Annotated in this window: 107 protein-coding genes, 2 tRNA genes and 3 pseudogenes (2 of these 112 running past the window's edge); 54 read left to right on the top strand and 58 right to left on the bottom strand. The window is 65.3% G+C overall.

Annotated elements, in window-relative coordinates:
• A protein-coding gene (locus tag G6N56_RS07175; protein ID WP_085257415.1) for a universal stress protein crosses the window boundary here: on the top strand, positions 1-73 show its final stretch. The gene continues 806 nt to the left of window position 1, outside the view; the window shows 73 of its 879 coding nt (coding positions 807-879); the start codon falls outside the window, past its left edge; it ends in the stop codon at positions 71-73.
• Positions 74-174: 101 nt separating this feature from the next.
• Here G6N56_RS07175 and G6N56_RS07170 read toward each other — a convergent pair whose 3' ends face one another.
• The 3 genes from G6N56_RS07170 to G6N56_RS07160 form a co-directional block, all read right to left on the bottom strand.
• On the bottom strand, positions 175-1,491 hold the full coding sequence (locus tag G6N56_RS07170) for an ABC transporter substrate-binding protein (protein ID WP_085257422.1): 1,317 nt from the start codon (positions 1,489-1,491) through the stop codon (positions 175-177).
• Between the two features lie 169 nt (positions 1,492-1,660).
• The gene (locus G6N56_RS07165; RefSeq protein ID WP_085257416.1) at positions 1,661-2,485 is read right to left on the bottom strand and encodes a carbohydrate ABC transporter permease; all 825 of its coding nucleotides are present in this window, start codon (positions 2,483-2,485) and stop codon (positions 1,661-1,663) included.
• The gene (locus tag G6N56_RS07160; protein WP_085257417.1) at positions 2,472-3,350 is read right to left on the bottom strand and encodes a carbohydrate ABC transporter permease; all 879 of its coding nucleotides are present in this window, start codon (positions 3,348-3,350) and stop codon (positions 2,472-2,474) included. The genes G6N56_RS07165 and G6N56_RS07160 overlap by 14 nt, the downstream gene beginning before the upstream one ends.
• Before the next feature lie 46 nt (positions 3,351-3,396).
• Here G6N56_RS07160 and G6N56_RS07155 point away from each other — a divergent pair, with 46 nt between their 5' ends.
• Genes G6N56_RS07155 through G6N56_RS07140 form a run of 4 tightly spaced genes read left to right on the top strand, consistent with a single transcriptional unit; the run spans position 3,397 to position 7,678 of the window.
• On the top strand, positions 3,397-4,914 hold the full coding sequence (locus tag G6N56_RS07155; protein WP_085257418.1) for a TldD/PmbA family protein: 1,518 nt from the start codon (positions 3,397-3,399) through the stop codon (positions 4,912-4,914).
• A complete protein-coding gene (locus G6N56_RS07150; protein ID WP_085257419.1) occupies positions 4,911-6,284 on the top strand; it encodes a TldD/PmbA family protein in 1,374 nt (457 codons plus the stop codon). Before G6N56_RS07155 ends, G6N56_RS07150 begins: the two co-directional genes overlap by 4 nt.
• A gap of 40 nt (positions 6,285-6,324) precedes the next feature.
• Positions 6,325-7,152 carry a carboxymuconolactone decarboxylase family protein gene (locus tag G6N56_RS07145; protein WP_085257420.1) on the top strand — a complete coding sequence of 276 codons (828 nt, stop codon included), beginning with the start codon at positions 6,325-6,327 and terminating at the stop codon, positions 7,150-7,152.
• A gap of 19 nt (positions 7,153-7,171) precedes the next feature.
• Positions 7,172-7,678, top strand: a complete 507-nt coding sequence (locus tag G6N56_RS07140) for a nitroreductase family deazaflavin-dependent oxidoreductase (RefSeq protein WP_232069239.1) — start codon at positions 7,172-7,174, stop codon at positions 7,676-7,678.
• 19 nt (positions 7,679-7,697) lie between these two features.
• On the opposite strand, the gene G6N56_RS07135 is transcribed toward G6N56_RS07140, so the two are convergent.
• A complete protein-coding gene (locus G6N56_RS07135) occupies positions 7,698-7,901 on the bottom strand; it encodes a hypothetical protein (RefSeq protein WP_142280752.1) in 204 nt (67 codons plus the stop codon).
• 612 nt (positions 7,902-8,513) lie between these two features.
• Between G6N56_RS07135 and G6N56_RS07130 the strand changes: the two genes are divergently transcribed.
• Positions 8,514-8,587 (top strand) — tRNA-Ile (locus tag G6N56_RS07130).
• Positions 8,588-8,630: 43 nt separating this feature from the next.
• Here the strand turns inward: G6N56_RS07130 and G6N56_RS07125 are convergent.
• On the bottom strand, positions 8,631-9,272 hold the full coding sequence (locus G6N56_RS07125; RefSeq protein ID WP_264019575.1) for a site-specific integrase: 642 nt from the start codon (positions 9,270-9,272) through the stop codon (positions 8,631-8,633).
• 67 nt (positions 9,273-9,339) lie between these two features.
• Between G6N56_RS07125 and G6N56_RS07120 the strand changes: the two are divergent.
• Positions 9,340-10,437, top strand: a pseudogene (locus tag G6N56_RS07120) (IS256 family transposase); the annotation flags it as partial.
• Here G6N56_RS07120 and G6N56_RS29720 read toward each other — a convergent pair.
• Together G6N56_RS29720 and G6N56_RS07115 are read right to left on the bottom strand one after the other, a co-directional pair.
• A complete protein-coding gene (locus G6N56_RS29720; protein WP_408632668.1) occupies positions 10,412-10,792 on the bottom strand; it encodes a hypothetical protein in 381 nt (126 codons plus the stop codon). The pseudogene G6N56_RS07120 and the gene G6N56_RS29720 sit on opposite strands and share 26 nt — an antisense overlap.
• A complete protein-coding gene (locus G6N56_RS07115) occupies positions 10,678-11,406 on the bottom strand; it encodes an IS110 family transposase (RefSeq protein WP_408632667.1) in 729 nt (242 codons plus the stop codon). The genes G6N56_RS29720 and G6N56_RS07115 overlap by 115 nt, the downstream gene beginning before the upstream one ends.
• Positions 11,407-11,687: 281 nt before the next feature.
• Between G6N56_RS07115 and G6N56_RS07110 the strand changes: the two are divergent.
• Positions 11,688-11,909: pseudogene (locus G6N56_RS07110) on the top strand (transposase); the annotation flags it as partial.
• Between the two features lie 522 nt (positions 11,910-12,431).
• Here the strand turns inward: G6N56_RS07110 and G6N56_RS07105 are convergent.
• From G6N56_RS07105 to G6N56_RS07075, 7 genes are all read right to left on the bottom strand, one after another.
• Positions 12,432-13,706, bottom strand: a complete 1,275-nt coding sequence (locus G6N56_RS07105; RefSeq protein WP_085258456.1) for a DNA methyltransferase — start codon at positions 13,704-13,706, stop codon at positions 12,432-12,434.
• Between the two features lie 70 nt (positions 13,707-13,776).
• A complete protein-coding gene (locus tag G6N56_RS07100; protein ID WP_142280853.1) occupies positions 13,777-14,421 on the bottom strand; it encodes a hypothetical protein in 645 nt (214 codons plus the stop codon).
• 28 nt (positions 14,422-14,449) lie between these two features.
• Positions 14,450-15,502, bottom strand: coding sequence for a DUF262 domain-containing protein (locus G6N56_RS07095; RefSeq protein WP_085258457.1), 1,053 nt, complete (start codon positions 15,500-15,502; stop codon positions 14,450-14,452).
• 428 nt (positions 15,503-15,930) lie between these two features.
• On the bottom strand, positions 15,931-16,488 hold the full coding sequence (locus tag G6N56_RS07090; RefSeq protein ID WP_085258458.1) for a type IV toxin-antitoxin system AbiEi family antitoxin domain-containing protein: 558 nt from the start codon (positions 16,486-16,488) through the stop codon (positions 15,931-15,933).
• A 652-nt stretch (positions 16,489-17,140) separates the two neighbouring features.
• Positions 17,141-17,767, bottom strand: coding sequence for an NADPH-dependent F420 reductase (locus G6N56_RS07085; protein WP_085258459.1), 627 nt, complete (start codon positions 17,765-17,767; stop codon positions 17,141-17,143).
• A gap of 149 nt (positions 17,768-17,916) precedes the next feature.
• Positions 17,917-18,372 (bottom strand): nuclear transport factor 2 family protein, encoded by a 456-nt coding sequence (locus G6N56_RS07080; RefSeq protein ID WP_085258460.1) that lies wholly within the window; start codon positions 18,370-18,372, stop codon positions 17,917-17,919.
• Between the two features lie 241 nt (positions 18,373-18,613).
• Entirely contained in the window at positions 18,614-19,348 is a 735-nt protein-coding gene (locus tag G6N56_RS07075) for an SDR family NAD(P)-dependent oxidoreductase (RefSeq protein ID WP_085258616.1), read from the bottom strand.
• Positions 19,349-19,474: 126 nt separating this feature from the next.
• On the opposite strand from G6N56_RS07075, the gene G6N56_RS07070 reads away from it, so the two are divergent.
• Positions 19,475-20,125, top strand: a complete 651-nt coding sequence (locus G6N56_RS07070) for a TetR/AcrR family transcriptional regulator (RefSeq protein ID WP_085258461.1) — start codon at positions 19,475-19,477, stop codon at positions 20,123-20,125.
• Between the two features lie 172 nt (positions 20,126-20,297).
• Positions 20,298-20,516: pseudogene (locus G6N56_RS07065) on the top strand (IS481 family transposase); the annotation flags it as partial.
• A 49-nt stretch (positions 20,517-20,565) separates the two neighbouring features.
• Here the strand turns inward: G6N56_RS07065 and G6N56_RS07060 are convergent.
• A complete protein-coding gene (locus G6N56_RS07060) occupies positions 20,566-21,090 on the bottom strand; it encodes an MTB12 family secreted protein (RefSeq protein WP_085258617.1) in 525 nt (174 codons plus the stop codon).
• 378 nt (positions 21,091-21,468) lie between these two features.
• Here G6N56_RS07060 and G6N56_RS07055 point away from each other — a divergent pair, with 378 nt between their 5' ends.
• From G6N56_RS07055 to G6N56_RS07045, 3 genes are all read left to right on the top strand, one after another.
• On the top strand, positions 21,469-21,768 hold the full coding sequence (locus G6N56_RS07055; RefSeq protein WP_085258462.1) for a hypothetical protein: 300 nt from the start codon (positions 21,469-21,471) through the stop codon (positions 21,766-21,768).
• 391 nt (positions 21,769-22,159) lie between these two features.
• Positions 22,160-22,552 carry a YchJ family protein gene (locus tag G6N56_RS07050; protein ID WP_085258463.1) on the top strand — a complete coding sequence of 131 codons (393 nt, stop codon included), beginning with the start codon at positions 22,160-22,162 and terminating at the stop codon, positions 22,550-22,552.
• A gap of 54 nt (positions 22,553-22,606) precedes the next feature.
• Positions 22,607-23,752, top strand: coding sequence for a zinc-binding dehydrogenase (locus G6N56_RS07045; protein ID WP_085258464.1), 1,146 nt, complete (start codon positions 22,607-22,609; stop codon positions 23,750-23,752).
• An 8-nt stretch (positions 23,753-23,760) separates the two neighbouring features.
• On the opposite strand, the gene G6N56_RS07040 is transcribed toward G6N56_RS07045, so the two are convergent.
• Positions 23,761-23,831, bottom strand: a tRNA-Cys gene (locus tag G6N56_RS07040).
• 112 nt (positions 23,832-23,943) lie between these two features.
• On the opposite strand from G6N56_RS07040, the gene G6N56_RS07035 reads away from it, so the two are divergent.
• The 5 genes from G6N56_RS07035 (at position 23,944) to G6N56_RS07015 (ending at position 28,626) form a co-directional block, all read left to right on the top strand.
• A complete protein-coding gene (locus G6N56_RS07035) occupies positions 23,944-24,858 on the top strand; it encodes a TPM domain-containing protein (protein ID WP_085258465.1) in 915 nt (304 codons plus the stop codon).
• Positions 24,859-25,126: 268 nt separating this feature from the next.
• The gene (locus tag G6N56_RS07030; RefSeq protein ID WP_085258466.1) at positions 25,127-26,398 is read left to right on the top strand and encodes a fatty acid desaturase family protein; all 1,272 of its coding nucleotides are present in this window, start codon (positions 25,127-25,129) and stop codon (positions 26,396-26,398) included.
• Between the two features lie 44 nt (positions 26,399-26,442).
• Entirely contained in the window at positions 26,443-27,447 is a 1,005-nt protein-coding gene (locus tag G6N56_RS07025; RefSeq protein ID WP_085258467.1) for a glycoside hydrolase family 6 protein, read from the top strand.
• Between the two features lie 155 nt (positions 27,448-27,602).
• Positions 27,603-28,331, top strand: a complete 729-nt coding sequence (locus tag G6N56_RS07020) for a GntR family transcriptional regulator (protein WP_085258468.1) — start codon at positions 27,603-27,605, stop codon at positions 28,329-28,331.
• 16 nt (positions 28,332-28,347) lie between these two features.
• Complete coding sequence (locus tag G6N56_RS07015; RefSeq protein ID WP_085258469.1) at positions 28,348-28,626, top strand: sigma factor-like helix-turn-helix DNA-binding protein; 279 nt, start codon at positions 28,348-28,350, stop codon at positions 28,624-28,626.
• A gap of 125 nt (positions 28,627-28,751) precedes the next feature.
• Here the strand turns inward: G6N56_RS07015 and G6N56_RS07010 are convergent, their stop codons facing one another.
• The 6 genes from G6N56_RS07010 to G6N56_RS06985 all read right to left on the bottom strand — a co-directional run bounded on the left by G6N56_RS07010 (position 28,752) and on the right by G6N56_RS06985 (position 35,982).
• On the bottom strand, positions 28,752-31,574 hold the full coding sequence (locus G6N56_RS07010; protein WP_085258470.1) for an MMPL/RND family transporter: 2,823 nt from the start codon (positions 31,572-31,574) through the stop codon (positions 28,752-28,754).
• A gap of 8 nt (positions 31,575-31,582) precedes the next feature.
• A complete protein-coding gene (locus G6N56_RS07005) occupies positions 31,583-31,936 on the bottom strand; it encodes an MmpS family transport accessory protein (RefSeq protein ID WP_232069313.1) in 354 nt (117 codons plus the stop codon).
• A 140-nt stretch (positions 31,937-32,076) separates the two neighbouring features.
• Positions 32,077-33,354 (bottom strand): acetyl-CoA hydrolase/transferase family protein, encoded by a 1,278-nt coding sequence (locus G6N56_RS07000; protein WP_232069238.1) that lies wholly within the window; start codon positions 33,352-33,354, stop codon positions 32,077-32,079.
• A 20-nt stretch (positions 33,355-33,374) separates the two neighbouring features.
• Positions 33,375-34,565 (bottom strand): acyl-CoA dehydrogenase family protein, encoded by a 1,191-nt coding sequence (locus G6N56_RS06995; RefSeq protein WP_085258472.1) that lies wholly within the window; start codon positions 34,563-34,565, stop codon positions 33,375-33,377.
• Entirely contained in the window at positions 34,562-35,425 is an 864-nt protein-coding gene (locus G6N56_RS06990; RefSeq protein ID WP_085258473.1) for an HpcH/HpaI aldolase/citrate lyase family protein, read from the bottom strand. Before G6N56_RS06990 ends, G6N56_RS06995 begins: the two co-directional genes overlap by 4 nt.
• The gene (locus G6N56_RS06985; protein WP_408632693.1) at positions 35,425-35,982 is read right to left on the bottom strand and encodes a MaoC family dehydratase; all 558 of its coding nucleotides are present in this window, start codon (positions 35,980-35,982) and stop codon (positions 35,425-35,427) included. The genes G6N56_RS06990 and G6N56_RS06985 overlap by 1 nt, the downstream gene beginning before the upstream one ends.
• A gap of 124 nt (positions 35,983-36,106) precedes the next feature.
• On the opposite strand from G6N56_RS06985, the gene G6N56_RS06980 reads away from it, so the two are divergent.
• Positions 36,107-37,033 carry a LysR family transcriptional regulator gene (locus G6N56_RS06980; RefSeq protein WP_085258475.1) on the top strand — a complete coding sequence of 309 codons (927 nt, stop codon included), beginning with the start codon at positions 36,107-36,109 and terminating at the stop codon, positions 37,031-37,033.
• Between the two features lie 86 nt (positions 37,034-37,119).
• Here the strand turns inward: G6N56_RS06980 and G6N56_RS06975 are convergent, their stop codons facing one another.
• The 3 genes from G6N56_RS06975 to G6N56_RS06965 form a co-directional block, all read right to left on the bottom strand.
• Positions 37,120-37,854 (bottom strand): acetoacetate decarboxylase, encoded by a 735-nt coding sequence (locus tag G6N56_RS06975; protein ID WP_085258476.1) that lies wholly within the window; start codon positions 37,852-37,854, stop codon positions 37,120-37,122.
• Positions 37,855-37,876: 22 nt separating this feature from the next.
• Positions 37,877-38,815 (bottom strand): 3-hydroxyacyl-CoA dehydrogenase family protein, encoded by a 939-nt coding sequence (locus tag G6N56_RS06970; protein WP_232069237.1) that lies wholly within the window; start codon positions 38,813-38,815, stop codon positions 37,877-37,879.
• Positions 38,816-38,923: 108 nt separating this feature from the next.
• Positions 38,924-41,686, bottom strand: a complete 2,763-nt coding sequence (locus G6N56_RS06965; RefSeq protein WP_232069236.1) for an ATP-binding protein — start codon at positions 41,684-41,686, stop codon at positions 38,924-38,926.
• 437 nt (positions 41,687-42,123) lie between these two features.
• Between G6N56_RS06965 and G6N56_RS06960 the strand changes: the two genes are divergently transcribed.
• Entirely contained in the window at positions 42,124-42,534 is a 411-nt protein-coding gene (locus G6N56_RS06960; RefSeq protein ID WP_158090769.1) for a hypothetical protein, read from the top strand.
• A gap of 54 nt (positions 42,535-42,588) precedes the next feature.
• Entirely contained in the window at positions 42,589-44,226 is a 1,638-nt protein-coding gene (gene lipY, locus G6N56_RS06955) for a triacylglycerol lipase LipY (RefSeq protein ID WP_232069235.1), read from the top strand.
• Between the two features lie 80 nt (positions 44,227-44,306).
• Here the strand turns inward: lipY and G6N56_RS29585 are convergent, their stop codons facing one another.
• A complete protein-coding gene (locus G6N56_RS29585) occupies positions 44,307-44,969 on the bottom strand; it encodes a hypothetical protein (RefSeq protein ID WP_085258480.1) in 663 nt (220 codons plus the stop codon).
• A gap of 119 nt (positions 44,970-45,088) precedes the next feature.
• On the opposite strand from G6N56_RS29585, the gene G6N56_RS06945 reads away from it, so the two are divergent.
• From G6N56_RS06945 to G6N56_RS06930, 4 genes are read left to right on the top strand one after another with little or no spacing between them, the layout of a single operon-like run.
• Positions 45,089-45,706, top strand: a complete 618-nt coding sequence (locus tag G6N56_RS06945; RefSeq protein ID WP_085258481.1) for a MerR family transcriptional regulator — start codon at positions 45,089-45,091, stop codon at positions 45,704-45,706.
• Positions 45,703-48,672, top strand: coding sequence for a DUF4349 domain-containing protein (locus G6N56_RS06940; RefSeq protein ID WP_085258482.1), 2,970 nt, complete (start codon positions 45,703-45,705; stop codon positions 48,670-48,672). The genes G6N56_RS06945 and G6N56_RS06940 overlap by 4 nt, the downstream gene beginning before the upstream one ends.
• A gap of 57 nt (positions 48,673-48,729) precedes the next feature.
• Positions 48,730-49,098 carry a hypothetical protein gene (locus G6N56_RS06935; RefSeq protein ID WP_085258483.1) on the top strand — a complete coding sequence of 123 codons (369 nt, stop codon included), beginning with the start codon at positions 48,730-48,732 and terminating at the stop codon, positions 49,096-49,098.
• The gene (locus tag G6N56_RS06930; protein ID WP_085258484.1) at positions 49,095-49,838 is read left to right on the top strand and encodes an ANTAR domain-containing response regulator; all 744 of its coding nucleotides are present in this window, start codon (positions 49,095-49,097) and stop codon (positions 49,836-49,838) included. The genes G6N56_RS06935 and G6N56_RS06930 overlap by 4 nt, the downstream gene beginning before the upstream one ends.
• Before the next feature lie 113 nt (positions 49,839-49,951).
• Here the strand turns inward: G6N56_RS06930 and G6N56_RS06925 are convergent, their stop codons facing one another.
• From G6N56_RS06925 to G6N56_RS06910, 4 genes are all read right to left on the bottom strand, one after another.
• Entirely contained in the window at positions 49,952-50,284 is a 333-nt protein-coding gene (locus G6N56_RS06925) for an NIPSNAP family protein (RefSeq protein ID WP_085258620.1), read from the bottom strand.
• 234 nt (positions 50,285-50,518) lie between these two features.
• Complete coding sequence (locus G6N56_RS06920) at positions 50,519-51,616, bottom strand: LLM class flavin-dependent oxidoreductase (RefSeq protein ID WP_085258485.1); 1,098 nt, start codon at positions 51,614-51,616, stop codon at positions 50,519-50,521.
• 81 nt (positions 51,617-51,697) lie between these two features.
• Positions 51,698-53,137, bottom strand: coding sequence for a nicotinate phosphoribosyltransferase (locus tag G6N56_RS06915; RefSeq protein WP_085258486.1), 1,440 nt, complete (start codon positions 53,135-53,137; stop codon positions 51,698-51,700).
• A 482-nt stretch (positions 53,138-53,619) separates the two neighbouring features.
• Positions 53,620-54,693: a phosphotriesterase family protein gene (locus G6N56_RS06910; protein WP_142280854.1), complete on the bottom strand. Its 1,074-nt coding sequence runs from the start codon at positions 54,691-54,693 to the stop codon at positions 53,620-53,622.
• Positions 54,694-55,023: 330 nt separating this feature from the next.
• Between G6N56_RS06910 and G6N56_RS06905 the strand changes: the two genes are divergently transcribed.
• Positions 55,024-55,716: an HAD family hydrolase gene (locus G6N56_RS06905; protein ID WP_232069234.1), complete on the top strand. Its 693-nt coding sequence runs from the start codon at positions 55,024-55,026 to the stop codon at positions 55,714-55,716.
• Here G6N56_RS06905 and G6N56_RS06900 read toward each other — a convergent pair.
• Together G6N56_RS06900 and G6N56_RS06895 are read right to left on the bottom strand one after the other, a co-directional pair.
• Positions 55,713-57,029, bottom strand: a complete 1,317-nt coding sequence (locus G6N56_RS06900) for a purine-cytosine permease family protein (RefSeq protein ID WP_232069233.1) — start codon at positions 57,027-57,029, stop codon at positions 55,713-55,715. The two genes, G6N56_RS06905 and G6N56_RS06900, sit on opposite strands and share 4 nt — an antisense overlap.
• A 177-nt stretch (positions 57,030-57,206) precedes the next feature.
• Positions 57,207-57,509, bottom strand: a complete 303-nt coding sequence (locus G6N56_RS06895) for a hypothetical protein (protein ID WP_142280855.1) — start codon at positions 57,507-57,509, stop codon at positions 57,207-57,209.
• A 603-nt stretch (positions 57,510-58,112) separates the two neighbouring features.
• Here G6N56_RS06895 and G6N56_RS06890 point away from each other — a divergent pair.
• Positions 58,113-59,066 (top strand): ribose-phosphate diphosphokinase, encoded by a 954-nt coding sequence (locus G6N56_RS06890; RefSeq protein ID WP_232069232.1) that lies wholly within the window; start codon positions 58,113-58,115, stop codon positions 59,064-59,066.
• Positions 59,067-59,085: 19 nt separating this feature from the next.
• On the opposite strand, the gene G6N56_RS06885 is transcribed toward G6N56_RS06890, so the two are convergent.
• Complete coding sequence (locus G6N56_RS06885) at positions 59,086-60,078, bottom strand: oxidoreductase (protein WP_158090770.1); 993 nt, start codon at positions 60,076-60,078, stop codon at positions 59,086-59,088.
• Between the two features lie 74 nt (positions 60,079-60,152).
• Positions 60,153-61,094 (bottom strand): nucleoside hydrolase, encoded by a 942-nt coding sequence (locus tag G6N56_RS06880; protein WP_085258494.1) that lies wholly within the window; start codon positions 61,092-61,094, stop codon positions 60,153-60,155.
• 617 nt (positions 61,095-61,711) lie between these two features.
• Between G6N56_RS06880 and G6N56_RS06875 the strand changes: the two genes are divergently transcribed.
• The 3 genes from G6N56_RS06875 to G6N56_RS06865 all read left to right on the top strand — a co-directional run bounded on the left by G6N56_RS06875 (position 61,712) and on the right by G6N56_RS06865 (position 65,456).
• The gene (locus G6N56_RS06875; RefSeq protein ID WP_085258495.1) at positions 61,712-63,166 is read left to right on the top strand and encodes a nicotinate phosphoribosyltransferase; all 1,455 of its coding nucleotides are present in this window, start codon (positions 61,712-61,714) and stop codon (positions 63,164-63,166) included.
• A gap of 76 nt (positions 63,167-63,242) precedes the next feature.
• Positions 63,243-64,703 carry a nicotinate phosphoribosyltransferase gene (locus G6N56_RS06870; protein WP_085258496.1) on the top strand — a complete coding sequence of 487 codons (1,461 nt, stop codon included), beginning with the start codon at positions 63,243-63,245 and terminating at the stop codon, positions 64,701-64,703.
• A 141-nt stretch (positions 64,704-64,844) separates the two neighbouring features.
• Positions 64,845-65,456, top strand: a complete 612-nt coding sequence (locus G6N56_RS06865) for an HAD family hydrolase (protein ID WP_232069230.1) — start codon at positions 64,845-64,847, stop codon at positions 65,454-65,456.
• A 4-nt stretch (positions 65,457-65,460) separates the two neighbouring features.
• On the opposite strand, the gene G6N56_RS06860 is transcribed toward G6N56_RS06865, so the two are convergent.
• Entirely contained in the window at positions 65,461-66,501 is a 1,041-nt protein-coding gene (locus G6N56_RS06860; RefSeq protein ID WP_085258497.1) for an NAD(P)-dependent alcohol dehydrogenase, read from the bottom strand.
• A gap of 688 nt (positions 66,502-67,189) precedes the next feature.
• Between G6N56_RS06860 and G6N56_RS06855 the strand changes: the two genes are divergently transcribed.
• The 3 genes from G6N56_RS06855 to G6N56_RS06845 are packed head-to-tail and all read left to right on the top strand — an operon-like array spanning position 67,190 to position 70,007.
• Positions 67,190-68,038, top strand: coding sequence for a glutamine amidotransferase (locus G6N56_RS06855; RefSeq protein WP_408632666.1), 849 nt, complete (start codon positions 67,190-67,192; stop codon positions 68,036-68,038).
• 10 nt (positions 68,039-68,048) lie between these two features.
• A complete protein-coding gene (locus G6N56_RS06850) occupies positions 68,049-69,089 on the top strand; it encodes a LacI family DNA-binding transcriptional regulator (RefSeq protein ID WP_085258499.1) in 1,041 nt (346 codons plus the stop codon).
• A gap of 39 nt (positions 69,090-69,128) precedes the next feature.
• Positions 69,129-70,007: a PfkB family carbohydrate kinase gene (locus tag G6N56_RS06845; protein WP_324616605.1), complete on the top strand. Its 879-nt coding sequence runs from the start codon at positions 69,129-69,131 to the stop codon at positions 70,005-70,007.
• A gap of 443 nt (positions 70,008-70,450) precedes the next feature.
• On the opposite strand, the gene G6N56_RS29935 is transcribed toward G6N56_RS06845, so the two are convergent.
• The 5 genes from G6N56_RS29935 to G6N56_RS06820 all read right to left on the bottom strand — a co-directional run bounded on the left by G6N56_RS29935 (position 70,451) and on the right by G6N56_RS06820 (position 76,114).
• Complete coding sequence (locus G6N56_RS29935; RefSeq protein ID WP_085258501.1) at positions 70,451-71,851, bottom strand: PPE family protein; 1,401 nt, start codon at positions 71,849-71,851, stop codon at positions 70,451-70,453.
• The gene (locus G6N56_RS29425; protein ID WP_085258502.1) at positions 71,848-73,221 is read right to left on the bottom strand and encodes a PPE family protein; all 1,374 of its coding nucleotides are present in this window, start codon (positions 73,219-73,221) and stop codon (positions 71,848-71,850) included. Before G6N56_RS29425 ends, G6N56_RS29935 begins: the two co-directional genes overlap by 4 nt.
• A 180-nt stretch (positions 73,222-73,401) precedes the next feature.
• Entirely contained in the window at positions 73,402-73,701 is a 300-nt protein-coding gene (locus G6N56_RS06830) for a PE family protein (protein WP_085258623.1), read from the bottom strand.
• 1,121 nt (positions 73,702-74,822) lie between these two features.
• Positions 74,823-75,167 (bottom strand): cupin domain-containing protein, encoded by a 345-nt coding sequence (locus G6N56_RS06825; protein WP_085258503.1) that lies wholly within the window; start codon positions 75,165-75,167, stop codon positions 74,823-74,825.
• Positions 75,168-75,721: 554 nt separating this feature from the next.
• On the bottom strand, positions 75,722-76,114 hold the full coding sequence (locus tag G6N56_RS06820; protein WP_085258504.1) for a heme-binding protein: 393 nt from the start codon (positions 76,112-76,114) through the stop codon (positions 75,722-75,724).
• 232 nt (positions 76,115-76,346) lie between these two features.
• Between G6N56_RS06820 and G6N56_RS06815 the strand changes: the two genes are divergently transcribed.
• From G6N56_RS06815 to G6N56_RS29420, 3 genes are all read left to right on the top strand, one after another.
• Positions 76,347-77,009 (top strand): hypothetical protein, encoded by a 663-nt coding sequence (locus G6N56_RS06815; protein WP_085258505.1) that lies wholly within the window; start codon positions 76,347-76,349, stop codon positions 77,007-77,009.
• Positions 77,006-78,196 (top strand): PrsW family intramembrane metalloprotease, encoded by a 1,191-nt coding sequence (locus tag G6N56_RS06810; protein ID WP_085258506.1) that lies wholly within the window; start codon positions 77,006-77,008, stop codon positions 78,194-78,196. The genes G6N56_RS06815 and G6N56_RS06810 overlap by 4 nt, the downstream gene beginning before the upstream one ends.
• A gap of 382 nt (positions 78,197-78,578) precedes the next feature.
• Entirely contained in the window at positions 78,579-79,700 is a 1,122-nt protein-coding gene (locus G6N56_RS29420) for a PE family protein (protein ID WP_085258507.1), read from the top strand.
• 69 nt (positions 79,701-79,769) lie between these two features.
• Here the strand turns inward: G6N56_RS29420 and G6N56_RS06800 are convergent, their stop codons facing one another.
• Both G6N56_RS06800 and G6N56_RS06795 read right to left on the bottom strand, forming a co-directional pair.
• Positions 79,770-80,687, bottom strand: a complete 918-nt coding sequence (locus G6N56_RS06800) for a DMT family transporter (protein WP_085258508.1) — start codon at positions 80,685-80,687, stop codon at positions 79,770-79,772.
• A gap of 178 nt (positions 80,688-80,865) precedes the next feature.
• Positions 80,866-81,735 carry an oxidoreductase gene (locus G6N56_RS06795; RefSeq protein WP_085258509.1) on the bottom strand — a complete coding sequence of 290 codons (870 nt, stop codon included), beginning with the start codon at positions 81,733-81,735 and terminating at the stop codon, positions 80,866-80,868.
• A 285-nt stretch (positions 81,736-82,020) separates the two neighbouring features.
• Between G6N56_RS06795 and G6N56_RS06790 the strand changes: the two genes are divergently transcribed.
• From G6N56_RS06790 to G6N56_RS06765, 6 genes are all read left to right on the top strand, one after another.
• Positions 82,021-83,007 (top strand): diacylglycerol/lipid kinase family protein, encoded by a 987-nt coding sequence (locus tag G6N56_RS06790; RefSeq protein WP_085258510.1) that lies wholly within the window; start codon positions 82,021-82,023, stop codon positions 83,005-83,007.
• A 466-nt stretch (positions 83,008-83,473) separates the two neighbouring features.
• The gene (locus G6N56_RS06785; RefSeq protein ID WP_085258511.1) at positions 83,474-86,713 is read left to right on the top strand and encodes a thioester reductase domain-containing protein; all 3,240 of its coding nucleotides are present in this window, start codon (positions 83,474-83,476) and stop codon (positions 86,711-86,713) included.
• Positions 86,714-86,738: 25 nt separating this feature from the next.
• Complete coding sequence (locus G6N56_RS06780) at positions 86,739-87,647, top strand: metal-dependent hydrolase (RefSeq protein WP_085258512.1); 909 nt, start codon at positions 86,739-86,741, stop codon at positions 87,645-87,647.
• Between the two features lie 20 nt (positions 87,648-87,667).
• Complete coding sequence (locus tag G6N56_RS06775; protein WP_085258513.1) at positions 87,668-88,591, top strand: alpha/beta fold hydrolase; 924 nt, start codon at positions 87,668-87,670, stop codon at positions 88,589-88,591.
• Positions 88,592-88,593: 2 nt separating this feature from the next.
• A complete protein-coding gene (locus G6N56_RS06770) occupies positions 88,594-89,676 on the top strand; it encodes a PDR/VanB family oxidoreductase (RefSeq protein WP_085258514.1) in 1,083 nt (360 codons plus the stop codon).
• Between the two features lie 65 nt (positions 89,677-89,741).
• A complete protein-coding gene (locus G6N56_RS06765; protein ID WP_085258624.1) occupies positions 89,742-89,951 on the top strand; it encodes a DUF3072 domain-containing protein in 210 nt (69 codons plus the stop codon).
• Here the strand turns inward: G6N56_RS06765 and G6N56_RS06760 are convergent, their stop codons facing one another.
• Entirely contained in the window at positions 89,952-90,959 is a 1,008-nt protein-coding gene (locus G6N56_RS06760) for a YihY/virulence factor BrkB family protein (RefSeq protein ID WP_085258515.1), read from the bottom strand.
• A 176-nt stretch (positions 90,960-91,135) separates the two neighbouring features.
• The gene (locus tag G6N56_RS06755) at positions 91,136-92,371 is read right to left on the bottom strand and encodes a mechanosensitive ion channel family protein (protein WP_085258516.1); all 1,236 of its coding nucleotides are present in this window, start codon (positions 92,369-92,371) and stop codon (positions 91,136-91,138) included.
• A gap of 201 nt (positions 92,372-92,572) precedes the next feature.
• On the opposite strand from G6N56_RS06755, the gene G6N56_RS06750 reads away from it, so the two are divergent.
• From G6N56_RS06750 to G6N56_RS06735, 3 genes are all read left to right on the top strand, one after another.
• The gene (locus tag G6N56_RS06750; protein WP_085258517.1) at positions 92,573-92,995 is read left to right on the top strand and encodes a nitroreductase family deazaflavin-dependent oxidoreductase; all 423 of its coding nucleotides are present in this window, start codon (positions 92,573-92,575) and stop codon (positions 92,993-92,995) included.
• 536 nt (positions 92,996-93,531) lie between these two features.
• Positions 93,532-94,464 (top strand): SAM-dependent methyltransferase, encoded by a 933-nt coding sequence (locus G6N56_RS06740; RefSeq protein WP_085258519.1) that lies wholly within the window; start codon positions 93,532-93,534, stop codon positions 94,462-94,464.
• Positions 94,461-95,093: a class I SAM-dependent methyltransferase gene (locus tag G6N56_RS06735; protein WP_085258520.1), complete on the top strand. Its 633-nt coding sequence runs from the start codon at positions 94,461-94,463 to the stop codon at positions 95,091-95,093. The genes G6N56_RS06740 and G6N56_RS06735 overlap by 4 nt, the downstream gene beginning before the upstream one ends.
• Positions 95,094-95,099: 6 nt before the next feature.
• Here the strand turns inward: G6N56_RS06735 and G6N56_RS06730 are convergent, their stop codons facing one another.
• Together G6N56_RS06730 and G6N56_RS28535 are read right to left on the bottom strand one after the other, a co-directional pair.
• Positions 95,100-95,420 (bottom strand): hypothetical protein, encoded by a 321-nt coding sequence (locus G6N56_RS06730; RefSeq protein WP_085258521.1) that lies wholly within the window; start codon positions 95,418-95,420, stop codon positions 95,100-95,102.
• 227 nt (positions 95,421-95,647) lie between these two features.
• On the bottom strand, positions 95,648-96,265 hold the full coding sequence (locus tag G6N56_RS28535; protein ID WP_163645091.1) for a chitin-binding protein: 618 nt from the start codon (positions 96,263-96,265) through the stop codon (positions 95,648-95,650).
• A gap of 382 nt (positions 96,266-96,647) precedes the next feature.
• Here G6N56_RS28535 and G6N56_RS06720 point away from each other — a divergent pair, with 382 nt between their 5' ends.
• Together G6N56_RS06720 and G6N56_RS06715 are read left to right on the top strand one after the other, a co-directional pair.
• Positions 96,648-97,361 carry a VIT1/CCC1 transporter family protein gene (locus G6N56_RS06720; RefSeq protein WP_085258625.1) on the top strand — a complete coding sequence of 238 codons (714 nt, stop codon included), beginning with the start codon at positions 96,648-96,650 and terminating at the stop codon, positions 97,359-97,361.
• 130 nt (positions 97,362-97,491) lie between these two features.
• Positions 97,492-98,337, top strand: coding sequence for an acyl-CoA thioesterase domain-containing protein (locus G6N56_RS06715; RefSeq protein WP_085258522.1), 846 nt, complete (start codon positions 97,492-97,494; stop codon positions 98,335-98,337).
• A gap of 138 nt (positions 98,338-98,475) precedes the next feature.
• On the opposite strand, the gene G6N56_RS06710 is transcribed toward G6N56_RS06715, so the two are convergent.
• The gene (locus G6N56_RS06710) at positions 98,476-99,096 is read right to left on the bottom strand and encodes a TIGR03085 family metal-binding protein (protein ID WP_085258523.1); all 621 of its coding nucleotides are present in this window, start codon (positions 99,094-99,096) and stop codon (positions 98,476-98,478) included.
• A 104-nt stretch (positions 99,097-99,200) separates the two neighbouring features.
• Between G6N56_RS06710 and htpG the strand changes: the two genes are divergently transcribed.
• Both htpG and G6N56_RS06700 read left to right on the top strand, forming a co-directional pair.
• Positions 99,201-101,135: a molecular chaperone HtpG gene (gene htpG, locus G6N56_RS06705; protein WP_085258524.1), complete on the top strand. Its 1,935-nt coding sequence runs from the start codon at positions 99,201-99,203 to the stop codon at positions 101,133-101,135.
• Between the two features lie 94 nt (positions 101,136-101,229).
• Positions 101,230-101,445 (top strand): hypothetical protein, encoded by a 216-nt coding sequence (locus tag G6N56_RS06700; RefSeq protein ID WP_085258525.1) that lies wholly within the window; start codon positions 101,230-101,232, stop codon positions 101,443-101,445.
• Position 101,446: 1 nt separating this feature from the next.
• Here G6N56_RS06700 and G6N56_RS06695 read toward each other — a convergent pair whose 3' ends face one another.
• Positions 101,447-102,196 carry a GntR family transcriptional regulator gene (locus G6N56_RS06695; protein WP_085258526.1) on the bottom strand — a complete coding sequence of 250 codons (750 nt, stop codon included), beginning with the start codon at positions 102,194-102,196 and terminating at the stop codon, positions 101,447-101,449.
• A gap of 228 nt (positions 102,197-102,424) precedes the next feature.
• Between G6N56_RS06695 and G6N56_RS06690 the strand changes: the two genes are divergently transcribed.
• Complete coding sequence (locus tag G6N56_RS06690; protein WP_197746658.1) at positions 102,425-103,618, top strand: MFS transporter; 1,194 nt, start codon at positions 102,425-102,427, stop codon at positions 103,616-103,618.
• Between the two features lie 197 nt (positions 103,619-103,815).
• Here the strand turns inward: G6N56_RS06690 and G6N56_RS06685 are convergent, their stop codons facing one another.
• The 4 genes from G6N56_RS06685 to G6N56_RS06670 form a co-directional block, all read right to left on the bottom strand.
• Positions 103,816-104,346, bottom strand: a complete 531-nt coding sequence (locus tag G6N56_RS06685) for a hypothetical protein (RefSeq protein ID WP_142280858.1) — start codon at positions 104,344-104,346, stop codon at positions 103,816-103,818.
• Positions 104,337-104,579, bottom strand: coding sequence for an excalibur calcium-binding domain-containing protein (locus G6N56_RS29580; protein ID WP_085258528.1), 243 nt, complete (start codon positions 104,577-104,579; stop codon positions 104,337-104,339). The genes G6N56_RS06685 and G6N56_RS29580 overlap by 10 nt, the downstream gene beginning before the upstream one ends.
• A 208-nt stretch (positions 104,580-104,787) precedes the next feature.
• Positions 104,788-106,464 carry an NRAMP family divalent metal transporter gene (locus G6N56_RS06675; protein ID WP_408632665.1) on the bottom strand — a complete coding sequence of 559 codons (1,677 nt, stop codon included), beginning with the start codon at positions 106,462-106,464 and terminating at the stop codon, positions 104,788-104,790.
• Positions 106,461-107,753, bottom strand: coding sequence for a magnesium transporter MgtE N-terminal domain-containing protein (locus G6N56_RS06670; protein ID WP_163645202.1), 1,293 nt, complete (start codon positions 107,751-107,753; stop codon positions 106,461-106,463). The genes G6N56_RS06675 and G6N56_RS06670 overlap by 4 nt, the downstream gene beginning before the upstream one ends.
• A gap of 175 nt (positions 107,754-107,928) precedes the next feature.
• Here G6N56_RS06670 and G6N56_RS06665 point away from each other — a divergent pair, with 175 nt between their 5' ends.
• Positions 107,929-108,294 carry a bleomycin resistance protein gene (locus G6N56_RS06665; protein WP_085258628.1) on the top strand — a complete coding sequence of 122 codons (366 nt, stop codon included), beginning with the start codon at positions 107,929-107,931 and terminating at the stop codon, positions 108,292-108,294.
• Between the two features lies 1 nt (position 108,295).
• On the opposite strand, the gene G6N56_RS06660 is transcribed toward G6N56_RS06665, so the two are convergent.
• A complete protein-coding gene (locus G6N56_RS06660; RefSeq protein ID WP_085258530.1) occupies positions 108,296-109,195 on the bottom strand; it encodes a DMT family transporter in 900 nt (299 codons plus the stop codon).
• Between the two features lie 264 nt (positions 109,196-109,459).
• Here G6N56_RS06660 and G6N56_RS06655 point away from each other — a divergent pair, with 264 nt between their 5' ends.
• Positions 109,460-110,062: a TIGR03086 family metal-binding protein gene (locus tag G6N56_RS06655; protein WP_085258531.1), complete on the top strand. Its 603-nt coding sequence runs from the start codon at positions 109,460-109,462 to the stop codon at positions 110,060-110,062.
• Between the two features lie 218 nt (positions 110,063-110,280).
• Here G6N56_RS06655 and G6N56_RS06650 read toward each other — a convergent pair whose 3' ends face one another.
• Positions 110,281-110,673 (bottom strand): DoxX family protein, encoded by a 393-nt coding sequence (locus tag G6N56_RS06650; protein ID WP_085258532.1) that lies wholly within the window; start codon positions 110,671-110,673, stop codon positions 110,281-110,283.
• 49 nt (positions 110,674-110,722) lie between these two features.
• A complete protein-coding gene (locus tag G6N56_RS06645) occupies positions 110,723-111,781 on the bottom strand; it encodes a cupin domain-containing protein (protein ID WP_085258629.1) in 1,059 nt (352 codons plus the stop codon).
• A gap of 203 nt (positions 111,782-111,984) precedes the next feature.
• Between G6N56_RS06645 and G6N56_RS06640 the strand changes: the two genes are divergently transcribed.
• Complete coding sequence (locus G6N56_RS06640) at positions 111,985-113,160, top strand: thiolase family protein (protein ID WP_085258533.1); 1,176 nt, start codon at positions 111,985-111,987, stop codon at positions 113,158-113,160.
• 3 nt (positions 113,161-113,163) lie between these two features.
• On the opposite strand, the gene G6N56_RS06635 is transcribed toward G6N56_RS06640, so the two are convergent.
• Entirely contained in the window at positions 113,164-113,718 is a 555-nt protein-coding gene (locus G6N56_RS06635; RefSeq protein ID WP_085258534.1) for a hypothetical protein, read from the bottom strand.
• Between the two features lie 190 nt (positions 113,719-113,908).
• On the opposite strand from G6N56_RS06635, the gene G6N56_RS06630 reads away from it, so the two are divergent.
• The gene (locus G6N56_RS06630; RefSeq protein WP_085258535.1) at positions 113,909-114,637 is read left to right on the top strand and encodes a 3'(2'),5'-bisphosphate nucleotidase CysQ; all 729 of its coding nucleotides are present in this window, start codon (positions 113,909-113,911) and stop codon (positions 114,635-114,637) included.
• A 182-nt stretch (positions 114,638-114,819) separates the two neighbouring features.
• On the opposite strand, the gene G6N56_RS06620 is transcribed toward G6N56_RS06630, so the two are convergent.
• Positions 114,820-115,269 carry a hypothetical protein gene (locus tag G6N56_RS06620; RefSeq protein ID WP_085258536.1) on the bottom strand — a complete coding sequence of 150 codons (450 nt, stop codon included), beginning with the start codon at positions 115,267-115,269 and terminating at the stop codon, positions 114,820-114,822.
• 49 nt (positions 115,270-115,318) lie between these two features.
• Positions 115,319-115,343, bottom strand: partial view of a 4-hydroxy-2-oxovalerate aldolase gene (gene dmpG / locus G6N56_RS06615; protein WP_085258537.1) — the 3' portion only. The gene runs 986 nt beyond the window's last position; the window shows 25 of its 1,011 coding nt (coding positions 987-1,011); the start codon falls outside the window, past its right edge; the stop codon is at positions 115,319-115,321.

Here is a 115,343-nt window from a genome sequence, read left to right as displayed (position 1 = left end):
GGTGTTCCTCGGTTCGCGTAGCGGCAAGATTATCCGCGAAAGCCCGGTGCCGGTGCTGGTGCTGCCGGGCTAGCGGGTTTGCTCCCGATGCTTTCCCCGCCGAGCGTGGGCGCTACGTACGGATTTCGAGGGATTTCAGTGCATATCCCCCACGGTCGGCGACACGACTGACGCCTAACGTCGCGCCGCGGCGTTGGCCGCCGCCTGCGCCCGGCTCAGCGTGGTCGCGACGTCGCCGCGGCCCAGAAACATCTCGTCGAAGTACGGCTGCAGGGCCGTTTCGCCGGCGGGGAAACCGGCACCGCCCGGCGCCGGAATGCGCGGGCCCTTGAGGACGGCGAAGAACGGCGTGACATCGACGCCCCTACCGGCCCAGTAATCGAAGTACACCGGCTGGGCGGCGAGCACCGCGGGGATCGCATCGCCCCGACGACCCAGATAGGCGTTGCCCTCGGCGCTGCCCATCCAGGCCAGCACCTCGCGGACCGCGTCGCGATGCATGGTCGCGGAGTTACCCACCGCCGCAATGCCATTGGTGACGCTGACCCGGCCCACCGGGCCGGCCGGCATCATCGCCACTCCCCAGTGGAATCGGGCGTCGCGCGCCACCGGCGCGAGGTTGTAGGTGCCGGACTGGAACAGCGCCATGCGGCCCGCCAGGAATTGGTTGCGGGAGAAGTCGCCGTTATCGTTGGTGTCCGAGGCGGGCGGCGCGACGTGGTCGTTGTTGATCAGGCCGACCAGATAGCGGAAGGCCTGGACGGCCCCGGGGTTGGCGAAGGCGAACCGGTCGCCGCGCTGGAACACCCCGCCGGCCGAGCCGATGTAGTTGAGGTAGATGCCCTGCGGGTCGTTGGCCGCGTTGTAACCCCACTGGCGGACGCGCCCTGGATTGAAATGCCCAGTGCCTTCGGCGTTTCCGTTCTCGTCGAGGGTGAGGCGGGCCAGCACCGGGCGCAGTGTGTCGTCGGGGCCGGGGCTCCAGCGCACATCGTTCAGCTCGGCGGGATCGATGCCCGCTGCCTTGAGCAGGTCCGCGTTGTAGTAGACCGCGATGCCGGCGTCGGTCAGCTGCGGCACCCCCCACAGCGCGCCGCCACGGGTGAACTGGTCGACCACCGCCGGCTCCCAGCCCGGCGCCCTGTCGATTCTCATCAGCCGTCCGCTGTCGGCGTACGCCGCGAGGTAGGCGTTGGACATCCAGAAGATGTCATCGGCGCTGCCGCCGGCCACGTCGGTGCGCAGGGTGTTGAAGTAGGTCGAGTACGCGACCAGGTTGACATGCACATCGATGTCCGGGTGGCGCCTGGTGAACGCCTCGAACGACTGCCGGTAGGCGGCGGCGATCTGGTCGGCCCAGATCCGCACCGTCACCACCGTCTTGCCGTGGGGCGTGCCGGAGTAGTCGAGCAGCACCGCCGCGGCCGCCAACAAGGCGGCGACGAGCGCGACCGCCGCGGCGGCCAGGGTGGACAAGCGTGGCCTGCTCATCATGTGCGACGAAATCGCCGGGGTGGTCGCGCTACCGCCCAAATGGCAGCCATCGCCGCAATCTCGGCGGGCGGGCGGAACGCTTCAGCCTCAACGCGCCGAGGTTGCCGAGGTTGCTGATCACCGAAAATCACGGCCACTTCCGCGATCTGGGCGACGCGCAATTCGCTCATTTGAGCCCCGACACGATGATCGACGCGACGATGTGACGCTGGAACAGCGCGAACAACGCGATCAGCGGCACGATCGCGACCGTTGTCGCCGCCATCACCAACGTCCACTGTGAATTGAACCGTGACTGCAGATCCGCCGTCGCCACGGTCAGCACCCGCCACCGGTGCCCACTCGTGATCACCAACGGCCACATGAAGTTGTTCCACTGCGACACCACCGTGATCAACGTCAATGCCGCCAGCACCGGGCGGCTGGACGGGATGATCACGTGCACGATGACGTCCAAAGTATTGGCGCCGTCCAGGCGCGCGGCGTTGATGAGATCGTTCGGGATGATGCGAAAGTGCTCGCGCAGCAGGAAGATCGCGTACGGAGACCCGAACATGAAGGGCAACACCAACGCCCAGAAGGTGTTGCGCAGACCCAGCTGTGCCATCATCAGGTACATCGGCACCACCGTGACGGTGCCCGGCACCATCAGGGTCGCGATGTACACCCAGAACAGGGCGTCGCGCCCGGGAAACTCCAGGCGCGCGAACGCGTATGCGGCCAGCACCGAAAAGGTCAGCTGGCCCACCAGGATCACCGCCGTCATCAACGCGGTCACCGCCGCCGCGCGGCCGAAGCCCGCCCCGGCGAGGTCGGTGTAGTTGGCGAGCGTGGGCGGTCGCGGCAGTTGCAGCGGCGAACCCGTGGCGAACTGGTGCGCCGACGTGAACGACGTCAGCAGGCCGAGCAGGAAGGGCACCAACGTGATGAGCGCGCCGATAATCAGCCCGGCGTAGATCAGAGCGTTCGAGATCCGGCTAGGTGAGGTCATAGCTGATCCGCCGCCGGAAATAGAGCTGTTGCATGGCCGTGACACCGATCAGGATGACGAACAGCACCACCGCCATCACCGACGCCCGCCCGATCGCCGCCGCCCCGAACGCCTCGGCGTAGATGCGGTGCGCCACCAGGTCGGTGCTGCCGCCCGGGCCGCCGCCCGTCAGCGCGTAAACCGTGTCGAAAACCTGTGCGGCGCTGACGATCCCGGTGACCAGGACGAAGAACGTGGTCGGCCGCAGCATGGGCAGCGTGATGCGCCGGAACCGCTGCCAGGCGGTGGCGCCGTCGGTGCGGGCGGCGGCGTGGATGTCGTCGGGGATGGCGAGCAGCCCGGCGAGGAACGACAGCGAGACGTAGCCGACGTTGGTCCAGACGACGACGGCCGAGACGAGCGGCAGCGCGAAGCTGGGATCGGACAGCCATTCGATGCTGTGTCCCAGCACGGTGCTCACGGCGCCGTCGGTGGGGGCCAGGATCCACCGCCACAGCACCGCGATGGCCAGGGGCGCGCAGATCCACGGCAGCACGTACAGCGTGCGGAACAGGCCGGTGCCCGGGAGCTGCCGGGCCAGCATCGTCGCGGCCAGCAACCCCAGGACCGTCTGCGCCGGGACCACGATGGCCACGAACCCGGTCGTGACGAGTAGCGAGTTGCCGAAGCCGGCGTCGGTCAGCACCGAGCGCCAGTTGGCGAAACCCACATAGTGCAGGGGGCCGAGCAGGTCCCATCGGCAGAGGCTGAGCCAGATCACGACCAGGATCGGCAGCAGCAGAAAGGCCAGCACGCCGAACAGGCTGGGCGCCAGCAAGGCGTAGCCCAGCGCGGGGGAGCGGGGCTGTCGGGCGGCGCCGGCCATGGAGGTATTAAAGCGGGCCGTAACGCGCGATGGTTACGGTGGAGCCGTGACACCGAACCAGGGGATCGATCCTGACTTCCTGGACCTGCCGCGCCTGCAGCTCGCCGAGGCCGCACTCTCGGCGGCCACCGCGGCTGGGGCCAGCCATGCCGACCTGCGCATACACCGCATCAGCACCGAGACCGTCCAGCTGCGCGACGGGGAGCTGGAGACCGCGGTCGTCAGCCGTGAGGTCGGCTTGGCGGTGCGGGTGATCGTGAACGGAACCTGGGGATTCGCCTCCCACGCGGAGCTGGCGCCGTCGGTCGCCGCGGAGACCGCGCGCCGTGCGGTGCAGGTGGCGAGCACGCTGGCGTCGCTCAACAACGAGCGCGTCGAGCTGGCCCCCGAGCCGGTGTACGCCGACGCCACCTGGGTGTCGGACTATCGGATCGACCCGTTCGGCATCCCCGCGACCGAGAAGATCGCCGTGCTCGAGGAGTACTCCGGGCGGCTGTTGGGCGCCGACGGCATCGACCACGTATCGGCCGGGCTGCACGCCGTCAAGGAGCAGACGTTCTACGCCGACACGTTCGGGTCGTCGATCACCCAGCAGCGGGTGCGGGTGCTGCCGTCGCTGGAGGCGGTGACCGTCGACGCCGCGGCGGGCACCTTCGACTCCATGCGCACTCTGGCGCCGCCGATGGGCCGCGGCTGGGAGGCGCTGGCCGGCGACGAGGTGTGGAACTGGACTGACGAGCTCGCCCAGCTGCCGACGTTCCTCGCCGAGAAGGTGAAGGCGCCCAGCGTGACGGCGGGGCCCACCGACCTGGTGATCGACCCGAGCAACCTGTGGCTGACCATTCACGAATCGATCGGCCATGCAACCGAATACGACCGCGCGATCGGTTATGAGGCCGCCTACGCCGGCACCTCGTTCGCTACGCCCGACAAGCTGGGCACCATGCGCTACGGCTCGCCGGTCATGAACGTGACCGCCGACCGCACCGTCGAACACGGCCTGGCCAGCATCGGTTACGACGACGAGGGCGTGGCTGCGCAGAGCTGGGACCTGGTGCGCGACGGGATCTTCGTCGGCTACCAGCTGGACCGGGTGTTCGCGCCGCGGCTGGGGCAGGCGCGGTCGAACGGCTGCTCGTACGCCGACTCGCCGCACCACGTGCCGATCCAGCGGATGGCCAACGTGTCGCTGCAGCCGGCGCCCGAAGACATCAGCACCGCGGACCTGATCGGCCGGGTCGAGGACGGCATCTACATCGTGGGCGACAAGTCGTGGTCGATCGACATGCAGCGCTACAACTTTCAGTTCACCGGTCAGCGGTTCTTCCGCATCCGTGACGGCCGCCTGGACGGCCAGCTGCGTGACGTCGCCTACCAGGCCACCACCACCGACTTCTGGAACTCCATGGAAGCCGTGGGCGGCCCGTCGACCTGGCGGTTGGGTGGTGCGTTCAACTGCGGCAAGGCCCAGCCCGGGCAGGTCGCCCCGGTCAGCCACGGCTGCCCGTCGGCATTGTTCCGCGGCGTCAACGTGCTCAACACCCGGACCGAGGGCGGCCGATGATCACTCCGCAACACGTCGTCAACCTCGTGCTGGAGGAGGCGGCCAAACTCGGCGGCGCCAGTGAGACCATGGTGCTGGTCACCGACCGGGTCGAGGCCACGTTGCGCTGGGCCGGCAATTCGATGACCACCAACGGGGTTTCGGTGAACCGCAGCATAGCGGTGATTTCCGTTGTGCGGCGCGGTGATACGGCGCAGATCGGCACGGTGGTGTCCGCCGAGGTGGATCCGCGGGTGGTCCCCGGCCTGGTGGCGGCCTCGCAGGACGCGGCGCGCTCCGCGCCGGAGGCCGGCGATGCCGCACCGCTGCTGGCCGACGCCGGGACGCCCGTCGATTGGGACGCGCCGGTGCCCGGAACCGGCCCGTTGGTGTTCGGTGACGTCGTCGATTCCCTGAGCCGGGGCTTCGCCGGCCCCAGCCGGCTGTACGGCTTTGCGCACCATAGCGTTTCGACGACGTTCCTGGCGTCCTCGACCGGTCTGCGCCGGCGCTACACGCAGCCCACCGGCGGTGTCGAGATCAACGCGAAGCGCGGCGACGCGAGCGCCTGGGCGGGCGTCGGTACGCCCGATTTCGTTGACGTGCCCACGGATTCGCTGCTCGAAGACCTCTCGATGCGGCTGGGCTGGGCGGAGCGCCGCGTCGAGCTGCCCGCGGGCCGCTACGAGACGATCATGCCGCCGTCCACGGTGGCCGACATGATGATCTACCTCGGCTGGTCGATGTCGGGGCGCGCCGCGCAGGAGGGCCGCACCGCGTTCTCGGCGCCGGGCGGCGGCACCCGGGTGGGGGAGCGACTCACCGACCTGCCGCTGACGCTGTTCTCCGATCCGATGGCGCCGGGCCTGGCGTGCACGCCGTTCGTCGCGGTGAACAGCTCATCGGAGACGGTGTCGGTGTTCGACAACGGCATGGAGATCGGTCAGGTGGACTGGATCCGCAATGGGGTGATCAACGCGCTGGCCTACCCGCGCGCCACCGCCGCGAAGTTCGACGCCACCGTCGCCGTCGCCGCCGACAACCTGGTGATGACCGGCGGGTCGGCCGACCTGGCCGACATGATCGCGGCCACCGAGCGCGGCCTGCTGCTGACCACGCTGTGGTACATCCGCGAGGTCGATCCCACGACGCTGCTGCTGACGGGACTGACCCGCGACGGGGTGTACCTCGTCGAGGACGGCGAGGTGACCGCGGCCGTAAACAACTTCCGGTTCAACGAAAGCCCGCTCGACCTGCTGCGGCGGGCCACCGAGGCCGGGTCCAGCGAGCCCACGTTGCCGCGGGAATGGGGCGACTGGGTGACGCGGGCGGCCATGCCGTCGCTGCGGATCCCCGACTTCCACATGTCGTCGGTGAGCCAGGCGCAGTAGCCGATTGCCTTGCGCGTGGGTGCGTCCTAGCGTGTGAGAAATGCTGACGCGGTTGGTGGAGTTGTCCCCGGGCGACGGGCGCGTCTCGGCGCTGGTGCGACAGGTGTGCGCGCAGACGATGTCGTTGCCGCCGTTGCCCGCTCCCGTCGAGGCCGGCGAGCCCGAGTCGCAGGCCGAGGCCGTCATCGCCGAATTCGCCGAGCAATTCAGCGCCGACGTCTCGGCCATCACCGGCGAGCAGCGGTCCCGGTTGTTCAAGGAATTGGGCAACAGCACCTTCGGCGTGGTGGTGCTCATGTTCATCGCCGACTTCGTGCCGCGGGTGCGGGCCGGGTTCGAAGCCCTCGGCGTCGGCGCGGAGCACCTCGGCTGGGTGGGCGGCCCGATCGTGTGGGACCACACCACCGAGCCGTCCGGCCTGCTGTTCGACGACTTCCTCCCGGCGGTGGCGCGGATGCGGTCGCTCGACCCGGTCACCTCTGAGCTGGTGCGGCTGCGCGGCGCCGCCCAGCACAACTGCCGGCTGTGCAAATCGCTGCGCGAGGGCACCGCGCTGGACGTCGGCGGATCGGAGTCGCTGTACGGCGAGATCGAGCATTTCCAGACATCCGGCGTGCTCGACGGCCGCGCTAAAGCAGCGCTTCGCTACGCCGATGGGTTAATTTGGACCCCTGCGCACCTCGTCGCCGATGATGTCGCCGAGGTGCGCTCGGGATTCTCGGAGGCCGAGGCCGTAGAGCTCACCTTCGACATCATGCGCAATGCCAGCAATAAAATCGCCGTCTCGCTGGGCGCCGACGCCCCGCGCGTCGAGGAAGGTACTGAGCGGTACCTGATCGGCGCCGACGGGCAGACGGTGTTCAGCTGATCGTGCCTAGGATGCGGACGTGGCCTTGAGACGATTCAGCCCTCTTCGTGGCCGGCGGTTGCGGTGGGACGAGGTGCTGTTCGAGCGCTTCGCCATGAGCCGCGTGGGCTACGTCCTCGGGTCACGCTTGGCGCCTGTGCTGGACAAGACGCTGGTACCCCGGTCCAACGGGCGCCTGAGCACCATGGGGATTGACAAGGTCGGCATGGTCACGACGACCGGCGCCAAGTCCGGCCAGCCGCGCTCGCAGCCGCTCGCGCTGATCGACGACGGCAAGGGATTGCTGGCCATCGCGTCGAACTACGGGCGCGAGAAGCACCCCGCGTGGAGCGCCAATCTGCTGGCCCATCCGGAATGCACGCTCGAGTTCAAGGGCGAGACCAGGCCGTACCGGGCCGAGCTGCTGACCGGTGACGAGCGCGCCGCCGCCTGGGCCACCGCCGTCGACTCCTACGCCGGCTACGAGAACTACCGCGAGCAGTGCGCCCCTCGGGAAATCCGGATCTTCCGGCTGAGGCCCGCTTGAGCGCGCATCTGCTTGCTAGTTAGCCGCCGCCACCCCCGCCGCCGCCCTCGGGCACGTAGTACCACTCGTAGTCGGAATCAGGATCGGCATTTACGGTGGTTTTGACCGGGTGAATTGACTCGGCGAAGGCCACCACGGGTGCTGAGGCCATCGCCACGATGGCGAGCGCCGCGAAGGCGACACGCACATCAATGGATCGGCGACCGACCGGTATTCTGCCCATTACACATTTCCTTTCAGGCATCATTGACCTTTGGTAATGCGCGCGCATTAAGTGCGTAGTGTGCGCCGAATGTGATCGCGATGCCAGCAGTGGACGTAACGGGCGAGTAAACGAAAAATACTCTTTTGTTTCGGATGAAGGCGAGCGCTTCAAGCGACCTGTGGTCACGGAACACCTGGTGGAGGGCGCGTCCACGAGCGCGGCCGCTCGACTCCGCCACCGGGTGCAGCTACCGGAACGCGCACGCGACTGCAGCGTACGAATTTTCGGCGCGGAACGCTGGACGCGCTGTCGCGTGAAGGCGGGCAGCGTCGGTATCGGGAGAACACGTTCGCGCGGCCGAGGCTGTGTGGTCAATTTGGCGTCTTAGTCTCCGGCAATAGAAATGGCTTGATCTCCGCCGTGGCTGGGCGATTTGAGCGACTCCCGCACCGCCGTTTATTCGCGGCTTGCCGGCCCGATCCGACTCCATGCGTCTAGAGGGCTTGTACCACGAGCCGCCTGGTGATTCCCGCGCCCTGGCTCGGTGACCGGACGCGCTGCGGTTCCGAAGCCGGAGGCGCCGCAGGGTAAATTGCTCAACGTCGGAACGCAGCGTGCGCGTCTGCGCCAGGGGCGGTAGCTCAGTTGGTTAGAGCCGCGGACTCATAATCCGTTGGTCGCGGGTTCGAGCCCCGCCCGCCCCACTTCAGAGGCTGTTTTTCAAGATCAGTGCCGCCAAGTCATCGTTTATTCATCGTTTATGAGGACGGCGCGGTCCAGCAGGTCCGCTACCTGAGTGTGGATTCGTCCCCGGGTCATGTAGCGGTCCTGGGTCATGCTGACGTGACTGTGGCCGAGATGATCGGCGCCGATTCGGGCCGAGAGCCCTTCGTCGTCGATGAGGGTCGCCACAGTCTTGCGGAAGCTGTGGGTGGTCACCTCGGCCACCCCCAGTTCTTCTCGCGCCGTGCGCCACTCCTTGCCGAAGTTGTTGGGGTCGCGAAGCGTCCCGGCCGTCGAGGGGAAAATAACTACTTGCCCGCCGAGATAGGGCAGCTGCCGGCGCTTGCGGAGCACGTCGACGGCGAACTTGGGTAGCGGGATGGTTCGCCGGCCGGCGGCCGACTTGGTCTCGTCGACGCGCAGCAGGCCCTCACCGGGTACGCGGATGACCTTGCCGGTGATGGCGAGCATGCTCGCCTTCTCGTCGAAGTCGACCCAGCGCAGGCCGAGGAGCTCTGAGCGCCGAAGGCCGGTGGCGATGAGCAAGGTGATCGGATCGACGAGGTCGTGCTTCTTACAGAAGTCAGACGTCTGCAGCTTGGTGAGGAGTTCGCGCAGCTGGTCGGCGGTGAGCGCGACCGCGCCTTTGGGCTGGCTCTGGGACAGGACTGTGGAAATAACGGTGTTTCCGGCACTGACACGCTGAGCGATGCTCGGCGAGAGAGGTGCCGTGATGACGACACTGGACGATGTGGCGAAGAAGAAGGCGGCTGAGCAGTCTGCAGAGCAGAAGGCTGCGGTCGAACTGGTCCGACTGGCCCAGGAACAGGGCCTGTCGCTGACCGGTCCCGACGGGCTGCTCAAACAGCTGACCAAGACCGTCCTCGAGACCGCGCTCAATGAGGAGATGACCGAGCACCTCGGGTATGAGAAACACGACCCGCCCGAGGCGGGGACGGGCAACGTCCGCAACGGCACCCGCACCAAGACGGTGCTGACCGACACTACCGGTGCGGTCGAACTCGACGTGCCGCGCGATCGGGCATCGACGTTCGAGCCCCAGATCGTCAAGAAGCGTCAACGCCGGCTGTCCGGGGTCGACGAGGTGGTCTTGTCGTTGTACGCCAAAGGCCTGACCACCGGTGAGATTTCAGCGCACTTCGCCGAAATCTACGGGGCGTCGGTGTCCAAGGAGACGATCAGCCGGATCACCGACAAGGTCATCGAGGAGATGAACGATTGGGCGGTGCGGCCTCTGGATGAAACCTACGCGGCGATCTTCATCGACGCGATCGTGGTCAAAGTCCGCGATGGCCAGGTCGCCAACCGGCCGTTCTACGCGGCCATCGGGGTCACCCTGGCTGGGGAACGCGACATCCTCGGCTTGTGGGCCGGCACCGGCGGGGAGGGCGCGAAATTCTGGATGAGCGTGCTCACCGATCTGCGTAACCGCGGCATCCGGGACACCTTCTTCGTCGTCTGCGACGGGCTGAAGGGCCTGCCGGAGGTGGTCGGCAACGTGTGGCCGGCCGCGATCGTGCAGACCTGCATCATCCATCTGCTGCGCAACACGTTTCGGCTCACCTCCCGTAAGTACTGGGATGAGATCAAGCGTGATGTGAAACCGATCTACACCGCGGTCAACGCTACCGCGGCCCGCACAGCATTCGACGAGTTGTCCGAGAAATGGGGGCAGCGCTCCCCGGCGGTGGTCCGCCTGTGGGACAACGCCTGGGACGAGTTCATTCCGTTCCTGGATTACGACGTGGAGATCCGGCGGGTGATCTGCTCGACGGATGAAATCGTCAAGGTGAGCGGTGATTGGTGGCGGGTTTGCGGGGTTGCCAGTGGGCGACGAGGACTTCGTAGGCACGTTCGGCCTGTTCGACGACCGCGTTCTCTTCGTCGCGGCGGTGCTTGCTGTTATAGGCCGCGCCGGGCTGGCGGTAGTTGCCGCGGCGTGACGGCGCCCCGGCGGCCAGTTCGAGCTTTCGGCGCTTGTGGGTGACCAGCCCTGGTCGAGCGAAGGCGTAGTCCTGGTCCTTGGTCACCAAATGCCATGCGAGCACCGTCATCTTGCGGGCGGTGGCCACGATCGCGGTCTGAAATCCGCGTCGGGATTTGATGCGCTGATAGAACGCACGCAAGGGCCCTGGTGCGCGACTGGCCGACCAGGCCGCCTCCACCAGCACACCACGCACATGGGCGCGGCCGGCTTTGCTGATCCGACCGTGCACAGTTCATGGGCGTGAAAGTCCAACTGACGCAACAACGCCTGCACGCTGGCGCGTTCATCGGCAGGTAACGGCTGACGCGAGAGCCAGTGCCGACCGGTCTTGCCAAACAAATCCGACACCGGCGGCGTCGGTGCGAGGTTACGGGCCAGGATCGCGTGCACCTGATTCTTCAGCCGAGTCCGTTGACGCACCACGTGAGCACGACGCATCACCTGCCGGCGCAGACTGCGGGTCCGATCGTCGGGCAGCCACACCGGTGGCAGAAAATCCGCTGCCAGCAACTGCGCCAAGATCCGCGCATCGACCTTGTCGGTTTTCACCTTCGCCTCGGCGATCGCCCGCGTCTTCGACGGGTTCGACACCACCACACGGGCCACCAGCGGTGTGAGCAGAGTAGCGATCGCATCGCTGTTTCCGGTGGCCTCCAACGCCACCTCATCATCCGGGCGTAGTTCAGACGCCCACGCCCGCAATGCTTCTGGCGTCACTCCGATCTTGCCTTCGTCGCGGAGGATCCCGTCCTCGACCACCGCCAGCTGCGCGAACTCGCGGTGCACATCCATGCCGACATATCTGACCACCGCCTGGTTCTCCCTTCCGTGCTGATCACTTGGCCGGGGAACCGCTGGGACGGAACGACACCTACGGATACGCGCTCGCAGCGCAGCCGGACAAGTCGCAGGGCGGCCAACTACTAACACGGGCTCGCAGCCCATCGAGCAAGAACGGCCTGCCCATACGTGTTCCCCGAAGGCCCCTGTTCCGGACGGTCGCACCGTATGCCTAGTACGTCTGACCAGGCAAGACAGAACCACGTGGGCCTCCACCCCATTTCATACCGGGTACCAATGCGATCGAGTCCCTCAACGCCCGCTACCGCCGCGCGATCAAGGCCCGCGGACACTTCCCCTCCGAGCAGGCCGCGCTCAAGTGCCTCTATCTGGTCACCCGATCACTGGACCCGACCGGTGCCGGCAGGGCACGATGGACGATGCGGTGGAAACCTGCCCTAAACGCGTTCGCGATCACCTTCGCCGACCGATTCCCGGCAGCCGAAACCTACTGATGGAAACCGCCGGAAACACCGTTAGCGAGATAGTCCCAATCGACCGGCGCGTTGACCGTAGCCGACGCAAGGGCGTCGGCTACGACTTAGGTCTATAACGCCGCCCTGACACACAGCCAGCGGTTGGTTCGCCGGCATGCACGGCCGACGACGTTTGAGCGCAGGACATTTGGGCAGTTGAGCGAACGGGCGGCGACATTCCTACGGTAGCCAGGGCTTTTGACTCATAGAGCTACTCACACTGAAGTTGCTAGCCCTCCTGGAATTGTGTTGGTACTCGGACGAAGTGAGTATTTCTTCCATAAAATGACGGAACCCCGCGGTCGGCAAAACCATTGGTGGGGCAATCTACGGTGCAACCGAGCGCGTGAGCAATTAGATTATTGGCATCACAACCCTGGAAAGGGCATGCCCTGTGCCGTCGACTACATTCCATTTCCGCAAGAACCGATTAACTGTCAGTGGCCGTATGAGATACTTTGCACGATTTTAGACCCGAACGGGGCGACGCTCAGTCGGGCATTATTTGCGCAGGATAAGCGCGCTCTCTACCGTTTTGAATACGGATCGGTAGCGTCGACTCGCCGGGTTGATCGACGCCATCGTGCGCGGCGCAACAAAATCAATCCGCTGCCAATCGCGCCATCCTAAATTGACGCTCATCGTTCCAATCACTTCCGCTAAATCTAGATGAATCTCCTTGTAATACGAGTCTTGTACGACAAGTATAGCGCGGCTACCGCGAGCAAGAACCCGGCGAATCTCGACGAGTGACTCCGACATTCCACCGAAATACTGCTCATAGTACGTTTTATAATAGGTGGCTGAAGCCCGGGATTCATGCGCCGCGACTTGGTCAAGGAATTGCATAGCTGAAACACCAACCCTGGATGCGAAGTCGTCCATACTACGGTGCGTGATTGTCGGAGTTCCGATCATTCTATCGCGCAGAGATCGAACCTCCTCTGCGGATAACCCTAATAAAGCAAGCTCGGGCAACGTTGCTTTAACATAATCAATTCGAGTGCAGTACGGCGGCGACGAGAGAACGGCCGATACTGATTCATCTGCAAGCGGAAGCTGAGAAGACGCAGCCACACCTACATGAGCCTTTGCTTCTCCCTGTTGCTCGTCCAGCGTTAATTGTCTTGGCTGTGAAAGTTCACGAGCGAACCGAGATGCCTCAGCCTTGAACAATTCGTAAAGGCGTAGCCTCGGGATTCCAAGCTTTTTACCGCTGGGACTTTTGATCCATGTCGGATTCGAAGGGATGTAACATTCAACCAGTTTCCGAACAGTCCGAAAGAGCAACATGTAAAAACTCGCAGCCAAACTTGAAATCTGTTGTTGGATTTCTGGAAAGTACGCATTGGGCTCGGCGGACTCATCAACTAGGAGCCGAACGATCGAACGCTCAATTCGCCGAAGTGTAGCAACGGTAGATGTGCCAAACCACATCCCTAAAGGGTCTCCTGAGCGCCTGAATTCTAGACGCTCGGAAATTTTGATTACTTCCGCTGCGATGGGTTCAATACTTCCAGACACTTCTGAACCGAGTAGACGCGCTCGTCCCAAGACGACTGCAGCTGGGTTTATATCGAACCCGACAGAATCGATACCCATCAGCGACGCAATTTTTGTAGTGGTCCCAGAGCCATTCCATGGGTCCAAGATTAGTTCTTTTTCTTTAAATGTTAAACTACTGAGCATGTCTTCGACAAAGCCATTTGAGTAGCCAGCATAGTATCTATAATACTGGGTGCGGGATAATTGTCCGGCTAGCTTCGGGCTCCGCATTGCCGTCTATTTCCTCACATTCAGCGATGTCAAGTTGGTCCTATTCTAGCAGTTCACGCGTGTAGAGACGCTACATCGCCATCAATTCAGCGGTCGTTTCCAGCTCGTCCAGCCACTCGGCGATCACCGACTGCGGCCTTCCGGTAGGAACACTAGTCACCAAGTCTGGCACCGATCGTCGCCGCGCAGTAAAAGGAATGATTGGCGAAATTCCATACCGGCGGGCGATGTCTACGACAGTCGATGCGGTGTCTTTATTCTTGTGCGCGAAGAAATTTCGGGTGGGAGGAAGATCTGCGTAGAATGTGGCGCCGAGAGAAAGTGCCTGGGAAATCGATTGCGCGTTCGACAACTGCAGTCCGGCCCACATCGACTGCAGGAGATAGGCATCGTGCCACGCGGGCTCATCACGCCGGGCGATTGAGCTGGGACGGCCATTTCTTCCCAGCCACGGTTTAGCAATCAACGTTGCATCGACGATAATATCGGCTTCTGACGGCCAACGGCCGCGCGAAGATGTAACCCGGTAACCGCTAACGGTTCGCGCGCCGAGTGCAGAGGAAACCAACGCGGACCTGGCATAGAGACTCCATGCGTTAGCGGCCTCAATGACAATATAACCCAAATAGACGCCTTTTTTGGCGTCGTAGCTATTGCTTTGGCTATTCAGGGCCTGCCGCAATCTCGCTACGCGCTGCGAGAGTTTGGATGCCAACACTCCTAAGTCACATTCGACGTGCATTTCAGAGCGTTGGCTGCATCAGCGCACGGCAGAACCAAACAAACCGCAATTGTCGTTGGCTCGCCACATTAGTGCGACTCGAAGAGGCGTCGACAAATTCTTTATACTCATGTGCAGAATCTCCGTTGTCGAGAACATCCGCCAGGATCGATAAGTTGGTTAACGCTGCATTTCGGTCGATCTTTACTGGGTGATCGAGCTTGACATAGGCTTGTAGTTGGGATTGCGGCGTGTGGGTATGGATAATCGCGAGCAGCAAGGCGTAGAACTCATACGACTTCATAATCGATGTGTTGTGTATATCAGTGAGGGCGATCACGGTATCTAGAGCCTGCTCAATCGCCACCGTGAGCTCTTCTGCCTGCGGGAACGCTCGATCGAATTGCCTATAAATCGTGTCAAGTTTGGCTTTTGACGTCGTCTGGATGCCGTTGACGAGGGCATGAGTTACTTCGGTAAATAGCTTGGTATCCTGCATGCGCACCAGCTGTTTATCAGTTAAGACCCCGATAGTTCTAAGGGTTGAATCATAGCGAGAGCTGATTCGTTGTACGAATAGCTTGAAACTTCCCTGATAAACGGCGTGGCGTTGTTCCTCGGGATTAAGCGGAATCGTGTATAGGTTCATGCGGCGGAACACTTCGCGAACTTCCGCACTCGTTGTCGAAGTAAACAAGTCATACGAGAGCGCATATTCGAGGAATCTTGCTTTCAGCTCATCGGGTAAGTCATCAAAAGCATGGCTACGTGCTTCGGATAAATCAATTACAGAAGATAAGCGCAGCTTGTTATTGTAGAAGTCAAAAATTGCCCGACTTCGCTGTTGGCCGTCTACGATCTCGCGGATTGTTCTTTTACTTTTCAAGTCCAGTACCTGGTTCAACGCGAGTTTGGGCATCGGGTAACCCAGAAGTATGGTTTCAATGAGGTACGATTGAGCTTGCGGAGGCCACACTTTATCGCTTCGCTGATAATCGTGGTTGGCGATGATGTCGGAACGCATCATCGCTTCGCAATATTCTGCGACACTGATCGTACTGGGAGTGCTTTTCATGTGCCCCGATTCTTACTCATGTCTAGCTGTCGCTATCTGCGCGATCCTACCGGCTTGACACGTCGTCAGGAGCGCAACTAGTCCGCGTCGTCACGTTCTTGATCTTCTGCCGGCTGGTCTCGAACTGCCGGTTGGAATCAGAGTTTTGCACAGCACAATTCGCAGTGGTGGCGGGCGAGGTGGCCGCGGTGACGTCGCGCCTGACGGTGTTTGGTGTCGGCGTCCTTCGTCGGGCGACGCACCGCGTAGGCGGCGAGCACAAGCCACCGTTGAGGACGAAGTCGCCTGCATGGGAGCTGCGGGTGAGTCGATCAACGATTCGAGGGTGTGCCGGATCATGTACCCATGCGTCGGTGCGGCCGTCCCGTCCTTTGCCGCCGCGGAGCGGGCGACCAATTGGACCCGGCGAAACACAGCGTCGCCGGTAGTCACCCGAGCATCTCCAATGCCCGCTGGACTGGGGACTTCGTCCGCGGTAGGCGTGTAGCAATGTCGATCAGCCGCGCTGGTTCGCCGCCCCGACGCAGCCATTCGCGCAGCGCATCGCGCGCCAACTCGTATCCGACCTCGCCGCGCAGCCGGAACGCGTCCGCGATCGACCGCTCGGGCGAGTAGATCCCGATTGTCTGATCCGATCCCGGGATCGCGATCTCTTCGCGTCCGATGTGGAATGTGGTCCGGTCGAATTGATGCCATGCGATCGTAGCCGTGCTCGCGGGAGTCCTCGACCCCCGTGGGATCGCGACGTCCGGCGCAGTGGGGATTGCGTCGGTCAGGTCGTAGTGGGCGAGCGCCGAGGTTAGGCAGATCGTCGCATCGGGGCGGCGGGTTGTGGCCTCGATCTGATCGCAGTCGGCCACCGACACACCCGCGGGCAGATAGATACCGCGGGCGATGCGCTCCAACCGACCCGCACGGGCGCCACGGTAGAGCGCGCTGCGCGACAGGCCGACCTGGCCCGCAGTGCGTGGCGTCAGGGCCTCCACCAGGCACCCCCTGTCATCAGCGGCGTGATACAGAACGTCTACAGATAATATCAGCTGTAGACGTTTAGTTCCGATATACGCGAAGTGGAGATGAGGAGCACGTAGGTCGGTCCTCGCCTGCGATATGGCCGCTGCCGCAGTTGCAGAGCATGCTTACGGTGGCGCAGCAGTCATCGTTTATTCATCGCGAATGATTGAGAAATGACCCGATCCGCTCGGTTTTGGCGGGATCATCGGCACGTCTAATCCGTTGTTGCATAGAACAATTGCGCATCTTCCGGACATGGCGAGATCGACCTTTTGCAAATCCGTCGGTCGCGGGTTCGAGCCCCGCCCGCCCCACCTGAACAGCCCCACCATGAACAGCCTCACCATGAATATGTATGACGTCGGCTGATGCGTGACATGTCGCCTTCGGGTGATGCCTGACAGCGGTTTCGGCTGATCCTTGACACTTCCTTTGATCAGCGGAATTCGCGTCAACCAGTCGGCTCGCAGGAATGACCACCTTCGGCGATCCTCAGCAACAGCCGGACTGAAGGCCGATCGACAGGTGTCCTGACTATTGGCTGTAAGGCCGTCAAGCCTTGCACTTCGAGGGTGCGCAGCGCCCCCGTTCGCCCACTGCTTGGACTAGCCCGCGGGGTGCGGCTCAGTCGTCAAAGCCGTTGGCGCCGAGGGTGATATCCCATTGGCCCACGCCGTGACGGGCGAGACCCATGAGGACCAGGCCTGTTCCTTCCAACCAGTGCGCCATGTTCAAGCCTCCGACGTCCAGGGGGCGCAGCCCGATACTCGCGATGAACTCCGATACATGTGCCTTGGCCTGCGCATCGTCGCCAGCGAAGAACACATCGAGCGTCCGACCCTCCTTCAGGACATGACCGAAGACGGTGTTGAAGGCCTTCACCACGCTGGCGCCGGCCGGGGCCGCCCTGGCGACCTCCTGTGCGATCGAGGTGTCATCGGGGATGGCCAGCCCGTCGGCCTCGGAATTGAAGGGGTTGCTGATGTCCACGATGACCTTGCCGGCCAGCGCGTTTCCGTACTGGGCGACAACCGGCACGACATCGGCGTACCTCACGGCCACGATCACGATGTCCCCGGCCGGCGCGGTGCCGAAATCTCCCGTCCTGGCGCCGCCGCCGAGAGCCGTCGCGAGTTCAGTGGACTTGGACTGGTCGCGGCCGATGATCTCGACGGTGTTGCCGCCGGCTACCGCCAGCGCGCCGATGGCGCGAGCCATGTCCCCGGTGCCGATGATGCTGATGCTCTTCATGCTGTGCTCTCTTCCGAGGTCTCGGTCTTCCGCTTTGTCTCGTTCGTCCCCGGGAGCCGGTGGCGTGGGTGAAGTTGGGGTTCGGCCAGGTTCGGCCTGAAATGGCCGTTCCGGAGGTGTCGGCGACAGTGGCCCGTCCGGTGCGGTAACTACCTGCCCGCCGGGGGATCGGGCTTCACCGTCTCCGTGTCGGTGCGGAGTTCCCAGGGCTGCATGCCGAGGAGACCCGCAAGGCGCCCCTGCATTTGGACGCCGGACGGCAGCGGGCGCCACCATATGGTCACCTTGGCGACCTTGCCGTCCGCGTCAAGCAGGATGTAGTCCATCCCGTCGACCACGGTGTCTTCGATCTGCAGCCGAAAGTATGCGGCGTGGTGCGTCTTACCGCTGAGGACCTCCTTGTAGGTGAGGTCGGCCGCCACCGCGCCGACCGTCCGCATGGCTTCCAGGACTGCTTCGCGGCCGGTGACTGGCTCATCGCCGAGCGGGCCGTACAGCACCACGTCCTCGGCGAGAATTCCGGAAAGAGCGTCTTTGTCTGCGCCGCCGTGCATGCAGTCGACGAAGAATTCCACCGCGTCGCGGTGCGGGGCGAACGTGGTCATGGATACTCCCTTATGTCCTTTGTTGCACGTAGTGTGACCCGGCTGGTGCAAACACCCGTTCGTGTTGGTGTGCCGGGTCGTCGGGACCGGGGTGGTCGCCCTTCAGGGCGCGGCTACTCGATGACCCGAAAATGCATACGACACAACGGATTTCCGGGAGCCGGAGAGCCGGGACCGTTCTGCGCTGGTGGTCGCGGTCCGGTGCGCGACGTGTAGTAGACATGAACGCCGTTGTCGCTCACTAGATCAGTGTGGTACCGCCGTCGACCACCAGCTCCATTCCATTGACATAGCTCGAGTCCTCGGAGGCGAGGAACAAGGCAGCCGACGCGATCTCCTCAGGGCGGCCCATCTCTCGCCGTGGGATCACCGACTCGAACTGCGCCTTCATCTCCTCGTCCATCACCTCTTCCAACATCGGTGAGACGACCTGGCCGGGGGTCAGCACGTTCACCCGGATCTTCCTGTCCCGCAACTCCGACACCCACACGCGTGCGTAGGCGGGCAGCACGGCCTTGCTTCCCGCGTACACACTCCAATTGGGATAGCCCCTAAGGGAAGCGTTCGATCCGGTCATCAAGATTGAGCCGCCATCGTTAAACAGCGGGAGCGCCTTCTGCACCGTGAACAGCGTGCCGCGGGCGTTCAGCCAGAAGGCGTCATGGAAGTCCTCTTCGGTGATCTCACCGAGCTTGTTCTGCCTGCCCACCCCGGCGCTCGCCCACAACACGTCAATCGCGCCCTTTTCCTTCTTGACCGTGTCGAACAGACGGTCCAGATCGTCGAAGTCGGACGAATCGCCCTGCACGCCAGTCACGTTCCGCCCGATCTGTTCGACGGCCTGGTCCAGCGCGTCTTTTCGTCGGCCCGAGATGAAGACGTGCGCTCCTTCGTCAACGAACAACTTGGCGCCGGCCAGCGCCATACCGCTTGTCGCGCCGGTGATCACAGCGACCTTGCCATCGAGTTTTCCCACGATCACTCCATCCGTTCGAAGGTGCCGAGATTATGTACACCGATCCGTGTGCTTAACGTAACGGATGGCAATGCGGCGCGCAAGCTATGCACACCGATCCGTACCGAATACCGGTACGCTGGGCGTATGACGGAGCTGGAGAAGGGGCCGCGAGGCCTGCGCCGCGGCAGGGGCGCGCGAGAGCGCATCCTGGCCGCCTCCCGACAACTGTTCCGCGATCAAGGCATCAACGGCACCGGCCTGGACCAGCTCTGCGCGGTTGCCCAGGTGTCCAAGCGCACCTTCTACCAGCACTTCACCGGCAAGGATGAGCTGATCGCCGAACATTTACGCCGATTCGATCCCGACGTCCTGCCCGAGGTGTTCGACCGCACCGATCTGACACCTCGCGAACGGCTTCTCGCCGCCTTCGACATTGACGCGCCTCTGTGCCCGTTCATCGCGGCGGCCGTCGAAATCCACGACGCGGGCCACCCGGCACGCGCCCACGCCCGCGACTACAAGAAGGCTTTTGCCGCGCGGCTCACCGAAACCGCCCGCGAGGCCGGCGCCGCCAATCCCGAACAGCTGGGCGAACAATTGGCGTTGCTCTTGGATGGCGCTTCGGCCCGCAACCGAGTCCTCAACACCAAAACCTTCGCCACTGCCGCAGCCATCGCAGCCGTCCTCATCGACAACGCCATCCCCGCGGCCGCGGCACCGTCCGGCGCAGGCGGGCACCTGTCAACCGGGATGGGCCCGGGTGGGGGATCCGGCGGCGAACTCAGCCGAAGTTGACGCCGAGGGAGAAGTTGAAGTCCCCCAACGCCATAGCGGCCCACGCCTACCGACAGCAGGTCCGCGCCATACAGACGTGGTCCTTCGGCTTGATCCCGCCGCAGTTTCACGAGACGCGCCGAGCCTGCCTTGGCTGATCCGGGAGCGTCGGCACCGGGCCTTCTCGGATGACGATCGCGCCGGCGCAGAGTGGGTCGACCGCCGGGCGATCACCAATGGCGTGGTCAGTGTCGCCTGGCAGCAGGGCTGCGTCGGCGCGCACTACGCCGGCGGTCGCTGCGACGTCCACGCCCACGGTGACCTACTGCGCTTTTTCATCGGCGACGATCTGTTCAAGACTGCCGCGCGCACCAGCCGCGCGATCACCGAACGGAGACGTCAATCATCAACCGACTCTGAACAGCGGCCCCCCGTCGGGCTGCTCGCGCGGAAAGCTGGACTCAGTTCCCGGCGACGGCCTGCACCAGCATGGTCGCGGAAGGGCTCGACAACACCCAGTGACCGTTTTGATTGACAAACATCAAGGGCTTCGTAACCGGTGCCGACAGCTTTGGCCCCGAGACGGCCACATTGGACATGACCGTAGTCGGACCGTTCTGTTGGATGTTGGAGACGACAAACGACAACGGGAGCTGCCCGTTCCGGTAGGCCACTCTCAGCTCGTGATCCATCTCATGGCCCTCGCCGGACCCGATGCCGCCTTCGACGAGACCATCTTTGGTCCTATACGACACGCCCGGATTCGAAAGGTTGTTGAGGATGTCGGTTAACTGGTCGGGGGTCGGCAGGATCATCGTCGACGCGGGCTGGGGGGCCTGTGGTACCGGCACACCGACTGAGGCCAGGTGAACTTGAGGCGGGCCCGCAGGCGCAATGCCCAATGCGCTGGATGCCAGCCCGGCGGCGCCACCGCCAACGACGGCCAGTGCAGCCGCGCTGACGGCAATGGACTTCATGGATTTCATGGCTCTCCCTGTTGTGCGCATGGACGTGCGGGGCTGTTCCTCGCATCTTTACGCCGACACTTTGCGCTGGGCACATCGTGCCTCAATATGTGGGCCCAAAACTGCTCTGCATCAATCGGTATCAACCTGTTAGGAAACTGTAGTGCCGCTCCTCATCCCCGACTCATGACGAAATCCCGCTGCGCTCACCTTTGCCTTTGGTTCCAATCCGACAGGGCACCGACCGGACACCGCCGCGCGTCATTCGAGGTGCATTCGCGCGCTGCCTGGTCGTGATCCTTCGCGAAAGATGACAGGTCCGCTCAGGCGGCCGGTCTCGCCGGGTCGACGTATATCGCGATCTGTAAGCGTCGAGCGTGCACGACTAACCTCATACCGGTGACCATGGATACGAACTTTGACGCCATTCGCGCTGAGGAGATCAAGCGGGGTGACAACATCGAGTTCCCGCCCAACGACCCAGGGGTGAAATGGCTCGTCGACGAAAACAGGGCAATAAAGCCGCCTTGCAACCAGCCTGGCGCGCTGTGGTATGTCGAGGAGGAGGCGGAACCGATCCTTGGCAGCCCGTTGGGCGATCTATACATATTCACCGTCAAAGAGGTCGGGGCGGGAGCCGCAGTCGAGGTCCGAGTCAGGGGTCATGTGCCCGTCCGGCGTTCCAAGCGAAACTACTGATCAATTCGCCGGTGTCGGCCAATGCGTGTCGTGGTACGGGTGCGGCCGAAATTCCACGCCAAAAGGTTGTGGCGATAATGCAAACGTGGGTATGAGTTCCGCATCGCCAACGAAGGAGACAGCGATGAACCAACGCCACGAGGATGACGCGCCGAAAAACGCTACCGACGCCCCCGAGTCCAGGCCCAAGGGGGACCCTGAGCCAGTGGCTCCCGAGGCGGGTGAGGGGCCGATACCTCCGCTGACCGGTAACCCGCGGCCTCCGATCGGGAATTGACCACCCAAGTCCTCAACCCCACTGCACCGCCGATCTGCAATCGACGGTGAGCACCGATCCGGCCGGGAAAAATGCCCTCGCACCGCCGCAAGATTCCTCTGTCACGCTCATGACGTGAACGAATTCCTCGCACCGCCATGCCCGTGCGGCAGCGGCGTCAGCTACCGCGAGTGTTGCCAACCGCTCCACCACGGCGAGCGCCAGGCCCGCACGGCCGAGGAATTGATGCGGTCGCGGTATTCGGCCTTCGCATGCGGCGACGCCGACTACTTGTTCCGCACGTGGCACCCGCGCACCAGGCCGGCCGACGTGACCATCGACCCGGCCCTCACCTGGGCGGGACTCGAAGTCGAAGACACCGTCGCGGGCGGTCCCGACGACGACCGCGGTGAGGTGGAGTTCACCGCCCGGTTCGAGGCCGAGGGCCGCGCCGGCAGCCTGCACGAGCGCAGCCGATTCGAGCGCCGCGCCGGCCGGTGGTTTTACGTCGACCCGGAAGATGGATGACCGCGTCGCGCGTTGAGAAGCTAAAAGCACCGGCAACCGAAACGAGGCACCGCCATGACCGCAGACTTGCCTGACACCGCCCTCGAGCTGCGTTCGTTGGTGACGTCGGACGGCACGCTCGAACTCTCGCTGCGCGACGTTGCGGTTCCCACCCCAAACCACAACGAAGTACTGGTCCGCGTCGAAGCCTCGCCGATCAACCCGTCGGACCTGGGCCTGCTCATCGCCAGCGCGGACCTGACCAAGGCGACGGTCGCGGGCACGCCCGAACGTCCGGTCGTCACCGCCCCCGTCGCCAAGGAGACGCTGCCGGGGCTCGCGGCCCGACTCGACCAGTCGCTCCCGGTGGGCAACGAGGGGGCGGGAACGGTGGTGGCCGCGGGTTCCTCCGACGCGGCCCAAGCCCTGCTCGGCAAGACGGTGGCGATCGCCGGTGGCGCGATGTACTCGCAATACCGCGCGGTCGACGCGTCCGCCTGCCTGGTCCTGCCCGAAGGGGCCACGGCGCGCGACGGCGCGTCGTCGTTCGTCAACCCGATGACGGCGCTCGGAATGACGGAGACCATGCGCCGCGAAGGCCATTCGGCCCTCGTCCACACCGCCGCGGCGTCGAACCTCGGACAAATGCTGGTCAAGATCTGCCTGAAGGACGGCATCCCCCTGGTCAACATCGTCCGCAAGCCCGAGCAGGAAGAGCTGCTGAGGTCGCTCGGCGCCACCCACGTCCTGAACTCGACGGCACCCTCGTTCGAGGCCGACCTCCTCGAGGCTCTCAAGGAGACATCGGCGACGCTCGCGTTCGACGCCACGGGTGGCGGCACGCTGGCGAGCCAAATCCTCAACGGCATGGAGAAGGCGGCCAACGCGACCGCCACGGAGTACTCGCGCTACGGGTCCAGCACCCACAAGCAGGTCTACATCTACGGCTCCCTCGACACCGGTCCGACCGTGCTCGACCGGAAGTTCGGCATGGCGTGGGGTGTCGGCGGGTGGCTGCTCACCTACTTCCTGCAGAGCGCGGGCGCCGAGACCTTCGGCCGGCTGCGGGCCCGGGTGGCCGCGGAACTCATGACGACATTCGCGAGCAGCTACACCCGCGAGGTGTCCCTCGCCGGCATGCTCGCCCCCGACGCCTTCACGGCGTACGTCAGGCGGGCGACCGGAGAGAAGTTTCTCGTGACTCCGAACGCCCTGCCCTGACCCCCAAGAGCGAGTGACGGGACTCGAACCCGTGTATACGGCTTTGCAGGCCGCTGCCTAGCCACTCAGCCACACCCGCACGAATCGCCACCCTGCCAGCGCGGGTCGCCGGGGGCCAGCGTTTGCCTCGGCGCGATCATTTCGGCCGCGGCCATCGCCCTGCCCCGTACATCAACCGCTACATTGCCCGTATGCGCGTCGCTCGCCTCTGCGGTGTGGTCCTGGCGATCCTCACCGCGGGCCTGCTGCTGACAACCCCCGCCGGCGCGCAACCGCCGTCGACGCTGACCGACCACATCACCGACAACTCCGGCGCGCTGACGGATCCCCAACGGGCGGCGGTCAGCTCGGCGATCGACCGGCTCTACCGCGACCAAGGCATCCGGCTGTGGGTGGTCTACGTCGACAATTTCTCGCGATTCCGACCCGACAACTGGGCCGACAAGACCCGTGGCGCCAGCGGGATGGGTGATCACGACGTGCTGCTGGCCGTGGCCATCAACACCAAGCTGTACGCGTTCAGCGTGCCGCCGGGGATCCAAGGCCTCACCGCCGCCGAGGTGGGCAGTTTGCGGACCAGGCGGATCGACCCGGCGGTGGCCACCAAAGACTGGAGCGGTGCCGCGGTCGCGGCGGCCGACGGGCTAAATCAAGCGGCGGCGGGGCCGGATCATCCGGCGGGCTCGTCGAAACGGATCTGGTTGCTCATCGCGATCGGTGCCGTCGTCGCGGTGGCCGCGGTCCTGGCGCTCTTCGTGCTCCATCGCCGGCGCGCCGCGCGGCGGGGCCATCGAGGCGCCGGGCAACCGGACGTCGAAGCCGGCGACGATACGTCGACGCGGGCGTTGGCCACCGCCGACGCCCGAGTGCGCCAAATCTCGGACTACGTCGCCCGGCACCAACAAAGCATCGGGACCGACGCCAAAACCCGCTTCGACGACGCGAAACGGTACCTGGCGGCGGCGCACGGCACCGAAGGAACAGACGACGCTGAAGTGATCGCCTACGCCAACAGGGCCTCCACGCTGGCCGCTCAAGCGCAGACGCTGGCGAACGCCGACGTGCTGGCCGCGCACCGTACGCCACGCCGGCGATCGGCGCGGTAACGACCGCGACCCATAGGGTGGCGGGTGGGGGACACGCCGACGTGGCTGCCGGCGCTGACACTCAACTAGCGCTTATGTTGTACTGAGCTGCCGCTCATCTCGTGGCGTTATTGTGCCGGGTCACGAACCCGGTTGGGGCGCAATCGATCTCGGACCTATGTATCTCGTAAGTCCGCCGCCCGGGCGGAACGTTGAAATCGTCGGCGTCGTTGAATCGTTGACGGCATCTCGGCGCTGAGGTCCGCACAAGGCTTAAGGGGAGGAAACCATGGCGATCACCGACGTTCCAGCCTTCGCCCACCTGACGGACGCCGACATCGAGAGTCTGGCCGTCGAGCTGGACGCGATCCGGCGAGACGTCGAGGACTCGCTCGGCGAGCGCGACGCGCGCTACATCCGCCGCACCATCGCCGCGCAGCGTGCCCTCGAACTCGCCGGCCGGCTCGTGCTGGCCGGCAGCTCGAAACGCTCGGCGTGGTGGGCGGGCATCGTGACCCTGGGCCTGGCCAAGATCATCGAGAACATGGAGATCGGTCACAACGTCATGCACGGCCAGTGGAACTGGATGAATGATCCCGAGATCCACTCGACGACGTGGGAGTGGGACATGAGTGCGGCGTCGAAACATTGGATCTCCGCCCACAACAATCAGCACCACAAGTACACCAACATCCTCGACATGGACGACGACGTCGGCTACTTCGTCCTGCGCGTGACGCGCGACCAGCCGTGGGAGCGCTACAACGTCGGCAACCTGCTGTTCAACGCCCTCCTCGCGCTCGGGTTCGAGTGGGGGATCGGCTTGCAGACGGTCGACCTGGAGAAGCTGCTCGAGCCGGGGCCCGAACGTGACGTCATCGCCGTGCGGACCCGCGAATTTCTGGTCAAGGCCGGCCGCCAGGTGGTCAAGGACTACGTCGCGTTCCCGGCGCTGACGTCGCTGTCGCCGGCGGCGACCTACAAGTCGACGCTGACGGCCAACGCGGTGGCCAACGTAATCCGCAATGTCTGGGCGAACGCGGTGATCTTCTGCGGCCACTTTCCCGATGGCGCCGAGAAGTTCACGAAGACCGACATGATCGGCGAGACCAAGGGGCAGTGGTATCTGCGGCAGATGCTGGGCAGCGCCAACTTCGACGCGGGGCCCGTGCTGCGGTTCCTGAGCGGCAACCTGTGCCACCAGATCGAGCACCACTTGTTCCCCGACCTGCCGAGTAACCGGCTGCACGACGTCTCGGTGCGGGTGCGCGCGTTGTGCGAGAAGTACGACCTGCCCTACACCACCGGCCCGTTCTTGGTGCAGTACGGCAAGACGTGGCGCACCATCGCCAAGCTGTCGTTGCCGAACTCCTACCTGCGCGACACCGCCGACGACGCGCCGGAGACCCGCAGCGAGCGAATGTTCGCCCAACTCGAGCCGGGCTATGCTGCGACGGACGGCGTGACGGGGCGCCGCCGCGGGCTCAAGACGGCCATCGCCGCGGTGCATTCATGGCGCAGTGCCAACCCGCGCCGCCGCCCGGCCCGCATCTCTACGTAGCGGGCAGTTGGCGCTCGATCTGCGGGGATACTAGTTTTCCTGAGGTGACGTTCTCAGCTGCTCGTGCAGTCGCACGGTGGATCGCCCCATTCCTGTCAGTCGCCGCCGCTGCGAGCACGGCTCTGCCCACCGGTCCGACGCCGGTCCGCCCCGCCCCCGCGGTGCGCTTGGCCAGCGACGCCAATCCGTTGGCCGGGGCGCCGTTCTACGTCAACCCCACGTCGGCGGCCATGCGCGCCGCGCAGAGCACCGACCCGCCGAGTCCCCAGCTGGCCGCCGTTGCCAACACGCCGCAGGCGTACTGGATCGTCCCGGGGTCTTCGGCTTCCGCGGTCGGCAAGTACACCGGTGACGCAAACGCCGCCGGCGCCATCCCGGTTTTGTCGCTGTACGGGATCCCGCACCGCGACTGCGGCAGCTTCGCCGCGGGCGGCATGGGATCGGCGGCGGATTACCGCTCGTGGGTCGACGGCATCGCGTCGGACCTGGGCGCCTCGCGGGTCGCGATCGTCGTCGAACCCGACGCGCTCGCCATGGCCGACTGCCTGTCTGGCGACCAGCGCCAGGAGCGCTACGACCTGATCCACTACGCCGTCGACACGTTGAGCCGGGACCCGAACGCGGCCGTGTACGTCGACGCCGGCCACCTGCGTTGGCACACCCCGGAGGACATGGCCGCCAGGCTCAACCAGGCCGGCATCGGCCACGCGCGGGGCTTCAGCGTCAACACCGCCAACTTCTTCACCACCGAGGACGAAATCGGTTACGGCGAAGCCATTTCGGGGCTGACGAACGGCTCACACTACGTCATCGACACGTCGCGCAACGGCGTCGGGCCCGCGCCCGATTCCGAGCTCAACTGGTGCAACCCCAGCGGGCGTGCGCTGGGTGTCCCGCCCACCGCGGCCACCGCGGGGGCGCACGCCGACGCCTACCTGTGGATCAAGCGCCCCGGCGAGTCCGACGGGACGTGCGGTAAGGGCGACCCGACGGCGGGCACCTTCGTCAATCAGTACGCCATCGATCTCGCGCTCAAGGCCGGCCGGTAGCCGGGCGCCACGCCTGACCCGGCGTCGGCAAAGCCGGGCCGAATCTCACACCCCTCCCGCTTCCGGGGTGCGGGCGCTTCAGTCGCTCCGACCCCAAGTCGCAGCTAAGGGCAATGCTATATACAATCGCCATTGCTGGTATACAGGGAGGCGCAATGGCATACGAGACGGCGGCCGAACGGGTGGCTTCGCAGCTGCGCCTCGAAATCCTGCAGGGGGACATCCCCCCGGGCTCGGGGCTTTCGCAGCACAGCGTTGCCGCCCGGTTCGGCGTGAGCCGCATTCCGGTGCGCGACGCACTGCAAATCCTCGCCGGTGAGGGGCTTGTGCGTCCCATGTCGAACGCCACCGCCGCGGTGACCGGGATGTCGGTCGGTGAGTTGCAAGAGCTGTACGAGCTACGCGAGGCGGTCGAGCCGCTCGCCACCCGCATTGCCGTTCCCAATGTGGGTCGGGCAGACCTGCTTACGATGCGTAAGCAGTTGGAAGTCATGGAACAACATGCCGACCCCCGCGTGTGGCTGACCGCCAACGCCGCCTTCCACGCGGCGGTGTACAAGCGCGCGAACCGACCGCGGATGATCGAGCTGGTCGAACGATTGCGTGGTCTCACCGACCGCTATCTGTATGTCCATCTCGAGGTGATCGGGCAGACCGAGCACCTCGTGTCCGAACATCTCGCCATCCTCGCCGCTGTCGAGGGCGGCGACGCTGCCCTGGCCGCCCAGCTGGTCCGCGAGCATCTGGCGACCTCGCACGACTTCATCCTCACCTACCTGCTGGAGAACCAAGCGACGGCCGACGGCGACGTCGACCCATTGACCGGCTTGCACGCTCGCCCGGTGTCACCCATCGGGCCGCGGACGTCGGAGACCCCGTCATGAACGGCGCATCGAAGTCATGAGGGCGCGAGCTGAGACTGGCAAGCTCAAGCGAACGGATGCGTCCCGCGCCGACGAGTCAGGGCAGCTCTTCGACCGCGTGCTGATCACCGAAGCTTTGGCTCGGTTGCACCCATCGCAGCGCAAGATGATCCACCGGGCGTATTTCCTCGGATGGGCGACGCACCAGATCGCCGCCGACCTGGACGTCACCGAACCTGTTGTGAAGTGCCGGCTGCACCATGCCCTGCGCGCCTTGCGGAACTCCCTCAACGAGCCAAACCGCGTTCGGCGATAAACGTGTGCGTCCGCAATTCGACGGCCGAGAAGGCGGATGCCACATCCGATCTGGGGCGACGGCGGACTGAAGACGGCCACGCCCGCTTCGCTTCCGAGCTGTTGCTGGTGGCCAGTTTCGCCGAGTCACCGTTTATTCACGAAAGTCCTGCGGGGCCACCAAAACCAGGTGCCAAGAAGGCGCGCGAGTGGCATGACGAGGAACAAACGCACGATCATCATGTCGAGAATCAACCCGATGCAGATAGTCGAGCCTGATTGGCCGATGTTCACGACGTCACTCGAGAGAAGCGCCAGCATGGTGAATGCGAACACGAACGCCGCTGTGACCACCACGCCGCCAGAGCCGGCCATCGCCCGGATTAGACCGGTCCTTACTCCCGCACCGATTTCCTCTTCGTAGCGCGAAAGTAAGAGCAGGTTGTAGTCGCAACCGACCGCGACAAGGACGATGAATGCGATCGGCAACGTCAGCCAATGCAGTTGGATGCCGACGAGGTCTTCCCAGATGAAGGCGGACAACCCGTAGGCAGCGGCGAAGGAAAGCATCACGGTGACGAGCACGACAACCGATCCGACAAATGCTCTCGTGACCAGTAAGACGATTACGAAGACCAACGCAAAGGTGGCAAACATCATGATGATGATGTCGTTTGCCGAATAATCCTGTACGTCGCGATAGTTCGATGCAGCGCCGGCCATGTATAGTTTCGCGCTTGATAAAGACGTTCCCTTCAGAGCTTCTTCCGCGGCGGCCGAGGCGCTTTCCACCTGCTTGATTCCCTCCGGGCTCATCGCCTCGCCCTTGTGGTAGAGCATGATGCGGGCGCCTTTGCCATCGGCGGTCATGAAGAAGTCAAGATTGGCCTTGAAGTCTGGCGTTTCGAACGCGTCCGGCGGGAGGAAGAAAAAGTCGTCATTCTTAGCGTTGTCGAACGCCTGGGCCATGTCGACCATCGGGCGAATAACGCTGTCCAACTGGGGGATAAGCGCATGCATCGTACTTTGCATGGCGAGGGTCAAGGCTTGCATGGTCGTCATGTTCTTCACCGTTTCATGCAGCTCGGTGACCAACTGCGGGGTCACCGTGTCGATAACAGTGAGGCCTTTCACCGTGTTGGCGAATTCTTGGCTCATCTGATCGACGTTGTCTATGGTTTCGTTGATCGATCGAAGAGCCCAGCAGATGGGGATGTCGAAGCAGTGTCTCTCCCAGTAAAAGTAGCTGCGCAAAGGCCGGAAGAAGTCGTCGAAATTTGCCAGCTTGTCTCGAGCGTCCTGCGTAATGGCTAGCAGTTGATCCGCGGATTGGCGCGATATGTGGGTCCCGATTCCCAGTTTGGTTGTCAGCTCTTCCATGCGTGTGGTGGAGTCGACCACGTCGCCCATTGTGGCTGCGAGGGCGTCGAGATCCGCTATGCGATCGCGTAGGAAGCCGATATTCTCGCCAATCTTGGTTCCCACGGAGCCCATGGCGTACGGGAGCGAAGCGTGTTCGAGCGGTCGACCGTTCGGTCGGGTGACGCTTTGCACCATTGAGATGCCCGGGACCCGATAAATGCTCTTGGTGATCCGGTCCAGGGCGATCATGTCGGTGGTATTGCGCATGTCATGATCCGACTGCACGTAGACGGCGTCAGTCGACATGTGACTCTTTGGGAAGTGCCTGTCCGCGACGGAATACCCGACGCTGGATTCGACGCTTGTGGGCGCGAAATCTCGGTCGTTGTAACTCACCTTGTATGCCGTGAGGCCTAAAACGCACAGCGGGATGACGAGAGCGGCCACCGCAATCATTGCGCCCGGCCAGCGGGCGATGGCGGTGCCGAGCCTGCGCCAAGCGGGGTTTGGTCTTTGGGCTCCCAGCGCCAACCACTTGACCTTGCTACTGACCGTGAGGATAGCGGGGCCGAGGGTGAGGGCAGCGACAACGGCGACGATCATGGACACCGCGCATGGCGGTCCGAGGGTGCGGAAGTAGTCCAGATGGGTGAGGGTGAGGCATAGCGTTGCCCCGGTGATCGCCAGACCCGATCCCAGGATTACGTGCGAAACGTTGCCGACGGACGTGTAGTAAGCGCTTTCGCGGTCTTGCCCTGATTGACGCGCTTCTTGGTATCGACCAACAAAGAAAATGCTGTAATCCGTTGTGGCGCCTAGGACGAGCGCCACCAACATGTTGGCGGCGAATGAGGAGATCCCGATAAGGTGGTGCTGAACGAGAAGCGAGACGATGCCGCGGGCCGCCGCCAATATGACCAGCACCCCCATCAGGGGAATAAGCGCCCTCGTGATCGAGCGGTAGGCGATCAGCAGCAGTGCGATGATGATGACGATTGTGACGATTGTCAGCGTGCCCATGCTCTCATCCGCCGCGTGCAGGGTGTCCGCGGCAAGTGGAGCGGGCCCGGTCACGTAGGTATTCAGCCCGCTCGGTTTCGGCAGCTTGGCCACGGTGTCTCGAATCGCCTGCACCGATTGATTCGCGGTGGCGTCGCCCTGGTCGCCGACTGGGCGGATCGTGACCGTTGCGACCTCGCCGTCGGCGCTCTGCTGCCCCGACATCGTCACCGGCTTGGCCCAAAGGTTCTGGATTGACTGCACGTGCCTTGTATCGCGCACGAGTCGGGCCACCAACTCGTTGTAATAGCGGTGATCGCCGTCGTTGAGTTTGCGTCCTTGGCTTTCCAGGAGAATCACCGCGACACTCGTGTATTTGGATTCCTGAAACGCGTTGCCGCTGAGAATCGCTGCCTGCGACGACGGGGCGTCGCGGGGGATCATGGCCCCGGCGTTGGCCTTCGTGGTCTCCTCGAGAGAGGGCACGAACAGGTTGGTAGCCACACCGACCAGCACCCAAAAGACGATGATCGGAATCGCCAGGGTCCGTAAAAGTCTCGCGACGCGGGGCGACTTCGAACGTTCCCCGCGATTCTCGCGAACGAGCATTTCAGTGCTCACGCTGCGGCCACCGTGCAAGCTACGGCGGCACCCTTATGGGAGACTGAGTGCTCGTCACGGACCTCATTATTGACAATAATCCGACAACCCACCGAATTGCCGTCGACCTGGGCGACGAGGCTCAGCGTGGCCGAAGGCGACGTTGTCGTTTCCGAGTGCGACCACGGAAGCGAGGTCAAGACTACTTCGATCGGCCGGCTATTGAGATCCGCGTAGGCCACTTTCCCGCCGCTGTCGAGAGTTCCGAACACCTCATAGGTGACATCCTTAGGATTGATTTCGACGATTGTCGGGGGTAATGAGCTGGGCGAGGGCGGATGGCTAATGGCCTCAGAATTGCGTCGAACCATGCCGATCCCGTAGCCGGTGACCAGGACCACGGCCAGGACCACCGTCGGCAGCCATATCCCACCCACGACCTTTTTGAGGTTCCGGTTTTTGTGCCTGGTCTCCACAGCTCTTCCTGACCACTCTCAAATTCGTGTTTTCGTCAGTGCAGCAGTCCCGCCTTGCGGGCGTCGAACCGTAGTCGGTCGCGGTGATCGGGGTGAGCGATGGCGATCAGCCTGTGCGCTCGTTCGCTCAGTGATGCTCCTCGCAATGTCGCCACTCCGTACTCGGTCACGACGTGGTCGATCGTGTTTTTCAGGGTGGTCACCACGCTGCCGGGGCTGAGTTGGGCGCGGATACGTCCGATTCCGGAGCTCGTCGTGGCGTGCAGCACCAGAAATGCCCGCCCGTTCGGCGAATACATTGCGCCGCGGGCGAAGTCCGCCTGGCCTCCCGAGGACGACCAGTACCGGCCGGCGATCGTCTCGCTGGCCGCCTGGCCCATGAGGTCGACTTCGGTGGTGGCGTTGATCGAGATGAAGTTGGGTTCTTCGGCGATCACCCGGGGGTCGTTGGTCCATTCGACGGGCAGCATCTCCACGGCCCTGTTGTGGTGCAGCCAGGAGAGGAGTTGAGTCGACCCGACCGCGAATGCGGCCACGTGCTTGCTGCGGTGATGGCGTTTCAGCGCCCCTGTCGCAGCACCGGACTCGACCAGTTCCATCAGCCCGTCGGAGAAGCACTCTGTGTGGACGCCAAGGTTGTTGTGCTCGACGAGCTCCGAGAGCAGGGCATCGGGAATGCTTCCTACGCCAACCTGGAGGCAACTGCCGTCAGGCACCCGTTCGGCGACGAACTGGGCGATCGTCTTGTCACGAGGGTCGCTGGGACGCTTGGTGATTGCTGGCATAGGCACGTCGGTGTTGATCCATCCGGCTACCTTGCTGATGTGGATGTGGTTGCTTCCATACGTGAACGGCTGCGCGGTGGTGGTTTCGAGAAAGACCGGCACTTCGTCGAGGAATGAGGCCACGTAGTCGGCGTTGGTGCCCAGGCTGAAGTAGCCGCGCGCGTCGGGGCCATTGGCCGCCGCGATGACCAGGTCGGGTTTCACGTTGCGGCGCAAAATCATCGGCACCTCAGAGAAGTGGTTGGGCACCAGTTCGACATGTCCGTCCCAATAGGCCTGCCGGGTGCCCGGTCCGAGGTAGTAACTGACGTGTCGCAGGTGATCCCCGAATTCGCCGCGAATATAACGGCGCTCGATAAACGCGTCCATCTGGTGAATACGGACCCGGTCGAGCTCATCGGCGTGCTGCTCGAGAGTGCCGACCAGCGTGGGCGGCTCGCCGAATCCGATCGGCACGAGGATGTTTGCCCGCGGAGGAACGAATTTCAGCATGTCGGTCGCTGCGCTAGGCGAGTACTTCTTCTTCACGGGACGACTCTCCCTTCTGTTCAGTAGGAGCGGGGCAGGCCCAGGACGTGCTGTCCAAGGAAGGCCAGGATCATGTTGTTGTTCACGGGCGCGACCTGATAGACTCGCGTTTCGCGGAATTTGCGCTCCACGTTGTATTTGTCCACGAATCCGTAGCCGCCGTGGACGTCGAGACAGATATTGGCCGCTTGCCAACTCGCCTCGGAAGCAACGAATTTCGCGGCGTTGGCTTCGGCGCCACAGGGCTCACCGGCGTCGAACAGATCGGCGGCACGGTTGCGCATCATGTCCGCGGCGAGCACCTGGGTGTAGGCACGGGCCAGCGGGAACTGCACGCCCTGGTTGGCACCGATGGCGTGGCCGAAGACGGAGCGGGTGTTGGCGTATTGGATGGCGGTATCGAGGAACCAGTAGCCGTCACCGACGGCTTCGGACGCCAGCAGGATCCTTTCGGCGTTCCAGCCGTCAATGACGTAACGAAAACCTTTGCCTTCCTCGCCGATCAGGGCCGACGCGGGGATGCGCATCTGGTTGTACCAAACCTGGTTCGTGGCGTAGTTGAACATGGTCCGTACGGGGTCGACGACCAGTGTCTGTGGTGCGTTGGCGCGGATTTCCCGGAGGTCGACCAGGAAGAGGCTGATCCCGTCGGCGCGTTGCGCTGGGTCTTGGGGCCGGTTCTCGGTGCGTGCGAGCAGCATCAGGAGGTCCGATTGTTCAATGCGGCTCGTCCAGTTCTTGTGCCCGGTGACCACGTAGTCGTCGCCGTCTTTGGCCGCGAAGGTGATGATGTCGGGTGTGTTCGAGCCGGCTTCGGGCTCGGTGATCGAAAACGCCTGTAGCCTCAGGTTTCCGCTGGCGATCTCGGGCAGGTAGCGCTGCTTCTGTGTGGTGGTGCCGTGCCGCAGCAGGGCGCCCATGGTGTACATCTGAGCGTGGCAGGCCGCCGAATGTCCGCCGGAACGGTTTACCTCTTCGAGGATGATGCCGGCTTCGGCCAAGCCCAGGCCCAGCCCGCCGAACTCGGTGGGAATGAGGGCAGCGAGGTAGCCCGCCTTGGTCAACGTGTCCACGAACTCTTCGGGATATTCGCGGTTGATGTCCCGTTCGCGCCAGTATTCTTCATCAAATTGTCCACACAGGTGGCGGACCGCGGCGCGCAGCTCGGCGCGTTGTGGAGTGTCGGCACTGTTGGTCAGCTGGATGGTCATGATGCGGTTTCCTTTTCGCTCAACTTGTTTTGCGAGCGGCCGGCCATTCCTGCAGCGGCAGCCAGGACTCGGTAGGCCTGCTCTATGCGGGGTTTGTCGATCATTTGGCCGTCGAGTTGCACGGCCGAGCCGTGGGCGGCCCGCGCTGCATCGACGATCCGCTGTGCGTGGTCGATCGCCCCGGCTGACGGGGTGAAAGCGGTGTTGACAGCGCCGACCTGATTGGGGTGGATGCACTGTTTTCCGCCGAACCCGAGTGCCGCCGCGCGGTTGCTGTCCCGTCGGACAGCCTCGGTGTCCGTTATTGCAGCGGTGACGCCGTCGATTGGTGCGGCGAGCCCGGCCACCCGGCAGGCCAGCACGAGAACGGATCGCGGGAACAGGAAGACGTCTTCGTCGCGGCGGCCGTGAAGACCGAGGTCGAGCGCGTAATCCAGGCTGCCGAACGCGAGTGTGGCGACGTTTGGGCCGGCGGCGATGTCCGAGGCGTTGACTATCCCTTCGGCAGTCTCCACCAATGGCACCACGGGGGTGCGGCAACCTAATCTGGTCGACAAACGCGCGATCTGGTCGCGGTGTTGCGCCTTGGGCAGCACCAGTGTGCTCAGGCCTGGTGTTCCCGCGATGGCGGCGATGTCTTCGTCATGCCAAGCGGTGTCGGCCGCATTGACCCGCACGGCGGCTCGGTGAGTTTTCAACCAGCGCCGGACCGCGGTTCGGGCGTCTGCCTTCTTGGCGCTCGGGACAGCGTCTTCGAGGTCACAAACGACGACGTCGGCGCCGGCGGATGCGGCTTTGGGAAATCGGTCGGGGCGATCACCTGGCACGTATAACCAGGATCGAAATGCGGCGAGGGCCATCACCGCGCGCCGTCGCCAATTACGGCGGCCCGCGACCGGCTATCCCAAACAGGCTGTACGGCAGCGAGTTTTGGTCCGTGGCCACTGCGGTAGACCATGAAAGTGCGTTCGAAGCTTATGACGATCTTGCCTTGTGCCGTGTAGCCGGTGGTGCGTACCGTGACGATCCCCGCCTCCGGGTGGGAGCGGGATTCGCGTGTCGCAAGCACTTCGGACTGCGAGTAGACCGTCTCGCCCTCGAAGAGCGGGTTTGGCATGCGGACTCGATCCCAGCCGAGATTGGCCATCACGTGTTGAGACAAGTCGACGACGCTTTGGCCGGTCACCAGGGCCAGGGTGAAAGTTGAATCCACCAGCGGCTTGCCGAACTCGGTCTGTGCGGCGTAGTGCACATCGAAGTGCAGTGGTGCGGTGTTCTGCGTCAGCAAGGTCAGCCAGACGTTATCCGCCTGAATGACTGTGCGTCCCAGGGGATGCTGGTAGAGGTCGCCGACGACGAAGTCCTCGAAATAGCGGCCTTTCCACGCTAGGACGGGGCTGGCCGAGCGGCGTTCAATGTCGGTCATGGTTGGCCTCCCGGTGCGGGCGTTCACTTACCTCACCCAGAGAACCATCCGTGCGACGATGCATAAAATGCAATATTATTGGCAACTCTATGCGCATACGTAATAGCCTTAAGGCGTGAACGTCGACGAGTTGCATTGGTTTGTCGTGCTTGCCGAGACCGAGCACATGACCGAGGCCGCCCAGAAACTCAATGTTGCCCAACCCACGCTGTCGCGCGGACTCAAGCGATTGGAACGGGAATTGCATGCGCCGCTGTTCGACCGAGTCAACAATCGGCTGCACCTCAACGCTTATGGGCGCATCATGCTCGAGCACTCGCGTCGTGGGCTGGCCGAGATACGCGCGGCCGACGAGCGGATCGCTGCGCTGCGCGATCCCGACAGCGGAACCGTACGACTGGCTTTCCTGCACTCGATGGCCAGTTACCTGGTGCCCGACGTGCTGCGCCGGTTCCGACTGGAAACACCGCGCGTCCGGTTCGACCTGCGTCAGGCGGCCGGCCACGAGATTGTCGAGCTTCTCACCGGCGGCAGGGTGGACTTGGCGATCACCGGACCACGCCCGGACAGTGGGGACTTCGGCTGGCATCAATTGCTCACCGAACGGCTGTGCCTGGTCTTGCCCAGAAACCATCGCCTCGCTGACCGGCGCAGGATCAATCTGGCGGAGACAGAAGGAGAATCGTACATCGCGCTGGGCACCGACTTCGCGTTGCGCGGGATCACCAACGACTTGTGGGCCGCCGAGGGTATCAATCCGCGGGTCGTCTTCGAGGCAATGGAAATCGCGACCATCGAAGGATTGGTCGCAGCGGGTCTCGGCGTCGGGGTCGTCCCGATGCCCCCGCCGCATCGGCGCGAACCGGCGGCGGTCTATGTCAGCCTGTCTAACCCGCGAGCTAAGCGTCCCATCGGCTTGGCCTGGCCGCATGAACGCCCCATCCCGCCACCGGCGCAACGCTTCGCTGCATTCGTCAAAGCCGGCCAGCATAGAACTTACGGCGAGACGCGCGACGCTCAACAACGAAGGCCCCATGAATGAGTGGTCTGGCAACGCCGGTCTGCCGGTCGTCTGTCGGCGGGAAAGAGATCTCATTTCTCGCCACGTTCGAGAAAGCTCTGTCAGGCTCACGGCAGGTAGCTGTGCACTGGCGTCGCTGGTCCTAACGTGAGGTCGGTCAGCACGTGGGATGCCGAGACGATCTCAAGAACCGGCAGGTCGGCCACGGGAGCCATCACATGGGCGCACAACTGCAACCTCGCGGGTCCCTGCCAGGATTGTTTGACGGTGATGTCGGTGATTTGCATGCGCACCAAGTCGCAAACGCGCAAACCACCCTCGTAATCGGGGATGGCCTTGACAGCGAAGGTCGGAACGGTGATGTGCGTGGCGGCGACGGACTCAGCGAGGGGCAGATGCTTGTATGCCATCGTGGCGGTCGCAACCCGCTGCGTACCGTAATCCAGGGTGCCTACCAGCGCGCCGTTCTCGGCGAAGAGCCTGGGGCATCCGAGGGTCTTCGGATAGGCCGACAGCTCGCGACCCGCAAGGATGGCTCCAATGTTGTCCAGGTGCATCGTGTGGAGGTACTCGCCGTCTTCGCCGTCGTAGTGCACGGAAATCACTTGCCCGGCCTCTGTGTAAGGGCCGAATCCGTCCACATCGCCCATGTGCATGACCTCGAAACGCACGTGGGGCTCTCTCACTTGGAGTGGTTCCGGCACGACCGCGCGCAGTGCCCTGGGGTCGGTTCGGTACACGACGCTGAAGTACTCGCGGTTGACGTAGCGGGTCAACCTCGCCGGGTAGGGCGGAGCTTGCAACGGCGTCAGTGGGCCGGCTAGCAATTCCTCGGGTGTCATCCGAGCCTCCTCAGGTGCATCGCTACGGCGTCGGGTAGTCGTCGTAGAACCCCGCACCTGTCTTGACGCCCAGCCGGCCGTCGGCGATGTAGCCCTCTAAGAGCTGGCGCGGTCCCCTGGGATACTCGGGATGCTCTGCTTCGTAGTGCTTTTCGATGTCAAGGACGACATCGAGGCCGACCTGATCCATCATCCGGAACGGTCCACCGGGCATGCCGGTGTTGATCTGGAACATGCGATCGACGTCATGAGGAGTGGACACACCTTCGGCGACGAGTTCGAGGCATTCTCGCTTGATCGCTGCCCAGACCCTGTTGAAGATGAATCCGATGCTTTCCTTGTGTGCTTCGAATGGGTAAATGCCGAAAAGCGGGAGCGTCTCCTTCACGAAATCCATGACTGAACGCTCCGTCTGGCCACACGACATGATGTCGACCGCGCTCTGGTCTGGCGGCATGTAGAAGTGGATGTTGAGCACGCGTTCGGGGTGGCCAACCTTGCTGGTGAACAGTCTGCTCGGAAATGACGACGAGTTGCTCGCCAGGATGGTGTCTTCCGCCGTCGCCGCATCCAGTTGGGCGAAGACTTGCTTCTTCAGTTCCAGCTTTTCGGGAACCGCCTCGACGACAAGCCAGGCCTCCGCCACTGCGTCATTGAGATCATGGCAAGCTGTACTGATTCCTGCGGATCCGCCTTCGACCCGGGCAACTGCGGCAGCGATATTTTCCGCAACGTATTCCACGGCCGCGGCGCGTTGCGGCGCGGACATATCGTAGATATGAACGGCGCCACCCCGGGTCGCAAACATCAGAGCGATCCGACGCCCCAAGGTTCCGGCGCCGATCACCGCGACCGGGCGCGACGAGAAGTTTCGTGGCACTGGGTAATTCACCGATCTGTCTCTCTGTCGAATGTCAGCAACAATGGGTTGGCGCGGATGGAGCGACGCGGCGTCCGCCACATTGCCTTCTTGACGAAAACCAGGGTGGACCCGGAGCGGGTCCGGCAACATCGCACCCGGGGGTGATTTTTAAGGGTCCGCGGGGGGATGGTTAAGAGCGCAAGCCGTCTAACCGGAACTCCGCATCAGCTGCGTCAGCTGGGTCGCGGAGTTGATGCCGAGCTTGGCGAATGCATTGCGGCGATGGGACCTCACCGTGTGCAGTGAAAGGTGCAGTTGCTCGGCCACTGAGCGGTTGGTCGCACCCGCCGCGATCAGACGAACGACTTTCAGCTCGGAGCCAGTGAGGCTCTCCCAGCCCGTTTTTGCGCGCGGCCGCCCTGCCGCTCGCCGGTGCACACCCAGTCGGCGCAGCGCACGCCCGACCCGTCGCGCGTCAGCGCTCGCTTCGTGGTCGCTGTACGCGTCGAATGCCGCGTTTAAGTGGGCGAGGGCCTCGAAGGTGCGTTCGACACCTTGAAGTGCTTCGCCGGCGTCCTCGGCGGCGCTGGCATAGAGAAGCGGTCGCTCACACGAGCGCAGCGCGTCGGCGGCCGCCACCAACTCGTCGGGATCGCGCCCGAGAACTCCGCGGGAATGTTGGGCGACCGCGGTGAAGATCGGCACGCCCGGCCGTTCCCGTTCGAGCAGTTCGACTTGCTCTAGCGCCTGTGCTCGTAGTCCGTCGTCGCCGGTGACCACGGCGACTCGAGCCGTCAACAGCAGGTGAAATAAAGCGGTCGGCGTGACGAAAATGTTGGGATGACCGTGAAGCCAGCGGGCGGAGTCATGAACGTCGCCACGATGCCAGCCCGCCAAAGCGAGCACAGCGGCCGCCCCGTCGCGAACGGCCCCGGTCCCAGTCGCATGAATGGCGTGTGCGTCGATGACCGCTTGGTGCAACAGCATTCGGTTGTCGGTGTGTACTGCTACGTGCGTCAATATCAGCATACGAAGCATGCCCAATTCCGTGGCACCGGCGTGCTCCGGCGCAGGTAACGGTTCAGTAATGGCCAGTGCTTCCGACAGTCGCCCCCTGACGAGGTGGACCAGCCCATTGGTGGCCGACCACGCGTGCAGCGCCAAGCCGTTGCGCTCCCTGCGGGCGTTGTCAACGCCCGCGGAGACGATCGCTGACGCATCCTCGAGCCGACCCATCACAGCCAACAGATTGACTCGGTGGATGTCGGCGAGCATGTGCGCCACTGTGGTATCGGAGCCTCGGTGGAGGCTGTCCAGCTGCTCGAGCCGAGTGATGGCACGAGTGGCGTAGCCCGCGGCGCAGTCAAGGTATGCACTCGTAATCTCGCACAACACGTGCGATTCGGGGTCACCAGTTGCCGCTGCAGCAGCGGCCGCCTCGCTGAGTGCCACGCGAGCTTGATCGTGCCGGCCACTCATCGCGACGTTGTAGGCAAGCCAGGATTCATGTCGTGCACGGGTCGCGTCGGTGATGCGAGGCAACTCAAGAGCGCGGCGATTGTGTTCAACACGGCGCTGCGGATTCTCGTTTGTTACCACCGCCAGGTGCAACCGAATCTTCGCTTCCTCTTCAGGCGTTGGGTCGGCGGCCAGCGTGTTGCCGGCCAGTTCTTCTGCCTCCCTGTAGCGGGTGGCCCGGTTGAGCAGTTCCACTGTCTCGGCGATGAGCGCGTCACGACCACGGCCACGGTCCCGGGCAGGCCAGAGCTCCAGCGCCCGTTTGCTCAGGTCGGCGGCGGCGCTGGGATCGGAGTGAGCCACCGAACATGCGGCTTGGCGAAGCGCGCCGATCGCAGCATGATCGCCTACCTCGGCACTGCGCGTCAGTTGGGTCACCACCTCTTCGGGTGCCGCTCCCATTTCGAGCAACACGGTCGCCGACTGGCGCTCGATAGCGCGGCGCAGCGATTGCGGTAATGACTGCCGCGTGGCGTCACGCAGAAGGTCGTGGCGAAACCGCAGGTGATCGCCGTCATCGGTCAGCAAATCCGTATGCACCGCCTCACCGATCGGCGACACCAGTGCCGCCGGCGGCCGCTGCAGCATCGCTGCCAGCAATGCCACGGAGAAGCGATCCGGCAACACCGAGGCTATCTGCACCACTTCCCTTGCCGCCTCAGACAAGCCGTCCAATCGCTGCTGCATGCCGATGCTCAGTCGGCGCGGCAGCGTATCCCCGCGCGCACTGGCGCGACCGTCATTGATGTCGACCCGGCCCTCCTCATCGAGTCCGTGCAGTAACTCCTTTAACAGGAACGGGTTGCCGTGCGCTTTATCGGCGAGGCTGAGCAACGAATCCTCGGCTCTCGCTTTCACGACGTCTTGGACGATTTCGGTGACACCGCTTGGCGGCACCGCGGTCAGCCGTAGAAACGTCGCTCCGTGTCGTTTCAGCACTCTTAGGGTCTCCCGGAGTGCCGGGCCACCCGCGCCGTTGCGTGCGGTGAACACCCAGAGCACGGGTGGCGCGTCCGCGTCGGCGACCGCAAGTGACCGCAGTGCCAGCAGCGTGGCGTGGTCGGCCCAATGGATGTCCTCGAGGACGATCGCAAGCGGATGGTTCGAGGCTGCGGAACCGATCGCCGCCTGAAGATCCTGGACCACCCAGTAACGCAAGTCGGCCGACGCGTTCAATCGGCGTAGGGCTTCGGAGTCACCCACCGGGGGGTCGGCGCGCAGGACCGCCGACAACAATGAGAAGAATGGCACGTTGCGTTGATATTCAAACGCCTCGCCGAAAAGTGTCCGAATGCCGAGATTGCTGGCAAGCACCATCAGTTCGGCCGTCAGGCGACTTTTGCCGATCCCCGGCGGCCCCTCGACAACCAGCACGTTGCCGCGCCCTTGCGACAGCGCCGACATCAGCCCGCGGATCGTTTTCACCTCAGCTGCCCGCCCGCGGATCGGCATGAGAGGGTGCCGATCGCCAACCTTTGGCATGGATGGCCTCAACGTGGTCCTGTCATCTGTACGCCGCCCCGAGCCGGCGGCACTGAAGACATGATCGCACCCAATAAGGCAGCTTCACCACGAGAAATGCGCCCACTCCCGGGCTGTGGGCATCGACTCACCGCGTCTCACGTGACGAAGTGTTCTCACGCTTGGGTCGCCACTCGCCATCGGTATGACCGGCCTGATCGAATTCTCAGGCGGACTCACTCAGACGACGCAAGCCACCCGACCAGCTGTGTCCACCCAACGGGATCACGCCCAGTTTCTCGACGGTGACTCGAGTGTCGCTGAACTGTCCGCGAAGGATGAACGACCCGGGAGGGTCGGCGCGCCGTGGCATCAACCGCGGCGGTCGCGGTTAATCGCAGGGGTAGCAGGCCCAACCGTGGTCGCCGTTGCGCCAGTGGAACCCGGCGCCGCAGCCGTGGTCGCCCGTCGAGCCGTTGCAGTCCAATGGTTGGACCGTCGCCGGCGTGCCGGGCTTCATGGGAACGATTGGGTGGTACGGAGTTTGCGCGGCCTGCGCTGAAGGAGCGAAAGCCAACGCGAAGGTCGCGGCGGAGATGGCAACAAGTTTCATTCGCATCGGGTGTCCCCTGTTCGTCTGCCAGTGGGTGTGGTCATGTTATGACGGCGGCGCCTTTCCGGAAGGGGCAATTCGCGGATATGCAGGTCGCGTTCAATCGGCCGTAACGTTCGCTGCCAGGCATGAGGGCGCCCGCTGCAACGCCGAGACCGCCACCGCCGCCGGACAGGTGTCGCGCTTGACAAGCGACTCCGAAAAAACCTCTTCTTGCAACACGTGAAAGATGTACGTTGCTTCCAATGCCCGCTGACGTGCAGATCGAGGGGGAGCGGTAGTGAGCTTTGCGGTGTGGCCGCCTGAGGTCAATTCTGTTCTGCTGCTTGACGGACCGGGTTCGGCGCCGATGTTGGAGGCGGCGGCGGCATGGGACGGGATCGGCAGTGAACTGAGCTCGGCTGCAAATGCGTTCAATTCCGTCACGGCGGACCTGGCGGCTCAGGCCTGGCAAGGCCCCGCGTCGGCCGCCATGACGAACGCGGTCGCCCGGTATGTCGACTGGTTGGGCGAGGCGGCCGCGCAGGCCGAGCGGTCGGCTGCCCAGGCCCGGGCGGCGGCCGCCGCCTTCGAGGCCGCGGCTGCGACCATCGTGGACCCGGAGGTGGTGACGGGCAACCGCGGCCGGCTGGTGTCGCTGGTGGCCTCGAACCTGTTCGGGCAGAACGCCCCCGCGATCGCGGCCGCCGAGGCCGGGTACGAGGAGATGTGGGCGCACGACGTCGCGGTCATGAGCGCGTATTACACCAGCGCGTCGGCGACGGTCGCCCAGTTGGGCCCCTGGGCGGGCGCGCTGGAAAACCTGCCGGGCGAGCTCGCCAGGGCCGTCGGAAACGGGTTGACCCTCGTGCAGCAGGAAGTCCAGCAGACCACCACGGCACTGGCCAACGAAATCAACCTGGTGGCCAACACGATCTTCGTCGACATATTCGGCGCACCGGCCGCTCCGCCCTTCCCGGCCACCCAGGCCGGGACCTTCACCGGCACACCGTCATTGGCGACCAGATTGGAAGAATTCGCGCTGTGGCCGGTGAAGCCCCTGCTGAGTCTGTCCGGTCTCGAAGGCCAACTCTCGCTGCCGAATTCCCCACTCCTGGCGCTGGTCAGCAGCGACATCCCGCCGTTGTCCTGGGTCCTCGGCAACTCGCCGCCGCCCTTGTTGAACTGGCTGCTGGGGGAGACGGTCCAGTTCACCACGTACAACGGAATGAGCGTCGTGCAGATCACCCCGGCACACCCGACCGGCAACTACGTGGTCGCCATTCACGGTGGGGCGTTCATCCTGCCGCCCTCGATCTTCCACTGGCTCGATTACTCGGTGATGGCCTACCAGACCGGTGCGACCATGGAAGTGCCGATCTACCCGCTGTTGCAGCAAGGAGGTACCGCCGGGACGGTAGTGCCCCAGATGGCCGGCCTCATCTCCTCGCAGATCGCCCTCCACGGGGCCCCGAACGTCAGCGTGATCGGCGACTCGGCGGGCGGCAATCTCGCACTGGCCGCCGTCGAATCACTGGTGGCCAACCACCAGGCCATTCCGGCGTCGATGGTCCTGCTGTCTCCCTGGCTGGACGTGGGGATGACGAACCCCAACATCGCGCTGGTCCAGGATCCACTGCTGCCGATTGGGCCCGCGCAACAGATCGGCAGGGCGTGGGCCGGCGGCCTTTCCGTGACGAACCCTCTGGTCAGTCCGCTGTACGGGAACTTGAGCGGACTGCCGCCGACGTATGTCTATTCGGGCAACATGGACATCCTGTCGGCCGACGTGTTGGTGCTCCAGCAAGAGGCCGTCGCGCAGCATGCAAACCTGAACTTCGTCCTGGCCAATGGCCAGATTCACGACTGGGTGCTGTTGACGCTGGACGGTCCCCGATACCTCGCGCAGATCAACCAGGAGCTCGGGATCGCGGCCTGACCCAGCGTGGCGCCATGTCTCGACCTGTTGTGGTGCAAACTGAATCCCGCAGCTAACTAGGGCACGAAGTCGCAGCCGGCTTAGCCGTCCGCGCTCGGGCCCGCAGCGGGCGCTCCCGGCGTCTTCTTCGCGGCCTTCTTGGCCGGTGCCGCCTTGACCGGTCCATCGGGAGAGGCGCTAACCTTCTTCGCCGGCGTCTTCTTTGCGGGTGCCTTTTTGGTCGGTGCCTTTTTCGCGGGTGCCTTTTTCGCGGGCGCCTTTTCGGGAGGCGCTTTCTTCGCGGGTGCCTTCTTGGCCGGTGCCTTTTTCGCGGGCGCGTCCGGGGCCGCATCCGTGACGGGCGCCGTCTTGGCGGGTGCTTTTTTGGCGGGCGTCTTCGCTGCTGCTTTCTTTGCGGGCGCCTTCGCCGGGGCCTTCTTGGCAGGTGCTTTCTTGGCCGGTGGTTTCTCGGCGACGCTGTCACTCACGGCCGTCGAACCGGAATCGGCCACGGTGGGCATCTTTTCGGTGCCTTGCCCCGACAATCCCGAATCCGCGTGGCCGTCACGGACGCTTTCGAGCTGCTTGACCGCGGCCGGCAATGCCGGCGTCCGTTCCGCGATGCCGAGGCGTCGAATCGCCCCCTCGCCCAGGTCTAAAGTCCGACGCACCCCCCGCGCCACACGCGTCGCCGCCGCGATAACGAGCTGTGCCGCCCGCAACTGCAATAGAACACCACTTGCCGCCTTGGGGTTTGTCGTCACTTCGCCTCCGTCCCTATCCGGCCGTGTTCCGCAGTAATACCCTTTTCCCGGCGTTCTGACCGTAAAACGAATCAAGGCTACCTTGACAGTGTAACTGTGACAGTGTCACGATCTGCTTCGTGAGCGACGAGGCGAGGTGGACGCTGGACGAGCTGGTGCGACGGGTCGCCGCCAGCCTGGCGACCCCGGCATACCCGGGCGCACCCAACGGGCGTGTGCGGGAGCTGCCCGATCGGCGGGCCGTGCGGTGGTACACCACGACCGGTCTGGTCGACAGGCCCGCCACGCAAGGGCGCACCGCGATGTACGGCCCCCGGCACCTCCTGCAGATCGTCGCCGTCAAACGCCTCCAGGCGGAGGGCCATTCGCTCGCCGAGATCCAGGCCGAACTCGCCGGGGCCACAACCGAAACCCTGCGCCGGGTCGCCGCCGTTCCCGAGGAACTCATCGCGGCGCCGGCGCCGCCCGCGTCCGCGCGCCGACCCCGATTCTGGGCAGATCCACCCGCTCCCGACCCACCGGTGACCGACGGGAATGGCGATGACACTGTCACCAAGCTGGCCGCCGTGCGGCTGCCCGGCGGGGCGCTGCTGATGCTGCCCGTCGACCGCCACGGCCGGCCCGACCGCGACGACGTCCAGGCAATCCATGCGGCCGCCCGACCGCTCCTTGAACTGCTTTCCGAACGCGGCTTGCTGTCAGGCCGGCTATCCCTCGATGAACGGAGCCCATCATGACCGTCCGCATCACCGCGATGACCGAGGGCGAGCCGACCCGTGCGGCCGTGGGGGAAGACGACGCGGGCCTGGGCGCTCTGCGCACCGACCGGGGAAACCTGCCGCTCGCATGCCTCGACGTTCGAGCGCAGATCACCGGCCTCACGAGCCAGGTCGAGCTGACGCAGGACTTCGTCAACACCTTCGACGTGCCGTTGGAAGCCACCTACGTCTTCCCGTTACCGGACCGGGGCGCGGTCACCGGGATGCGGATGACCGCCGACGGGCGGGCCGTCGAGGCCGAGCTGCGCGAGCGCGAAGCCGCCCGACAGGCCTACGACGACGCGATCGAGTCGGGCCGGCGAGCCTCCATCGCCGAGGAGGAGCGGCCGGACATCTTCACCATGCGGGTTGGAAACATCGTGCCCGGGGAACGGGTCCGCATCGCACTGACGATCGTCATCCCGCTGGCCTACGAGGCGGGCGAGGCGACCTTCCGCTTCCCGCTTGTGGTTGCGCCGCGGTACATCCCGGGCGCCGCCCTGACGGACCTCGCGGTGGGCGACGGTCATGCCGACGACACGGACGCCGTCCCCGACGCGTCGCGGATCACCCCGCCCGTGTTGTTGCCCGGCTTCCCGCACCCGGTACCGCTGGCCATCGAGGTCGGCATCGACCCCGCCGGCCTGACACTGTCGGAGGTGTGGTCGAGCCTGCACGCGGTGTCTGCCGGGGACGGCAAGCTGCGAATACAACCCGGGGAGCGCGCGGACCGCGACTTTGTCCTGCGGCTGCGCTACGGCGCCGAGGGCGTCACCGACTCGCTCGTCCTGGTTCCCGACGCAACGGGCGACGAGGGCACCTACCAGCTCACCGTCCTACCGCCGGTGTCGAGTGCGCCGCCCCGCCCGCGCGACGTGGTGCTATTGCTCGACCGCTCCGGCAGCATGCGGGGTTGGAAGATGGTGACCGCGCGCCGCGCCGCGGCGCGCATCGTCGACACCCTCACCGATGCCGACCGCTTCGCGGTGCTGACCTTCGACGACCGCATCGATCGCCCGGCCGGGCTGCCCGACGGCTTGGTCGAGGCCAGCGACCGCAACCGGTACCGGGCCGTCGAGCACCTCGCCCGCGTCGACGCGCGCGGTGGCACGGAAATGCTTGCGCCGCTTCGGCAAGGGCTCAACTTGTTGCGGGGGGAGCAGGGGCGCGACGCGGTCGTCATCCTCGTCACCGACGGGCAGGTCGGCAACGAGGACCAGCTGCTGCGTGAACTCTCGACGGACCTGCAACGGGTGCGGGTGCACACCGTGGGCATCGATCAGGCCGTCAACGCCGGGCTCCTGGGCCGCCTGGCCGGTGTCGGCGGTGGACGCTGCGAGCTGGTGGAAAGCGAGGACCGCCTCGATGAGGCAATGGACACCATCCATCGCCGCATCGGCGCGCCGATCGCACACTCGTTAACGCTGCGCGCCGGCGGGCTGGCAACCGTCGCGGGCACCGAGAGTCCGGCGCGGCTGCCCGACCTGTTTCCCGGGGTGCCCCTGGTCGTGGCCGGTCGATATCGCGGAAGCGCGAGCGGGTCACTCGCCGTGCTTGGCACGACCCGCGACGGCGCGGACTGGTCGGTCACCGTCGCCGGACAACGGCGCGATGCGCCGGCGATAACCGCTCAGTGGGCGCGGACCCACCTGCGCGATCTCGAGGACCGCTACGCCGTGGCTCCCGGGGAGGACCTGGCGAAGCGAATCGTCGACACATCGTTGCGCTTCGGCGTCCTGTGCAGGTTCACGGCATACCTTGCCGTGGACAGCCGGGCGGTCGCGGAGGGGAGGGCGCGGCACCGGGTCATGCAACCCGTCGAGGCGCCGGCAGGGTGGGACTCCGGATTGGACTTCGGCCCGATGCGAGGGCACGTCGATGCGCCGGCCGCCGTGCCGCGGTCCCGAAAGCCGATGGCCCCCGGCCACGCCTTCACCGAGCCGGTTGCGTCGGCGCCGGTTGCCCCGGCGGACCCGCTGCCGGCGCCGGTGACAACGCCGGTGACAGCGCCCCGCGGCAAGCCGGCGGCACGAATGGTCAGGCTGAGCAACGTGATTGCGCTGGCACTGGTGGGAGCCTTGCTGGTCGGCGCCGGATGGATCTGGTCGCTGAGCCGCGACGGATCCTCCGCGCCGTTGCAGGGCGTGGGCGGAAAGCCGGCCGGATCAATCGAGGCGCCCCCCGGCCGGGGACCCATGCCCGAGAACACGCTCGCGGCACCCAAGGCTCCGCCGCCACCACAAGCGCCGCAGGACAACACCTCCCAGCGTGACACCGTCACCACGGGAGCGATGCAGATGGTCGTCGCCGAGCCCGTCCAGGCGGCCGATCGGCTCGTCAGCGCGGTCACCGAGGCGGGTGGACGAGTTGATTCGCGGTCCGAGCGGTCCGGATCATCCACTCCCACCGTGGAGCTCGTGCTGCGTGTCCCCGCGGACAAGCTCGACGGGGTCCTGGTGAAGGCCAAGAACATCGGGACTGTCGAGTCCATGTCGATCAACCACAACGACGTCACCGCGCAGCGCGTTGACCTCGACGCCCGCATCGGAGCCCTACAAACTTCGGTCAATCGACTACTCGAGCTGATGGGCCGGGCCGGCAACGTTGCCGACCTGCTCGCCGCGGAGTCGTCGCTGACCGAGCGGCAGGCCGAGCTGGACTCGCTGAGGGCGCGCCGCGCCGCGCTCGGTGACGAAATCTCCTACGCGACCATCAACGTCGACATCTCGGCCAAACCCGCTGCGACGCACGGCGGTTTCGCCGGCGCGCTCGAGCACGGCTGGCAGTCGTTGCTTTCGGTACTGCGCGGCATCGGGCTGGCGGTGGCGTTCCTCATCTCGTGGATACCGGTGCTTGCCGTACTGGCCCTGCTAGTCATGTTAGCGATGCGCCGCAGGCGGTTTCGGAGGACGGGCAGTGCTGGCGTGAACTCTGAATCGACGTAAAGCGCACGGAAGGAAAGGCCACACTTCGTTCAGAAGCCACCCGCGCAGCTGAAGTCGTTGGCCGGCTCCGACGCCTACATTTTCGATGCCATCGATCCCGGTGGCCTCCTCGTCGTGGGCTCGATCGTGACCGGATACATCAGCATCGACCAGGCGCTCGACATCGGAACACCGGCCGCGCCGCAGTTGCGCGACAACCCTCGCCCGGGATCTATCCTGCCGGCGATTGATGGTGGCGTAAAACCCTCACGGATCTGGCCGGCAGACGGCGACGACATCGATCCGAACAAGCTGCTGGCGGTGCGAAGTGTGGTCACGCGGGGCAGGAGGGGTCGGCATCAGCGGTTGGCTATGCGACGGGTCGTTAGAATCGGACATGCCAGCGCTCGCCATGACCTGGTGAAAGCAGAAACCGGGGGTCTATGACGAGTGCTGAACGGCCAGATCCGTTAAGGCGGCTCGATGCCACAGCAGAGGCCATCGGCGACCTGCGCGACGTCTTCGCCGCCGAGGAGCCGTTGAACGACGTGCTGGCGCGGGTCGCGGAGACCGCGGCGCGGGCGATTCCTGACGCCGATGCCGTGAGTATCACGGTGCTCACCGGCGATCAGCGCAGCACACCCGCCAGCACCGATGAACGGATCATCGCCCTGGATCATCTTCAGCAGGTGTCTGGTCGAGGGCCATGTATCGAAGCAGCTGAGGGGCGCAAACCCGTCCGGGTCGAGATCGCCACCGCGGATCGTCGGTGGCCCGACTTCGCCGAGCAGGCGGCGAAGCTCGGCGTCCGGGCGAGCCTGTCGGCGCCGTTACTCGTCGGCGACGGCGAGCCGGAACTCGTCGGCTCGCTGAATGTGTACAGCTACACCGCATCGGCATTCGACCCGTTCGACGAAGGGCTGATTCGGCTCTACACGGTTAGCGCCGGCCAAGCGATCACCAACGCCCGTCGATGGCAAAAGACCCGGGACAACGTCACCAGTCTGGAACGCGCCCTTACCTCACGAGCCGAAATTGACCAAGCGAAAGGCGCGTTGATGGCCATCCATGGCTGCACTCCCGACGAGGCGTTCCAGCGACTGGTTAGCGCATCACAGGACCAAAACATCAAGCTGCATGAGCTGGCACGCCAGTTTCTGGCATCACTTCGCCGTGCCGAGGAGTGACCCGCGTCTGAAATATGGCGCGGCACAGACTGCTTAACGAATGGAAGCCGTTCGCCAGATCACGATTTCGTCGTGCAGCCGTGAATTGCACGCGCCGTCTGCGATAACCGCGGTCACCCAGCCTTGACGTCGAAAGGGCCCGGGTCGAGCAGCCGTCGTCTGATGGATTGGTAGAGCGGTCCGTCCGCCTCTTTCGCGGTAATCGCGGCGATCCATTCCGGATCCTGCAGGAACGCTGTCCACTTGCTTTCCATCTCGGCAAGGTCGTTGAACCGCATCGTGTAGACCAGTTCGTTCAGCGACTCCTGGCCGATCCAGGTCCGGCCGATGTGAACGAGGTCCATCTCGTGCTTGGCGAACAAGCCGAGGGTCACCTCGTTGAACAACTCGATTACCGTGGAAAGCCGTCCCGGTATGACCATGTACTCACGGACTTCGTACAGCATCTGCATCAACCCCCCACGCCGAGATGGTCGGAAGCCGACAGCAGATCATGGCAGAGACGGCGAAGTCGTGATGCCATCTCCGAGAATGCGTATCGGGGAACACCGTCGAGCGGTGCGGGCTCTCCCGCGAGGAGCATGCGCTTGTCCTAACGTCGTCTCGACCAAGCGTCGAGTTCATGGGCAGTGTGGACAGATTCCGCCGACACACGGTTTGCGCGGCGCCGGTGTGCGCTTCTATTCGGCGAACGCCGGCAGGACTTCCTTGGACATCAGCTCCATCTGCTTGATGATCGCGTCACGGGGCATGCCCACCGCGATGAGGCACGACAGGTGGTCGACACCCAGCTTCTCGTAGGTCTTGAACCGTTCGATCATCTTGTCGGGCGTGGTGAGGATGGGATCGGAGTAGTTCTCGTCTAATTTTTCGCGCGAGAACCGTTCGGTCTCCGGGATGACGCGACCACCCACGATGTATTTGCGGTCTTTGTCCCCCAGGCCGCGCGGAGCCAGGCGGTCCTCGCGGCTCGCCCTGTTGCCCTCGTCCTTCACGAATGCGATGTAGAAGTTGTATTCGTTGAGGAAATCATCGAAGTATTCGAGTGCTTCCTCCTCCGTGTGACCCACCCACGTGTGGCGCAGCGCCATGACCTCGCCGCGCGGATGCTCGCTCGCCTCGGCTGCGTCGTTGTAACTCTGCAGAAGCGCTTCGAGGTCCCCGTAAGGTTCGAAGCTGCCGTAGTTGGGCGCCGTGATCAGATTCAGGCCCTCGCGTGCGACCTTCTGTGCCCCTTCTACGCTTTGGGACGCGACCCAGATGCTGGGGTGCGGCTTCGTCACCGGCTTCGGAACGATGGTGGTTGGTGGGAAGGAGAAGAATTGCCCGTCGTAACTCACGTCGTCCTCGACCCACACGCGCCTGATGATCTCGAGTGATTCCTCGTAGATCGCGCGCGCCTTCGCAGGGTCCACCCCGATGCGGTCCAACTGGTACCTGCTACCGCCGCGTGCGACTCCGATACCCATGCGCCCGGGTGCCAAATGGTCTAGGAGGCTCATCTCCGAGGCGATCAGGAGCGGGTGGTAATAGGGCAGTACCACAACGCCCGGCATAATCCGCAGGCGTTTCGTTCGTGCCGCCGCAACTGCGCTGAAGGCCAGCGAAGACGGGTTCGTGACGTAGTTCTGGAACAGGTTCTCGTTGATTGTGATGCCTTCGAAGCCAAGGTCTTCCGCGGCGTCGACGATGCTCAACATGTCGTTGAGGAGTTCCGACCATGGACGGTTCATGTCCGGGTAGAAGAAGGGAGTCGTAACCCAAAACTTGAGTGCCATATCGTATGTCCTTAACTCATCGATTCATTCGGTTCGGCCGCAGACGTTCCATCCATCCGTGCGGCGAAGGTACTCGTCGTGTCACGAGGCGGCTTGCAGGTCCTCAGGAAGATCCTCGTAGTAGTACGCCGGCGTAGGCCGCTCGCTGCGTTCGATCAGGTCCGTGAAATCCCAGACCGAGAGAATCTTGCCATCCCGGAACACCGGTTGCAGGACGTTCTCTTCGGGCGGTATCGAGTCGCGGGGGACGGTGCGGTAGTCGCCGTCGACGTACTGCAGCGCCAGGCGACCGGCCTTGGAGTGCTTGATGGCGTTAGCTTTCGGGCGCTTGGAGATGTCACGCCAGGTGCCGTTGATCCGGGCCGCGTTGGCCTTGTAACCGAAGTGCAACGTGTCGCGATTCACCTCCTGCAAGAGTCCACTTCCCATCCCGCACAGCACATTGTCCGCGGCCAGCCCGCGCCGCTCCAGCTCGGCATAGAGTCTGCGGAACGTGTTCACGTTCAGTCCATCGCCCTGCACCACGCGGACGTTCGGGGGTAGCACTTTGAAACCCTTCGCGGTTCTCGAGGAGCCCAGGCTCTCCATCAGGTCTTCGACGACGTCGACGGGATTTGTCACCGGGTCCCCGGAGTCGCACCGGATGCCGACCAGCCCCGGGAAGGCAAGAATTTCGTCGCGCAACTCCTTTCCGATGACGTTCCGCACACAGTTGTCCTGGTCGTAGGTGTCGACGAGGAACGCGATCGCGGCGTCGTTGGTGTTGCTGAGTAGCTGGCGGAAGAAGTCGGCCTCACCGTCAGGACCGAATGCCGACACATTGGAGTGCTCACACAGTAGGTTGACGGCACCCGGGTACGCCGCGTTGTAGTACTGCGACGCAGCGATGTAGGCGGGCACCGTGTCCGACCGGTCGAAGTTCACCATGTGAGCCATACCGCCGAGGGCCGCCGACTCGAATGTGTTCGCGCCTCGCGCGCCGAAGTCGTGGAGGTACAGCCTGAGCAACTCGGGATGATCCGACGTCCGTTCCAACGCCCCCCGAACCGCCTGCTTGCAAATCCAGCTCGTCGTCCCGACGGTGCTCGGGTACCACAGCGCCCGCTGCAATGCGCACTCGATGTAGCTCGGCAGCCAGGGGAACCGGGGATCCGTGTTTACGACCTGCAGCAGGACGTTGCGCGTCGGTACGACCGTGCCCTCGGGAGCGGCCTCGATCTCCAGCGGCAGGTATCCGTCGTAGTCGTTGACGATGTCGAGCCACGCCTGCCGATTGAATCGGGAGCCATGCCCGTGGACGACGCGCTCGGCTTCCTGGACGTCCTCAACGGTGATGGGACGCGACAGGTATTCGAGTAGGAACGCCTGAAGCCCAACGAAAAGCGTTGCGCCGAAAGGACCGCCACGAGCTTCGAGGTACGCGGAGATGTACTCCGTGCCTTCCGGGTACATGGCGTACATCCCGTTCTTGTTGATGTCCGCGTTCACCGCCATGTTGCGCCAGAGCGAGGATCCACCCATCTGAAATACCTTCCTGAGATGCCGATGTCCGCCGGCCGAGCCACCGCCGCGTCGGGGAGTCACCGATGCCGTTCCGGTCCGTCCTCAGTGAGGGACCTCGACGAGGGGAGCCGTCACCACATAACTCACGAACTCGACCCCGGTTGACTGACCCTGTAATTCCACGTCCTTGCTGACGGCGATCTCCGGCATGGTTGCAAGCTCGTTGCAGCGAAACATACGCGGGAAGCGGACCTCATTGCCTCTAGCCTCCGCCATCCCAGCGTCGTAGTCGGGCCTGACGTTATTCGACATTCACTTGCCTCCTAGCACCACCGCAAGAGATCGAATGGTTTCGAGTCTCGCTCTGTCGGCTGGCGACTACTCGGTCTTCGAGCGCCTGATTACCCAGAATCCTAGCCAACGGCGGGCATGGCGGTCTTACTAAAAACGTTTCTATCCGGTTAACTTCACCCGATGCGTACGCGTGGTCGCGCCGGGTGTCACAACGCCCCCTCGCGCGCAACGGTGAACAGCTGCCGAGGATTGGTGGTGAGCAGCGCTGCGGTGACCTCCGCAGGCACGCCATGGCGCTGCAGCCGCGGCAGGAACAGTCGTGGCACATATCCGACGCCGTTGCCTCCGTTCCGGGTCCACATACTCTTGGCGGCCAAGTCGTGGCTGAGCAGGATCTGTGCGGCGTACCCGTCGCGAATCAATCCCGCAATGGCACAAGCCGTTTGGTCCGGTGCGGGCGACTGGCCTTCTCCTGCGTAGTAGTAGGGCATCCCGATCATGTCGAATCCGAGCCAGACCCCGTGCTCGGCCACGGAACGCTGGTAGTCGACGTCGCCGCCCGAGGGATCCATGTGACACAACACGACCGCGTCGGGCGCGACGCCCTCGTCTTTCATCACGATGTCGAGCACCTCGAAGGCTCGCCGCTGCCAGCCCGGCAGATGGACGAACAGTGGGACCCTGAGCCTGTGTTGGGCACGACAGGCCGCGCGCAGCCGGGTCTTCTCCGCGTCGGTGAACTTCGGGGAGACGCCGATTTCCCCGATGATGCCGGGCCGTACTCCCGTGCCGCCGACTCCGTTTTCGAACTCGTCCACGAGCTCGTCACAAAGTTCGTCAGCGCCGGCGGACGCCTTATGTTCATCGTGAAAGCGGTGGATGTACCAACCCGAGCCCATCACGACGTTGAGTCCGGTCCTCGCCGAGATTTCCTTCAGCCCCCGAGGATCTCGACCGATATCGCCGTTGGTGCAATCCACGATCGTCGTGCCGCCGGCGTCGATGAAGTGCCTCAGCTCCTCGATCATCGCCTCCGTGTCGTCCTGACGCCCGTTGTCGAGGCAGCACCATGGGTCATCGGTCAGCAGCCAATTGATCGAAGCGTCGACGCGGCCGTGGAAGAGCTTGCGTTCGGCACCGCCCTCCGGCTCGACTGCACGTAGTGTCCAGTCGCTGACCAGATGCTCGTGGGTCAGCGTCATGCCGAGCTCGTCGGCCGGGACAGGACCTGAAACGGTGGTCACCTGCACGGAACCGCGTTCCACCGATGATGCGTCCATTCAGGCTTCCCTCCGCGTGTACGCAACGTCCCGTTTGATCTCAGTCGGCGTACCCGCGTTGCCCCTATCGATGCGTCGGACCGGCCTGCCAGTTGGCGTTATTAACGTTTCTACCACAATGCACCTTAACGTTGCCGACGGCAGCTATTCGCGTTGCCGCCGGGATCGGGCCAACTTAAACTGACCCATGGGTCGGGCACCTCCATTCGGGTTCCGACCGCACATGACAGCAAAAGCCGCTGTAGCGCAAGGTAATCAACTTCGCGGGGGGCTTCGTTACCGTTGCCCGCATGGCGGCCGGCGACGCCGAGAACACGAAAATGGACCACAATGCATCCACTGCAACCGATTCCACCCATCGACGTTGGGCCGCTGCTGCACGTCTTCGACATGGACGGGACGCTGTTGATGGGCGCTGCAGTCGTGGAGCTTTCACGGTACGTCGGTCGGTTCGCCGAGGCCATGGAGATCGAGGAGGCCTACCTGCGGGGGGAGATTGATGAGATCCCCTTCTGGAGTCGTGCGCTCGAGCTGTGGCACGACGTGACAGAGGACCAGGTCGACCGGGCCTTTGATGCTGCGATGTGGATGCATGGCGTCCGCGAAGTCTTCGACGACATCCACCGGCGTGGTGAGCGAAGCATCGTCATCTCACAGTCACCGCACTTCTTCGTCAGGCGACTCGAACGCTGGGGAGCCCACGCGACCTTTGGTTCGAACATCCGGATCGGCGAGACGGTGGCGCCGAACTCGACACTGCTGGCCGAGGACAAGGTCTCGATCACCCGGGGAATCCTCGCGCTGTGGGGACTCAGCGCCACAGACTGCATCGCGTACGGAGACTCCAGATCCGATGTTGCCCTTTTCAGCTGGTTGCCCAACACGGTCGGGGTCAATGCTAGAGAGCCGCTGACCGATCTCGCCGCGAGGTCGTATGTCGGCAACGACCTTCGGGAAGCGTACGGTCTCGGGCGGAGTCTGGTGGACCTGAACCAGGCCGAACAGGACGTCCGACGTCCCTAGGCTGAAGCGCTGTCGGCCCCTAGCCTGGCAGCGCCGGTTCTGCGATCTCGCGTGAGCATCAAGTAGGCGACAGCCGCGGCGATCAAGCCCGCCAGCCAGGACACGTCGATTCCGCCCCACAGCGCGCTGAGGGGACCCGTGCAGAAGGGCAAGGCCGCGAAAGGCAGCATGGCCAGGAAGCCCAGGAGGTAGGCCACCAAGCCGCGCCACGACCAGCCGCCGTACACCCCCTCCGGAGTGAATAGATCGCCGATCACGTAGTCGCCTCGACGTATGAAGAAGTAGTCGACAAGATTGATCGCCGTCCACGGCACCAGCAGGAATAGGAGAATCGACAAAGCGTCGCTGGCGGCGTCCACCACATGGTTACCGAAAGGGAGCGCCACCAGGAGGTAGATGACGATCGTGAGTACAGTGACGGCGATTCGCAACGACCGAGTCGGAGTGAAACGGCGAATCAAGTCGGCACCGGTCAGGAACTGGAGCGAGACGCTGTAGGCAGCGGTCGCTATGCCCACAACCAGCGTCATGGCCGACGCCAACACCAAGACCGCCCCGAAGCCACGAACGACGTTGTCACCAGCAAGGTGCAGCGCCGCCAGCGCATCCGTGGCGTGGTACGAGGCCGACAACCACGCGCCCACGGCCATCAGCCACAAGGCGGAGATGCCGGCGCCCGCATAGACACTGGCGATCAGCCAGCGAGACGGCGTGGCTACAGGTAGATAGCGGGTGTAGTCGGAGACGACAGGGGCCAGGGCCATGTTGCAAGCCGCCGAGACGGCGAACACCGTGAAGAAGGCCTTCGCCGCGAAACCGTGGCCGCCGGACGGCGCGTCGCCTCCGGCCTTTCCCATGAAGAGGGCGACGGTGAAGGCAAGCATCAGCGGAACCGTCGCGTAGATGGTGAATCGCGACAGGCGGTGCAGATGGTCATGGCCGGCGATCGCGAATGCGCCGCCAACGAGATTGACCACCAGCCCGGTGATCAGAGGTGACCAGCCGAAGATCTCGGCCAGCCCGTGCGCCGTGAGAATCGTGAAGACCACTCCGAACGCCAGATAGCAAGCCAACGCCATGGCGACGATGACAATGACGCCGTAGAACCCGAATTGGGCTCGCGACTGAATGATCTGCGGCAAGCCCAAACGAGAACCCTGCGTAGCATGGCACGCCGTGAAAAACGTGCCGGTCAACAATCCGAGCGTCGAGGCAGCTATCGACCAACCGACGCTGAGGCCCAGGGCCGGCCCGGAGAACCCAAGTGCCACCGTGAAGAAGTTCCAATTTGCGATGAAGAAGAGCGGACTCACGGCCGACACAGTGCCGTGACGTTCGCCAGGTGTGATCCAGTCGATCGAACGCCGCTCGATGACCGGGAACCGGCGGGCGTGCCGGACACCGCAGTTGGCTGCGGGGTCAGATCCGGTCATTCTGGAGAAGAGTAGTGACACGATTCGAAGTCCGCATCCGGGCCGACAGCGTCTGAATCAGCCGGCGGCGTGCAGCGCGGGAACCACTGTGGGACCCAGCACACCCTTGTCTTCCAGTAGCCGAACCACGAGATCGAACGCGCCGGACATCTGTTCCTGACCGGCAAACGGGATCAGGACGACACCGTCGGCGATGCCGAGTACGTAAACGTCCGCGATGAGCCCAACCAATCCGCTCACCGTGCCCACGTAACGCACTGTCTTTGGCGCGCTGACGCTTTGAGCCGCGCAGGCAGCAGCGAGGCGTCGACGAGCAGCTGGCGCATCGTCGTCGACAACGACTTCGACGTCCAGCAGCACCGAGGTTCGACGTCCGTCAAGGGCTGCACTTGCTCGAATGTGAGCGCCAACTCGCTGCGCCCTTCGAAGATCGGGTGCTTCGAGGCGGACGGTTTCGATTCCCCGCGGTGCGGGAGGCGTCAGCTCCGCCCACCGCAAGGCTGCCGAACCCTGAGCCAGAGCAGCATCGCTGCCTTCAACGGCTCGAGCGACGGCTACTCGGACGCCCGGCACCGCGTCAGGTTCAACCATGTCGACCAATGTCCTCTCGATTGCCTGACAACACGAGTAGCGCATCTCGCTACGTTGGCCAAACGCCTGAAACATTTCTATTTCGCCCGCTGACAACTAGGCCGACGAACCGCTTGCCTGTTGTATTCCCGCTGTCGACCGCGGTAGAAACGTTACCACTTTTCAGGCTAAGATCAACTCGAACGATGCCGGCCGCCGATCCGCGTGGCAGCGGCAGCGATACGAAGACGAGAGCGAGCGAATGGGCCACCGTCACAGACCAATTGCCGATACACACAACGAGGGGCGCCGCTGTTCTGGGGTGCGCGCTTGCGGGTTCGCCCGGGACGGCTCATGACTGCGTCGCTGCGGGTCGGCTACGAGAAGCAGTTGTTGCTCTTCTCCGGCCGGGCCAATCCGACCCTGGCCGCAGATATCGCCGGTCAGCTCGGCGTGGATCTCGGGTCGATCACCCTGAAGACCTTCTCGAACGACGAGGTCTATTGCCGCTTCGACGAGTCCATCCGGGGTGCGGACGTTTTCCTGATTCAACCCATGTGCGGAAATCCGCAGACGGGCATCAACGCGAACGATGCGTTACTCGAATTGCTGATCATGATCGATGCCGCAGTCGGCGCGAGTGCGCATCGCGTGGTCGCGGTGACTCCCTGGTACGGCTACTCGCGTCAAGACAAGAAATCTGCGCCCCGCGAGCCGATTTCGGCGCGCATGGTCGCGCGCACTCTCGAGGCGGTCGGTGTCGATCGCGTGCTGGCCATGGACCTGCATGCCGGCCAGCTGCAAGGCTTCTTCGGCATCCCGGTCGATCACATGACCGCGTTGATGATGCTTGCCGACCACTTCGCCGGCCTGGACGACGATTTGGTTGTCGTAGCGCCGGATGCGGGCAGGGTGAAGCTGAACAAGCAGTTCGCCACCCGTATCGGTGGTGACCTTGCGATTCTCGACAAGGAGCGGCCACATCAGCAGGTGGCCGAGATTGTGCATGTGATCGGGGATGTTCGCGGCAAGACCGCGATCATCGTCGATGACATCGTCGACACCGCCGGAACGCTGTGCGCGGCGGGCGAGGCCGTCAAGAGGGCCGGGGCGCGAAGGGTTTTCGCGGCGGTCACGCATCCGGTGCTCAGCGGCCGGGCCTACGAGAATCTGGCAGGGTCGCCCTTTGAGCGGATCGTCGTGACCGACAGCATCCCGCTGCGCCCGGGTGCACCAGCAACGATCGAGGTGGTGTCCTGCGCCCCGCTCCTGGCGGACTCGATCCGACGGATCTTCACCGATCGTTCCGTCAGCGAAGTGTTCGGCGGCAAGAATCACCTCTTCTGAGCGACTGCATCCTTCGCGGTCATCCTTCGGTATCTTCGCCGAGTGAGGCGACCCAGAAAGGGTTGTGCAAGAGCAGGCGACCGATCGCGACGATGTCACAGCGGGATTCGGTCAAGGCGCGCGTTGCACTGGCGGCGTCGGCAATGCCTCCGCTGGCTGCGGTCGCCATCCCGGTTCGGGCACGCACGTCGCTTGCGAGCCCGAGGAAATCTACCGGGTGCTCGAACATCGAGGAACCCATGACGGCCCCGCCCGCAATGGGGGCAATCAGATCACACCCGGCTTCACCAAGCTGGTTGATGACCACGGCGGAGTCATCGAGAGTCCAGCCGTTGGGCGCCAGATCCTCGACGGCTAGGCGTACAAACATCGGCATATCCGCGCCACATGCGGCTCGCACGGCCTCGACGACCTCGTGGAGGAACCGCGAGCGACCCGCCGGGTTGCCGCCGAACGGCCCACTGCGAGTGTTGGTCAGCGGCGAGAGGAACTCGTGGATGAGGTATCCGTGGGCCGCGTGTATTTCGATGACGTCGACTCCGACTCGCCGCGCGCGTTCCGCGGCGGCAGCGAAGTCGCGGACCAGGACTCGGATTTGTTCGTCGGACAGTTTCCGCGGCACGTGGCCGTCAGGAGAAAATGGCTTGCCCGTGGCGCCCACCACGGGCACCAGCGGTTCGCTCTCGTCCGCGTATGCCTTGCGTCCGGCATGCCCGAGCTGTACACCCACTTTTGTCCCTTGGGTGTGACAGAACTCGACGATCCGGCTCAGCGCCTCGGCCTGCTCATCGTCATAGAGGCCGAGCGCGCGACTATGCCCGCGGCCGGCGGGCGCCACGGCACTGTCCTCCAACATGACAAGGCCCACGCCCCCGATCGCCCGTGAGCCGTAGTGCACCATGTGCCAATCACCGGCTCGGCCCGCGGTATCCGCGGCGCGTTGCGACATCGGCGCCATCATTACCCGGTTGGGTAGCTCCAAGCCCCGGATGATCAGTGGATCCAACAGCACCTTTGCGCTCCTTCTCGCCCCATGGCCAACGGCCTGGAAATGTGGCGCCTCAGCGGGTCGCCCGGTGAGGCGACTCAGCAGTCGAGGGCTTTCAACAGCATTGGCGCGAAATCGGGCTCCGCCGCCAACGCGATGCGTGTCCGCGACCCGCTTGCGGCGTCCGCGTCCAGAATCGACACGACCGTCCTGCCACGGCTGGCCGCACCGCTCGTGTCGACACTCAAGCGGCATTGGCGTGCGTCGTTGAGGGTAATCGCGTCGATAGCCAGCGCCACTGCCAGTGGGTCATGCAGCGGACATTCGGCTCCACCATATTTCTGGCGGCAAGCGTTCAAGTAGAACTCGACCATTTTCGACACCCGACGCACCAGCGGGTCGGTCGATCCGGCGAGCCGCTGGTTGTCGACCGCGGTGAGCATATGTTGGGTCGTGATGTCGAGCGGTACGAGCAGGAGGTCTCGCCAGAGCGCGGCGAGGACTTGATCGGCCGCGTGTGGGTCGGCGTAGATGTTCGCTTCTGCCTGCGCAGTCACATTGCCATCCGAGTTATACGCGCCTCCCATGACCGTGATGGTGTCGACCATCTGCGGCAGCGACGGCTCCTGTCTGATGGCCGCCGCGATGTTGGTGAGAGGTCCGAGGGCGATGATCCGGAGCTTTCTTCCATAACGGTGTGCGAGCTCGATCAGGCGGGCGGGTGACGGCAGGTCGTCGAAAACCGCGTCGGACACCGACAGTTCGACGCCGCCGAACCCGTCGATGCCGTGGACGTCGGGGGCGCCACCCCAGAATTCGCCGACCACGGGATGGTGGAGGCCGACCGAGACGGGAATGTCCTTGCGGCCGGCGAGCGCGAGCAGGCGTCTGGTGTTCTCGGCACCCACGGTTACTTCGACGTTACCGGACACGATGCCGATCGCCGCCACTTCAACTCCGGTACGCAGCAGATAGAGCAACGCCAGGGCGTCATCGATCCCGGGATCACAATCGACGTAGTAAACGTAATCGTCGTTCATGAGTGGCTGGCCTTTCCGGCGGCGACTGCGCCAATGGGGAAATGGGGCAACACAACGCGCGTGACCCGGCGGGAGGGATTTAGCTCGCCTGGTTACTACGACTCGTCTCGACAGCTACGAGAGCTGCCGGCCGGCCGGCTCGACGCCTGCAGGCCCGCCGCGCGCGCTCGGTGTGCACCCGTATCAAAAGCAATAACGTTTCTACTATACCTGGTGGGGTCCGCCGAGACCGCCGCGGAGGCGGCGGTGACCGTCCACAAGTCCCGCGCAGCTTCGCGCGGAGCCGGTGACCATCCTCTCGAGCGGCGCGCACGTCTATCTCTACAAACCAGCATTGAGCTGCACCGATGACTCGTTCTGCGGCCATGTACGTTAACGGGCCATTGCAGACTCTTTTCGTCTGGGCAGCCGGAGGGTGCGCTTGGCGCGCTGTCCACGGACAAGCTGGCGTACCACCACTCCCGCGGAACAAACTAGAAACGTTATTCGCGTTGCGGTGGCGGGTCGCTGACCCTAGACTTGCGATTCAGTCAGCGCTCACCGATCTGGGATTGCTCGGGAGACTTCACTTCTCGGTTGTGCGTCAGTGCACATGTAGGACAGGAAGAACCAAAACAATGGCGCAGCAGAGCTATTCGGGCAACATCATCACCAACGTCGACAGCTACAAGAACGCACATTTTTGGATGTATCCTGAAGGGACCGAATACGTTTCGAGTTACATCGAGTCGCGGGGCGGTATCTACCCGTCGGTTCTGTTCGCCGGCCTGCAACCGTTCCTGCGTGAATACCTCATGCACCCGTTCACCATCGATGACATTCACGAAGCACACGACGTGCACACGTCGATGGGTATCCCGTTCGAACGACAGAATTGGATCGACCTGCTCAACGACCACGGCGGTTACTTGCCGTTAGAGATCGAGGCAGTGCCCGAAGGCACCGTCGTTCCCACGAGGAACGTGCTCGTCCAGGTCGTCAACACCGATCCGAAATACCATTGGGTCACCGGATTCATCGAAACGGCGCTGCTGCGTGCCGTGTGGTACCCGTCGAGCGTCGCCACGACGAGCTGGATCGCCAAACAACGCATTCGAGGCTTCCTCGAGAGGACGTCAGATCACCCCGAGATGATCAGGATCTATCTTCATGACTACGGCGCCCGTGGCGTGAGTTCTTTCGAGTCGGCAGCCCTCGGGGGAGTTGGGCACCTGATCAACTTCGACCAGACGGACAACGTTCCCGGTTACATCGGGTCGCGCCGGTGGTACAACGGCCCGCCACCCAGTGGCGCCGCTGTGTTCTTGGAGCACGCCGCGATCGGAGCGGCGGGCCGAGACCAGGAGGCGGCCACGTTCCGGCGGCTCCTGCAATTTTCCGCGCCGGCCATCGGTTTGCTCTGTGACACCTACGATCACGACAATGCGGTGCAGAACATCATCGGACGGGAATTGAAGACCGAGGTCCGTGACTACGGGGGCCTGGTCATCGCCCGCTGCGACTCCGGGGACCCGATCATGGTCCCGGCCGATACCGTCGAAAGCCTGATGGAAAGCTTCGGATCCGAGACGAATGGCAAGGGCTACCGCGTTCTTCCGCCGTTCATGCGCGTCGTTCAAGGTGATGGGCTGACGCTCGACACCTATGTCAGCCTCTACGCAGAGCTCGAGAGGCGTGGTCTGGCGGCCGACAATGTCCTGTGCGGCATGGGCGGTGGGCTGCTGCAGAAAGTTGATCGCGACTCCATGAACTTCGGCATGAAGGCCAGTGCGGTGTGTGTCAATGGCGAATGGCGCGACGTTTTCAAAGCCCCGAAGGGCAGTCAGATGAAACGTTCGAAAGCTGGCCGGCTGGCGCTGTGCAAGGTGGATGGGGAGTATCGCACGGTGCGGCGCGACGAAGTGTCCGCCGAGGAGAACCTGTTGACGCCTGTATTCCGCAACGGCAAGCTGCTTCGAGAGTGGAGCATGAGCGACCTGATTCAGCAAAGCGAACTACCCACTCCGCCAAGCTATTACGCCGATACGGCTGAGACATCCACGCAACCGCGCCCGGCGGCGCTGGCTGGATAGCCGCACACCTCGGTAATTGGCCACACACTTCGCAGGCTCGTCAAACTTCGATCACGCCGAAAGACAGGAACTTCTCATGGCGCACAACAGCTACGACAACATCATCATCAACACCGACAACTACAAGCACTGCCACTACCCGTTGTACCCGCCGGGGACGGAGTACGTCTCGAGCTATATCGAATCGCGCGGTGGGGAGTTCCCCGTCACGATGTTCGTTGGTTTACAAGCGTTCCTGCGCAAATATCTGATGCGGCCCATCACGCTCGAGGACATCGACCAGGGCGAGTACTACATGCGCGAACAGGGCATGCATTTCAACCGCGAGAACTGGATCGGCATCCTCAACGACCACGACGGCTTTCTGCCGGTGGAGATCGAGGCGGTCCCCGAGGGCCTGGTGGTGCCCACTCGTAACGTGCTGGTCCAGATCATCAACACCGATCCGAAATACTACTGGGTCACAAGCTTTTTCGAGACCGCTTTGCTGCGCGCTGTTTGGTACCCTACCACCGTGGGAACCATCAGCTGGCTTGCCAAGCAGGTGATCAGAGAGGCGCTGTCCCGTACGTCGGACCATCCGGAAGTGTTGCGTCACTGCCTGCACGATTACGGCGCTCGTGGCGTCAGCTCGCAGGAGTCAGCCGCCCTCGGCGGCCTCGCGCACCTCGTCAATTTTTCGCAAAGCGACACCGTCCCGGGCATCATCGCAGCCAAGGAGTTCTACAACGCTGTCGCGCCGTCGAATTCAGGACCAAACGCCGAGCATGCCGGCTTCTGCGCATGGGGCCGTGAGAACGAAGCAGCCGCCATGCGCAACATGCTCGAAGTGCACGCCAAGCATGGAATGGCCCTGCTGTTGACGGACACCTATGACCATGAGAACGCCGTAAAGAACATTATCGGCGGCGAACTGCGCGACGTGGTCCGCAACTTCCCCGGACTCGTCGGTGTGCGCCCCGACTCCGGCGACGTCGTCCAGGTGACAGCCGATACAACCGAATGGTTGATCGACGCTTTCGGATGCACCACGAACAGCAAGGGTTTCAAGGTGCTTCCGGATTTCGTGCGGACAGTGCAGGGCGACGGTGTCACCCGGGAAAGCCTCCCGCTGATTTACGCCGAAATGGAGCGGCGCGGACTCTCTGCGGAGAACGCGGTCTTCGGCATGGGCGGCGGCTTGTTGCAACACTGCAACCGTGACACCAGCGCCTTCGGGCAGAAGGCCAGTGCCGTCCAAGTCAACGGTGAATGGCGCGACATCAGCAAGCAGCCCACCGGCGACGCGATCAAGAAGTCCAAGCGAGGCCGGCTCGCGCTGCGATATGTCGACGGTGAGTACGAGACGGTGCGGCGCGACAGCATCCCACCGGAGGAGAACGTCATGCAGCCCGTGTTCCGCAACGGCAAGCTGCTCAAGAAATGGGATTTCAGCGAGTTGATCACGCACAGCGAGCAAGAAGTGCCCGAGAGCTATTACGCCGAAGCCATTGCGCCACTGCGTTCGACACCTGCCATGTTGGCTGACGCGTCCTGACGCGGTGGAACAAGAATCTCGAATCAGCTGACCACGGTGGATGGCTCGTTCGGCATCCCCAAGACAACTGACATGGACATATTGCAACCACGACAATCAATACCCCCCCTGGGAGTGGGGCGACTCCTGCATGTGTTCGACATGGACGGCACGCTGATGATGGGTGCCGCCACTGTTGAGCTCTGCCGACACATGGGACGGCTGGCTGACGCCATAACCCTCGAGCAGGAATGGGTGGGCGGCGAGGTCGGCGAGATCACCTTCTGGGAGCGGGCGCTGCAGCTGTGGGAGGGCGTAACCGAGGAGCAAGTAGACCAGGCCTTCGAAGACGCGATGTGGATGGAGGGTCTGCGCGAGGTGTTCGACGACATCGACCAGCGAGGGGAGCGAAGCATCGTCATCTCTCAGTCGCCCCACTTCTTCGTGAGGCGACTTGAGCGCTGGGGGGTGCATGCCACGTTCGGCTCGGACATCCGATTGGGCGAGCGGGTGACAGCGGACTCGACGCTGCAGGCCGAAGACAAGTTGTTGATCACCCAGCACGTGCTTGCACAATGGGGGCTCAGCCCCCGGCAATGCGTCGCCTATGGCGATTCTTCCTCCGACGTCGCCCTTTTCCAATGGTTACCGAACACCGTCGCAGTGAATGCGCGGGCCCCGTTGACCGATCTGGCGGCGAAGTCCTACACGGGAGAAGACCTTCGCAAGGTCTACCTGCTCGGACGCAGTTTGATCGATCAGGACACGCTGTGACGTCTCACAAGCTTGAGATGTCGATGACGAAGCGGTAGCGCACGTCGCTGGCCAGCACGCGCTCGTAGGCCTCGTTGATGTAATCGGCTTCAATAAGCTCGATCTCGGGCGTCACGTCGTGCTCGGCACAGAAGTCCAGCATCTCCTGGGTCTCGGCGATGCTGCCGACCTGTGATCCGGACAGAGTGCGCCGGCCCGACGCCAACGTCGCGGCCGGCACTTCCATAGGATGCTCCGGGATGCCCAATTCGACCAGCGTGCCGCCGATGTCCAACAAGTTGAGGTAGTCGCCAAGCGGCAGGTTGGCCGAGACGGTGTTCAGGATCAGGTCGAAGCTGCCGCGCAGCTTGGTGAAGGTGTCGGGGTCCGACGTCGCGTGATAGTGCGTGGCGCCCAGGCGCAGCCCGTCTTCCATCTTCTTCAGCGACTGCGACAGCACGGTCACCTCGGCGCCCATCGCCGCGCCGAGCTTGACGCCCATGTGGCCCAGGCCGCCCAGGCCGATGATCGCCAGCCGGGTGTCCTCGCCGGCCTTCCAGTGCCGCAACGGGGAATATAGCGTGATGCCCGCGCACAGCAGCGGCGCCGCCTTGTCCAGCGGCAGCGAGTCGGGGATGCGCACGACGAAGTTCTCGTCAACGACGATCCCCTCGCTGTAACCACCCTGGTTTGGCTGCCCGTCCCTGCCGATCGAGTTGACGGTCGGTGTCAGCCCAGCCTTGCAGTACTGCTCGAGCCCGGCGAGACAGCTGCTGCATTGGCGGCACGAGTCGGATATGAGACCCAGCCCGACTCGGTCTCCAGGCGTGTACCGGCTGACCTCGGAGCCGACTTCGGTGACGATGCCGGCGATCTCGTGACCGGGCACCATCGGATAGTTCGGCTGTCCCCACTCGGCTTTCGCGACGTGGATGTCGGAGTGGCAGATACCGGCGAACTTGATATCGATCACCACGTCGCGGGGCCCGGGCGCGCGCCGGGTGATGGTGGTCTTGGTCAGCGGTTCGGTGGCCGAGGTGGCGGCATACGCCGAAACGGTCGTCATTGAAATCCTTCTTCGCGGTCGTTTGCCGGCCAGGGAAGTCCTTTGCGGAAAGTGAAGTCAGAAACGATTATATCCTGCTGGGTACCGCCTGTCCTCGGCTCGGGCGATCGCCGCCGCCCGAGATCCGTTTTTAGGCCCGGGATCACGATCTCCGGGGCGCGGTTCGGCGTGGCTGGGAGCCGGGCCGCGCGACTCGGACGGCCAGTGGGTCGAGGACGGCCTTACAGAGGGGCGATGGCGAAACCCGTTCGGAACGTCATCTATCCTGCAGTTCAATGCCACGCCCTAACCAGGTCCGCACGCGTGCGAATCTTCCGGAGAGGGCTGGCGGCTTGAAATCTCCGTCGCCTTGACCCGGCGCGCCGCACTCACTTACGATAGAAACGATACTAACCTTGTGGCCGTCGCCGTCGGCTGATAGTCCATGCGCGAAGGGCCGGCCCATTAGGTCCTCGGCATCGACGAAGCGGGCGTTGTTGGCCAAGCTCGCCGTAAGGCGACGCGCTCTGCGCGTTTGGATCCGATCGGGAGAGGGCCCTGAGAGATGTGGGAGGCGGAGTGGACTTCGGGCGACTGCCTTTCCAGTGGATCGCGGGGGACCGGCGAGGATTCCACACCGCATGATGACCATGAGGGTGCGGTCCCAATCGCCCAGGGGCCGAACGTTACTCGCTAGTCCTCCGCGGAGATGCCTCTGCGACGTGTTGTCATTGCACCCTCGACACCTGGAGTCTCGATGAGCAAAAAGAGTTTCGGTCAAGTTCGCGCTTTGGTGGTCGGCGAGTCGTGGATTAAACACACGATCCACATGAAGGGTTTCGACCACTTCCATTCCACGGAATACGAAGAGGGCGCTGGCGAGTTCCTGAAGGCCATCTCCGACGGTGGCATCGATGTGACGTACACGCGCGGCCACGAGGTCTCGAGCAAGTTCCCGACGAGCATGGACGACCTTCAGGATTACGACGTCGTGGTCATCAGCGACGTCGGTGCCAACACATTCCTACTCACCGATGACACGTTTCTCCGATCGAGACCGACGGTGAACCGGCTGTCGCTGCTTGCCGAATATGTCCATCGCGGCGGGGGGATGCTAATGGTCGGCGGCTACCTGTCGTTCACGGGAATCGACGGTCGGGGACGCTATGGGATGAGTCCACTGGCCGATGTCTTGCCGGTCAAGCTGCTCGACCACGATGACAGGATCGAAGTGCCGGAAGGCGCAGTCGCGGAATTGGATCTGCCGGACCACGATGCCCTGGGCGACACGCCGGCCCAATGGCCGGTATTGCTGGGTTACAACCGGGTTGTGGCCAAGCCCGACACCGAAGTCATCGCGCGCTACCGGAACGACCCTTTGCTGGTAGTGGGAACGTACGGGGCCGGACGAGTGACTGCATTCACCTCCGATCTGGCATCGCATTGGGCCCCACCGGAGTTCCTCGCCTGGGACCACTACCAGACTCTCTGGGTGTCGTTGCTTAGCTGGACCAGCGGCCGGTACGGGGCTGGGCGTGGCTCGGCGAAAACAGCCTGACCGCAGTAAGATGTCAACTCCAGTGAATACAGCCCGACGCCCGACAATGAAAGATGTTGCGCGCCATGCTGGCGTGTCGCTCAGCACTGTCAGCTATGTGCTCAACGACAGCGGTCCGGTCGCGGAGAGCCGGCGGGCCCGCGTCCTCGATGCCGTTCGGGTGCTCAACTATGCGCCTAACGAAGCGGCGCGTGGGCTCAAGAAGCGTTCTTCGCCCAACATCGGGCTGGTCGTGCCCGAACTTTCTAATCAGTTCTTCGCCCTGCTTGTCGAAGGTGTGGAGCAAGTGGTCTCAGATAACGGTGGCCTCGTGGTCCTTTGTGCGCCCGAGGCCACCTCAGACGGAGAGTCGTTCAACGGGCGGTTGCTGCGCAGCCAGCGTCTGAACGGCATCGTCTACCTGGCGGGGTCGCGCACACTGGCCAGCTCGTTGGTCGAACTCACCCGTCAAGGCCCCGTCGTGTTGGTGGACGAGTTCGTGCCCGGCTTCGACGATCTGCCCGCTATCGTGTCGGACAACCGACGTGGCGCCCGAGAGATCGCGCAGTTGGTCACCAACGCGGGGCATCGAAATCTCGCCATCATCGCCGGCCCCGAATCACTCTGGACGACGCAGCAGCGCCTGTCGGGATACCGGGAGGCGATAGCGGCTGCCGGGCTGAATCCGGACGGCGTACCGGTCTATTGGGGCAACTACCGTCAGCAGTCCGGATGGGAATTGGGCAAGGCGGCGCTGAGTGTGCCGATGAAACAGCGCCCCACTGCCCTCCTATGTGCCAACGACCTCATGGCCGTCGGTGTCCTCGAGTATTGCCGGTCGGCGGGCATCGCGGTGCCGTCGGAGCTGAGCGTTGTCGGATTCGACGACATTCCCTTCGTCTCGTTGCTGACACCCCGGCTCACAACGGTCCGCCAGCCCGCCCGGGACATGGGCCAGCAGGCGGCGACGCTGCTCTTCGAGCTGATGGCGGGAGACGGTGCGGGCCAGCTTCCCCCGTTGCTGCCGACCGAAATGATGGTGCGCGACTCGGTCGCGCCACCGAACAGGTAACCCGCCATGGTTGAGACGACATCGCGGCCAACGGTGTACGTGGTCGGAGCGATCAACGTCGACGTGGTGATCAAGACGAGACGCCTGCCGAACCCGGGCGAGACGGTTGTCGGTGATCATGCCGAGCATCATGGTGGTGGCAAGGGCGCCAACGCTGCGGTCGCTGCCGCCCGCGCGGGCGCCCATGTGGTGCTCATCGGCGCGGTGGGAAATGATGCGAACGGCCAACTGGCGCTGGCGGATCTGAATTCCTGCCAGGTCGACACGCAACGCGTGAATCGATGCGACGGCACCAGTACCGGGCTGGCGTTGATTGTCGTCGACGAATCGGGTGAGAACCAGATAGCCGTCGGGGCGGGAGCCAACGCGGAGGTCAGCGCCCGCGCGGTCACCGAAAGTCTGCGGTCGGAGATCCGGCCATGTGACTGCGTCCTCATCAGCACCGAGATAGCCGGTGAAGCGGTTCTGGCCGCGGTGAAGTATGCCAGTCTGATCGGTGCCACGTGTGTTCTCAACCCCGCGCCGCCGATCGACGAGGTGCTCGAAGCGCTTGCCTACAGACCCATTCTGACCCCCAACTCGGGGGAGTGCCGTCAACTCGCCACGCGAGTAGGCGTCGATTTCAGCGACATTCGCTCGGCAGCCATGGGTGTATGCGAGTACACCAGAGCGCCGGTCGTGGTGACGATGGGCGGTGAAGGCGTCGTCGTATGCCGACCGGGTATGCATCCGGTCCACATCGAACCGGTCGAGGTCGACGTCGTCGACACAACGGGCGCGGGCGATAATTTCAACGGCGTGTTTGCAGCGAGACTGGCAGAGGGTGACCCTATCGAGGTCGCCGCCACGGAGGCCAATCGTGCCGCGGCCAGATCAGTGGAAAGCGTCGGCGCGCGCGGAATTTTGAAGATCAGCTGATCTCACGGCCAGCGCTCGCCCGACGGACCGCTCGACGATATCCGGGCCTGGAATCGTGGCGATACCGTGCATGGCAGCCCTGTCGGAAAGCCCTCTCGCAGGTCGAGCGAGGTGCGGTCCCCGCGCCGGGACCGTCGAGGGCTAGTTGCTCACGCCGCAGAGCGGTGAGACCGAAGGAGCGGGATCCGAAAGCGAACCCTACGCGCGGCGTCGCCGAGGAAGGGTGCGTGATCGTCCCGAGCGGACCGCTCGAAGTCGCCCTCGACGATCAGCGGCACATGCTCCATACCGGTGATGCACTGACGTTCGCCCCGACTCACCGCACGTTCGCCCCGACTCACCGCACTCGCACCACAACCCGAGCTCCGGCGCTGCGTCGTCCTTTTGGGTGGCCGCACCCGCGTACTGACCGCGGGCCCGGGCGCGCCCAGCGCTACCGGTCGCTACTTCCGGGCCTCTTGAATCATGAAGCTGGCGGTGCGTTTGAGGATGTCGCGTTCTCGAGTAAGGTCGGCGAGGGCCTTGCGGAGCGTGTTCAGTTCGTCGCGGTTGGCGTCGGCCTCCGTATTCTTGGCGACGGAGACGTGCCTGGGCTGCCCCGGCATGCCGGGCGCTTCGTCGTGATCGCTAGCGCCGGCTCTGGCGCGTTGTCTGCTGCGTTCGGAGCCCGGCTGAGCACCGCCACCCCGTGGGGCGTTGACGACGCTGGCCACCGGCGGGAGCCCACCGAAGAAACCGTTACCGCCCAGCCTAGCCGCGGGCAATGTGTCGAGGGTCGCCATCGGCACCGCGGTCGAAGCGAGGCGAATCGCCGGTGAGGAGCCGCCCCACGAAGGCGGCGTCGACAAACTGCCGATCGACTTCGCCTCGCCCAGGGCCGCCGACGCCGCACCTCCCGCCGACGCTGTCGCGCCGGGCACCTGTGGTTCGGTCGAACTCGCCAGACCGGCCGCCGCTGCGGCCGGCGCCTCCACCGCCGGCGCTGCCGACGCCGCAGCCACGAGCGGCCCCTCGGCCGCGTTGATCATCGGGCTGATGATGAATCCGACACCTGAAGCGAGAAAGGTTGTGCCACTGAGAAAGTACGAGTCTCCGCTAGTAATCGTGGTCAAATCGTTGAAGCCCGATATGAGAGGACCATTCAACGTGTTCAACAGCCATCCTGACACCGGGCCGTTTCCTGAAGCGAAGTTCGTCAGCGCATTACTGATATCGTCCAAGATGTTGTTCGCCACCGACGCGCTGGTCGATCCCGTCGACGAGCTGGTCGCCGCAGTCGTGGCAGCGGCCTGGTCGGTCGTCCCGGAGTCGCTGGTGTTCTGCTGGGCCGAGGTGAACATCGGCACTTGGCTCGCCGAGGCCGACGATGCGGCGTAGCCGTACATCGCCTCGGCGTCTTGGGCCCACATTTCCGCATACTGCGATTCGGTAGCCGCGATCGCGGTCGCGTTCTGGCCCAACGTATTTGTGGCGATCAATGCGGCTAACAGTGTCCGGTTTGCCTCGATCACCGGCGGCGGCACCGTGGCTGCAAACGCCTCCTCGTAGGCCGCAGCAGCCGACCGAGCCTGACCAGCCGTCACCTCAGCCTTGGTGGCCGTGGTGTTCATCCACGCCACAAACGGCGCAGCCGCAGCGGCCATCGACTGCGAAGACGAACCCAGCCACGATCCGTCGGTCAACTCGTTAACCGTCGCCTGATACGACTCGGCTGCCGAACTCAGCTCCGCAGCAACACTGTCCCAGGCCGACGCCGCAGCCATCATCGGCTCCGCTCCCGCACCGGCATACATCCGCGCCGAATTGATCTCCGGCGGTAACGCCCCGAAATCGCCTACGCTCATGGCTGAATCGCCTCCCTGATCAACTTCGCCGCCGCATCACGTTCACCCGCCACCTCAGCGATCGCTCTGCGTAGCTCGTCAAGCTCATCGCGTTCACGGTCGCCCAATTCGCTGTCACTACCCGCCGCGCGGACCAGCTTCGACGGCTGCTCCTGCCACATGATGGCGCGCAGAGGATCGCTCGGCTGTCCGGCGGGGCGTGCTCTGGCCTTGGCCCGCGGGTCAGACTCCGATCCCGCCTCACTGCCCCGCGGCGCGTTGACCACGCTCCCCAGCGGCGGCATCCCGCCACCGAACAAGCCCGGTGAGCCCAAGGCCGCTTCGGGCATCGTCGGCAGACCAGCCGCCGGAAACGCCGCGGACACCAGACGAACTTCCGGTCCCATCGCCGTACCCCACGAGGGCGGCACCGACAAACCACCGACCGGCACTGATTCACCCAGGGCCGCCGACGCTCCCGCACCGGAGCTCCCCGAACCGACCAGCGTCGACCCAGCTACCGGCCCCGTAACCGAATCCGCAGCGGTCGCCGCGGTCTCGGCCGGCACCGCCAGCGCCATCAACGGGGCCACGAAGAAGGGGAAGATGGACGCCAAGAAGGCAATTCCACTGAGCGCCGTCGAGTCGGATCCAACAGAGTAGGCGAACTCATTGATGGCTGCCGGCAGAGGAAGAGCCAAGAAGTTCTCCAGCCAGGTCATCGGATCGTAGAGCACATTCGACGACAGTTGTGACAGCGCCTCGGGCACGCTCGACAACAGCTCCTGCAAGCTCGACGTATCGGTCGCCGCCGACGTCGAGGTCGCTTGGCTTACTGCCGCAGCCTGCTCGCTCATCCCGGCCTCGTTCGTATTCTGTTGTGCCGGGATAAAAGTCGACAACTGGGTCGCCGCCGCGGAAGACGCGGCGTAGCCATACATCGCCGTCGCATCCTGAGCCCACATCTCGGCGTACTCGGCCTCGGTCGCCGCAATCGCGCTCGTGTTCTGACCGAGAATGTTCGTCGCCACCAACGCAGCCAGCAGGGTCCGGTTTGCCTCGATCACCGGCGGGGGAACCGTGGCGGCGAAGGCCGCCTCGTAGGCCGCAGCGGCCGATCGAGCCTGGTTGGCCGTCGTCTCCGCCTGGGCGGCAGTGGTATTCATCCACGCCACGAACGGCGATGCCGCGTCGGCCATCGACGCCGACGACGCACCCAGCCAGGAGCTACCAGTGAGCTCAGAGACCACCGACTGATACGACGCTGCGGCCCAGCTTAGTTCGGCGGCCGCACCATCCCATGCCGATGCGGCTGCCATCATCGGCGCCGCTCCGGCACCGGTGTACATCCGCGCCGAATTGATCTCCGGCGGCAACGCACCAAAGTCCACTTCTAACACTCCTTTTAGGTTTGGCTGGGGTTCTCATCGCGACCGTGCTTGGTGCATGACCACTCGAAACCTGTCCGTTACCAAGCCACGTAGCCAACGTGCTGTCGCGGAACCGACGAATGGGGCCGGCGCCGTCAGGCATGCGCCGTGCCACGCATTCGCGAATGGTCCGGATCGCAGCTAGCCGACGGCTGCGGCGTTCGCCGCCTCGGTCGCCTCGTAGGAACCCGCACTGATGCCGAGCGTCTGCACGAACATCGCATGGATCGCTGCGGCTTGGGCGCTGACCTGCTGGTAGATCTGGCCGTGCGCGGCGAACTGGGCAGCAGTCAGCGCCGAAACCTCGTCGGCGGCCGCGGGAGCCAAGCCGGTGGTGGTCGTTGCGATCGCCGCGTTCTGCGAATTGACCGACGAGCCAATCGCACTCAAGCTGCCGGCCGCCGCCGACAATGACTCCGGCTGGGTGTTGACATATGGCATAGACATGGTTGCCTCCATTCGTGCGGTGGAACTCGTCCATAATCGTTTCCACCCTGGTTCTGATGATGCAGTCTTTTCCGAACGATTGTCTGGGACACCCCTCGGCGACTCTGGTCGGAGATGTCCCTCGCGAGCACTGGAATCCTGCTCGCCGGTGTTTGTTGCCCGTGGTGAACAGATAACCACAGCGCGCGATGTTTGGCCGCAGTCGTAACGTTTCTGGTCTGTAGATTTAACACGCCGGGGCCGCCTCATGACTCTGGGCTGCCCGCGCACGGTGCCTACGGCGGCCAAGCGGGTCGAACCAAACAAGAATCGATTCTCGGCTCCGGCGACTCATCTCCGATCGAGGTTGTCACGACCGCCGGGTGGGCCTTGGATCGGGGCCACGCGCGCCTGTGACGATCTGTGTGCCCGCTGTCTTGCCCTGCTCGAGGCAGCCGAGCGTGCGTTGAGCTGCTTCCGGCTGATCACCGGACCGCTCGTGGTGCCCTCTACCTTCCGGACGTCCATCTTCATCGCATTCGCGGCCATCACCGTGCCGTCGAGGACATAGAGAACGCGCGCTCCACACGATGCCGGGGGCCACCGGGATTGCCATCGCGCCTACGGCCGCCTCCGTCTCGGCCCGGACCAGCCAGATGCCGCCGCTGCGCAATTCCAGCCCGACGAGGGGTTCCGGGTTCTGGTTGATCGGGTCTCAGAGCCGCCAAGGCACCCTCGTCGGCCCGCAATCGGGCAGCGCCGACTAAATACGCGATCCCGCGGACGCTTTCGCACCGTTGGTGAGCTCGGTGATCTGCTCGTCGGTGGACGGGTCAAAGACCGGTATGACTTCGGCGCTGCCGCTTCTTCCGGGGCAGCGTGCGCCCGGCAGCAACCCTATCCGGCTGGTTGCGGTTCGGTCCGGGCGCTACACGCTTCATCTCGCGGTATTTCCAGTCGGGCGAAACGTGCGTCGGAGGAGCGCGATCAGAGCATGTCTGCACTGGTGCATCGACATCTGCTGGGATCGGTTCGGCGTGGCCGCAGACGTACAGCGGGGAATAGCGCCGCGTTGGCGTGCATTCCCAAATGCCCAGTGCTCGAGGAGAATGCAGCCCGGACACTACGGCACGGGTTTATTCCGCGGGAGGCACGTAGAACGAAACCTTGCGAATTGGGTCGATGGTCTTCCAGGAGTTCCGCTGGCCCGCGAACAGGCGCACGACGTCGCCGGGGCCGGCGGTGATCGTCTCCTTGGTGTCCTCGAAAGTGATCTCCGCACGCCCTTCGAGAATCACAAAGATCTCGTCGGTTGTGACGGCGCCGATGTGGCCCACCTCGGCACCCCACACGCCGACGGCCGCGCCGGCGAGCTCAGAGACGAAATGGGCACCGGTGCGAACGGGCGTACCGTCCTCTACCGACACGTAACTTTCTGGTTCGAGGTCAACGGCAAACACGTTGGCGAGAAGCTGGGTCATAGAAGCGATTCTATCGGACTGAGGCGTGGTAGGTGGTCGTTCCCCCCAGTCGCGGCGGTTTTTCTGGAATCTCATCGATTAGTAGAACGCCATTAATTGCATCCACCGCATAGAAACGATCTCTCTCGGAGGCGCGGGGTCCGCTGGTAGGCGACCCGGGGGATGGCTACGGATAGTCACGGATCAACGCGAGTCGTAACGCTCGACCCTGTCAGGGGCCCGTGCCTAGTAGGCATAGAGATAACAATGCATCTGTCAGCTCGACGGTGGGGAATTCAGGGCCGGCGTTGGGCATGGCGGGTGTAGAGCCAGGCGTAGGCCCATCCATTGGCCAGGGTGCGATGAAAGCTTTCTGCTTTGCCGTGGGTCGGTACGGCCGGGTGCGGCGGTGTTCAATGTCGTCGGACGTGTCGCCGACGGCGCGGGCGAGCTAGCAAGATCCGTTGTCGTTCAACACTTCCGACAGTGATGTTGCTCGAATTGAACCAAGCGTCGGCTTGAATTCAAAAGGCGGTGGCGGCCTCAATTAGGCATCTCCTTCACCTCATGACCACTCAAGGAGTCGCGCTGCTCTCGCCGAGCAACAGTGTCCACCGGCAACGTTGCCTGATGGCGGCCAGCGGCTGGCGGATGTTCTCGAGATCGGCTTGCTCCTCCGGGTGGGCGTTGAAGTAGTTCTGCACTTCCTCGTGGATCCGGTCTTTCGGTTGATCCTGCAGTCCGGTGTAGAACGCGTTCAGCTCCGGGTGTGCGAAGAGGTAGGTCGTCAACGCTGCCCCGACACCCGTCGCGACACCGGCCACGTCCGCGGACGTGCAGTTGGGGGGGCGAGGCGGCGCATCAGCCGTGGCGATTCCGGCGGCGGCGCCCCACAGCGTGCCGGTCAGTGCCGCGGCACCCATCGCGCTCGCTACCAATCGGCGCGGCGTCGAACCTGAGCGGAACATTTGCTGGCTCCTCCATCCCGTACTGCGCCGTAGCGGCACCGTGTCAACTCTGGACCCGGACCACGGAGCGCCACTCGGGCCGAAAGTCACCTGCCCGACTGCCAACGGTCACACCCCGTGGGCCCGTCGCGGATTGCGCGACGGTCGGGGAGGGCACTTTGTGCCGCCGCTACTGTCGACCAAGAACGGCATCAGAGGGGTCCGTACGACGAAGAAAGGTCGGAAGCACGCCATGTCGAATGGCCCGCAACCGGTGGCCTCGGCGCCGAAGTTCGAACCCGCCGACGGCTGGGTGCCCGCCGATCAGCGGTGGCTCGGCCTGGATCGGCGCACGATAGCGCCGACACTAACGGTGTTCGCGGTAGCCGCCGTCATGGCCGTGGTGTTGCCGCTGGTCAACGCGGCGGTGCCGTACCACGACCTGGTCAGGGCCGGCGACGTCATGGAACTGCAGGGCGACGTGACATTCGTTCCCGACGCCGGCTGGGGCATCACGTCCGGGCTGCGCGCCGGCCGCGGACCGCTGTCCGGGGAGTACCCCGACCACGCGACCGTGGTGAACGGGGACGTGACATTCACCGTGCGCACGGCGCCATTCCAGGGAGACGCCAACGCCCTGCTCGATCAGATCGAGAAAACCACCGACGCGCTGAACCGAGGTCGCGGCGTCCACGTGACCGGCCGGCGCACCACCATCGTCACCGAAGAAGGAAAGCAGGGCACGACGGCGCGGATCACCGGACCACAGAAGGGCGGCATCATCGCCGCGTTCGTCTTCGAGGGACGCGGCGTGGAGGCGGAGGCGACCAGACCATCTGATGGCGCTGCGGAGCCCACGACGACCGTTGTCCGGATGATGCGCAGCATCAACCGTGGCGGAGAGGACAAACAGTGACGGGCGCGGCCGGGACGCCGAGCGACCTCGATCGGGCCCGCGAAATCGCGCTCGATCTTTCCGGTTGGGGCAGGGGATTCAGGTTTTACCAACCCCGCAACTTCGCGTTCTGGGGATACCTGGTGCTGGTTGCCACGGGGGTGGTCGCCTTCGCCTCCCAGCTCGCGCGGGAGTACAACGCCTACGGCCAAGCGCTTGGCCTGGCAGTCACGTTGTTCGGGGTGTACGCAGCCCTGTTCTGGTGGTTCACGGTGCGCATCGACCGCTACGCCAAACTGCCCGCCAAGCTGATGGTCGTCGCGTTTCTGTGGGGCGGTTTCGCCGCGACCTGGATCTTGGCGGCCAGCGCGAACGACGCGATCCTCGCCCTGTACGCGAAGGCGTTCGGCCAGGCGTGGGCGCTGGACTGGGGTGCGGGACTGTCGGCGCCGTTCGTCGAGGAGCCGGCCAAGGGAATCGGACTGCTGCTCCTGGTCGCCCTGGCTCCGCGGCAGGTGCGGACCGCATTCGACGGCTTCATCCTCGGGGCATTCATCGGCCTCGGGTTCCAGATCGTCGAGGACATCGTGTACGCGATGACGGCGGCGGGCTCGCAATTCGGCGCCAATCAGGTGGGTGCATCCCTGGCCACGATCGTGTTGCGGATGGTGAGCGGCGTCGGCGCGCACATCGTTTACAGCGCGATTTTCTGCGCGGGCCTGATCTATCTGCTGGGCAGGGCGGCGGAGCCCCGGCGCGTGTTTCGCGGGCTGCTGCTCATGGTTACGGCGATGCTGCTGCACGGCGCATGGGACACGCTGACCGCAGTCGCGGGCTCGATCCCCCTCACGATGTTGGGTCTGCTCGCCGCGGTGATCATCGTCGCACTCGCCATCGCGGCCCGGGTCTACACCGTGACCGTGGCGCGAGAGCGAGAATTCATGCGCGACGTCATGGCGCCCGAGGAAGCCCGAAACGTGATCACGGCAAGCGAACTCGAGGCGTTGGTCGGAAAGCGCAAGGCCCGTCGGGCATACCGCAAGGCCGCGCACGGCCGTCGTCAACGCAAACGCGCCCGCTACGTTCTCAATGCCGCGTACGATCTCGCCGGCGCGCTGGCCGCCGCGCGCGGCGCCGACACGGACCGCGTGCACTTCGCCCGTACCGAGGTCGCCAGGATCCGCGCCGGCCAGCCCCCGTCATGGTGAGCCGGGCGACAATCAGGTATCTGCCCCGCGGCGATTGATGCCAAACTTGTATTCTTTCAACGGAATTGGGTTCGTGTCACGACTCCGTCCACGGCTGTCCCGTAATGGCGGTCTGCAGCCGACCGGCCCCGGGGGTGGTTGCCGAATGCGCCATGGTGACCGGTTTCATATATGGGCATTCAAAATACTTTTGGTTTGAAAACATACCCAATACGCCGGATTCGAGGGCTGGGGGGCACGGATTGAGGCGTAAACGATGAATCGACGATGCACGGCATTCATGAAAAACGTTATTTTCGTAGGCGTTTCGAAGGCTCCTAATTAAGCTCATGTTGCTGAGGTCCTCGGGCGACTGTCGCATTGGCTTTACCGGGAGGTGGTTATGTCATACCTGGTCACGACTCCGGATGAAATTGTCGCGGCGGCGCAGAATTTATCGGGCATACGGTCACTGCTGGCCGAATCTGCCGCCTCAGCAGCGCCGACCACCACCGCGGTGGTCGCCGCGGCCCAAGACGAGATTTCGGGCCTGGTGGCCTCACTGTTCAGCAACTTCGGTCAGGAATTCCAGGCCCTCAACGCCCAGGCGAACGCTTTCCATGAGCAATTCGTCGGGCTGCTCAGTGGCGGCGCCGGTGCGTATGCTGCCACCGAAGCGGCCAACGCCGGAGAGGCATTGCTCGGGGCGGTGAATGCGCCCGCCCGAATGCTCGAGCAAGGAATTGGCGGCGTGGCTGCCAGCGCGCAAAGTGCCGCCGCCGACCTGAGCTTGTCCTCGTTCCTGGGCGGCAGCATCAGCCTGACTCTCGACGGCGGCGTGGTGACCTTGCCGCCGATCCTCGGCGGTGGCGCGCTGACCGTCCCGTCGATCTTCACCGGCGGGGTCCTGTCCCTCCCGCCGATTCTGGGTGGTGCCCAGCTGACCGTGCCCCCGATCTCCAGCCTCGGGCCCGCGCTCGCCAACGCGGTCAACCCCTTCATCTATGGCGGCGTGGTCGACCTGCCCCCGCTCCTGGGCGGTGGCGAACTGGTCGTGCCGTCGATCCTCACCGGCGGCCTGCTGAACCTGCCCGCGACGTTGGGGGGCGGCATCCTCGGCCTGCCGTCGATCATCACCGGTGGCTTGCTGAGCCTGCCCGAGACTCTCGGGGGTGCCGTTTTCTCCGTGCCGCCGATCACCACCCTGTTGAGCCCGATCCTCAACGGTGGCGTCTTCGCTCTGCCGTCGATCCTGGGCGGAGGAGAACTCGGGCTGCCGTCGATCCTCACCGGTGGCGTGCTGAGCCTGCCGCCCTTCTTCGGCGGCGGAACCATCGGCATTCCCTCCATCCTCACCGGCGGCGTGCTGAGCCTGCCCACGAGCATCGGTGGTGGGGACGTCGGCATTCCGTCGATCATCACGGGTGGCGTGCTGACCCTGCCCCCGATCTTCGGCGGCGGGACGATCTCGGTGCCCCCGATTCTCACCGGCAGCCTGGGGCTCAGCCTCCTACTCGGCGGGTGACTGCAAAGACTTAGCGGCGCAACGGTTGCGGGGTCGTGATCCGCCGTTCCGGCAAGCCATTCCGGCGGCTCAGGCCTGCGACGCCGCCTTCGGTAGCTCGTCGATTCTCACGTCGCGCCCGGCGCCGGCCGCCATGGTGGCGGCCTCACCGCGAGCCAGGCCCACCGTCGCGACAATCACCACCACGGCCGCGGCCGCCAGGACGAACCACCCGGTGCCGTCGGCGTGCAGCGTCTCACCCAGCACGGTGATTCCGAGCACGGCAGCCACCACCGGTTTTGCCACGATGATGGTCGGCAGGGAGGCGGTCAGCGCGCCGGCGCGATATGCCGACTGATGGATGATCATGCCGGCGACCCCGGCGAAAACCCAGGCGTACAGCTCGGGTGTCTGCCACAACCGGCCCGCGCCGTGTTCGATCACGTCGACGACGCCCTTCATGAGCACCGAGAACACCGCCAACAACGAACCCGCCACCGCGGCCAGCAGCAGCGCAGCGGCCGGGCGGTCCGCCCAGGTCTTGGCGCACACGAGGAACAGCAGCAGCGGGGGACCCATCACCAGGGCCACCACCACCCACGAGGTGAGGGCGCCCTGCTCCTGGCCACCCGCCGGCTGCCCGACCGCGATGACGACCGCCAAGGCCGCGGCCAGCAGCACCGCCCACATCCACTCCTGGCGGGTCACGGCATGGCGGGTGAAACGCGCGTAGATGGGCAACGCGAACAACAGGGCGGTCACCTGCAGCGACATGACCAACAGCACCGAGCCCTTGTCCAGCGCCGCGGCGAGTAGGCAGTAACTAGAGATGTCGCCCAAACCGCCCATCCACCAACGCTTGTCGCGCAGCAGCATGCCGAAGAGCGCCAAATGGCCGACCGGCTTGTCCGTGACCTCCTGCGCGGAGCGTTGGCGGACCACATTGCCGACCGCGGATGCCAGCGCGGCGCACAGGGCCAGAATCGCCGCGATCTCGGCCTTCGACATGGGTGACCTCCTCGCCGACATCCGGCCCGCGGGCCGCACGTCCACCCACTTGTACTCGAGTTTCTTATGTGTTCGCTGTGTTGCGCGGTTTCGTCCCGGCGTGCGGAGGAACCGCGTCCTCCAATCTAGCCGCGACCGATGGTCCGGGCGCGTCGGCGGTGTGCGGCCGGTGCGCTCCTCAGATTGGGAACTTGGCGCCGGTGAGCTGTTCGGAGAGGTCCCACAGCGCGGCCGCGGTGGAGGCCCGCTTCGCCGGCCAGTTGCGCCAGGTCCGCTGGGTGGGACCGTACAGCCCGAATCGCGGACCGACGAAGGTGTCGCCGGGCAGGTCCTGTGACGCCGCATAGAGCGTTTGCCGGGCGCCAAAGTCGGCATCGGTGGACACGATCCGGTCGGCGGCCAGCACCAGCGCGTCGCCCAGCTTGCGGCCCGAGTTGCCTTGCAGGTTGGTGTGCGACCAGCCGGGATGCGCGGCGAGCGCACGCACGCAGGATTCGGCGCCGGTCAGCCGTCGCTGAAGCTCGCTGGTGAAAAGCAGGTTTGCCAGCTTCGATTGGCCGTAGGCCAGCCACGCCGAATACCGCCGCCTTTCCCAGTTCAGGTCCTTGAGGCTGATGAACCCGATGTGGTGAAGCAGTGACGATACCGTCACCACCCGATCGGTGAGCTTCGGCAGCAACCGGTTGGTCAGTGCGAAGTGACCGAGGTGATTGGTCCCGATCTGACCTTCGAAGCCGTCAGCGGTGCGGGCGAAATTGGTGGCCATGATGCCGGCGTTGTTGACGAGGATGTCGAGCCGATCCACCTCGTCGGCGAAGCGCTGCACCGACGACAGGTTCTGCAGGTCGAGTGGACGGACTTCGACGTCACCGCTCATGCGCGCGGCCGCGGCCTCACCCTTGTCGGTGTTGCGTACCGCCAGGATGACGTGCGCGCCGACGCGGGCCAGCTCGCGGGCGGTCACCTCGCCCAGGCCGGCGTTGGCGCCCGTCACGACGACGGTACGGCCGGCGAACGACGGCAGCTGTGCTGCGGTCCAACCACGCATGCAGCCACAGTAGCGTCGAGACCTGGGGCCGCTGGTGGTGCCGCTGGTGGGCGGTCCGTAAAGGGCCCGGCGGGCAATGCCTTTGGCGGTTGTTCGATCTGATCGAGCGACCTGTCGGACGGCCGGTGTTCGAGCGTGATCTCGCCCACGAGCTTGGCGCAGGTATCGTGCGGGGATGGTCAGCGAATTGCCAGATGAGTGCCTCGGTTGCTCGCCGGGGTCCTCGGGGCTCGGCCTGGCGCGACCGCGAATCGTCGCTCTCCCTCGCACATCCGGGAGCCCGGCATGTATCTAGGCGTCATCGTCAACCCGCTCGCGCGCAAGAACCGCGCCAACCCGCAGCGCGCCGCCGACGTGCGGCGCATCGTCGGCCCGTGGGGCGAGGTGTACGAAACCGCTTCCATCGACGAGCTCCGCAAGACGCTCGGGCAGATCCATCCACGGGTCACCCACCTCATCGGCGACGGGGGTGACGGCGCGCTGCACTGGTTGATCAACGAAATGGAAGGGTGCGTCAGCGATCCGGAAAGCTGGCCGGCGTTCGTGCCTACCAACGGCGGCAGCGTCAACGCCGTCGCGCGCAAGGCAGGCGTCCGCGGCCGAGCCGACGCCATCATCCGTGCCCTCACGGCCGCCGCCGAGGCCGGCCGGACTCCGCCCGAAATGCGTTTGGACACCCTGACGCTCGACGGTGAAACCGCGGACGGCGAAACGTTCCATCGCCTGTGCTTCGGCCTGGCCGCCGGCGGGGTCGGCAACCGCTTCTACGACCGGTATTACGCCCACCCCGACCACAACCGGACCGCGGTGGCGCGCGTGATCGCTCGCACGTTCGGCGACTACATCACCTCCAAGGTCGCCCCGGGTCGCGTGAGGACGCCCAACTACGCGTCGGTGTTGTTCACTCCCACGCGGGCCCGCGTCGTGATCGACGGTGAGGAGGTGCCGACGCGGACGCACAGGCTGCTGCACGCCGGCGCCATCGACCTTCGTATCGGCGGCCCGTTTCGGCTGTTTCCCAAGGCCTCCGAGCCGGGGGCGCTGCACTTCCAGGCCGGCGAGATCAGGCCGTCCCGAATCGTTGTGCAGCTCCCCGCCGCCCTCACCAACGGGACGGTTCATGGCAAGCGGGTGCGTGACGTCAACGGCCAAGAGATGATCATCGAGGCCGAGGACGAGCCGCTTTCGCCGATCATCGACGGCGAGCGGGTCGATGGGATCGTCCGGCTCGTCGCCCGCGCGGGCCCGCTCATCCGCGTCGCCCGGACCTGACGCGCGCCTGAGCCGTCCGCGGACGAGGCACCATATTTCCGAAAGCCCTCATCGAACGGGCTATTAATCGCCGAAAGCCCCGATCTATTGCGCCGCTGTTCGTGCGTCGCATTAACGAAAGCTTGGGTCGGAAGCGAAGAAAAATGCGGAATTTCCTTAGTCGGAAAGATCCGCATTTACGCGAATCCGTATCTCAGTATGTCCGCGGAAAAGCCTTCTAGCTGGGCGTATGTGGCGTACTGATCTACTGGTCTACTGATATCAGTAGACCAGTGAAAATGGAGTTGTCGCTCAAACTATGCCGAGGCTGTGAACCTTGTGTGTAATGGCCCAAACGCCTGGAAAGGCTTTGCCTGACGCCGATCGACGACGCTACCCTCGGCTCTATCAATTGAGTGCGACATCGAGTTTTATTCGCTTTTTCGAGCGACCAAAAGGCCATCGAACGGAAGGGAGTGACTCCGACATGGAGACGCTTATCGACTACCTGCGGATGTGGGAAGAGCGGCAACCGGAGCAGACCCTCTACCGGTTTGTCGACGCCGGGGGCAGGGAGCTCGAGCGCTACACCTACCAGAGCTTCGCCGAACGGACGCGTGAGCTTGCCGCCTACCTGTCCGCGGAGTCCCGGCTCCGTGCGGGAGATCGGGTCTTGCTGCTTTACCCGCCGGGCCTGGAGATGGTGGCGGCGCTGTTCGCCTGCGCGCGCATCGGAGTCATCGCAGTCCCGGTCAGCCCGCCCTTGCCGATGTCGTTCGAGGCCGGGCTCGCCAAGCTCAGCTTCATCGCGCGCGACTGCCAGGCGAAAGCGGTGCTGTCGACCAAGCAACTGGAACACGACTTCGGCGTGCTGCTCGGCGACCGGCAGGGCGCGCTGCCCTGGGCGGACGCCGAGCGCCTCCCGGAACTGCCCTGGGTCGCGACGGACGGCGCGCAAGACTTCGGCGGCGCACCCGTCGCCGACACGCCGGGTCGTGTGCTCTTCCTGCAGTACACGTCCGGCTCCACCAGCGATCCGAAGGGCGTGATCGTGAGCCACGCCAACGTCGTCGCCAACGCCTCAGCCTTCACCGAAAGCGAAGTGGCGGTCAGCTGGCTGCCCCAGCACCACGACATGGGTCTCATCTCCGCCTATCTGTTCATCTTGGTGATCGGCGGCACCACGCACGCCATGTCGCCGGAGGACTTCCTCAAGCGCCCGTCGGCCTGGCTGCGGCTCATCAGCGACGTGCGCGCGACGCACACGCCCGCACCGAACTTCGCGCTCGAGTACTGCCTGCGCGAGGACAAGCTGCCCACCGCCGAGCTGGAGGGCGTCGACCTGAGCAGCCTCGAGTCCATGGTGATCGGGGCGGAACCGTTGCGTGCCAGGACTTTCACCAGCTTCCGGCGGCGCTTCGCGCCCTATGGTCTGCGGCCCGACGCGGTCACCGGTGCCTACGGGTTGGCCGAGAACACGTTGGTCGTGTCGCTGCGGGGCCGGCAGATCATTGCCGTGAACAAGCGCGCTTTGCAGAACGACCTTGCGCGGGTCGAGAAGGCGGTGCCCGAGAACAACAATCAGGCGGCGCTGGTGAGTAGCGGAAAGCCGGTCGCGGGCAACGTGGTTCGCATCGTCGATCCTGATTCTAGGCGCGCGCTGGGCGAGGGCCGCGTCGGCGAGGTCTGGGTGGCCGGCGCGTCGAAGGGCGGCGGCTACTGGCACCGGCCGGAAGCCACCGCCGAGGCGTTCGCGGCGCGCATCGCCGGCGACGAGCAGCACACCTATTTGAGGACCGGCGATCTCGGCTTCCTGTACGAGGGTGAGCTGTTCGTCTGCGGCCGCACCAAGGACCTCATCATCGTCCGCGGCGTGAATACCTACCCCGCCGACATCGAGGCAATCGCGGAACGGTCGGCCGCCCAGATCCGCAACGGCTGCGTCGCAGCCTTCTCGGTCGAGCGGGACCAGCAGGAGACGCTGGTCGTTATTGCCGAGGTGCGGGACCCCGACGCGCTCCCGGACGGTAAGGCGCTGGCTCGCGCGATCCGCCGGCACTGCCAGATCGATCCGGACACCATCGCGTTCGTGCCCGCTAGAACGGTTCCGAAGACCACTTCGGGGAAGATCAGGCGCGCGCAGACCCGGCAGCTCTGGCTGGACGGTGAGCTGCCGGTGCTGGCGAGCTACACCCACCTGACCCGCCGGGCGCCGGACACCGGTGCGGGGCCGCTGGAACGTTTCCGCCACCTGATGGAAAGCTATGACCTGACCGGAGACGAGGACTGCTCGTTTGCGGACCTGGGCATCGACTCGTTGGCGCTGGCCGAACTCCGGGCCGACCTGCAGGCCCTGCTCGAGGAGCACGGCGCGGGCGAGGTCGCCGGGGACGTCAACACCCGCCTGCTGCAGCGCCTGACGGTCGCCGAATTCTTCGGGCTGGTGCGGCAATTCGGTGACGAAGCCGGACAGCCGCTGGACGCGCTGCGGCGGGCGTTGGATGAAATCTCCGCCGAAAACGAGGCGTACGAGAGCCTGCAGATGAGTACCGACGCGCGGCTTCCGTTGCCGGCGCTGCCGCCGGCCCGCGAGGGTGCCACCACCGACATCCTGCTGACCGGCGCGACCGGTTTTCTGGGCCCATTCCTGATCAGCAGCCTGCTCGAGCGGACCTCCTATACCCTGCACACGCTGATCCGCGCGACCGATGCGGAGCACGGCGTCGACCGGATCGTCGCCTCGCTGCGGCGGGCCCAGGTGTGGTCGCCGGCGCTGGAAACCCAAGTCCGGGCGCGCGTGCGGGTGGTCTGTGGTGACCTGGCCGAGCCGAACCTGGGCCTGGATCCGGCGGCGTTCCAGCAACTGGCCGAGGACGTTCACGCCGTCGTCCACAACGGCGCGCTGGTGAATTACGTCCGCACTTACGACGCGCTGCGGCCCGCCAACGTCGGCGGCACGCATCAGTTGTTGCGGCTGGCCATGACCGGGCACCGCAAGGCGTTCCACCTCGTTTCCAGCACCTTCATCTATGGCTGGAGCGTCAAGCCGGTGGTCGGGGAGTCGGATGCGAACACCGAGATGAACGCGCTGGATTTCGGCTACTCGCAGACCAAGTGGGTCGCCGAGCAGCTCGCCCTGGCCGCGCAGCGCGAGGGCCTGGACGTGCGTATCTACCGGCCTTCGCTGATCTCGCCCACCGACGCGGGCTTCGGCAGCCAGGACGACATCCTGGTGCGCACTTTGGCGTTCATGATCGAGCACGGCATCGCCGCCAGCGCGCTCAACCAGCTCAGCTTGCTGCCGGCGGACCTGATCGCGGACCACATCGTCGCGCTGATGGACCTGCCGGAGGATGCGGGCACGGTCTTCAACATGACCGCCGACGAGTACTACAACCTCACGGACATCACCCGGATCCTGTCCGAACGCTACGGTTACCGCTTCTCCTACCACGACATCCCGTCGTTCGCGGAGCAGTTGAACCGCCGGTGCACGCCGCGCGACGCGCTCTACCCGCTGGTCGATTTCCTGACCCGGTCGGCCGACAAGATCGCGGCGATGCGGGACAAGCGCTATGGCAACGATCAGTACCGCCGGGCGCGTGAGCTGGCCAAGGTCCGCCTGCGCGAGCCGGCCCTCACCGACACGGTGGACAATCTCGTTCGGTTCTTGCGTAGTGAGCGCCTGATCACCGAGGCTGAGGCGGAGGCACAACGCAGTGCCTGATCAACCAGCAGGGCAGGGGGTCACCATGTTCACCGTCGACGACCAGGCGGCCGGCCCGCATGACGGGTCGCTCGACCATGAGCGGATCGTCCTGCAGGCCCGCGACGTCGAATTCGACTGGGCCGAGCTGCCTTTCTACTACGTGCCCAACGAGCCCTTCGCCACCCACTTCTGCAACGTCCTGCACCTGCTACTGCCGGCGGGCGAGGAGTTCATCGTCGAGGCCTTCAAGAAAGCCTTGCCGCTGATCAAGGACGACCAGCTGCGGCTGGACGTGCAGGGGTTCATCAGCCAGGAAGCCATGCACTCCCAGGCGCATTCGGGCGTGCTCGAGCACTTCGCGGCCCGCGGCATCGACGTGACGCCGTTCACCGATCAGATGGCGTGGCTGTTCGGCAAGCTGATCGGCGACCGGCCCCGCTGGAGCCGGCGGCGACGGGAGAGCTGGCTGCTCGAGCGGGTGTCGATGGTCGCGGCCCTCGAGCACTACACCGCCATCCTGGGTTCCTGGATCCTCGACACCCCGCAGCTCGATGCCGTCGGCGTCCATCCGGTGATGCTGGACCTGCTGCGCTGGCACGGCGCGGAGGAGGTGGAACACAAGGCGGTCGCCTTCGATACCATGAAGCACCTGCGGGCCGGCTACTGGCGGCAGGTGCGCACCCAGCTGTTGGTCACGCCGGCGTTGCTGTGGCTCTTCATTCGCGGGGTGCGGTTCATGCACTCGGTCGACCCGTACCTGCCGCCGGGGACCAAAGCGCGTTGGCGCGACTACTTCGGCGCGGCGCGGCGTGGTTTGGTGCCCGGGCCCTTCCAGTTCCTGCGGGTCATCGGCGCCTACTACACGCCGAGTTTCCATCCTTCCGAATTGGGTGGCGTCGGAAGTGCCGTCGATTACCTGGCCAGATCGCCCGCCGCGCGCGCTGCCCACTGAGCACGTCAGGAGGATTGTCGATGACCACCTTCCACGCGGCCCGAACCACGGTCACCGCATCGGACGGCGTCTCGTTGACCGTGCACGCCTATACCGAGTTGGATCCGCGCCGCCCAACCGTGTTGGCGATCCACGGCTATCCGGACAACCACCAGGTGTGGGATGGCGTCGCGGCGACGCTGGCCGGCCGATACAACTTCGTGGCCTACGACGTGCGCGGTGCCGGTGAATCATCCACGCCGCCAGGCCGTTCGGGCTATCGGCTGACCCAGCTGGTCGCGGACGTCGGCGCGGTGATCGACAGCCTCGGGATGGGCCGTGTCCACCTGATGGGGCATGACTGGGGTTCGATTCAGGGCTGGGCCGCGGTCACCGACCCGTCCGTCATGGGCAAGATCGCGTCGTTCACGTCGATCTCCGGACCCCACCTGAGCTACGCGGGCAGGTTCCTGCGGTCGGCGCGAACGCCGCGTTCGGTGGCTGACGTTGCCAAGCAGTTGCTGGCCTCCTCGTACATCTGGTTCTTCCTGTGCCCGGGGTTGGCGGAATTGGCGATCCGGACCCGCGCAACGGTGAAAGTCTTTGACGCCGTCGAACGTATCGGCGGCTCGAGCGGGCGGCGCGGCGCCTCCTACCGGTCGATCGGCGGCTACCTCAACGGGCTCAACCTCTACCGGGCCAACATGCCCGCGGCGCTGTTCGCGGACGGAAAGCGACTGCCACAGACGGCCGTGCCGACACAGGTGCTGGTGGCGCGCTGGGACTTCTTCGTATCGCCTGCGCTGCAACGGTTTACCGGCTCGATCCCGCCCGGTGGCCGGGTGGTGCCCATCGCGGGTGGGCACTGGGCGGTGGCATCGCATCCCGAGATCATCGGCCGGCTCACCGGTGAGTGGGTCGACGAAGCCATTAACCGCGTCGCCGGCTACGTTCAGGAGGCGTGAGAATGGCTGCAGCACAGGGCATTTGGAGCAGCATACCCGCTGACCTTTACGGCCGGCGAAAGCGAGACCTGGCCTATACCGCGCTCTGGGGTGTCGGAGCACTCTTCGGCGGCCTGGCGTCGGCGTCCCGCTGGACGCCGTCGCGGGTGGTGCCGGTCGAGCGCACCAACACCGCGGTGATCACCAAGCGTGAACCGCTCGCCCCCGACGTGGTCGCCTTGACGTTGGCCGACCCGCAGGGCGGATTGCTGCCATCCTGGACGCCGGGCGCGCACATCGACGTTCGGCTGCCCTCGGGCCGCCGCCGCCAATACTCGCTGTGCGGCCCGCCCGGTCGGCGCACCGATTACCGCATCGCCGTGCGCCGGATCGCCGACGGCGGGGGCGGTTCCATCGAAATGCACGACGCATTCGCGGTGGGCGAGACGCTTGAATTCGAGGGTCCGCGAAATGCGTTCTATCTCGTCACCGACGAGCGCGACGTGCTGTTCGTCATCGGTGGGATCGGGATCACGCCGATCCTGCCCATGATCAAGGTGGCCCATCAGTGCGGGATGAATTGGCGGGCAATCTATGCGGGTCGTAGCCGCGCTGCCATGCCGCTGCTGGACGAGGCGCTGTCGGTGGACCCCGAACGGGTGGCCGTGTGGGCCGACGACGAGCACGGCCGCTTCCCGACCACCGACGAGCTCCTGGCCGGGGCTGGCCCGAGGACGGCGGTGTACGTGTGTGCACCAACCGCCATGCTGGAGGCGGTGCGCGTGGCGCGCGATCAGTTCGCCGATGCGCCATTGCATTACGAGCGATTCAGCCCGCCACCCGTGGTTGACGGCAACCCGTTCGAGTTGGAGCTGGCCCGGTCTGGGCAGGTGCTCAGTGTGCCGGCGAACCGGTCGGCGCTGGCCGTGATGCTCGACCGCGACCCGGCGACCGCCTATTCCTGCCAGCAAGGGTTCTGCGGCACCTGCAAGGTCAAGGTGCTGGCCGGCGAGGTCGAGCGCCGTGGACGCGGCGGCGAGGGCGATGGCGACATGTTGGTCTGCGTGTCGCGGGCGAAATCGGACCGCCTGGTGATCGACGCCTGAGCGCGGTCACGCCCATGTTTCGAACGCACGTGCGATGGATATCCCTCGGTGCGGAGGTGACAGACATGGACGACAACACACGACAAGCCCCCCAAGAAACCCCCGAGAAGGACCGCTCCGAGTGGGTGACCGGCGACGAACCGATGACCGGCCCCCAGCGCAGCTACGTCCACACGCTGGCGCAGGAGGCCGGACGGGAGGTGCCCGACGAGATGACCAAGGCGGAGGCGTCGGCGCTCATCGAAGAGCTGCAGAAGCAGACGGGGCGGGGTTGATCAACCGGCGGGCCGGGTGCGGGTGGTCGGTACCCGCGCCCGGCCCGTTTTCCGGGCGAGGTCGCCGAACTTGACGCTGACGCGCTGAAAGCCTTTCACCCGTTCGGCTTTGGCCTTCTTGGTATATGTCTTGCGGTCGGCTGCCGTGAGGTCGGCGTCGTCGCTGAAGGGCGTGAGCAATGCCCGCGGGTAAAGCCGTTCCACCAGAACGACATTGATCTCCGCGCACAGCACCAGGGTCGACGACACGAGGAACAGGAACGCCATCAATCCGAGCACCAGCGCGAAGACGCTGTTGGTGGCGCTGGCGCTCTTCACCGTGTGGCGCACATAGCCCGCTCCGAACCACTGCAGGATCTGCCAAACGAATGCCGCCGCCAGTGCCCCCGGCACGACCTGACGGTAGGTGAGTTCGCGGGCGGTGGTGACCCGGAACGCCACCAGGCAGATCAACGCGTTGATCGCCACGGCGGCCAGCGCGAGGCCAGCTTTGCCGCCGACGCCGAGCGACCCTGTCGCCTGGCCCACCGCCGAAACGACGGTGGCCGCCAGCGCCGCCGAGCCCAGCACCAACAACAGCAGCAGGCTGCGGACCCGCGACCGAATCAGGTTGGGCCGCTTGTTCCGCGGCACGGTCCACACCGAGTCCATGGCGTTTTGCACCGCCTGCCCGACCCCCAGGCCGCCGTAAAGGGCCCCCACGATGCCGACCACCACGGCCACCGTCCCCCCGCTGAGCCCCTGGGGCTGGTGCAATTGGTCGCCGATGACGGGGAACTGGCTGAGCGTGCTCTGCAATACCTCGTGTTGCAGAGCAGGCCGTCCGGCGAGCACAACGCCGAGGCCGGTGGTCAGCAGCAGCAGCATCGGGAACAGCGACACGAATCCGTAATAGGTGATCAGGGCGGACAAATAGCCACCCTGATCATCGAGGTACTTGTAGACGACCGCGATGATCACCCCGACGGCGCGGTTGCGTCGCTGCAGTCTGTCCAGCCAGCCGACCATCGGCGATCACTTCCTTCCTGCGGAAGCGGACACCACAAATGACTGGCCAAGTCATACCCGGATTGGCTGATCGTCAACCGCGCTAACGGCGCGGTGCGCTTCACGCCGAGACTGCTGCGATGGTCGCGACCCGCGGCGAACCGCGACCCTCACGGCAATTTCGGCGGTCGGTCCGGTTAGCCACCGTCGGCCCGCGCGCGGGCGAATTCCCGGCCGTCGGTGTGCGAGTCGTCGCCGTCCGGGCAGCCGAAGACGCGTCCCCGCCGGTCGGCCTCCGGGCTGCCACCGAACAACGCGGAATCCGCGCGCGGCGCGCCGGACGGCACGGCGCTGTCCTGGCCGTGGCTCCGGTGCGCGGCCTCGATGCGCTGCCGTGGCAGGGCGCCGGGCTGCGTGCGCTGCAGCCACTTGACGATTCCCTCCCTGACGTCGCAACGCAGGTCGAAAAGGGTGCTTGCATCCGCGGCGCTCACGAGCATCCGGACGCGCACGTAGCCGTCCACGGCGTCGGTGATCTGTAGGACGCCGACGCGGCCGTCCCACCGTTCGTTGGCCCGGAGCAATCGATCCAGCTCGGCGCGCATGGCATCCACAGGCACCGTGAAGTCGACATCGAGTTCGACCGTCCCGAGCAGGGCGGTGGCGTTGCGTGTCCAGTTCTGGTACGGCGTCTTGGTGAAGTATGTGCACGGCAAAACCAGCCGCCGCTCGTCCCAAAGGTGCACCACCACATAGGTCAGGGTGATTTCCTCGATGCGGCCCCATTCGTTCTCCAGCACCACCACGTCGCCCACCCGAATGGCGTCCGAGAAGGCGATCTGGATCCCGGCGAAGACGGCGCCTAGTGAGGTCTGGGCGGCCAGACCGGCGACCACAGACAGCACACCGGCCGAGGCGAACAGCGTCCTGCCGATGTTGCTGAAGGCCGGGAACGTCTCGAGTACCGCGGCCAGCCCGAAGACGACGACGATCGCGACAACGAGGCGGCGCAGCACCGTGATCTGCGTCCGGATCTTGCGTCGGTGCCGGTCCGCGTCGTTCATGCCGGTGTCACCGCCGGCGAAGCGTGCGATCGCGCGCCGCTCTGCCACGTAGACCAGGCTGGCGACCAACCAGGTGCTGGTCGCCAGCCCCGCGATCAGTAAGGCGTGGTCGACCGGGCCGCGCCACTCGGACTTAGAGGCAACGGCGTGGTGCACCGCGGCATTGGTGGCGATCACCATCAACGTCGCCCGCACCGGAGGCCGCGTCAGCACATCGATGTCGTTGACCATTGCGCTGCGGCCCTTCATCCGCTGCAATACCCACGACAACGCCACACCGACGGCGTAGGCGATCACCAGGGCGACCACCACCCAGGCGACGTTGAGGGCGATGTGGGTTGCGCTTTGAAGCGGGATCGCTTTGGGCATGAGGAGGCCTTCTCCTGAAGTTGGGGAACGGACCGGTGTCTTTAGGCCTTCCCCGGACCAAGGGTGGAAAAAACGTTGGCCGCCAGGGGGACTTCGCAAAGAGACCGATGTCACAACCATCGCGAAGGTAGCCGTCGCGGGTAACCTGCGCAGGTCGTGCGGGGATTGTCGGGCCCAGCGTTGGCGTGCCACGATGGCGGAATGAGCGACCTGGGTGCGGAACGCGATTTCAATCAGCAGAACATCGATGAATTCCGCCGCAACGGCGGCAAAGTCGGTGGTCAGTTCGAGGGTTTCCCGCTGCTGCTGCTGACCTCGACGGGGGCGAAAAGCGGTGCCCAGCGGGTGAACCCCGTCGCATGTTTCGACATCGGCGGCAAGATCTACATCGTCGGCTCCGCGGCTGGCCGGGACAGCAATCCCGGATGGGTGCACAACCTCCGCGCCCACCCCAACGTGACGGTGGAAATCGGCGCGGAAGGTCCCAAGCCGGCGACCGCCCGGGAAGTGTCGCGCGCAGAGCGGGATTCGATTTATCCGATCGTGGTCGAGCGCGCGCCCGGGTTCGGTGAGTACCAGGAGCGCACCGACCGGGTCATCCCGATTTTCGAATTGGTCGTCTGACTCGGCGGCGTCGCCATTTCGGCACGCGAACGGGCTCGTCGGCGGAAAATGACGAAATCGGTTGGATACGGAAGTGGGGTAGGCACGATGCGTCACCGACGACGTTGCGCACTCGGGGTTTTCGCTTTGGTGTTGGGGGTATTGCCGGCGACGGGACTGGCGGCGCCGGCGATCAGTCGGGCCGACAACTGTGCTCCCGGCTGGGTCTGGAACCCCAACACGAATCAGTGCGAGTTCTGGCTTCCCGCGGCAAACGGGCCCGGTGGACCCGGCGGCCCCGGAGGACCGGGTGGTCCCGGTGGCCCGGGCGGCCCAGGGGGGCCCGGTGGGCCGGGCGGCCCCGGGCCGCGGTAGCCGTTCACACTCGCACCGCCGAGATCGCGCCGAGTGTCGGGTTCTGCCGCCGCGGATCACGACCACCGCGGCAATCCCGGGCCGAACAAATGGCGGTGAGCGCGGCGACGCCGGAACTAGGGATGCGGCCCCGGTCGTTATACTGGCTAAGTATTCCGACTTCCGATTTGGAGAGCAGGCGCATGCCACGCACAGACAACGACACATGGGATTTGGCCAGTAGCGTCGGCGCGACAGCCACGATGGTGGCGGCCGCCCGGGCGATCGCCACTAAAGCCGACAGCCCCGTGATCGACGATCCGTTCGCCGAGCCGCTGGTGCGCGCGGTCGGCGTCGACTTCTTCACCCGCTGGGCCACGGGCGACCTCGTCGGCGCGGACGTCGACGCCGAAGAAGCCCCCTGGAAGCTCGAGCACATGCCCGACGTGATGGCCGCGCGGACGCGTTTCTTCGACACGTTCTTCGAAGCGGCCACCCGGGCAGGCATTCGTCAGGCGGTGATCCTGGCGTCCGGCCTGGATGCCCGCGCCTACCGGTTGGCGTGGCCCGCAGACATGACGGTGTTCGAGGTGGACCAGCCGCGGGTGATCGAGTTCAAGACGACCACGCTGGCCGACCTGGGTGTGGCACCGCGGGCCGAACTGCGCACCGTCGCCGTCGACCTGCGCAATGACTGGCCGAAAGCGTTGTCCGAAGCGGGTTTTGACGCTTCGCGGCCAACCGCGTGGATCGCCGAGGGGCTGTTCGGTTACTTGCCGCCGGAGGCGCAGGACCGGCTGCTGGACAACATCACGGCGCTCAGCGCCGACGGCAGCCGACTCGCGTGCGAGGCGGTCCCGAACATCCCCGAGGCGGACCAGGAACGGGCCCGGGAAGTGATGCAGAAGGCCAGCGACAAATGGCGCGAGCACGGTTTCGAGCTCGACTTCTCCAACCTCGGTTACGAGGGCGACCGCAACGACGTCGCCGCCTACCTGCAGGGCCTGGGATGGGAGACGGTCGGCGCCCCGATGTCGGAGTTGCTGGCCGACAACGGTCTCGCCGAGATCCCACGACTCCATGACTCCGTGTCCATGGCCGACACCGTTTACTACAGCGCGACACTGACCAAATGACGGCGCCGCGCCGGGGGCTCAACGACGCGGTCACCCGGCTGTTCGGGTTGCTTGCCCCGGTCTACGACCTCCCGGTCCTGCAGCAGTGGATCTACCGTCCCCCGCACGACGAGGTGATCGCCGCGCTGCGCGCACACGGATCTCGCCGCATCGCCGATATTGCCTGCGGCACAGGCATTCTCAGCGACCGGATCGAGCGGGAGCTGCACCCGGACGAGACGTACGGTGTTGACATGTCCGACGGCATGCTCGCTCAGGCGCGCGCGAGGTCGGATCGGGTCACGTGGTTGCGCGGCCCGGCCGAGCAGCTCCCGTTCGGCGACGGCGCGCTGGATGCCATCGTGACCACCTCGGCATTTCACTTCTTCGACCAGCCCGCAGCGTTGCGGGAATTCCACCGGGTGCTGGCGCCCGGCGGTCTGGTTGCCGTGGCGGCCCTCAGCACGCGGCAAGCGGCGCTGCAACCTTCCGGCGCGAATCGGTGGAAGCCGCAACATAACCCGTCGCCGGCCGAGATGCGGGTGTTGTTCGAGGGCGCGGGATTCGCGGTCCGCGATCAGCACCGCATTGCGCGGCCGGTCTGGACTCGGATCGTGTCCGACCTGATCACCGTCGGCGCCAAGGAGTAGAAGCCGTCAGGAAACCCGGACGGGCTCTCGCCGAATGCGGGGCGCCGCCGCCGGTCCAACGAACGGACGCGCCTTGGGGCCACCGACATACACCACGCGCACCGATCCGTACCCGGGGTTGACCCGGACGGCCGGGATTGCGCGCCGTCGGCGGTCAATCGCGCGTTCGATGTAGTCGACGGCGATCCAACCCGCGCCGCAGAGGGCCAGCGCCACTCCGAATTGCAGGGGCGACCCCGCGACCAGCGCTGCGAAGGCGCAGACGCCCGATGCGACGACAAGCAATACCGCGGCGGTGTGTAGGACTTTCGCCAGGGCCTTCGACATTGTGGTCCCTTCTGATCACCAGCTCGACAGCGCATGGTCCAACGCAATTCGTGACCTCATTGTTTCGCGATCGAGACAACACAGACGAGGGCCGGAGAGCACGGCTTTTGCATGGCATAGGGCCCACGGGCGAAGGCCAAAAGTCCCACGCGGATCAGGTGTGGACGCACAACGGCCGCCTCACCATTCGGCGAGGCGGCCGTCCTGCGAACTAGCTTTAGGCCGCTTTACAGCGGGATCCACACCCCGAAGAACCAGAAGCCCCATTGGTTGAATCCGGGATCCCACACGGGGGTTTCTTGGTAGCCGTAGTAGTTGATCGGGCCATAGCCCCACGCGCCGCCGGGCGGCGGTAGCGGCCTGTCCCAGGCCGGCCTTGGCGGCTCACCCGGGCCCCACGGCGCGGGCCCGTCTCCCCATGGGGCGTTGTGGAAGTATCCGCGGTGCGGATCGCCATGCCAGCCTCCCGGACCAGGCCCGCCCGGACCGCCGGGCCCACCCGGGCCATCGGGTCCGCCCGGATGACCGGGCCCGCCCGGCCCGCCCGGGCCATCGGGTCCGCCCGGATGACCGGGCCCGCCTGGCCCGGCGCCGCCAGGTCCGCCCGGATGACCGGGCCCGCCGGGCCCACCCGGAGGTCCACCGGGACCGCCGGGTCCGGGCCCGCCAGGTCCACCGGGACCCGGCGCGGTCGGAGCGTGGAAGTCTGCGGGCGGGGCGCCATGACCTGGCGCCGAAGGCAGCCCGCCGGGCGCGGCCGCTGCCGAACCGGCGCCCACGCCCAGGGCGGCGGCGCTCAACGCGCCGGCTATGGTGATCCCCCCGACAAATTGCTTCAACTTCATGGTCCTCACCTATCTATTAGGAAGCTTGTAGACACGTGACCCCCTACGCAGCTGACGCTATATAGGTCGCCTATGGATAGCCTTTGAACGGACCATGCGAAACGTTTGGTTCGCCCACATCTGGCGCCCCAGACTGTGATTGGGGTCACCGAAGGCCGCGCCGCCGACCGTGCAAACACGCACTCTGGTGTGCGCTGAAGGCGACGACAGGCCGGGCGGGCCCGCCCACGGCGCACACCGAAAGCCGTGGCTGCACACCGAAAGCGGCCGCACGCGTCCGGCCCGCCGGCGCCATCGCAACTGTGCAGCTAGACCACCTTTGGCAAGGCTTGGTTTGCTGGTCGACCGCTTTCGGGATGGATATGGTTTCCGCGTGTCTAACGTGTCTAATACGTCGCACCCCGCCGAACCGCACGTGGGGTCGGTGTCGTCGAAGTTGAACTGGTTGCGCGCGGGAGTGCTGGGCGCCAACGACGGAATTGTCTCCACGGCCGGCATCGTCGTCGGAGTCGCCGCGGCAACGGTGCTGCGCAGCCCGATCTTGACGGCCGGAAGCGCCGGGCTGGTCGCCGGCGCCGTGTCGATGGCGCTGGGGGAGTATGTGTCCGTCAGTACCCAGCGTGACACCGAGAAGGCGCTGCTGATAAAGGAGCGGCGGGAATTGCACGACGACCCGGCGGCCGAGCTGGACGAGCTCGCCGCGCTGTACGAGGCCAAGGGCCTGACGGCGGCGACCGCGCGCACCGTCGCCGAGGAGCTCACCGACCACAACCCGCTGCTTGCCCATGCCGAGGTGGAGCTCGGCATCAATCCCGATGAGCTGACCAACCCATGGCAGGCGGCCCTGTCCTCTGCCTTCGCCTTCTCCATCGGCGCGTTGTTGCCATTGATCGCGATCCTGGCGCCACCGACGGCTTGGCGGATCCCCGTCACCGTCGTCGCGGTCCTCATGGCGTTGGTCGTCACCGGGGTGGTGTCCGCGGGCCTGGGCGGGGCGCCGAAGGGCCGGGCGGTGGTCCGCAACGTGATCGGCGGCGGCCTCGCGTTGGCGATCACCTATGCGATCGGTCACCTCGTGGGCGCGGCGATCGGCTGACGTCCGGGACCCGCGAACGCCGTTCTGGGGCAAACGCTTTGCCCCGAACAGCGGGAGCCGCCGGGGCACAGGGTCGCGAACTGTAACATCTACAGTTGCCGTTCTCATTGGGTCTCATAAAGGTCGTGCATTGACTGAGCCGAACACCGTGGCCGACGAAGTCCACCCCACAGGGCAGCCGCCATACTTCTGGCGGGACGAAAACCGCTTTGTCCCAACCGAAGTCGCGCGTGGGGGATGGGGCCCGTCGCTTAGCGGTCACGTGGTCGGCGGGCTGTTGGGGTGGGCGGTCGAGCGCGCGGTGGACGACCCGCAGCTGCAGCCCGCCCGATTGACGGTCGACCTGCCCCGACCGACCGCACCGGAGCCGATGGAAGTGTGCACCACCGTGCACCACGACCGGCGGCGACTGCGGCTCGTCGAGGCCGTCATCGTCCAGGGCGGCACCCCGGTCGCGCGCGCGAGCGCGCTGTTTTTGCGGCGCGGCCCCCAGCCCGAGGGTCACGTGTGGTCGCACGAGGTGCGGATGCCACCTCTCCCGGTGACCGACGACGGATCGCACCCCACGCTGTTCCTGCGAACCTACGGTTGGGGATCGGAGATCCAGAACCCCGACCCCGCCTGGGGCCACGCACCGGGGCCCAAATACACCTGGCTGCACGAAACGCGCCCGTTGATCGACGGCGAAGCGCTCACCCCCTTCGCCCGAGCGGCGATGGCCGCCGATATCACCGCCTCGATCGCCAATTGGGGTACCGGCGGGCTGCAGTTCATCAATGTCGACTACACCCTCACGCTCAGCCGGCTCCCTCGAGGTCCCTACCTCGGGCTGGCCTCGCTGACTCATTCCAGCCACGACGGGGTGGCCAACGGCTCGGCGGTCCTGGTCGACGGGACGGGACCCGTCGGCGCGTGCGTGTCCGTCGCCATCGCGCAGCCCGGGTTCAATCCGCCCTCGGCGGGCTCGGTGCCCTAGTTGGCTGAGGACGCGCCGGGCGGCGCGACGTACTGGGACTTGATCGTCCGCGCGGCGCGGCGGGAGCCGAACCTCGTGCAGCTCGCCGACGACCATGGCCGAAGATCTTCGCACCGCGTTCGGCTGACCCCGCCGGGGCTATAGGCCCTTGGGTGCGTCGCGAACCGCCTGCACCGCCGCCGCGTCGCCCTCGAAGTCGACGCGGGCCTCGCGCCCGACGGCAAACAGCAGCAACTCCTCGGGCAGGCCGGTCACCGTGACCGCCGGTCCTCGCCCGGCGGTCAGGACGGTTTTGCCTTCGGGAGTGCGCAATGCCACTCGACCGGGAACCTTGGCCAGCGTGAGCCGGGCCATCAGCGGGAGCGTGCGGCGCAGCATGGCCACCAGCTTTTGTTCGAGCACGCGTGGCTCCCAGTCCGGCTGCGCGCGCCGCACGTCCTCGTGATGGATGAACATCTCGGCGACGTTGGCCACGGGGTCGAGGAGCTTGAGCGGCGAGTACAGCGGCGGGCCCGACGCGACCTTGGTCAGCAACTCGTCCCAGTCGGTGCGCTCGGCCGCCTCGTTCTGCACCTTCTCGGTGTGAGAGGCGAAGAACGGAATCAGGATCCCGGGTGCCGCGTCGGGGCGATACTCGCGGACCACGAGGTGGGCTGCCAGGTCCCGCGTCGTCCAACCTTCGCAGAGGGTCGGCGCGTCCGGCCCGACGCCGCGCATGGTGTCGACGAGGGCGGCGCGTTCGCGCTGAGCAACAGACATCTGTCCAGGGTACGGCCGGGGGTGTCGGCGGTGGCGGTCGCCGGGCTTGAACGACTGGGTAAATTTGGGGACGTCAAGTCCTGACGGGAAATGAAGGGAATCGCATGAACGCGCGTGTCGAGCACTTGGAGTTTCAGGCTGAGGCACGACAACTGCTGGATTTGATGGTCCACTCGGTCTACTCCAATAAGGATTCGTTCTTGCGGGAGCTGATCTCGAACGCCTCCGACGCGCTGGACAAGCTGCGGATCGAGGCGCTGCGCAACAAGGATCTCGACGTCGACACGTCGGATCTGCACATCCAGATCGAGGTGGACAGGCAGGCGCGCACTCTGACCATTCGCGACAACGGCATCGGGATGACGCGCGACGAGGTCGTGGACCTGATCGGCACGCTGGCCAAGTCGGGCACGGCCGAACTGCGACAGCAACTCCGCGAGGCCAAGAACGCCCAGAACGCGGGCGCGTCCGACGAGCTGATCGGCCAATTCGGGATCGGGTTCTACTCGAGCTTCATGGTCGCCGACAAGGTCGAGCTGCTCACCCGCAAGGCGGGGGAGAGCGAGGCCACCCGCTGGGAATCGAGCGGCGAGGGCACCTACACGATCGAATCCGTCGACGACGCCCCGCAGGGCACGGCGGTCACCCTCCACCTCAAGCCCGAGGACGCCGAGGACGAGCTGCACGACTACACGTCGGATTGGAAGCTGCGCGGCTTGGTCAAGCAGTACTCCGACTTCATCGCCTGGCCCATCCGCATGGAGGTCCAGCGGCGCATCCCCGCCGAGGAGGAGGGCGGCGAGGAGACGGTCACGACGGAGACCGAGACGCTCAACTCGATGAAGGCGCTGTGGGCGCGACCCAAAGAAGAGGTCTCCGACGAGGAGTACAAGGAGTTCTACAGGCACATCGCGCACGCCTGGGACGATCCGCTCGAGATCATCGCGATGAAGGCCGAGGGCACGTTCGAATATCAAGCTTTGCTCTTCATCCCTTCCCACGCGCCGTTCGACCTGTTCAACCGCGACGCGAAAACCGGCATCCAGCTCTACGTCAAGCGGGTGTTCATCATGGGCGACTGCGAGGACCTCATGCCGGAGTACCTGCGCTTCGTCAAGGGTGTCGTCGACGCGCAGGACATGTCGCTCAACGTATCTCGTGAGATCCTGCAGCAGGATCGGCAGATCAAGGCCATCCGCCGCCGGCTGACCAAGAAGGTGCTCTCCACCATCAAGGACCTGCAGTCCGAGCGGCCGGAAGATTACCGAACCTTCTGGACGCAGTTCGGCAGAGTCGTTAAGGAAGGTTTGCTGTCGGACACTGACAATCAGGAGACGCTGCTGCAGATCTCCTCGTTCGCCACCACGCACAGCGACGAGGAGCCCACCACCCTCGCCGAGTACGTGGGGCGCATGAAGGAGGGCCAGGACCAGATCTTCTACGCCACCGGTGAGACGCGTCAGCAGATCCTGAAGTCGCCGCACCTCGAGGCGTTCAAGGCCCGGGGCTACGAGGTCCTGGTGCTCACCGACCCCGTCGACGAGGTGTGGGTGGGTGTGGTGAGCGAGTTCGACGGCAAGCCGCTGCAGTCGGTCGCCAAGGGCGAGGTGGACCTGGGCGCCGAGGAGGAGGCCAGCGAGGCCGAACGCGAAGAGCAGCAGAAGGACTTCGCCGACCTCCTGACGTGGTTGAAGGAGACGTTGGCCGACCACGTCAAGGAAGTGCGGCTGTCCACCCGCCTGACCGAGTCGCCGGCCTGCCTCATCACCGACGCTTTCGGGATCACCCCGGCCCTCGCCCGCCTCTACCGGGCCTCCGGGCAGGATGTTCCGGTCGGCAAGCGGATCCTGGAGCTGAACCCCAATCATCCGCTCGTCACCGGCCTGCGCCAGGCACATCGAGACCGCGCCGACGACCCCGCCGTCGCCGAAACCGCGGAGTTGCTTTATGGCACAGCGCTTCTCGCGGAGGGGGGCGCGCTGGAAGACCCGGCCCGGTTCGCCGAGCTGCTCGCCGAGCGCCTGGCCCGCACGGTGTAGGACCGCCGATTGCCGGACGCGCCGCGTCGGCTGTTCGCTAGCAAACGTGCGGTTGGGGCGATTGAAAGGCGTTCAGCAGGGATAATCACATCCCATGGCTCAGTTTCGAGTTATCGACCCGCACGGCCGGGTTGTCGCATCGAAGAACTTTGCCAGCGCGGAGGCCGCCCACGGGTGGTTCGTCGACACCGTCGCGGGTAGTTCCGAACTGGGCTGGCGGATGGAGGTCGATGACGACGGGCGGTGGGCGTTCTTCGACGACACCGAAGGCTTCACCGCCCCGGTCAGCCGGCGGCCGCTGCAGCGCTGATCTACCCCTGCGGCTTCCGTGCCGGGGCCGCGGCAGCGCCGATGGCCTGGGGATCCTCGCGCAGCACGCGGTAAAGCAGCTCGCCGGTGCCGACGAGATGCTTGCTGACCAGAGATTGGGCCGACTCCATGTCGCCCCGACGCACAACCTTGAGCAGTGCCGCGTGCTCGCGGTCGGAGTCGCGCTTGTATGACGGCAAGCCGAACTTCAGGCGCAGGTAGCGCTCGCTGCGCTCGTGTAGCATCCCGATCATCGCGAGCAGTTGGGGCCGCGCGGCAGGCTCGTAGAGGCTCGTGTGGAACGCCTCGTTTCGGGCGACGTACAGCGACGGTTCGGTCTCGGCCGCGGCCGCCTTGCACAGCTCGTCCGCGCGCCGCAGCGACTGCGGTGTGTGAGCGGGTATCGCCAGCCCGATGGCGAGGCTTTCCAGGGCGGCCCGTATCTCGTAGATCTCGCGCGCCTCGTCGGCGGACAGCGGGGCGACGGTAGCCCCCTTGTTCATCTCCACGTTGACCCAGCCCTCGCTTTCGAGCTGCCGCAAGGCCTCGCGAACGGGGATCGCACTGACGGAGAAATGCCGCGCGATGGCGTCCTGGCGAAGCGGCGCGCCGGGTGGGAGGCTGCCGTCGACGATCGCCGCTCGCAGCGCGTTAGCGATCAACCGCGACGTGCTGCCCCGCTCGGCTAGCGATACTGCGGCGGGCAAGACGGCCAGAGCATTGTCCGACGACGAAGGGCCTGTTACGCTCATCACTATATTATATACAATGTGACGCATCGCCACAGGCGTAATCCGTAAACACCCTCGCAGGTAAGCGATCCCGGGCGGTCGTCACCACCGACTCAAAGGGCCATTGGAGGCAAGATGAGTGCAACGACGCAATCGACGAAGGCGAGCCCGCCCAAAACCCGTACACCGCTGAACCGCTCTCAGATCGCGGGCTTTTGGGGTGCGTGGACGGGCTGGACTCTCGACGGGATGGATTCGTTCATCTACGCACTCGTGCTGACGCCCGCACTCACCGAACTGTTGCCGCGTTCGGGTTTCACCGCGACGCCGGCCCATGTCGGGCTCGCCGGCTCCATCCTGTTCGCCCTGTTCCTGGTGGGCTGGGGGCTGTCCTTCGTGTGGGGCCCGCTCGCCGACCGGTTCGGGCGCACCAAGGTGCTTGCTGCGACCATCTTCACCTTCGCCATCTTCACCGGGCTCTCCGCGGCGGCGGAAAACGTCTGGCAACTGGCGATTTTCCGCTTCGTGGCGGGTGTCGGCATCGGTGGCGAGTGGGCGCTGGCGGGCACGTACGTAGCCGAGGCGTGGCCGGAGGACCGGCGCAAGATGGGTGCGGGCTACCTGCAGACCGGTTACTACGCCGGATTCTTCCTGGCGGCTGCGCTGAACTACACCGTCGGCGTGCATTTCGGTTGGCGGGCAATGTTTTTGACGGGCGCAGTGCCGGTCTTCGTCGCCATCATGATCCTCACCCGGGTGCAGGAAACCGAGAAGTGGCAGCAGGCCGAGGCGGGGCCGCGAGTCCACGTGAAGCCGCTGCGCGAGATTCTCGGGGCGCGCTACCGGCGCCGAACCTGGGTGGCCTGTGCGTTGGTGACGATCGCGATCGTCGGCCTGTGGGCCGGCACCGTCTATGAGCCGTCGGCCGTGATCCAGTTGGCGCACAACGCGGGGCTGGACAAGAACGGAGCGACCAGGACGGCGTCGTGGGCCACCGGCCTGCTGTCGATCGGCACGATCCTCGGGTGTGTGGTTTTGCCGGTGCTGGCCGAAAGATTCGGCCGGCGAAAGACACTCGCGATCTATTTCGCCGGGATGGCGGTGTCGATCACCGGGAGCTTCGGGTGGGCGTACTACCTACCGCACGGACTCGCGCCGTTCATCGCCTGGCTGTTCGTGCTCGGTTTCTTCGGCGGCAACTTCGCGCTCTTCAGTCTGTGGTTGCCCGAGCAGTTCGAGACGCGCGTGCGAGCGACGGCGTTTGCGTTCTGCACATCATTCGGCCGGTTCGTCGGCGCAGGAGTGAACTTCATCCTTGGGGCGGCGGTGTTGCGCACCCACACGCTGGGCCTGCCCGTTGCGCTGACGGCCGTCGCCTTCGCCATCGGGCTCATTGTCATACCGCTGGCGCCCGAGACGCGAGGCGAGCCGCTGCCTCGATAGGGCGGTCGGCTCAGAAACCGGAGGCGAAGTGCTCGGCGACCAGCGGGTACTCGCGCAGCGCAACGTCCAGCACACCGGTCAGCCCGCTGAGCATGCTGTCGGCGCCGTTGCAGGCTGCGGATGAGGTCGGCGATCCACGCCGCGGTTTCCGGGGTGGGGCGGTGATCGCCGGTCAGTAGAGCCACCGAAACCGCGAGTCACCCACCGGGGCCAATCACGAAGCAGCGGCCGGCGCTGCTCACCAGCAACACCTCGTCGACCGACGCCTGCGGGGTGTCTAGAAATTCGAAGCGATGCACCTGCTGGCCCGCGTCGATGCTCGCGTCCTGCGACTGCGTGGTGCCATCTTTCCGGCGAACCGTCACCGTCACCTTGTCGGCTTTGGACGGGCTCTGCGGCTCGCGGAAATACCACACCTCGATCCCGCCGCCGGATGTGCCGGCTCGCCAGCCGTCGGCGTAATAGCACGCCGGGTTGCCCGCGGCGTCCGGCGGCGGCGGCGGACAGATCGACAGTCCGACGCACTGTGGCGTGGTGGTGGGCGCGGTTGATGAAACAGTCGGGCCGACCGACGTGGTCTGCGCGACGGCGTGAGTTGCGGGCGCCGTACCCGGACCGACCGCGTGCGTCGCCGACCCGCAGGCGGCCACAATCGACCACGCCGACGCCGTGGTGATGATCTGGCGGAAAGCGCTGTGCGCTAACAGCTTCGGAGTCCTTAGCGGCACACTTCGCAGGCGATGCCGTCGTTGTCGCGGTCAAGGCCTTCCCGGTAGCCGGGCTGTCCGCGGTAGATCGGGGCCGCACCGGCATTGCAGGCGGCCTTGCAGTTCGGGTAGTAGACGCTTGACCCGGTTGTCGGGGCGGGCGACGGTGCGGTGGTCGATGGAGTTGCGCGGGCGAACGACGCCCCCGCAACTCCCATGGTGATTGCCGCGGCGATCAACGCAGCACGAAGCATGGTCGCGCACCTCCTGATCGCGAGCCGGAGTCGGTTGCTGACACCACACGAGCTAACACCGACGACCGCCTTCACGGCAAGGGGCGCGGCTTGGTCGATTCGGGGTTGACCCTCTTGGGCGAGAACCGCTGAGATTGCCGCGACGGTCGCGCTTTTCCGGGCGGAGCACAACCCCACCGCGGCAATATCGGCGCCGAACACGCACGCCCTAGCGGCCGAGCTGGATGGCCTTCACCACCAACAGCAGTGCACCGACGACCAAATAGCTGCGCAGGGCGATCATCGCCAGCCGGGTACCGGGCGACCAGGTGACGGGCTCGAGCAACGCCAGGGGCGGCATCCGCCACGTGTTGCGGTCTACGGGGCGCGCCGGCGGCTCTGGCGCCGGTGGCGCGCCCCGTCGACGACTCAGCCAGCGCAGCACCGGCGCCGAGGCCGCGGCGAGCACGATCAGGGCGACGGTCAGGTAGCCCGCGACCGCGACGACGTCGAGGTCGGGAAACAGGGTGGTTGCCATGAGGATGCCCGACAGGAGCAGCAGGATGCCCACGATGAGCCCCGCGACCCAGTTGAGCCAGGACCGGTTCACCCATGGCCCCAACACTTCCCGGTCATTGCACAGCAACAGCAGGAACACGCTGGCGCTCGGCAGGAGCAGACCGGCGAGCGCCTGTACGGCGGTCGTGATCAGGCCGAGCGGGGCCCCCGGAATGAGGACGATGGCCGCGGCCAACGCCACCATCGCCGTGTAGGACAGATAGAACTGCTTGGCGTCGGCGAAGCCGCGATGCAGGGAGTGCTTGAGACCGAACACGTCACCGAAGGCATAGCTGGTAGCCAGCGTCACCGCGGCCGCCCCGATGATCGAGGCATCCATCAGCACGATGGCGAATATCGACCCGAGCGCCGCGCGGTGTTGGCCGAGCAGGTGCGCGACGGCGCCGGCGTCGGAGAAGCCACCGACGGTCCCGGTCGACCGCGCCGCCCATTCGCCGGTCATCACCAGCGCCGCGGCGCCGATCACCACCACGACGGCGCCGATCACGGTGTCGGCACGTTCGTAGGCCATGAAGCGGGGGGTGATGCGTTTGTCGACAACGTTCGATTGCTGGAAGAACAGCTGCCAAGGTGCCACGGTGGTGCCGACGATCGCGATGATCAGCAGCACCGCGTCCGAACTGATGCCACCCGAGATACTTGGCACCACCAACGACTTCGCCGCTAGTGCCCACTGTGGATGTGACATCAACAGCATCGGGATCTGGAGCAAGGTGACGGCGATGAACACGAACATGGCCCGCTCCCAGCGCCGGAAGCTGCCGCTTGCCATGATTGCGATCAGCGCCACCGCTGATGTCGGCACCGCGACATATTTGGAGACGCCGATGTATTCGGCGGCCAGGCTGATGCCGATGAACTCGGTGACGATCGTCAGGAAGTTGAGCAGGAACAGGTCGCCGACGGAGAACCAGCCCCAGCCGCGGCCGAAGCGCTCATTGATCAGCCGGGCATGGCCGACGCCGGTGACCGCGCCCAGCCGGACCACCATCTCCTGGTTGACGATCAGGACGGGCACCAGCAGCAGCAACACCCACAGCAGGGAGTAGCCGTAGTTCTGGCCGGCCTGGGCGTAGGTGGCCACCCCGCCGGCGTCGTTGTCGCCGACCATCACGATGATGCCCGGGCCGACGATGGCCAGCAACGTCAGCAGCCGCGTCTTCCACGTGCGGGCACGCTCGTTGTCGCCGACGCTGATGCGCCCGAAGGCCCCCTCGATGTCGCCCAGGTGTGCGGTGTCCAGCACCGCGCTGGGCCGCGGTGCAGCCCGGCCGGCCGGCTCGGCGTCCCCGGGCTCGAGACGGATCGTGTCGTCGCCGGAGGTCACGGTGCGTCGGCTCCCGGCGCCGAGCCGTCGTCGGGCTGGATTATGTCGCGGACCGGCCGCGGGGCGGGTTCGCGGCGGCGCCAGTCCTCCGGAATGGTGGCCTCCAGCACGTCGTCGACGGTGACGACCCCGAGGACGTGATCCCGATCGTCGACGACGGGGATGGAGTAGAGGTTGAAGTCGGCCATCAGCAGTGCGATGTCGGTCAGATCGGCGTCGGCGCTGACCCGGACGGGATCCGAATCCATCAGCCCCGCAACGGCTTCGCCCGAATCGGCCTGCAACAGGGCGATAACGGAGACGACGCCGTCGAGCCGCCTGTCCCCGTCGACGACATGCACCTTGATGAGGGCCTCCGGTTGGACGGCGCTGGCGGTCGAGATCAGCGCGAGCGCCTCTCCGGCCGTCGTCGTGGCCGCGCACGCGACGAAGTCGACGTTCATCAACCCGCCGGCGCTCTCGGGGTTGAAGCCCATCAGGGTGACGACTTTGGTGCGCTGCGGGGCGGGCATGAGATCCAGCACGCGCCGGCGTCGCGATTGGCGCAGGTCCGCGATGGCGTCGGCGGCGTCGTCGGCGCGCATCCGGCCGAGCAGCGCGGCGACCTCGTCGTCGGGCATGTCGTCGAGCAGCCGGCTCGCCTTCTCCGGGTCCAGCTCCTCGAAGACGTCGGCCTCCAGTTCCGGGTCGCTGTGCACCCGATCGAGGATCTCGCCGCCCTCGGCCTTGTCGGCCTCCTCGAGCAGATCGGCGATCTCGGCCGCCTTGAACTCGCCGAACCGGTCCGAGAGGCGGCGCACGGCGTCGGATCGGGCGTGGCCAATGAGCGGTTCGAAGGACTTCCAGTCGCGGGCGGCGTGGCCGCCGGAGTGCTTGATCAGGCCGAACAGGCGGGGCGGGCGGCGGGTATCGAGCCGGGCGACGACCCAGCCGGTGCCCGTGTCTTCCAGCTCGACGTCGTAGGCGCGCACCAGCTCGACGGCGGCCACGTCGATCAACCGATGTCCGAGCACGTCCGCACGCAACAGCACCTCACCGTCCCGGCGTTCGAAGCCCCGAAGGTCAACCTTGTTCTTGGTCAAGACGATTCGGTCCACCGCGTACTGGTCGATGGATTTGCTGCCGATGAACACCTGACGTCCGCCGACACCGGCGACGATGCCGGTCACCGCCGGATAGTCATCGGTGTCGCCCAGCCGCGCGATCACGTCGTCGACCCGGCCGACGGCCTCGCCGGATCGGGCCACCACCGGCGCGCGTAGCAACTGGGAGAGGTGGAGGACCGGCAGGGACCGGCCGTGTTCGGCCTCCGTCTGAGTTGTGCTCACATGTCCCTCCTCGCGCTGGGGCCCGGGCCCGGCTCGGCCGCCGGAGCGTAACCGCGCCGGTGCCAGTAACTACAGCCACTAAGTAAACAGCGGGCGGCTATCCGGAAGACAGCTGGTTCGCTGACAAACTGGTGTGGTGTCCGGAGTCGAGTTCACCTCTGTTTCACCGATCGTTCCCGTCCGCGATCTGGATTCCGCCCTGTACCGCTACCGTCGCCTGGGATTCGACGCGCGCCGATACGACGGGCCCGAGCGCTACGGGTTCGTCGATCGCGGGCCGGTGTCCATCCATCTCACCGAATGGATCGAGCACGACCCGCTGCGCACGGCCGCGAGCGTGTACCTCTACGTCACGGACGCCGATGCGCTTCATGCGGAGTGGGCGGGGTTGGCGGGCCTGGAGGGCCGCCTTCTTCCGCCGCGCGACACCGCCTACGGCTTGAGGGAATTCGCCTACGTCGATCCCGACGGCACCTCCCACCGCGTCGGCTCGCGCCGCTGACTCATGCGATCGACGAATCGTCCGCTGTTGCATTCGATTTCGGGGGTGGGCTCGACGCGGCCTGGCTGTGGGCCAGCGCCACGGTCGCCGCGACCATCACGGCGACTGAGAGGGCCAGGGCGATCATGCCGACGTCGTTGGTGTTGAGCATCTCGCCCAGCACGGTCACGCCGAGCACGGATCCGACGATCGGCTCGGAGACGGTAACGGCGGGCAGTGACGCGGTGAGCGGGCCGGCTCGGAAGGCCGACTGTTCCCAGGCGGTGGCGGCGATGGCCACTACCACCCACACGTAGACCTCGGGCGTGCGCAGCAATGCCGGGATGCCATGGCCGAGCTGGTCGACGACGCCCTTGGTCAACACCGAGAACAGACCCCAGAGCGAACCGGCCATCAGACCCAGCAACAGCGAGCTGACCGAACCCGAAAACAGGCGCGCGCCAATGACACACGCGAGCAGCGCCGGCCCCATGACCAAGGCGACCACGGCCCACGTCTTGAACGATCCGCGGGGGGTGCCGGCCTGGGGATCACCGACGGTCACCACTACCGCGACCGCAGCAGCAAGCAGCACGGCCCAGATTGCTTGCCGGCGGGTGATCCGGCGATGGTTGACCCTGGCGTTGATGACCAAGGCGAACAGCAGTGAGGTCACCAACAGCGCCTGCACGAGCACCACCGAACCCAGCCCGAGCGCCGCGGCCTGCAATCCGAACCCGGCGCCGGCCACGAGGCTGCCGGTCCACCACTGGCGATCGCGCAGCAGCCGGTGGAACAACGCGACGGTGCCGAGGGGTTTGTCAGTGACCTCTTGGGCGGATCGCTGTTGGATGACGTCCCCTATGCCGATCATCAGGGCGGCCGCTTCCGCGAGCAGTGCGGCGATTTCGGTGGTGCCCAAGAGGACCTCCCGGCTTTTCGATCGGCGGATTCTTCGGGGACCACTGGTTACCGTGCTCGGTCGATGTAATCATTTCGCCGCCGACCGCGCACCAAGGGCTTTTGCCCCTAGACCGGTGAGGGGCGGCAATCGAAAGTGGCTTTCGAATCTCTCATCACGAAGAAGGTCGCGCCATGACACCTCGAACCGCTGCACGCGTGATCATGGTGGGCACCGCCGCGGTGGCCGGCGTTGTCGCGGTCTCATGAAGGGACGCTGATCGGCATGAACGACGCAACCGCATCGATCGGCACGATGGCTACCGAGGCGTTCGACATGCTGATCGACGCCGTCGATCAGATTGCGCCGGAGCGCTGGTCTCAGCCATCGAATCTCGAGGGCTGGACCCTGCGTGATCTGGTGGGCCACGCGATCGGCAGCGCGGCGAAGATCGTGACGCTCGTCGAGGACGGGGAGATCTGGGCCGGCCCGTCCCGGCCGGCCGACTGGGTGTGTGACGACCCGGCGGGCCGGCTTCGCGAGCTGGCCGCGCGGTTGCGTGAGGCCCTGCCGGGTGCCGATCTCGACGCGATGCGCGTGTCGCCGGAGGGCGAGGTCCCGTTGCGCCGGGCGCTGGTCTATCCGGTCTCGGACTTGGCGTTGCACACCTGGGACGTCGAGCGCTCCCAGGGTCGGCAGATCGAGCTGCCCGAAAATCTGTTCGCGCTATGTCGGGGGCTGCTCGGATCCGTGCCGGAAAGCATGTTGCGGAGGCCGGGCGGCTTCGGCCCCGCCCAGCCCGTGCCGTCCGGCGCAACACCGACCACCGGACTCATGGCGTTTCTCGGCCGCTCGGTGGACGGCCGCGGACAACTGCCCGCCTCGTAGGGGCAAGTCGTTGAAACCGGTCGCCGGCCTGTCGAACGCGGAAGGTCACGAACGACCGGACTTCTGAGTGTGCGCCTGGGCACTCGATTGTGTGCTCAGGGATTTCATCGTGGGCCCAGGTCTGAAATTCCGCGAAATGCGCCACCCTGGATGCACGAAGGAAGCCGTCAGTTCACACTCGAATGCCGCGCGCCGCCGCGCGGAGACAAAGGGAGCGGTCAGCTGTTGCGGCGGATCTTCATTGCGGTGGTGATCATCGGGATCTGCAGGGGTAGCCGGGCCAGCGCGGCGATGCGCATGGGCCAAGGCTTGCCCCACCACAGCCGCACCATATTGCAGTTCGCGGGGAAGACCCCCACGAACAGCACCGCGGCCGCCAGCGCCGCCTGCCGTCGGGTGCGTCGCGGCACCAGCAGCGCCCCGACGGCGATCTCGGCGACGCCGGACGCGTAGGTGTAGAACCGGGCGCTTCCGGGCAGCTCGGCCGGAACGATGGTGTCGAACGGTCGGGGCGCCAGGAAGTGGATGGTTCCGATGCCCATCAGCATCGCCGCCACGCGGTATGCGGCGGTCCGGGTCGCGTCACGTGGGGCGAGGGGCGCGGTGGTCATTGTGCCATTCTGTCCTGCCCGCCGAACGAGCCGAAAGCCGGACCCGCGATTACCGCTCGCCGACGGCGTGTGCGTCAACGGGGTTGCGGCGCTTGACGATCAGCGGGTCGGCCTTCGTGAACGGGTATTGGGGCAGGTCGTCGACGTGGGTGTCGAAGGTCGCGGCGAGCACCTGGCGCGAGTACGCGCTCACCGAGGTGCGGTACCCGATGTCGCCCGGGGTCGGCTGGTCGAAGAAGATGCAGAAGTGCATCTCGGGGGCGTCGAAGACCTCGATGTGGTGCGGGTAGGCGCGGGGGATGAAGTAGACGTCGCCTTGCTGCAGGTACCACGTGTCCAGGGTGCCGTCGGGATCCATGACGGTCATCCGGGCGCCGCCGCGGTTGACGTAGCCCATCTCGGCGGTGATCGGGTGCCAGTGCGGCTCCCGCATGCCGTCCTCGCGGATCCGTAGCGAGTACATCGACAGGTCTTTGAGTGCAGGCCAGTATTGCACGCGTGCGGTCCTGGCCGAGCCGACGGCGAGGCTGACCGGCGGGGTCATCGCGTCGACCGAGAACTTGTGCGGGTCGTCGAAGTACGCCGTCGACGGCACGTTCGGGTCGCCGTCGCGGGCGGCCAGCGCGCGATCGGCGGTGCTGCGGCGGATGGCCGCGAAATCGGACGCGGGCAGGTCGTACGTGTTGCCGAGCACCGCGTCGGTCATCGCCCCGAAGGCAGCGCCGAGTCCGAAGTCCTCGGGCCGCTCGCTGCGGAAGGTGATGACGAACTCCGCTGTGTCGTCGCCGATGTTCTCGATGTGGTGCAGCGATCCGGAGTCGATGTGGAACATGTCGCCCCGGCGCACGACGAAGGATGAGAATCGGCTGCCGGTGTCCAGGACGGAAACCAACGCCGTGCCGGACACGCAGTAGGTCAACTCGTTGGCGTTGGCGTGCCAGTGCGGCGTGCGCATGGCGCCCGGGTTGACCAGCAACCGCTTGATCGACAACCCCTTCAGGATCGGGAAATTGTCGGCTGTCAGGCGCCGGATCGAGCCGAGGTCGGACTCTTCGACAATCTCGCCGTTGGTCAACGATGAGACGTGTGTGCCTGCCTGCGTGAGCATTTCACCCTCCTCATGGAGCGGACTGAATGTCTGCCCATAACAGTGGCGTTGCTGATGCACCGCGTCCAACACCCGTCTTCGATGTGCCGATCATCGGCGTCTATCAAGCTGCGGGCCGCGCGGGGCGGCCCGTTACTATTGCCCATACGGTATTTGATACGATTCGCGCGTCCGATCGCCCAATCCAGCCTTAGGTGGGGAACATGGCTACACCCGTCATTGTCGGAGCCGTCCGGACGGCGATCGGCCGCTCCTTCAAGGGAACGCTGGTCAATACGCCCCCCGAGACGCTGATCACCGCCGTGCTCCCCGAGGTGGTGCGTAGGTCCGGCGTCGACCCGTCCGCTATCGATGACATCATCTTCGCCGAATCACACTATGGCGGAGGCGATTTGGCCCGTTATGCGGCGACCGCGACTGGCATGGAGGACATCCCGGGTCAGTCCGTGAACCGCCACTGCGCGGGGAGCCTGACCGCGATCGGCAACGCCGCGGCGCAGATCGGCTCGGGGATGGAGCGCGTGCTGATCGCCGGCGGCGTGCAGTCGCTGTCGATGACGCCGCTGACCAGCTGGCGCATTCCGGGGCCCGAGCTGAAGTTCCAGGAGCAGTGGATGCCCCCGACGCACGTCGAGACCCCCGACGCCCCGGCGCGCGACATGTCGATCACCGTGGGCTGGAACACCGCGCAGGCCGTCGGCATCACCCGCGGGGAGATGGATGCCTGGGCGGCGCGGTCCCATCAGCGGGCGATCGCCGCGATGGACGCGGGCAAGTTCGTTGACGAGATCCTCCCGCTGAAGATCACCCAGCTCGACGGCTCGGTGACCGAGTTCTCGGTCGACGAGCACCCGCGCCGCGACACCACGGTGGAGAAACTCGCCGGGCTCAAGGTGCTGCACCCCGAGATCGAGGGGTTCTCGATCACGGCGGGCAACAGCAGCGGCACCAACGATGCCGCCGCGGCCGTCGCGCTCGTCGACCGCGAGTACGCCGCCGCCGAGAACCTCAACGTGATGGGCACGGTTAGGGCCTGGGCGGCCGCGGGCGTCCCACCCCGCGACTGCGGCCTCGGCGCGGTCAAGGTCATCGGCAAGGTGCTGCAGCGGGCCGGTCTGTCGGTCGACGACGTCGCGTTGTGGGAGATCAACGAGGCGTTCGCGTCCGTACCGATCGCGGCGTGCCGGGAGTACGGGATAGACGAGGAGAAGGTGAACTTCTCGGGCAGCGGCTGCAGCCTGGGTCACCCGATCGCCGCCTCGGGCGCCCGGATGGTCACCACGCTCGCCTACGAGCTGGCCCGGCGCGGCGGCGGCATCGGCGTCGCGGCGATGTGCGCGGGCGGCGGCCAGGGCGGCGCCGTCGTCATCGAGGTCTAGCGATCAGTTGCAGAACGTGTAGCCGATGAACTGGGTGTCGCGGTTGCTGCCGCCCTGGTAGTTGGCATAGTGCACGGCCGGCATCCCGTTGTACTGGGCGTTCATCTTCTGCGCGGTGGGCGGCGGGGCGCCCTTGGGGAAGGCCAGGATCACGTCGGCGAAGATCTTCAGGCCGGCCTGGCAGATGGCGTCGGCCCGGGGCGGCTGGGGATTCCACGCGTGCACGACGACGGGGTTGGTCAGTTGATAGCCGGCCGCGCAGTTCGGGTCGCAGATCTTGAAAACGGCGGTTCCGGTGCCGTCGGCGCCCTGCGGTCCCCAAGAACTCCATGACATGTCTTGCACCGCAACGGCTACGCTCGCACAGCCCAGGATGCTGAGCCGCCTCGGACGCTCGACCGGTGGGGCCGAGAGGTTGTAGCAGCCCGGAAGGGCGAAGCTCTCCGGCGGCGGGGGCGCCTCGGAGGTCGTCGCCGACCTGCTACCGCCATGCGTCAACCGAAAGCCGGCAAAGGCGAGTGCGCCGATCACCACGACGGCCGCGACGGCACCGATCACGAGGACCCGACCGCGTGGAAGGCGACGGAACCGGTCAACCGAAAAATTGTTACCCCCGCTCACATCAACAGATTTACAGGTTCCGGCCGGGATTTCACGCCCAGGGGTGGCTGTAGCGGCGCCGGTATGGCAGAGTAACTTGGCCAACACTACCAACATTTTTGGGTTCGAGACGATAGGTGAGTCGCTGATGGACGACGACGAACTGGCCGCGCGGTTGGCCACCGAGGCGGGCCGCCTCCTGCTCGGGGTGCGCGAGGAATTTGCCGAAGCCGACGCGAGCGAGCGAAAAGCGGCCGGCGACAAGCGATCCCACAATTTCCTGATGAGCGCCCTCACGGCCGAGCGGCCCGACGACGCGGTGCTGTCCGAGGAGGGCGCCGACGATCCGGTGCGACTTCGCTCGGAGCGGGTGTGGATCGTCGATCCGCTGGACGGGACGCGCGAGTTCTCCGAGCTCGGGCGCGAGGATTGGGCTGTGCATGTCGCGCTATGGCGGGCCGGCGAGCTCGTCGCCGGCGCGGTGGCCCTGCCCGCGCAAGGTTTGACGCTGGCGACACCACAGGTGGCGGCCCCGCCCGCCGCGCACGGCAAGCCGCGCATCGTGGTATCGCGGACCCGCCCGCCCGCCATTGCACTCTCCGTTCGCGACGCGCTGGATGGCACCCTGGTGGAGATGGGCTCCGCCGGGGCGAAGGTGGCGTCGATCGTCCAGGGCCTGTCCGACGTCTACGTGCACGCCGGCGGCCAGTATGAGTGGGACTCGGCCGCGCCCGTGGCCGTCGCGCGGGCCGCCGGCTTGCACACCTCCCGCATCGACGGTTCGCCGTTGGCCTACAACCAGCCGGACCCCAAGTTGCCGGACCTGGTCGTCTGCCGCCCGGAGTTGGCCGAGGCGGTGCTCGCCGTCACCGGCTAGGCCTTCCCCAGCACCCAACGTCGAGTTGTTGGGCCCGGGGGCGCCAAAACTCGACAACAAGTCGACGCTCGGCGCGGGTGTTGGGCTCGGCGAGGGTGTTGGGCTCGGCGAGGGTGTTGGGCTCGGCGCGGGTGTTGGGCGCGGCGCGGGTGTTGGGCTCGGACTCCCCCGCGGCGCCTCCTTCAGCCGCGACGGTTGCGGCGGCCGGCGCCCATCGCCTCGTCGGTCCATTCCCGTTCGATCCGACCGATCTCCAGCGAGAGCTGCATAGTCGTCGTGTTGTCGCAGTGGATCTCGCACGCACTGCGGTACTTCGCGGCTTCGCCGGTGGTGGGCAGGTGCGGCCGCAGGCCCTCGAACCACTCGTCGCCGACAACGTTCGGCGCGTCGACGTCACGGGGTCCGGCCGCCCATCGCCGGTAGTCGTCCCGCGCTCCCGCCAACCCGGCCCGCCACCGCTGAATGGCCTCGTGGCGCTGGGCCTGCAGGTTGATGCTCATCTGGCTTTTGTGGTTGGCGCCGTCCATCATTCGCGGCAGCACCGTGTCGACGACCGACCTCGCCACGCCCGCCACGCCCACCGCGGAAGCGCCGAACACCATGCCGAGGAAGCCCATCATCGCCCCGTTCATGCACTGATCGTTGCACCGAACCGAGGATGTGGGCCAGGAATCGCGACAGTCAGCGCAGCGCGGTGAGGTCGAGG

The sequence above is a fragment of the Mycobacterium saskatchewanense genome (assembly GCF_010729105.1).
Classification (GTDB): Bacteria; Actinomycetota; Actinomycetes; order Mycobacteriales; family Mycobacteriaceae; genus Mycobacterium; species Mycobacterium saskatchewanense.
Note: the sequence above shows the minus strand (reverse complement) of the source record. Positions and strands in the feature narration are given on the sequence as shown.

Coding starts and splice junctions, on each gene's coding strand:
- G6N56_RS07060 (WP_085258617.1), bottom strand. CDS start 21,090: ATGAAATCCATGAAGTCCATTGCCGTCAGCGCGGCTGCACTGGCCGTC.
- G6N56_RS06910 (WP_142280854.1), bottom strand. CDS start 54,693: ATGGACGCATCATCGGTGGAACGCGGTTCCGTGCAGGTGACCACCGTT.
- G6N56_RS06620 (WP_085258536.1), bottom strand. CDS start 115,269: ATGAACGGGGCGATGATGGGCTTCCTCGGCATGGTGTTCGGCGCTTCC.
- G6N56_RS06975 (WP_085258476.1), bottom strand. CDS start 37,854: ATGACACCCGAGGAATTGCTAGCCGGCCCACTGACGCCGTTGCAAGCT.
- G6N56_RS06915 (WP_085258486.1), bottom strand. CDS start 53,137: ATGGGTGGATCCTCGCTCTGGCGCAACATGGCGGTGAACGCGGACATC.
- G6N56_RS07005 (WP_232069313.1), bottom strand. CDS start 31,936: ATGGTTCGACGCAATTCTGAGGCCATTAGCCATCCGCCCTCGCCCAGC.
- G6N56_RS07035 (WP_085258465.1), top strand. CDS start 23,944: ATGCGCGTCGCTCGCCTCTGCGGTGTGGTCCTGGCGATCCTCACCGCG.
- G6N56_RS07160 (WP_085257417.1), bottom strand. CDS start 3,350: ATGGCCGGCGCCGCCCGACAGCCCCGCTCCCCCGCGCTGGGCTACGCC.
- G6N56_RS06785 (WP_085258511.1), top strand. CDS start 83,474: ATGGAGACGCTTATCGACTACCTGCGGATGTGGGAAGAGCGGCAACCG.
- G6N56_RS07085 (WP_085258459.1), bottom strand. CDS start 17,767: ATGAAGAGCATCAGCATCATCGGCACCGGGGACATGGCTCGCGCCATC.
- G6N56_RS06825 (WP_085258503.1), bottom strand. CDS start 75,167: ATGACCCAGCTTCTCGCCAACGTGTTTGCCGTTGACCTCGAACCAGAA.
- G6N56_RS06755 (WP_085258516.1), bottom strand. CDS start 92,371: ATGCCCAAAGCGATCCCGCTTCAAAGCGCAACCCACATCGCCCTCAAC.
- G6N56_RS07115 (WP_408632667.1), bottom strand. CDS start 11,406: ATGGATGTGCACCGCGAGTTCGCGCAGCTGGCGGTGGTCGAGGACGGG.
- G6N56_RS06760 (WP_085258515.1), bottom strand. CDS start 90,959: ATGGTCGGCTGGCTGGACAGACTGCAGCGACGCAACCGCGCCGTCGGG.
- G6N56_RS06750 (WP_085258517.1), top strand. CDS start 92,573: ATGAGCGACCTGGGTGCGGAACGCGATTTCAATCAGCAGAACATCGAT.
- G6N56_RS06815 (WP_085258505.1), top strand. CDS start 76,347: ATGTCGAATGGCCCGCAACCGGTGGCCTCGGCGCCGAAGTTCGAACCC.
- G6N56_RS06710 (WP_085258523.1), bottom strand. CDS start 99,096: ATGTCTGTTGCTCAGCGCGAACGCGCCGCCCTCGTCGACACCATGCGC.
- G6N56_RS06940 (WP_085258482.1), top strand. CDS start 45,703: ATGACCGTCCGCATCACCGCGATGACCGAGGGCGAGCCGACCCGTGCG.
- G6N56_RS06860 (WP_085258497.1), bottom strand. CDS start 66,501: ATGACGACCGTTTCGGCGTATGCCGCCACCTCGGCCACCGAACCGCTG.
- G6N56_RS06695 (WP_085258526.1), bottom strand. CDS start 102,196: ATGAGCGTAACAGGCCCTTCGTCGTCGGACAATGCTCTGGCCGTCTTG.
- htpG (WP_085258524.1), top strand. CDS start 99,201: ATGAACGCGCGTGTCGAGCACTTGGAGTTTCAGGCTGAGGCACGACAA.
- G6N56_RS07170 (WP_085257422.1), bottom strand. CDS start 1,491: ATGAGCAGGCCACGCTTGTCCACCCTGGCCGCCGCGGCGGTCGCGCTC.
- G6N56_RS06870 (WP_085258496.1), top strand. CDS start 63,243: ATGGCGCACAACAGCTACGACAACATCATCATCAACACCGACAACTAC.
- G6N56_RS06645 (WP_085258629.1), bottom strand. CDS start 111,781: ATGCTCACGCAGGCAGGCACACACGTCTCATCGTTGACCAACGGCGAG.
- G6N56_RS06990 (WP_085258473.1), bottom strand. CDS start 35,425: ATGGCCCTCGCCGCATTTCGATCCTGGTTATACGTGCCAGGTGATCGC.
- G6N56_RS06640 (WP_085258533.1), top strand. CDS start 111,985: ATGGCTACACCCGTCATTGTCGGAGCCGTCCGGACGGCGATCGGCCGC.
- G6N56_RS07145 (WP_085257420.1), top strand. CDS start 6,325: ATGCTGACGCGGTTGGTGGAGTTGTCCCCGGGCGACGGGCGCGTCTCG.
- G6N56_RS06880 (WP_085258494.1), bottom strand. CDS start 61,094: ATGAACGACGATTACGTTTACTACGTCGATTGTGATCCCGGGATCGAT.
- G6N56_RS07150 (WP_085257419.1), top strand. CDS start 4,911: ATGATCACTCCGCAACACGTCGTCAACCTCGTGCTGGAGGAGGCGGCC.
- G6N56_RS06790 (WP_085258510.1), top strand. CDS start 82,021: ATGTATCTAGGCGTCATCGTCAACCCGCTCGCGCGCAAGAACCGCGCC.
- G6N56_RS29935 (WP_085258501.1), bottom strand. CDS start 71,851: ATGAGCGTAGGCGATTTCGGGGCGTTACCGCCGGAGATCAATTCGGCG.
- G6N56_RS06865 (WP_232069230.1), top strand. CDS start 64,845: ATGGACGGCACGCTGATGATGGGTGCCGCCACTGTTGAGCTCTGCCGA.
- G6N56_RS06930 (WP_085258484.1), top strand. CDS start 49,095: ATGACGAGTGCTGAACGGCCAGATCCGTTAAGGCGGCTCGATGCCACA.
- G6N56_RS06690 (WP_197746658.1), top strand. CDS start 102,425: ATGGATTCGTTCATCTACGCACTCGTGCTGACGCCCGCACTCACCGAA.
- G6N56_RS06735 (WP_085258520.1), top strand. CDS start 94,461: ATGACGGCGCCGCGCCGGGGGCTCAACGACGCGGTCACCCGGCTGTTC.
- G6N56_RS07015 (WP_085258469.1), top strand. CDS start 28,348: ATGAGGGCGCGAGCTGAGACTGGCAAGCTCAAGCGAACGGATGCGTCC.
- G6N56_RS06920 (WP_085258485.1), bottom strand. CDS start 51,616: ATGGCACTCAAGTTTTGGGTTACGACTCCCTTCTTCTACCCGGACATG.
- G6N56_RS07135 (WP_142280752.1), bottom strand. CDS start 7,901: ATGGGCAGAATACCGGTCGGTCGCCGATCCATTGATGTGCGTGTCGCC.
- G6N56_RS06770 (WP_085258514.1), top strand. CDS start 88,594: ATGGCTGCAGCACAGGGCATTTGGAGCAGCATACCCGCTGACCTTTAC.
- G6N56_RS06700 (WP_085258525.1), top strand. CDS start 101,230: ATGGCTCAGTTTCGAGTTATCGACCCGCACGGCCGGGTTGTCGCATCG.
- G6N56_RS28535 (WP_163645091.1), bottom strand. CDS start 96,265: ATGAAGTTGAAGCAATTTGTCGGGGGGATCACCATAGCCGGCGCGTTG.
- G6N56_RS06820 (WP_085258504.1), bottom strand. CDS start 76,114: ATGTTCCGCTCAGGTTCGACGCCGCGCCGATTGGTAGCGAGCGCGATG.
- G6N56_RS06765 (WP_085258624.1), top strand. CDS start 89,742: ATGGACGACAACACACGACAAGCCCCCCAAGAAACCCCCGAGAAGGAC.
- G6N56_RS06830 (WP_085258623.1), bottom strand. CDS start 73,701: ATGCCATATGTCAACACCCAGCCGGAGTCATTGTCGGCGGCGGCCGGC.
- G6N56_RS06995 (WP_085258472.1), bottom strand. CDS start 34,565: ATGACCATCCAGCTGACCAACAGTGCCGACACTCCACAACGCGCCGAG.
- G6N56_RS06740 (WP_085258519.1), top strand. CDS start 93,532: ATGCCACGCACAGACAACGACACATGGGATTTGGCCAGTAGCGTCGGC.
- G6N56_RS06965 (WP_232069236.1), bottom strand. CDS start 41,686: ATGCCGATCCGCGGGCGGGCAGCTGAGGTGAAAACGATCCGCGGGCTG.
- G6N56_RS07070 (WP_085258461.1), top strand. CDS start 19,475: ATGACGGAGCTGGAGAAGGGGCCGCGAGGCCTGCGCCGCGGCAGGGGC.
- G6N56_RS06855 (WP_408632666.1), top strand. CDS start 67,190: ATGCCTCTGCGACGTGTTGTCATTGCACCCTCGACACCTGGAGTCTCG.
- G6N56_RS06905 (WP_232069234.1), top strand. CDS start 55,024: ATGCATCCACTGCAACCGATTCCACCCATCGACGTTGGGCCGCTGCTG.
- G6N56_RS06650 (WP_085258532.1), bottom strand. CDS start 110,673: ATGACCACCGCGCCCCTCGCCCCACGTGACGCGACCCGGACCGCCGCA.
- G6N56_RS07030 (WP_085258466.1), top strand. CDS start 25,127: ATGGCGATCACCGACGTTCCAGCCTTCGCCCACCTGACGGACGCCGAC.
- G6N56_RS06655 (WP_085258531.1), top strand. CDS start 109,460: ATGAACGACGCAACCGCATCGATCGGCACGATGGCTACCGAGGCGTTC.
- G6N56_RS06775 (WP_085258513.1), top strand. CDS start 87,668: ATGACCACCTTCCACGCGGCCCGAACCACGGTCACCGCATCGGACGGC.
- G6N56_RS07165 (WP_085257416.1), bottom strand. CDS start 2,485: ATGACCTCACCTAGCCGGATCTCGAACGCTCTGATCTACGCCGGGCTG.
- G6N56_RS29420 (WP_085258507.1), top strand. CDS start 78,579: ATGTCATACCTGGTCACGACTCCGGATGAAATTGTCGCGGCGGCGCAG.
- G6N56_RS07095 (WP_085258457.1), bottom strand. CDS start 15,502: ATGAAAAGCACTCCCAGTACGATCAGTGTCGCAGAATATTGCGAAGCG.
- G6N56_RS07020 (WP_085258468.1), top strand. CDS start 27,603: ATGGCATACGAGACGGCGGCCGAACGGGTGGCTTCGCAGCTGCGCCTC.
- G6N56_RS06780 (WP_085258512.1), top strand. CDS start 86,739: ATGTTCACCGTCGACGACCAGGCGGCCGGCCCGCATGACGGGTCGCTC.
- G6N56_RS07080 (WP_085258460.1), bottom strand. CDS start 18,372: ATGACCACGTTCGCCCCGCACCGCGACGCGGTGGAATTCTTCGTCGAC.
- G6N56_RS07105 (WP_085258456.1), bottom strand. CDS start 13,706: ATGCGGAGCCCGAAGCTAGCCGGACAATTATCCCGCACCCAGTATTAT.
- G6N56_RS06875 (WP_085258495.1), top strand. CDS start 61,712: ATGGCGCAGCAGAGCTATTCGGGCAACATCATCACCAACGTCGACAGC.
- G6N56_RS06800 (WP_085258508.1), bottom strand. CDS start 80,687: ATGTCGAAGGCCGAGATCGCGGCGATTCTGGCCCTGTGCGCCGCGCTG.
- G6N56_RS06630 (WP_085258535.1), top strand. CDS start 113,909: ATGGACGACGACGAACTGGCCGCGCGGTTGGCCACCGAGGCGGGCCGC.
- G6N56_RS06730 (WP_085258521.1), bottom strand. CDS start 95,420: ATGTCGAAGGCCCTGGCGAAAGTCCTACACACCGCCGCGGTATTGCTT.
- G6N56_RS29580 (WP_085258528.1), bottom strand. CDS start 104,579: ATGCTTCGTGCTGCGTTGATCGCCGCGGCAATCACCATGGGAGTTGCG.
- G6N56_RS07010 (WP_085258470.1), bottom strand. CDS start 31,574: ATGCTCGTTCGCGAGAATCGCGGGGAACGTTCGAAGTCGCCCCGCGTC.
- G6N56_RS07045 (WP_085258464.1), top strand. CDS start 22,607: ATGACCGCAGACTTGCCTGACACCGCCCTCGAGCTGCGTTCGTTGGTG.
- G6N56_RS06850 (WP_085258499.1), top strand. CDS start 68,049: ATGTCAACTCCAGTGAATACAGCCCGACGCCCGACAATGAAAGATGTT.
- G6N56_RS06925 (WP_085258620.1), bottom strand. CDS start 50,284: ATGCTGTACGAAGTCCGTGAGTACATGGTCATACCGGGACGGCTTTCC.
- G6N56_RS06795 (WP_085258509.1), bottom strand. CDS start 81,735: ATGCGTGGTTGGACCGCAGCACAGCTGCCGTCGTTCGCCGGCCGTACC.